Here is a 114,884-nt window from a genome sequence, read left to right as displayed (position 1 = left end):
TGCTGGCGGTACTGCACCGCCGGCTCACCGAGACCGAGATCGGCCTGCTCGTGGACCAATTGACCGCCCAGGACACCGACGGCATCATCGAGCGCGCGGAAATCGAAGCGGCCATCCGGCGGCTTGCGCATGAAACGCCGGGGGACGACGATATCAATCGAGTCGCCGCGCGGCTCGCCGCCGCCGGATGGCCGCTGGCACATCCGTCCGAAGCCTGATCACTTTCGCGAAACCGGAGACCAATGGCGCTGTCTGGTGTGCTCGCCCGAATTCTGGCCTGGCTCAGGGCCGGATATCCCCAGGGCGTGCCGGATACCGATTACATTCCGCTGCTGTCGCTGCTCGCGCAGCGGCTGCCCGAGGACGAAGTTCGTCAGGTGGCGGACGCACTCGTACGGCAGGGTGCGATTCCGGCGGATAAGATCGACGCCGGGGTCGGGATCACCAAAGTCACCGACGATATGCCTTCCGAAGCCGATATCGCGCGGGTGCGCGCACACCTATTGGCTTCGGGATGGCCCGTCGACGACAATTGGAACGAGCCCGGAAACGCCTGAGCTACAACCACTTGATGCGCCGGAACAGCACCAGCAATCCGGCGCAGAGGGTGAACATCAGCGTCAGCACCGCCGGATAACCCCATACCTGATGTAGTTCGGGCATATGCTCGAAATTCATCCCGTAGATTCCGGCGATCATGGTCGGTACCGCGGCAATCGCCACACCCGCCGAGATTTTCCGCATATCGGTGCTCTGCTGTACCGCGGTCTTCGCGACCGCGGCATTGACCAGGGCACTGAGTGTTTCGTCGTAATCGCGAATGCGCTCGGTGACCGCCGTGTGGTGATCGGCGACATCGCGCAGATAACGCCGAACCTCTTTGGGCAGCGGCGCGCCCGGCCGTCCCAGCAATTGCAGCGGAGCGGCCAGCGGGCTGACCGCGCGCCGCATTTCGACGATTTCGCGTTTGAGTTGATAGATCGATTCGACCGAAACGTGGCGCTGCGGTGAGAAAACCACCTCTTCGACCGCGTCGACCTCGATCTCGAGTTTTCGGGTCACCTCGACATACTCGTCGACCACATAGTCGGCGATCGCGTGCAGTACCGCGCCGGGACCGAGCGCCAATCGCTTCGGATCGGCCTCCAGGTCGTGCCGGACGCCAGCCAGCTCCGAGTGATCGCCCTGCCGCACCGCGACCACGAAATCGGCCGCGGCGAATACCACGACCTCCCCGGTCTGCACGATCTCACTGACGGTGTGCATTTCATGCTCGACATAGGCGACGGTGCGCATGACCAACATGAGGGTGTCGTCGTACCGTTCGACCTTGGGGCGATGCGAACCCTCCAGCACATCCTCCACCGCCAGCGCGTGCAATCCGAAAGTCTGCGCTATATCGGTCATCTGAATATCGTCCGGATCGTGCAGACCCACCCACACGAATCCGTTCCCGCGCTTGCGCACCTCTGCCAATGCCGCGGTATGCGTGAAATGCCCCCGCAACCGCTCCCCATCCACGTACACCGCGCAATCCACAATGGCGCGCGCGGTGGGAACGCGAATGCGCGGCAACGGTACGACCGACCGTTGCCTCGGTCCGCGGAACGAAGGCAGCGGTGGAATTGCGGGCACGCCCCGATGCTATGCCGATCGGGGCGAAATCTCTTGGTGAGCAGGTGCGGGAGCTATTTCGGGATCGGGTCGGCGAGATCGCAGCGCTGCAACTCGTAGCGGGGGATGCGGTCTATGCGGGTGTTCGCGAAGGTGAGGGCCTGCATGAGGTTGTGGCGGAAGCGGGTAAAGGTGAGTGGGGCGCGGACCGAGGCGAGCAGGTCCTGGGTGGTGGGGCAGGACAGGGCGGCGCGCGAACGCGTCACGGCGGATTCCTCGATATGCGCGGCCATCCACGGATGCCTGTCCACGACGCCGGTGTCGGCGACCACCCAGCTGCCATTGAGGTTCTTGTCATGCCCGATGCGGCCGTCGGTGACCCGATCGGTATGCGCCGCAAGAGGATACGCCAGACCCATCGGATCGATGACGCGCACGTGCAACGGTAGGTTCATACTCGTCATGCCGAGATTCAGGAACAGCACGGTATGGCCCGCGCCGCCCTCGGGGACGGGTTGCGGCGGCGGGATGACGTACCAATAGGTTTGATCGGGCAGGTTGACGACGAGTCCGCCGTTGGGGGTGTCGCCGATATCGCGCAGCAGCGGGCGCATGCGGGGATAGTCCAGATAGTCCTCGGCCAGGATGGGATGGTCGTGACCGCCGTTGAGCACGTAGTAGATTCGCTCGTCGACGATACCGCTGGACCGGATCTCGGTACCGGAGGTGATGGCGGTGATATTGGCGGCGAACAGCGCCCAGCCCGCCGTGCACGCCAGGGTCACCAGCGCGATCACGGCCGTGCGGTCGCGGCCGAGGCGGATGGGCAGCACCATGACCGGCGCCAGGAGGCAGAACAGCTGGGGCAGCAGCATGCGGCCGTGCATGAAATCGCCGCCGACGCGGAGTTCATAGACGGTGAGCAGGATGCCGCTGCCGATCATGAGTGCGGCGATGGTGGCCGGTGCGCGCAATCGCCGTGCGGCCCAGCGGATTCGGCGCTGCCGCAGAGCCACCCCCGCCCAGATTCCCAGGATCAGCAGCGGCAGCCACAGCAGATACGGTCCGGCCAGATCCTCGAGGTAGATGAACCCCTGATGCCATTTCGCGCCACCGGCATCCTTGGCCACCGCGGTGTTCGGGAACGGCAGCGCGTAGTAGCCCATCCGCCAGATCTGATAGGCGACCGGCGTCAGACCGGCGACCACGCCGATCAGCACCCGGAACATCCACGGCCGCAGCCGAGTTCGGGGGACCGGCGCGCAGCACAGCAGCAGTACCGCGAGCCCGCCGACGACGGTCAGCTCCGGGCGGATCAGCGGTGCCAGTCCCGCCCAGAACACCAACGCGAAAAATGGCGCGGGACGCACTGTTTCGGCCTGCGCCCAGCGCATCAGTCCCCACCACAGCACCGCCAGCCAGAAGATGACCAGGCAGTTCTCCAGTCCGGAGGTGGCGTAATCGCGGGCGGGCGGCAGGGCTATGTAGACCAGCGCTCCGGCGGGGACCAGCAGGGTGGATCGCGTTCCGCCCCAGAGCCTTCCCGCGCCCAGCATGGCGATGACCACCGCGAGTACCGACAGCGTGAGCGCGATCGTCAGGACGACGTATTCGAGCCGTCCCTGGGTCAGCCAGCTGAAGAACCACACGACATAGGTCCATGCGGTACTCGTATTGGTTTCGACGCGTTCGCCCATATTGAAGACCGGACCATTGCCCGCCAGCAGATTGCGGACGGTGCGCAGCACGATCAGCCCGTCATCGGCGATCCAGCGGCGCTGCCACGCTGCGGCGGCGAAAAGTATTGCCACGAGCAGGATTCCACCGCCGAATACGATACGTGGCAGCTGCGGGAACGCGGTCGCGTGGTGCGTACCGGTGCGCACGATCGGCAATTGCGCGGTGGCGGGCATTCCCGGGTCGGCGACCGCATCGGGGGAGAGGGACAGCGTCATCGACTACTCCGATCATGGCGTCGGGCGATCACGTAGGCCGCCGTCACGATGAGCAGCAGCGGATAGCAACTCGCGTAGAACGGCACCGCCAGATACGACCACCAGTGCGGAATGTCGTCGCGCGGCAACATGAACAGCCCGATCCCGATCGGATGTGGGGACTCCGCCAGCGGCGGGCGGTCCGGATAGTTCCACCACCAGCAGAAGCTGATCGACAGCACCACCGCCGGCGTGATCCAGCGCTTTCGATCGGTCGTGGTGCAGACGTGGTGTACCGCGAGAATGAACAGCGGTACGAACCACACCCAGTGATGTCCCCACGAGAACGGTGAGGCGCACGCCGAGGTCATGCCCGCGATGGTGATGGCCAGCAGGTTCCGGCCGGTGCGATAGGCCAGGATCGCGGCCGCCAGCCCGAGCGCGATCACCGGGATGACCGCCGCCAGCCACATCCACATCGGCGGGGTGTACACGGTGCCGTAGGTGTGCGAGATGAACTGCCGCGCGTGCGCGAACCGAAGCAGTTGCGCGACAATGCCATTGACCGATTGATTGCCCGGCGAGTCCACCGCTCCGATCCGCCCCGAAGCGGTGACCTGCGCACTCCAGTATTTCCAGGAATCGGTGGGCCGGATCAGGAATCCGACGGCGATGGTCGCGGCGAATGTCCCGGCCGCGATGCCGAGCGTGCGCCACTGTCGCGTGCACGCCAGATACAGCAGGAAGAACGCCGGTGTCAGCTTGATGCCCGCCGCGATCCCGACCCCCAGCCCGCGCAGCCGCGCGGTCGGCGGCCGGGTGAGATCCCAGACGATCAACAGCACCAGGAACACATTGACCTGTCCGAGCCACAGCGTGGTGCGCACCGGCTCCAGCGCGGTGCACACCACCGCCAGCACGGTCGCGAAAATCCAGGTGCGCGCGATGTTCTCGTACCGCAGCACCAGCAGGCAGCGCCCCACCAGCCCGATCAGCGCCGCCATGATCGCCACCCACCAGATCACCTTGGCCACGCTCACCCCGAAGAACGCCAGCGGGACGAACGTCAGCGCCGCGAACGGGGTATAGGTGAACTCCATCTCGAACACCACGGGCCCGCTGTACAGCGGCGTGCGTTCCAGCAGCGAGAGCCCACCCGCGCGATACACCTGCAAATCCAGCGCATTGCTGAACAGCCCGTAGTAGGGATTGCCCATCGGCATCGCGAACACATGCCACACCAGCACCGCCACCGCGGCGATCGCGACGACGATCATCATCCGATCGCTCACCACCGGCCGACCGGCGGTCCCGTGTTCTTCGGGTAGCTCCCCCCGCCGAGGCGAACGATCGGGTGCGAGTGTCCGCGTCGTAGTCCGCTGTGGGGCAGCCGTCACCGTCATCTCCTCTGCGAAAGATCCGAACTCGTCGATCCAGCCGAGGGCAGCAAAGGGCCCGCCGCGATATCTACTCGGCAGCGAAATGGGTCGTCAATCGAGCGAATGCTAGTGGCAACCCACCCCCGAACCACGCCGCGAAACACCCCAAATCCGACGCTCCGCTCCGGTTTCGACCGCATATCGCGCGGCCGAAGGATATTGCCCGTTTCGGCCGGTTCGGTGATGGATTCGATTCAGCGGGCGGGGAAGCGGAGGATGCGGTCGTCGCCGGTGCGGATGTCGCCGCGGCCGTCGGTGTTGGAGGTGGTGAGCCAAAGTGCGCCGTCGGGGGCGATCGCGACGGTGCGCAACCTGCCGAGGTGGTCGGTCAATTGGGCGGTGGGGCGGGTGGGTACGCCGTCTTGCAGGGGGAGGGTCCAGAGTCGTTCGCCGCGTAGGGCTGCCGCGTACATGGTGTTTCCGGCGATCGCGAGGCCGGAGGGGGAGGCGTCGGAGGGGGACCAGGTGATGAGGGGGTCGGTGAATTGGGGGTTGTTCGCTATGCCTTCGACGTCGGGCCAGCCGTAGTTGTGGGCCGGTTCTATGCGGTTGATTTCGTCGAAGCGGTTCTGGCCGAATTCGGTGGCGTAGAGGCGGCCTGCCGAATCCCAGGCGAGTCCTTGGACATTGCGGTGGCCGAGGCTGTAGACGGGGGAGCCGGGGGTCGGATTACCCGGTGCGGGTTGGCCTTCGGGGGTGAGGCGCAGGATCTTGCCGTTGGGACTGGACGGGTTCTGTGCCGCGGCACCGGTTCCGGCGTCGCCGGTGCCCGCGTAGAGCATGCCGTCGGGGCCGAAGGCTATGCGGCCGCCATTGTGATTGGACGCCTTGGCGATTCCGGTGAACAGCACCTCGGGTTGGCCGTCGAGCCGGAAGCGCACGATGCGGTTATCGGTGTCGGCGGTGAAATAGGCGTAGATATAGCCGTTTTCGGCATAGGCGGGGGATACGGCGAGACCGAGCAGACCGCCCTCACCGGCGGCCGCCACACCGGGGACCCGGTAGACCTGCTCGGCGGGGGCACCCGGGGTGATCCGGAGGATCAACCCGGAGTCGCGCTCGGCGACGAGCGCGCCGCCCCGCGGAAGGAAGGCGAGACCCCAGGGCACGTCGATGCCGTGGACGAGTTCCTCGGGCGCGGTGAGATCTATCGTTCCGCCGGGTCGGCTCGGTGCGGTCGAGGTGGCCACCGCCGTCGGGCCCTGGGCCGTGGTGGGCTGATCATCGGAGCACGCGGCGACGACGCTCGCCGATGTGCATACCGCAAGCAGCAGCGATAGTGACCGGAAATGCCTTGTGCGCCATGAGTGTCGCATACGGGGTCAATTCTGTGGTCGGGCCAGGTGGGTGGGAGCGAGGCGGCCGCGCAGCGTGACCGATTCGCCCACGGTCCAGTATTTCTGTTCGGCGGCGTCGGCCGCATCCACGGTGGCCCCGGAGCCGAGGACCCGGTTGTCCTCGGATTTGGCGAGTTCGCACAGGCGGGCGGCCTCATTGACCGCATCGCCGATGACGGTGAACTCATACCGCCGGTGCGCGCCGACATTGCCCGCCACCACACGGCCCGCGGCGACGCCGATCGCGGCGTCGAATCCGGTTGTCTCGCTGGACAACCGGCGGCGTATCGCGCGCGATGCGGCCAGCGCGGACCCGGCGGCGTCGGACAGTGGTGCGGGGGTGCCGAAGACCGCGAGGGCGGCATCGCCCTCGAACTTGTTGACCAGTCCGCCGTGTCGTTCCACCTCGTCGACCACGATGGCGAAGAACTCATTGAGGATGGTGACGATTTCCCGGGCGGGGCGGGTCGCCGCCATGGTGGTCGATCCGATGATGTCGACGAAAAGTGCTGCGGCATAGAGCTCTTCGCCGCCGAGTTCGGGATTGCGCTCCAGTGCGGCCGCGGCGACATCGTGGCCGACGTGACGGCCGAACAGATCGCGAATCTGTTCCCGCTCCCGCAGGCCCTGCACCATGCGGTTGAAACCGGCCTGCAGTTCGCCCAATTCGGTGCCGTCGTACACGGTGACCGCGGCCTCCAGATCACCGTCCTCGACCCGCCGCAGCGCATTGCGCACACCGCGAATCGGCGCGACCGCGGCCCCCAGCGTCTGCGTCATGAGGACACCGCCGAAGACCAGCGTCGCCCCGCCGAGCGAGAGTACGCACACCGCAAGCCTTTCGGTGCTGATGTCCACACCCGAGAGCGCCAGTATCGCCAGCACCATGAGCAGCGCCACCGGCGTCCCGGACCCGAGCATCCACACCAGCATCGACCGCCCGAACACCCCGACCCCGCGCGCCTGCCGCGACGGTGCGGCGTCCAGCACGCGCGCCGTGATCACCCGCAGCGCGAACTCGGCGGCCAGATAGCTGTTGGCGCACACCACGATCGCGCTGAATCCGATGCCGAGCACGAACTTGGGCACGAACGCCGGATCGGCGATCCCGTACAGCGGTGTCAGCACCGCCATACCGCCGAGCCACAGCAACGCCTGCTGTAGTACCAGTCGCCGCGGCACCCGTGCGGCGGCATGCCGTTCGCGCTGATCGGGTATCCGATCCGGATCGGTGGACCAGCGCAGCGTCCGCAATCCCCAGACGGTGCCCCAGGTGAATCCGAGCACCAGCGCCAGCGCCGCGTACAGCGGCACCGCCACGAAGTTGAGCAGCACCAGTTTCCGGGTGAATACCGAAGGCCCGGGCAGCACCACCCCGATCAACACCATCGCCACCGCGATGCCGATCAAATTCGCCACGGTCAACGGGACGGTCAGCAATACCTGTACCCGAACTCGCCGGGACACAGCGCCTTCCTCGACGGGCCCCAGTAGTCGGGACCCCCAAGGAGCCTTCCCGAATGTTCCGGTAGCACCCGCACCCTCGGCCATTCGTGCAGCTTAGGCCAGAGCGGTGGGTGGAGTTGATCAGGCGGATTCGCCGTCGAGCAGAACCATCCATTTCTGCGGGTCCGGCAGCGCGACGAATCCGAGTTTGGCGTACAGCCCGTGTGCGTCGAGGGTCGCGAGCATGACCCGCCTGAGTTCATAGGGCGCGAGATATTCGACAACGGTGGTGGCGAGCCGCACCCCGAGCCCGGATCCGCGATGATCCCGCGCGACATACACATCACACAGCCACGCGAATGTCGCCAGATCGGTCACCACCCGCGCATAGGCGACCTGATTCCCCTCCCGGTCGTACGCCCCGAAATTCAACGACCCCCGCACGGATCGCTCGACCACCTCACGCTCACGCCCCAGTGCCCAGTACGCGTCCGTGGACAGCCATTTATGCACCAGGTCCACATCGATCCGCTCGGCATCGACATCGAATTCGTATTCGTCCTCCACAGGTGTACTCACCCAACCGATGCTATCGAACGCCATTGCCGTGTAACGGTTTTGCCTCGGCCCGAGACATCACGCGGGGGCTGCCGCCGCTGGCTGGACGAGGCCCCGCACGATTCCTGGCCGATGCTCGCTCAGGGTATGAACGTGCCTGCCTGAAATATTCGGTATCGCTTCCCTCCCCGCCCGGGAATACTCGGTGCTTTCCGAAACCGGGGAGGGAAGTGTGATGAGCGATCGAAGCGATCTGTTGCTGGAAGGCGTGGTGGGGTCGTTCGCATACGGCCTGAATACGCCCGCTAGCGATATCGACTATCTGGGCGTGTATGTGGAGCCGACCCGGACCTTCCTCGGATTGCATCCGCCGACCCGCGATCGGGGCACTCGGCAGGGGCGGGATGGGGCCGATGCCACCTACCATGAGGTGGGCAAGGCGATCGGGTTGATCCTGTCCTGCAATCCGACGGCCTCGGAGATCCTCTGGCTCGACGAGTACACGGTAACCACCGAATTCGGGGCCGAGCTGATCGAATTGCGGTCGTGTTTCCTGTCGGCGCAACGGGTTCGGCATTCCTATTTCGGCTATGCCATGGCCCAGTTCCGGCGCATGCTGCATCGGCAGGAAACCCAGGGGCTGGGCGATACCCGGCTGGCCAAACACGCCAGGCATACCCGCCGCCTGCTCTGGCAGGGCTATGAGCTGTACACGACCGGTGTGCTGCCCATCCGGCTGCCCGATCCGGAACCGTATTTCGAATTCGGCAGGCAGATGATGACCGAATCGGGTGCGGATATCGCCAAGGCGCTCATCGCCGAATACGAGGAGAAGTTCGACAGCGCGAAATCCGTACTGCCGCAACGCCCGAATGAGGCCCCGCTGGAGGATTTCCTGCAGCGACTGCGGCGCGCGCACCTCGACGACTGATCGGAGTCGCCGAAAAGGCCCCCGGGAATAACCCCGGGGGCCTCACCGCGACCGAGTAGTGGGACTCAGTCGCAGATCTTCACCGCATCGGCGATATTGTCGACGCTCTTGGGCATGGTGCCCCGGGTGTTGTCCGGAATGGTTACCAGCACTTGCCATTCCCGTCCGGTCCAGTTGTATACGGTCGCCTTCTGGCCGGTGCGGTTCCAATACGAGCTCAGCCGGTCGCCGACCCCGCCATTGCCGATATCGTGCAGAAAGCAACCTGAATCGACCTGCACGATCATGCCGGTGCCATTGGGATTGTCGTAGCCGCAGAACATGCCGCCGGGACAGTCGTAGTTGGCCGATGCCGGTCCGGCGACGACGGCAGCGCCCGCGCCGAGTGTCAGCACGGCGGCGGCGAGCGGGACGATGCGGCGAATGACGGTGGTCCGGTGGGTGATCGTCATGATGGTTCCCCTCGAGTGAATCGATGTCCAGCCTTCGGACGGCTCGGAACGACCCTGTCGGGGGACACCAACGAGGCACTAACGACCGACTAACGAACCAGGTCGGATCGACCGTTCGCCAGCGTTTTTCAGTGTCGGCCGATGAGATCCACATCCTCGACGAAACCCGCGATGCGGCCGTGTTCGAGCAGGAACGCGCCGCGCGTGATGGGTGCGTTGCCGAAGGAGTCGTCATCCCAGGTCAGTCGCACCAGATGCTGGAAGATCATGCGCTGGCGTTCGTCCAGGTCGTACGGGACGGCGGTGAGACAGGTTCGGCGCGGTGTGGCGACCCACAGGCGCGGGGTGCGAAGCGCGTTGTGCGCCACCAGCATCGCCCGGGGATCAAGCACCTTTTCCGCGGAGAAATCATGTCCTGAGCAGTTCGCGGTGGGCAGTCCGTACAGCTCGTCGAATTCCCATTCGTAGCGCTCCATACCGGAGAGCCGGGCCATGGCCGTGGGCAGCAGGAATTGGTTCTCGGGTGCGTGCTGGTCATAGCTCTGCATGGTGTAGCCGTCGGGGGTGTCCGCGGCGAGCACGATGATCGGGGCGTTGCCAGATGCGCTGGGCCAGTGCGGAATTCGATGCCGATGCGGCCAATCGGCGGGTTTCAGCAACGGGTACGGATCGAAGGGCACCCACGTTTCGATGGGATCGGTCGCCGGTCCGTTCGCATCGTCGGCGGGGGACAGTTCGTGCGTGATCGGTGCCGGGGCAATCGAATCCGTCGCGCCCTCGAAGCCGTGCAGGCGAATCCGCTGCTCGGCGTCGATCTCCAGGATCGAGTACTCGATCGTGAGCCGGTCCTGGCTCAGCGCCCGTGCGAGTTCCGGCCGCCGGGCCAGCACCCGCCGGAAATCCGGGTCCGCGTTGACCATGGCGTGCGCGTAGGCCGGACTGCCCCGATCCACCATGCGCCCGTCGACCTCGATGCTCGCGGGCGGAATCGCCTCCAGCCCTTCGAAATTGACGAAGACGTCGATGACGATCAGCCGCTCGTCCGTCAACCCGATGAAGTCCACCGTATGCTCGCGCACCGGCCAGTTCTCATCCCCGCCGACGAGCAGTTCGACCCCCTGCTGTTTCAGCACGTCGACGCCGCAGACCATGGCGATGGTGTGATCGTGGGTGCGGACCTCCCGATCCGCGTCGGCGAGCTGTCGCACCCAGTCCATTAGATCTAGTGCGTCATCGGCGTCCCGGCCCAGCGGTTCGTCGGCGAACTCCCCGAACCCGATTCCGCGCGTATCGAGTTGCTCACCGGAATCCTCGATCCACGCCTGCGCGGTGAGCTCGAAGGGCAGTTCCGCGCCGAAGACATCGCGGAACGCCAGCGCCGTCATGGCGGTGAAGGATCGGTAGTCCTCGAACAGCGCGGGCCACGGCAGTCGCCTGCTGGGCAGATTGTCCTGTCCGGGCGCGAAGAGTGCCCATTCCAGTCCGCCGCCGTCGCGGGTGAATCGGGCGTTGCGACCGTGCCCGGGCGACAGCAGGATTCGACCCCCGAGCGGCAGGGTGAACAGCCGCCACGTCAGCGATTCGGTATACGAATCCCACAGCTCGCCGGCGATCTCCGGGGTGATCTCGCTCCCCGCCGTCCGCTGCTGCGGTTCGCGCCGCCAAAAGCTACCCAGCCCCACCGAATCTCCATCCGCTACAAGACAACCGCCGAAACCTAGCACTTGTTCGGTGATGCGGTGGGCATCGGAGCGGACGGAGTCTCAGCAGGTGCGATCGAGCACGGCCGCGAGCGGGCACATCGTGGCGCGCGGGTAGTAGGGGCCCATGATTTCCGCGGCCTGCGCCGGGGTGCCATTGACCGGTACGCTCTGCACCGCCTGCCGGAAATCGCTGGCGGGCAGCATATTCCGCAGCAGAATCGCTTCCTGGGTGGTGGGGTGCGCCGACGACAGCGGTACGAAGGTCGCACCCGGCATCGCCTCGATCCGTGCCCGCTGCGCCTCGGTGCCCAGCACATAGGTGTAGTCGCGGTCGGCGTCGAGCAGGGTCTCCCGATCCGATCGGCAGCCATTGTCGGTGGAACCGTCGGCGGCGGGATTGAGCACCACCGGCCCGGGCAGTGTGCTCAGGTTCGCGCACAGTGAGAAATAGCGGACATCGGCGCTCGCACCGGGCGGCCACACCATCGGCCCGGTACCCGCCGGTGCGACCGGAGCTTTACCCCGCACCACGACCACCTTGTCGTCACCCGGCGGGGTGAGCGTGGCGACCAGGTAGGCGTTGTCCGCGTTCGGAAACGCCCCCGCACCGCTGACCCGGCGGAATTCGAGATTGTCGGCGGTGGCCGGCGGCAGATTCGCCGCGGTCGCGCCGAGCGCGGACAGCGCCGATGCCAGCAGCGGTGAACCACCGCCCACGCAGCCCCCGAGCGTCCGGGAGCCCGTGTCATCGGTGATGCGAATCCGCGGCAGCCGCACCGACGACGCCCCGCCGGAGGGCAGGTACTCGCGATAGATCAGGAATCCCACGCCCGCCGACTCGCCCTCGGGAGCGAGCGGAAGCGCGTTCGCCGCGGTGCGATCCGAACCGATCGTCACAGTGTAGGTGCCGCCGCCCGGCCGCTGCCACGGATTGACCGATCCGGCATCGGGGGCGATCAGATAGTCGGGCAGTGCCGAGGACACCCCGCCATTGCTGAAACTGCTGAATCTCGCGTCGTAGGTATTGAACGAGATGTACCGGGAGTCCGGGTACTGCCCGGTCGCGGTGATCGTCATACCCGGCCGCACCTGGTACGGCAGGATCCAGTACCACGCGCCGGTATCGGGATACGCGAAGTTCACCTGGGCGACCGTGCGCGGTGACAGCTCCGCCTGCCAGGCACAGCCCGGATCGGCCGCCGGTTGATCGGCGGCCGCCCGCGGACCCGCGCAGAGGGATGCGGCGACCATGGCGATGATCGCACCGGGTACCGCGCGGCGGAGTCGAGTCACCGGGCCGGGCCTTTCGTCGAAGCTGTGGAGCGGCTCGGATCGTAACCCCGCTTTTCGGATCATTGACGCGCGGGCGATGCGCCGGGGCGGGTGAGGCGGAGGGTGAGTAGTTGAAATGGCCGCAGCCGCAAGCGAATTCCGTCGTCATGAGAGGTCTCTGAGGATTCGCCGGCCAGCGGCCGCTCCAGCAGATCGCAGAACTCGACCCCGGTGTAGTCGAAACCGGGTGATACCAGGGCTTGCGCACGATCGCCGTGCGCTTCGTACACCCGCACGATCACATCTCCGCTCCCATCGTCGGCGAGTTTGATCGCGCTGGTCACCACGGCGGGATTGTCGATGCGGACCAGCGGTGCGACAGCCGAGGCGAAACCGGTGCGCGGCGCGGTGAGGTTGATCCGGTATCCCTCGCGCACCGCATCGCCGATCGACGCGCCGACGATCAGCGCGTGCCGGAACCGGTGCGCACCGTGATCGGTCTCGGGATCGGGGAAGCGCGGCGCGCGCAACAGCGAAACCCGCAGTGTCGTGGTCGTTCCGCCGTCATCGCGGACGGTGCGGGTGACATCGTGCCCGTAGGTCGAATCGTTGACCACCGCCACGCCCCAGCCCGGTTCGGCCACGTGCACGAAGCGATGGTTGCACGCCTCGAATTTGGCGTACTCCCAGCTGGTATTGGTGTGCGTCGGCCGGAACATATGCCCGAACTGGGTTTCCGAGGCATAGCGATCGGCGTGAATATCGAGGGGGAACGCGAGTTTCAGGAATTTCTCGGTCTCATGCCAGTCGACGCCGGTGTCGATATCGAGGGCGCGCTCACCCGCGCGCAGGGTCAGGGTTTGTTCGACCGTGGAGCTTCCGAACGAGCGGGTCACCCGCACCGCGGCGCCCGAGGTCGAATCCGGCTTCGCCGTCACCGAATCCGCGTCGACGAGATCGGTAACCCGGTTCCGGTAGAAGAGATCGACATCCCAGGCGTCCCACGAATTCGGCAGATCCGGATGCACTTGCAGCAGATTCGCGGTCGCACCGGGCGGCAGTGCCTCCCGCCGTTGCGCGAGGTCGAATGCCGACACCACGAGTCCGCGCGCGTCCACCTCCACCCGAAGCAGCCCATTGTCGAGCACGAATCCGCCCTCGGTTCGAGCGGTCACCGAGCACGGGGGAGTGGCCTCGGCCGGACCCGCCGCACCCGCCGGAATCGATCGCCAGGTGTGCGGGGTGGAGTTGAAGACGTTCGGGCCCAGCGCATCACCCCCGAGCGTGCGCTGCGCCCGATCGATGATCGAGACCAGTTCCGTGGCCACCGCCGCATAGGTCTGCGCCGCCTCCCGGTACACCCAGGCGATCGCCGATCCGGGCAGGATGTCGTGAAACTGATGCAGCAGCACCGTCTTCCAGATCCGGTCCAGATCCGCGCGCGGGTACTCGAAGCCGCTGCGCACGGCCGCGGTGGCCGCCCAGAGCTCCGCCTCGCGCAGTAGATGTTCACTACGCCGATTGCCCTGTTTGGTGCGGGCCTGACTGGTCAGGGTCGCGCGATGCAGCTCCAAATACAGCTCGCCCACCCACACCGGCGGATTCGCGTATTCGGCCTCGGCCCGGGTGAAGAAGTCGGCGGGGGTGTCCCACCGGACCTTCGGCGACCCTTCGAGGTCCTTCATGCGGGCCGCCTTGGCCACCATCTCGCGGGTCGTTCCGCCGCCGCCGTCACCCCAGCCGGTCGGCGCGAGCGATATCGACGCGCGCCCCTTCTCCTTGAAATTCCGTGCCGCGTGGGCGATCTCGCGCCCCTGCATGGAGCAGTTGTAGGTGTCCACGGGCGGGAAGTGCGTGAAGATCCGGCTGCCGTCTATCCCCTCCCAAAGGAACGTATGGTGCGGGAACTGATTGATCTGACTCCAGGAGATCTTTTGTGTCAGCAGCCATTTGGATCCCGCCGCCTTGATGATCTGCGGCAGTCCCGCCGCGAAGCCGAAGGTGTCCGGCAACCATGCCTCCTGGTTCTCGACCCCGAATTCGTCGAGGAAGAACCGTTTGCCGTATACGAACTGCCGCGCCATCGCCTCCGAGCCCGGCATATTCGTATCCGATTCGACCCACATCCCGCCCGCCGGAACGAATCTGCCCTCGGCCACCGCCCGCTTGACCTTCGCGTACACCTCGGGCCGATGCTGTTTGATGAAGTTGTACTGCGCGGCCTGCGACATGGTGAAGATGAACTCCGGCGAATCCGCCAGCAGCGCGGTCATATTCGCGGTGGTGCGGGCGACCTTGCGCACCGTCTCGCGCAGCGGCCACAGCCAGGCGGTATCGATATGCGCGTGCCCGACCGCCGAAATCGTATGCGCGGAACCGATGGCCGGTTGCGCCAGCACCTCGGCCAGGCAGGCCCGTGCGGCCGTCGCGGTGCCGTTCACATCGCGCAGATCGATCGCGTCCAGCGCCCGTTCGATGGCCCGCACGATGTCGTAGCGGCGCGCCGGATCCTCCGGCATCTCGTGCATCAGTTCGCCGAGCACCTCGAGGTCCTGCACCAGCTGCCAGACCTCTTCGTCGAAGACCGCCAGATCCATTCGCCCCAGCCGATATTGCGGATCGCCACCGGCGGTCAGCGTATCCCCGAGCGCGGTCGGCCCGAAGAACGGAATGATCGGGTTCGACGCCGCCTCCACATGCAGCAGCACCCGCTCGCCGCCGGTGACCGGGGATCCTATGCGCACCCACTGATTTCGCGGATGCAGCCCCTTCACCGGTGTCCCGTCCGCCCGGTAAACCAGTCCCTCACATTGGAATCCGGTCATGTTCTGATCGAAGCCCAGATCGATGAGCGCCTCGACGGTCCGCCCCGCCCACTCCGGCGGCACCGTGCCCTCGACGGTCAGCCAGCTCGTCCCCCAGGGCGCACCCCAGCGCGCGCCCGATTCGACGGGTGTCCGCGGTGCCGCCAGCCCCTCGGCCACGTCCACGGGTTCCCCCGGCGCGACCCAGATCGAGGCTCGCAACGGCACCGATTCCGGATAGATCGCCGGAACGATTCGCTCACCGAGCACCCGTCCCAGGCGCGCCTCGATCAACCGACGATCATCGTGCATAACGGCAGCTCCGATCCAACCGGGAAAGTGGTCACCGAACCGCCCCATTGTCCGGCAGGGTCGCGATTTTCGCGGGCACGCCGCGTGGTGCATTATGTGCGGACGACGGCAGGGCGAATCGTCATGCAGATGTGTCACCGCTCGGCACAGATGTTCATCCGATGGTGGTCGCGGCGCGGCATGCTGTTGGCTAGGCAGGTGAGCGGCCATGTGCCGAGGTCGAAATCCGGTGCGGCGGCGAACACCAAAGGGGTGCTCGCCGATCAACAGCGACAGCAGGATGTGCAGAGCCCGTGGTGATTGAGATGACGCAGCCCAGGTCTGCGTCGATTGTCCAGACGCGGCTGCCGATGGCGCGCGATACCGCGCCCATTCGCGGCAGCGAGTACGCGGTACTGCTGCGCCGGGTGCGGCAGGCGGGTCTGCTGGATCGACGCGTGCGCGCGTATGGGGTGCGCAGTGCGATCACCGCGGCGGTGTACTTCGGCGGGTGGGCGGCGCTCGTGGCGATCGGCGATTCGTGGTGGGCGCTGGCCCCCGCGCCGGTATTGGCCGCGGTGTTCTCCCAGATCGCGTTTCTCGGGCACGATGCCGGACATCGGCAGATCTTCGGCACCCGCCGTGCCAACTACATCTACGGGGTGATCGCGGGCAATCTCGCGATCGGATTGAGCATCGGCTGGTGGACCAGCAACCACAATCGGCATCACGCGCACCCCAATACCGAGGGTGCCGATCCCGATGTGTCGGGCATCCTGGCGCATTCGGGGGAGCGCGCCGCGACCGGAAAAGGCTGGCGGCGGTTCATCTTCCGGTATCAGGCGTGGCTGTTCTTCCCGCTGTTGCTGCTGGAGGCGGGCAGCCTGCACTTCTCCAGCGTCCGCGCGGTGGTGAAATGGCCGCTGCGGCACCGCTTCTGGGAGGGCGCGCTGCTCGCCGCGCACGCGGCCGGATATCTGGCGACCGTCTTCCTGGTGCTGTCACCGGTCAAGGCGCTGGTGTTCATCGCGGTTCAGCAGGGCCTGTTCGGCTTCTACATGGGCTGCACCTTCGCGCCGAACCATAAGGGCATGGAGGTCTTCGAAGAGGGCGAGGATCCGGACTTCCTGCGCCGCCAGGTGCTGTCCTCCCGCAATGTGCGGCCGAGCGTACTCACCGATACGGCCATGGGCGGGTTGAACTATCAGATCGAGCATCACCTGTTCCCGTCCATGCCCCGGCCCAGCCTGCGCTACGCCCGGCCGATCGTGATGGATTTCTGTGCCGAGCGCGGACTCCCGTACGCGGAGACCTCCCTGCTCGATTCCTACGCCCAGGCGCTCAAACACCTGGACGCGGTCGGCCACCACGCCCAGTGATCACACGCTGACCTTCACAGCAGCCGGATGTTGTGTGTGGCGGTGCGGCGCACGCTCTCGAAATCACCGCTCAGTGCCTGTTTGGCCATACTGAGCGTGAAACCGGTGGCCGCGTCCATGGGCACGTGCTCGGGCAGGGCGAGGGCGTACTTGTCCACGACCACATCGAGCACGGTCGGCCCGCCGGTGTGCCGCAGGGCATTTCGCACCGCGGTGCGCAGATCGCCGGGGTCCTCGACCCGAATTCCATTGGCCCCCATGGCCTCGGCGACCTTACTGAAATCCGGGTTCTGGAAGTCGGTGCCGTAGGGGATCAATCCGGCTTCCTGCTGTTCGATATTGACGAAATCGAGCATGCTGTTGTTCAGGATGACGTGCACCACCGGGGTCTGCCGCTGCACCTCGGTGAGCAGATCGCCGAGTCCCAGCATGGTGAATCCGCCGTCTCCGCACAGCGCGATGGTCTGGCGTCCGGGATAGGCGAGTTGTGCGCCGAAGGCATTGGGCGAGGCATTGGCCATGGACGCCCAGGAGAACGAGCCGAACAGCCGGCGCTGCGGTCCGTAGCTGATGTGCTGGGAGGCCCACATGACGGCGGTGCCGGTATCGGCGAAGAACAGCGCGTCGTCCGCGGCTTCCTCGTCGAGTATCGACGCCAGGTACTCCGGCCGGATCGGGGACAGCTCCGGGCCCTTGGTGATGTAGTGCCGCAGCCGTTCCCGCGACTTCACGGTCAGCTTCACGCATTTCTTCAGGAAGCGATCCTCGGACTTCTCGGTCACCATGGGCAGCAAGGCCGTGACGGTCGCCTTGACATCGCCGATCACCGCCAGCTCCAAGGGAATTCGCCGCCCCAGATGGCGGGCATTGCGATCGACCTGGATCACCTTGACCTTGTCATGCGGCAGGAAGTTGGGATACGGGAAGTCCGTGCCGAGCATGAGCAGCACATCGCATTTATTGACCGCTTCCCAGCATCCGCCGTAGCCGAGCAGCCCGGTCATGCCGACGGCATTGGGATTGTCGTACTCCAGCCACTGCTTGCCCTTGAGTGAGTAACCCACCGGCGCGCGTAGCTTTTCGGCGAGTTCGCGTACCTCCGCGGTCGCGAACTCGCAGCCGTCGCCACCGAAGATGGCCACGGTGCCGCCCTCGTTGATCAGCTCGGCCATAGCCGAAAGGTCCTGGCTCCCGGCCGGTCCCGGCGTCGTGGCCGGAAGTGCCAGGGGCAGTGTGATCTTCGGAGCCTTGCGCACCGCCACATCACCGGGCAGCGAGATGACCGTCGGTCCCCGCTCGGCCAGCGCGATGGTGACCGCACTGCCCACCACATGCGGCAGCTGCGCCGGATCGGCGATCCGCCCGGTGTACCGCGACGCGGTCTCGAAGAACTTGTACGGATTCAGCTCCTCGACCGTACTGCTGTCCCACAGGGCGGTTTCGGTATCGCCCGCGATGGCGATGACCGGCGCGGCCTCCTTGCGCGCGTCGAGCAGCCCGTTGATCAGATGTGTCACGCCCGGTCCCGCCGTACCGCACACCGCCACCGGCCGCCCGGTCAATCGCGCCTCGGCGACGGCGGCGAACACCCCGTACTCCTCATGCCGGACATGGACGAAATCGATCTGCCCATTGCGGCGCATGGCATCGATGACCGGGTTGAGGGCATCGCCCACGATCCCGTAACACCTTCGGACCCCGGCGGATTCGAGCATCTTCCACATGGCATCGGCGACATTGTCGGACATGGGTGCGCGTCCTTCCTGGAACTGTCGGGCTGTGGTCGGAGCAGGGCGGAATCGGCGTTACGGGGCGTAGCGCAGAATCGCCGCCGCCGGTGTCGATTCCGGCAGATCGGCGGCGCGCACGGCCAGCACGCGGCCACCGGACAGCAGTACGCGCCGGGCGATCTCATCGAGCACGCCGGGCGCCTCGATATCGGAAGCCGTTGCCAGGGTGAGGGTTCCGTCATCCTCGGCGATCGAACCGTGCACGGTCGCGTCGATATCGACCATGAGCGTGTCGACGGTGCCGAAGGTGGCGGCGCGGGCGATATCCGCGAGATCGGTCGCACCCCGGCCCTCGGCGCGCCGCTGCTCGAAAAGCGCACGCAGATCGGCCAATTCGTGTTCGTAATGCCGGTCCAGGATCTCCCGCGCCCGGGCGGCGAGCTGTTCGTCGGTGAGGTGTTCGGGATTGCCGGTGATGGTCTCGTCCAACAGTCCGTCATAGCTGTTGACCGAGCGGAACAGCCCCTCGATCGGTTCGGCGGCGGCCAGGACGAGCGGCAGATCGCTGCCCGAAAGTATGGGCCGCAGTTCGGCATCCACCGCGCGGGCGTACTGGCGCACCCGGACCTTACGGCCCTCGGTGCCCTGGATGCGGCCCTTGGGCGCGCGCCCGCTCAGCGAAGCCTTGCGAGCGTAATCCGCTGCGCTGGCAGGCATATCGGTGACGCGCACATCCGCGGCGGGTCGATCGGGGGTGATCTGTACCAGCCGCACCGAACCCTCGGCGAGGGCGAGAACGAACGCGGACTGCGGGAAGGTGACCGCGCGCAGCAGCGGTTTGATGAAGAATCGGTCGCCGACCGTCACGCCCGCGTCGAGGCGATTGGGCACCCGGAAGGTCCGCATACGGTCCGGGGTGGCGTGCACGACCAGGGTGCGGGACTGGAAGCGCCAGAAGTCCTCATCGTCGATGAGATCGTCGAGTTCCTGCTCCAGCGCGGTCCGGGCCTTGCGGTCGTCGATGCGGTCCAGTGCGTCGCGGGTCTGATTGGTGAACGCGATCCGGTTCTCCTCCGGGGTCGGGGTATCGGCCTCGGTGGGGGTGTAGATCGACACGGACCAGGGCGCGGAGGCGTTGATCAGTGCTTCGATTTCGTGGCGGGTGGGGATATCTGTGTGCAGCATCTCTGCCCTTCCAGCTGATTCGTGGTCACCTCGAAGCTAGGACAAATATGTAACAAAGACATCTCGTGATGCATCGAAATTGTTCTACGATCGATGCCGGTGCGCGGTGGGACCGCCGGTCGGATGCCGGAAATCGCGCGGTGCGTGATCACCGACACCCGTCGTGTCGTGGTCCGGTCCTCGGTTCGATCTTGTCAGAGGGTCAGACGCACGGGGAGTTCGGCATGTCCATTGGAGATGAAACTGCCCACCCGGGGCAGGGTGGCCGGGTCCGCCGCGAGTGCGAGATCCGGGAATCGGGCGAACAGTGCGGGCAGGGCGATGGTCGCCTCCAGCCGGGCCAGCGGCGCGCCGAGGCAGTGGTGCACACCGTAGCCGAACGCGAGGTGCTGATCCTTGCTGCCGCGCGTCGGGTCGAACTCGGATGCGGTGGGGCCGTGCACCTTCGGATCCCGGTTCGCGCCCGCGTAGGAGGCGAGAATGGCCTCGCCCTTGGGGATGCGGTGATCGCCGATCTCGATATCCTCGACGGCATAGCGCAGCGGAAGATGGGCCACCGGCGCTTCATACCGCAGCGTCTCCTCCACCAGATCGGCCCAGGTGATCCGGTTCTCGGCCAGGTCGGCGCGCACCTGCGGCCGGGTCAGCAGCGCGACAATCGCCTGGTCCAGCAGGTTCACGGTGGTCTCGTGGCCCGCGTTGATGATCAGCAGCAGGGTGTCGACCAGCTCCTTCTCCGAGAGTTCGGAGCCGTCGTCCTCATCGCGGGCGGCGATGAGCGCGCTGGTGATGTCCTCGCCCGGGGATCGGCGGCGCAGTGCCACGATCTCGGTCATCAGGCCGTACATCTCGAGGTAGTTGGCCAGGCCCTCTTCCGGCCCGAGCGAGCCGTCGAAGAAGCCGTCCACGCATTTGCGCAGGGCCGGATTGCGATCCTCGGGCACGCCCATGAGTTCGCTGATCACCTGGATCGGCACCGGATAGCAGTAGCCCTCGCGCAGATCGACGGTCGCGCCGGACGGGGTCTGCGCCAGTCCGTCCAGCAGTTCCGCGGTGATCGCCTCGATGCGCGGCCGCAGCGCGGTGGTGCGGCGATGGGTGAAGGCGGGTGCGACCAGCTTGCGCAGCCGGCGATGATCGGTGCCGTAGGCGGTGAACATATTGTCGACCGAAACCCACGGCAGCAGTGGCCATTCGGCGGTGATCTCACCGTTCATATAGGCGGTCCAGTGCTGGCGCGCGTCCTTGGAGACGCGCGGATCGGTGAGCAGCTCCTTGAGCACCGTGGCATCGGTGACCGACCAGGCGCGCACGCCGCCGGGCAGTTCGACCAGCGTGATCGGTCCGTGTTCACGAATGCGGGCGGATTCGCCCTGAATATCGGATCCCATGGGGTCCAGGACAATTGGCTGTGCGTCCATCGTGCTCTCCTCGACAGTCCGGTGATGCCTGGGCATCGCCTAGCAGTCTCCCGCGCGCGAGGGTGCCGTGTCGACGTCGGCGGTCGATCGAAAGCCGGTGCGCGCCAATATGTTCACTGCGCTAGGGGGGTGCGCGCAGCGAATCGGGCTATGCCGGAGGTTTGCCCGCGGACGCGTCGAGTGCGTCCAGGGCCGCCGCCTGGGTCGCGAAATCGGGGTGGTCGTCGGGCTGCGGCTCACCCTGCCAGCGGAAGCCGTATTCATCGTCGGTCGGGCGCAGCGAATCGGCCTGGCGGGACAGGAAATCCGCCGTCGCGACCCGGGAGAGGCCGGTATCCAGCAGTTCTCGGTAGCCGCGCACGAATACGCCCTTATAGGTTTCCGCGTCAGCGCATTCGGGTCCGGGGCAGTTGGCGGCATTCGGCTCGATCAGCACACCGTCGCGCAGGAATACCGAGTCCGCACGGGTGGCCGCCGCCGCGATCGCATCGGCCGGTGCGAGTAGCTGAGTATTTCCCGAAACCCGATACAGCGCAACCAATCCGGCGATCAGCTGACCCTGCCCGTAGGTCCAGCGCGTGTGCTCGTCGACCAGTACGCAGGTATCGCCGTAGCGATCCAGATGATCGTTGACCGCCCCCGAGGGATCCAGCAGCGCACGGCCCGCCCGGGAGGTGAACCAGTCCCAGGTATCGGTGGCGCGGTCGCGATACCGCGCGAGATCGGGCTTGCCGACCCGGGTCGCCAGTCTCGCGCTCGCGGTGAGGTACAGCGCGTTGGTGATCGAGTTGACCTGCTCCCACGGCCGCGTCTGCGGATCCACTCCGGTACGAGCCCACGCCAATCCGCCGTCGCAGAAGGACGCGCGCTGATCCTCGAGCCCGTCCACGATGGTCCGCGCGGCGGTGAGGTAGCGGTATTCACCGGTCAGGTCGTAGGCGTCGATCCATGCCAGCGCCCACCACAGTTCGTCATCGTTGTAGCCGGTCGTCCTGGGCAGCCCGGTGCGCGCGATCTCGCCGTGCCGATAGGTCTCATCGAGATAGTGCAGGTACTGATGATCCCCGGTGCGGCGCATGTACCCGATGAGCGTGGTGAGCGCATTGGCGCTCTGCCAGATGCTGCCGTCGCGCTCCCACAGTCCGGTGTCGTGTTGATAGCGATCCAGTAGTCGCTCCACCGCGCGCATGCGCTGATCGGATGGCGCGTCCCCGGCGGCGATCCAGCGCGTACAGCGCACTTCCGGCCGGTCACCGGCTTTTCCGCAGGCGCGCAGCCGCTTTCGGTCGTACCGGTAGAACTGCGTGGTGGCGGCCGTATCGGGCGCGGAAACCGTTGTACCGCCCAGATTCTCGTTGCCCGCCGACTCATCGCCTGTACCGCGATCGAGCCAGACCGCGTCCCCGGGCCGTGCGTCCGCGATACTCGCCCAGCCGCCGCCGTCGGCCGTGGTCAGCGTGATGGTCCGCGCCCACACCCGCACCTGCGGAGTGGCGCTCCGGATATCGGTGGCCCGCTGCGGATCAGCACCGTCGGCCAACCCGTGCGCACATCCCGTGGCAAGTGCGATCGAGCCGAATAGCGCCGCCCACCGAAGTCTGCCTCCTGTCATCACCCTGCCACGTTAACGGGGGTCGTCCGTTTCACAGCGGACCCGCGCGTGTGACCGAACCTGAGAGAACTCGTAGGAGAAGCTCAGGCTATGACCAGAACCGCGCGGCACTGTGGAGGGCAGGACAGTGACCGACGAGCGTGGAGGTGCGGGATGGTCGAGCTGGAGATCACGGGGACGACCGTGACGGTGCACGTGACCGGAGCGCATCGGGTACTGGCCCTGCGTGAGCATCTGACGTTCGATCTATCGCAGGTCACCGATGTGCGCAAGGCTGAGGTGGATCTGCGGCCGCCGTGGGTCCGGGCGCCGGGCACCTTCTTCCCGGGCGTGATCGCGGCGGGCACCTTCCGGGGTAAGGGGCGCAAGGAGTTCTGGGATACGCATTTCACCGGGCAGGGTGTGCGCATCGAGCTGTCGGGCGCCGACTTCACCCGGCTGGTCGTCGACGTCACCGAGCCCGAAGTCGTGGTCGCACAGCTTCGAATCGCGGCCGCGGCCTGACCGATTCGCGGTGACATCGTGATCTAGGCGAGCGGCACGCGGTCGCTCGCCGATCGGCTAACTGTGCGGTCCAGCGCCTGGAACAGCCAGCGCTGGCCCGCACCGGCCGTGGTCGTGGTGCCCATGACCTCGGCGGTGCGCTGCCAATAACGCTGTGCGCGCGGATCGGCGTCATAGCGGCCGTGGCTGAGCTTGATCCGGAAATCCGGTGTGTCCCGGATATTTCGCGCGGCGGCGTGCGCGGCGACATAGCGGTCCAGGGCCGCCCCGGCGGTGGGTTCGACTCCCGAGCCGATCAGGGTCTCGGCCATACCGCAGGCTTCTCCGGCCCCGGCGATCAATCCGGCGCGGTCGCGCAGCGTGTATCGATCCGAGCGCCAGAGCTGCTGCGCCACAACGATCCTGAATTGCTGATCGTTGACCAGCGTGACCAGTTCGGCGTAGCCGAGCACCTGCTCCGGTGTCGGGTTCCGCAGCCGGGCGGGCACATTCATCTCCAGGAAGCCCTCGAACATCTCCGCGGGCACCGGGCCGAGCACCCGTCGCCAGAACGCGACCAGCGCGTCATGCGCGGCGGCTCCGTCCTGTACCGCGGTGAGCAATTCGAGTCGCGCCGCGCGCTGCGCCGGATTCGCGTCCTCGATGGCGCGCAGACTCGCTCGCCGCCAGCTGAGCGCGTCGAGTTCGATATCGACCGCCGCGCGTTCGGCGGCCACCGCCTCGGCCAGTGAGCGCTCACCGGTGAGCACGGCGCGAATCATGGCCAATCCCATGCCCAGCGCGCGCAGTCTGCGCACCAGGAGCAGTCGATCGGCGGCGTGCGCGCCGTCGAACATGCGGTGACCGCCCGAACTGCGCGCGAAGTCGAGCACCTCGTTATCGCAGTAGAAGCGAATGGTGCGCACCGGAACCCCGGTCAGCTCCGCCAGCTCACCGATGCTCACCAGGCCGCGCTGTGTGTCTTGGGTCACGTTGTCTTGAACCTCCACCCGGGTGGAGTTCCTACGGTACCGACGCCGAACCGAAAGGAACTCAACGATGTCCATGACCGACGACGAAATCTGGCGGGCCGTCGCCGCCCAGCGCGTCACCCTGGTGGAACTGCTCGAATCACTCTCCGCACCGGATTGGGATCATCCCTCGCTGTGCGCGGACTGGCGCGTGCGCGATGTGGTCGCGCACGTGGTGCTCTCCAGCAATCCGGAATTCTGGGTACTGCTGATCAATCTGATTCGCGCGCGCGGCAGCATCACCCGGCTGGCCCGCGATACCGGCATCCGGCACGCCGACCGTGTCAGCGCACCGGAATTGGTGGCGCAACTGCGCGCCGCGATCCCGATGCGCACCACCGCACCCGGAACCACCCCGGCAGATCGTCTGATGGATGTGCTCGTGCACATCCAGGACATCGCCATCCCGCTCGGCCGCACGGTGGAAATGCCAACGGCCGCAGCGCGACTCGCGATCGAACGGGTGTGGTCCACCGGCTGGCTCTTCCGCTCCGAACAACGACTGTCCGGTTTCCATCTCCTCGCCACCGATTCCGGCTGGTCCGCGGGCAGCGGCACCCTCGTCGAGGGCTCCACCGCCGACCTGCTGCTGCTCGCCACCGGCAGAACCGCGCGCGTGCACGCACTCACCGGACCGGGTGCGCAGGACCTGATCCAACGGGCCGCCGTCGGCTGATTCGCTGTTGGAGAAGCGGTTTCGGCTCCGGTCCCGCACAATCAGTGAACAGGTTGACATGACCTGAATCAGGTTGCGGGATAACGATTCGGCCGCTTCGCGGTGAGCGGATGGACACGTCACGCGTGAGCGCGTACGTGCCGGGGAACTACTGCACTGTGGCCTTTCGTGACGAGGCAATGGGGCCTCTCGCGCACGAGACCTAGGAGGACGCCATGAACGAGCCGGTGTGTGTGGATTGCTGGCGGCGTGACAACCTCACCTTCGTACAGCGGCTGGACCCGGCCTTCTGCCGCCCGGGACCGGCGCATCGGTGCGCGATGCACCGTGCCATGTACGACGATCCCGGGGCCGGGACGGGCAACGATCAGCAGGCGGCCTGATCGCGCTCTTCGCGAGTCGGCTACTCGCGATTATTCGCGGGATAGGTACTCGCGCAGGGTGATCGGCGGTCTGCCGGTATACCGCTCGATGGTTTCGGTGACTCGGAAGAGTTCATGACCGGAGCCGATGGCGGCGAACATGGTCCAGAGGTGGGTGAGATGCTCCACCGCGACCGGATCGCGGTAGCGCGTCAGCGCGGTTCCGGACCATTCGTCGGCATCGACGTGTTCGTAGGGGACGCCGAGGATTTCGGCGGCCTCGCCGACGGTCATGACCTCACCCGCCAGCCACAGCACGGGGTCGACGGATTCGCCGGTGCGCAATACACCGCTGCCGACACCCGCGACATCCTCGGCCGCGATCAAGGGCAGCACGGTATCCGGGGAGCCGAGGGGTAGCGCGAGCACACCGCTGTCGCCGATGGCGACGCGCAGGTTCTCGAAGAACACCGCCGCCCGCAGGTGCACCGCGCCGATCTCGGCGCGATCGAGGACCTGTTCGGCGACCCAGTGCCTGCGCATATGCGGCGTGCCCGCGTTATGCGCGGAACCGAGCTGGGATACCGCGACCACGCGCTCCATCGCGGATTCGCGGGCGGCCGCCGCGAAAACGGCGGTGGCGTCCAGCATTCCGGCGGTCACCGGATAGGTGAAATACGCGCGCCGCACACCCTCGGTGGCGGGTAGCACCGTGGCGATCTCCCGCAGATCGCCCAGTGCGATCTCGGCCCCGAGATCCTTCAATTCGGCGGCGCGGGCGTCATCGTGATGGACGAAGGCGCGCACCGGCAATCCCGCGTGCAGCAGGGATTCGGCGACCCGGCGGCCGGTGCCGCCCTGGGTGCCGCCGGCCGCGCCGGTGACGAGAATCGGTTCCGTTGTCATGGTGTTCACGCCTTCCCGGGCAGGTCGAGGGTGAATGCCCCGCTCGTCGCGAGGGCGGTGAGAAATTCGGTCGCGTCGAAAGCCTCGGCGGGACTGGACACTCCGGCCTTGGCCGTGCCGGCGGCGAGCCGGACCGCCGCCTCCACCGAGGCGAGCGCCGCGGCGCGCCAGAGATCGCGGCCCCGGAGATTCCCGGCGGCCGATCCGGGTCCGGCCAGTACCTGTGCGGTGATGGTGAATTCGCTGTCGGCGCGGGCTTCGGCTGCCACCTGTTCGCTGGCGAACGCCTGCTCCTCGGCGAAGGTGGCGGCGGTGAGTTGTGCCTCCACCGCCCGGGTGCGGGTGTGCCGGGGAATGGTGACCGCCTCCGGGAAGGGCACCGGGGCGATCATCGGCCGCGGTCCGACCGGAGGCGGGAATGCGAAGATCGCGCTGCGCGGCTCCACGAATCCGTACTGCTGTTGTCCGTCGAAAAATCCGATCCGGTCGGTATCCGCGAAAAGCAGCCGCGCGGTTTCCACCGCACCGTGCGTCATCATCCAATTGCTCACCGCGTACGCCACGGTGATGCGGTCGATATCCGGAATATCCCGCGCCACCGCACCCGCGAGCAGATCACCCAGTCCGCCGTAGAAACTCACGCTCGGCAGCAGGGTGACCCCGGCACGCTGCGCGCGATCGGGAAAATCGTCGAACAAATGCTTGACGTGGTGCACCTCGACCGCGTGATCGACATAGTGACAGCCGCCCTCGACGGCGGCCGTGGCGAGCGGCAAGCCGGTGCTGGTGAAGGGTCCGGCGCAATGAATGAGCACGTCGGCGGCCTCGGCCAGTGCGCGCAATGCGACGGGATCATCCACCGCGGCGGGCATGGCGCGGGTTGCTTCGAGCGCGTTGAGCGCGCCCGAATCCCGCCCGGAGACAATGACATCGACGCCCCGGGCGAGTAGTTCGGCGGAAACCAGGCGACCGGTATGGCCGGTGGCCCCATAAACGGCAAATACAGTCATGAAGATCAACTCTTTACGCTGCTGGGCAAATGCGAATCTGCCCATCGAGCGTATGCCCGCCCACCGACAAGTTCGGTTGTGCCGCATTCACGTTCGGCCGTGCGAGCCCACGGCCCGCCGTTGATCCGGAGCGGGCCGTGATCGAATCAGGTTCGTGCGTTTGGCTTCAGGCGATATCGCGCCGGCGACTGCCGGCGTCCGCGCCGTCGAACATCACTTCTTCCCACCAGGACGCCAGCGGACTCGGTTCGGGCCAACAGGCGTCCGCGCCGCTGAGGGTCTTCTGGGTCGTATCGTCGAGATCGAGTTGCGGGGTGTTCGCTTTCCTGCTCACGCTGGGTTGCTCCTGCGTTCTGCGCGTTATGACTGCCGAGGACAGTTGGGCAAAGCAGCCATTCCCGTTTTGGTCGAGTTGAAACAAACCCCAGGTTAGGCCCTATCGCTGCGGTTCACCGGGTTTCGACGCGGCTGGCCGAAAATTACTTGGCTCGAGACCCATTCGACACGGAATACTGCCGCCATGCCGACCTTCGCCGACTTCGACCGCCGCAACTATCCGACCGTCGGGGTGGCCGACGGCTACGACGGCTGGGCGCCGACCTACGACCGGACCGTCATGGATGAGATGGATCTGGCGTTACTGGATCGGGTGCGGGTGCGCTGGAGCGGCCGAGCGGTGGATCTGGGCTGCGGGACCGGGCGCACCGGCGGCTGGTTGCGCGCGCGGGGCGTCACCCATATCGACGGCATCGACCTCAGCGCGGGAATGCTGGCCCGCGCGCGGGAACGCGGTGCGCACACCACGCTCACGCAGGGCGATGTGCGTGCGACCGGATTACCCGGCGGCGCATACGATCTGGTGATCTCATCGCTGATCGACGAGCACCTGCCGGAGTTGGAGCCTTTCTATCGCGAGGCGCGCAGACTCGCGGCTCCCGGCGCGACCTTCGTCCTGGTCGCCTACCACCCGCAATTCATGATGGTGACCGGTATGCCCACCCATTACACGCCCGAATCCGGTGCGCCCCTTGCCATCAGCACACATCTGCACATGTTCGGCGAGCATGTGGCGGCGGGCGTGGCCGCCGGATGGCGATTGACCGAGGTCGCCGAGGCGGTGGTGGATGACACCTGGCTGGCGCGCAAACCCAAATGGACCGAGCTGCGCGGTCATCCGTTCACTATGGCGCTGGTGTGGACGCTGGACTGATCGCGGACGCGACGGCCTCGACCCCGACCGCCGCGGCGATGAAGCGCCACAGCGCCTCGGTGGCGTCCTCGACCGCGGGCCGGGGGTGGCGGCGCAGCTGTTCGGCGATACCGTGCCGCAGTGCGCCCATGACGCACGCCCCGGCCAGTTCCGGATCGATGCTCGGGTCCAGTTCGCCCGATTCCTGACCCGAACGGATATTGCGGCCCGCCGATTCGATGATGCGCGCCAGCGTGGCGGCCTCCACCTCGGCGACCTCGGGTTCGGTGCTGATTCGGCCGAGCAGCAGTTCGGCCAGCGGATCGGCGAAGTGGTAGGCCACGAAATTGCGGGTGCGGGCGCGTTCGCGCGGACCCCAGCCGTGTTCATCGGCAATGGTGTCATCGGCGATCGCGGCCACCAGTCCGGCGTGGAATTCCTCGTAGATCGCCACCAGCAGACCGGCTTTGGAGCCGAAGTGGTGATAGAGCGCCCCGGTGCTCAATCCGGAGCGCCGTTTGAGCGCGTTCAGATCGACCACGCCATTGGCGGCCACCAGCTCCGCGCGGGCGGCATCGAGAAGTTGTTGACGTCCCAGGGGAGCCCGTGCCATGCTCCGAAGCATAACAGAACTCAGTTATGTTAAACGGAGGTACGCAGTGAGCGCCGAAGTCTCATCCGTCACCGATCTGGCCGGTGACCTGGCCGGCACGTACCGCCGGACGGAAAGCAGCGGGAGCACCGTCGATCCGGCCGTGGTGGAGGCCGATCTGGCCGCGGTACTGCGGGACGGGTACGTGATCCTGCCGGATCTGCTCACCGCCGATGAATTGAAAGCCATTCACGACGATGTCGACTCACTGCTGAACCTCAAGGGCCGCAATAATTTCGAAGGCCACGCCACCCAGCGCGTCTACAGCGTGCTGAACAAGACCCGCAGCTGCGATCGCCTGGCGGCCCATCCCAGGGTGCTAGCCCTGCTCGATCGCCTGCTGATGCCGAACTATCTGCTGTCCATGCTCCAGGTCATCAATATCCTGCCCGGCGAAGCCGCCCAGATGCTGCACACCGATGACGGCTTCTATCCGCTGCCGCGCCCCCGCAAAGCCCTGAGCGCCGCCACCATCTGGGCCATCGACGAATTCACCGACAGCAATGGCGCGACCGAGATCGTGCCCGGCAGTCAGGAGTGGGGTTCGCAACTCCCGCAATCGGATTCGGAACGGCGGCCGGTGGTCATGTCCGCCGGATCCTGCGTCTTCTTCCTCGGCACGCTCTGGCACGGCGGCGGCCCGAATCGCTCCACCGCACCGCGCATGGCCGTCACCGCGCAGTACTGCGAGCCCTGGTTGCGGCCGCAGGAGGCATTCACCCTGTCCACCCCGCACAGCATTGCCCGGATCGTGGACGAGGATATTCGCCGCATGCTCGGCTACAGCATCCATCCACCCTTCATCGGCCAGGTCGACGGGATGCACCCCAAACGACTGCTGGAAGCCTCGGAGTAATCGGCCGATCGGTCGCGGGTCAGCCGCCCGCCGGCGTTTCCGGGAGCAGGGCGTATGCCTGTAGTGCGCTGCCGAGCGCGGTGGCGGACGCGGGATCGGTGAGGGTGCGCCCGGTGAGCTCCTCGATACGGCGCAGCCGATAGCGAACCGTATTGGCGTGCAGGAACAGGCGACGCCCCGTTTCGGCGGCCGATCCCCGTGCGGCATACCAGGATTGGAGGGTTTCGAGCAGCCGATGGCGTTCCTCGTACGGCAGCGCCAGGATCGCGCCCAATTCCACCCGGACCATACGTGCGGCCTCGACGGGAGCGGCGGCGATCAACATGGCGAGTGGGTTGTCGTCGAAACGCGCTACGCCGGAGGCGTGTCCGCGCAGACCGGTCAGGGCGAGGCGGGCGAAATGCAATGCCTGCGGAGTTTCGGGCAGCGATTCGTAGGGCGGGCTGATGCCCACTCGGCTGTGGTGTGTGCGCACCGCCCTGAGCACGGCGTTCTCCTGCTCGGCGGGAACCGCCAGCACCCCGATCTGCTGATCGGGCAGCAGCCGCCAGGCCGAGGTGACCCCGAGGACCCGGAGCGCGGATTCGATACCGGGCAAAGCTTCCCGGCCCGTGGCGGGGACGTCGGCGGCCGCGACCAGATATCGGCCGGTGGCGGGGAGGCCGAGAATGCGGGTCGTCTCGCCGAGTGTGACGGGATCCGCGATCACCCCGGTGAATAGGGCTTCGACCAGCACCGAGCGCTCATGCTCACGCTGAAACAGTAGCTCGGAGGACATTTCGCGATAGGCCGTCGCCACCGCTACCGCGTATTCACCCGACAGCGCCCACACCTCGGCGGCGACGGCCACCAGCATGGCATCGGTGACGCCCGGATGCCGGCGCGCCTCGGAAACCAGTTCGGACCAGAGGAATTCGAAGCCGATGCGGAAGGCGTGCAGGGTTTCCGCCAGTGGTACACCCTGCTGTGCCCGCAGGCGGCCGGTCTCCTTCGGCGGTTCCGGATCCACCGGGATGGTGGAGGTGAAGTGCCGGATCATCAGCGTCAGATTGCGGGTGCAGGAGATGCGGATGGAATCGAATGGCACCTGCGCGGCATTGCGGTAGGACTCCAACTCGAGCTGGAATCGGTGGGCCAGCGCCAACCCGAGATCATCGATGCGCTCCAGCAGTGCGTCGGCGACCTCGACAATCGCCGCGGGCGGCACCTTCAGGAATATCTCGAGCGGGGCATCTCCGGGCATTCGCCCAGCGTACCGCCGGTGCGATTGTCCGCCGGAACAAGAGGTCGGCGGCGATGTTGTCGGCGCACCCATGGGCTCGGCGTCCCCGCACTGCGAGGATCGTCCGCGACCTGACGATTGCGAGGAGCCGACCGTGTTCACCTTCACCAGCAGCGACGGCGTGAAAATCCATGTGCGCGAATGGTTGCCGACCGGATCGCCGGTCGGCATCGTGCAGATCGCGCACGGTATGGGGGAGTACGCCGCGCGCTACGGCCACCTCGCCGAACGGCTCACCGAGCACGGGTACGCGGTCTACGCCAATGATCATCGCGGGCACGGTCACAGCATGGCGGGCGCACCCGGTGAACTCGGTGCGGACGGCTGGAATCTGCTGGTGAACGACCTGGTCACGCTCACCGGACTGCTGCGCGAACGGCATCCCGGGGTGCCGCTCGTGCTATTCGGGCACAGTCTCGGTTCCTTCGCCGTGCAGCAGTACATTCTGGACCACTCCGCCCTGGTCGACGATGTGGTGTTGTGCGGCAGCACAGCGGTGGACGGACTCTTCGAGGTCATCGCCGCGGCGGGCGGTGACCTGCTGGAGCTGTTCAACGCCGAGTTCCAGCCCGTGCGGACCACCGCGGATTGGCTCAGTCGCGATGAGGCGCAGGTCGACGCCTATATCGCGCATCTCTGGTGCGGGTTCGAGATCGATCCGGCCAATATGGGTGCGCTGGCCGAGGTTGCGGCGCAACGGCTTTCGGAGCCGAAGACCGTACCGACCGATCTGCCGGTGTACGTCATGGTCGGTGATCGCGATCCGCTCAACGCCGGTCTGCGGCTGAGCGATCTGCTCGTCGAACGGTATCGCGCGGCGGGTCTGACCGATCTCACCTATCGGGTGTATCCGGGCGCCCGGCATGAAATTCTGAATGAAATCAATCGCGAGGAAGTCGAATCCGATCTTCTCGCCTGGCTGTCGCGCGGCGACACGACGCCGACACGCTGACGACGCGCTGACCGGCGCACATTACTCCGTTTGGCGCGTGCGCGGTCGGGCACTCCCGAGTGGTTGGGGAATCGACCAGCCGAAGGAGAACCCCTCGATGAGTCACCAAGCGAGCTATTCGAACACCACCGGGGCACGCACCGGAGAATCCATCCTCGATACCGTCACCGGTCCGGGCCTGGCCCTGCTGCTTTTCGGAATTCTCGGCCTGGGATCCACCTTGGCCGCCACCGACTCCGGCTTCGACAACTGGTCCCTGATCGGCCTGATCACCAGCGCGTTATGCCTGGCCACGGGCGCGGCGGTGGTGCGCGTCGAGCATCACCGCGCGCGCGTGGGCAATTCGATCAGCGTCCCGCGAAACGGCTCACGAGGAATAGCAGAATAACCGCGCCGCCCAGGCAGGTGAAGAAGCTGAACCACAATCCACCGCCGTGCACGTCCACCCCGAGCAACTTCAGCAGGAATCCGCCCAGCAAACCGCCGATAACGCCGACGACAATATTGAGCATGATGCCCTGCTGAGCATCGGTTTTCATCAACTTACTGGCAATCCACCCGGCAAGACCACCGATAATGATCCAGCCTAGAATTCCGAGACCGAGCATGGGATGTTCTCCTATCCGAGTCCGGACGACCGCTCGGCAGTGCCGTTGAACGGTCGGTTTTGATCGATAGTAACTGTCCAGCAATCGAAATAGCCGATATTGCGGCGGCCATGCCCGGCCCGGGTGCGGCCGCCGATCCATTACTTCCGCGTGGACGCGCTGGCGTCGACTGTCCGCACCGTGGCGTCTCCGGTACCCCGGTGACCGCGCGCATCGCTCCTAGATTCGGTGACGCGCATATCGGTTCCACCGGAAAGGCCCGTCATGATCAAGCCCGTCGAAACAGCCCCGCTACTGGATGAAGTGCGCAAGCGCATGGGCCGGGTGCCCAATATGACCAAGGTGATGGCCAATTCGCCCGCCGTGCTGGAGGGCTACCTGGGTCTGGCCGGGGCGCTGAAGCGCGGCGTGCTTCCCGCCCCGACCTCCGAACGCATCGCCCTCGCGGTCGGCGCGGCCAATGACTGCGGGTATTGCGTTGCCGCGCACACCTTCACGGGCACCCGCGTCGCCAAGCTCAGCGCCGCGGAAATCGAGGCCGCGAAGGCGGGCACCTCCGCCGACGCCAAGGAGGCCGCCGCGGTGGCCTTCGCCCGCGAGCTCACCGAGAGCCGGGGTAAGGCGGATCCGAGCGCCGCGCTGGCGGCGGGCTGGACCGAGGAACAGATCCTGGAAATCATCGCCCTGGTGGCGCTGCAAACCCTGACCAACTACGTCAACAAGGTCGCGGAGACCGAGAACGACTGGCCCGCGCCCTGATTCGAGCGCATTGGCGCTGAGCGGGGCGGATCGTCGCGCACGACCCGCCCGGCGGTGCTCGCGGCGGCGGTCCTGGGCGAACATCGATCGCGGTGACTCTACGATTCAGCTACGAGGAATCGGGAGGCGGACATATGCGCATCGAAACGGACGGGACCAGCGGACTGGTGCCCTGGACCGTCGCCGCCTGGGGGCTGATCGCCGCGATCCTCACGGCCCCGCTCTCGGCGGCCATCATCGGCATCGCCTACCGCTTCCCGATTCCGTTCGGCGACAAGGCCACCGGACTCGCCGACGCGCTGAACGCGGCCGCGGCCTCGGTCTACTACCTGGTGATGGGCGAGGGGTTCGTGCTGGCCGCGCTCGGCGGCCTCGCGGGCTACTTCATCGCCCAGGCACTGCGCCCCCGCCTGATCTTCTCCCTGGCGTGTGCCGTCGCGGCCGCGTTCGGCCTCTCGCTGCTCGCGGCGCTGACCCTCGCCATTCTCGCATAGCTCCTCCCTGATCAGGACATGATCAGCAGCGGCTGGGTTTCGGTTGTGGGGGTGAGGGATTCGACGGCGGCGGTGAGACGCAGGCGGACATTGGCGAGGTGGCCGGAGAACGAGCGGCGGCCTTCGGCGGCTTCCCGGTCGGTGGTCGACTCGACCATATTCAACGCGATGGCCCACTGCTGCAGTTGGGCGCTGGCCTCGATGGCGGGGATATCGGGGTCGATGGTGCCGCAGAATTCCGGATCGGTGTCGGTGAAGTGCGCGCAGCAATCCCACATCCACCGCACCCGGGGCAGGGGTCGCCCGGCGGCTTCGGCGGCGTGCGAATTCACCGTCTGGGAGAAGCTCTCTATCGCGGCCATCATCAGCGAGTCGGTCACAGCGGCAAGGGTCTCACCTGGGCGAACCGGTGGGCCGGAACCGGCGGGAATGCGCGTGTCGGGCATCGGTGCGAACGGGTGTGAGCGGACCGGCACCCGCCGGTGGGCATAACTTCGGGTAGAGATGAATTGAAGGAAAGGTATGCGCGCGGACTTCGCGTCGCGCTGCCGATATTTCCGAATCAGAAAGGCGGCCCCGATGCCCGTCGCACTGTCCCTCCTCGACCTGGCGGTTATCGCGCCCGGTCAGACCGCGCGTGACAGTTTCGGCAACAGCGTGCAGCTGGCCCAGGCCGCGGAGCGCAGTGGACATCGCCGGGTCTGGTACGCCGAGCATCACAATATGAAGTCCATCGCGTCGAGCGCGACCAGCGTGCTGATCGGGCATGTGGCCACCCAGACCGAGAGCATTCGGCTCGGTGCGGGCGGGATCATGCTGCCGAATCATTCGCCGCTGGTGATCGCCGAGCAGTTCGGAACCCTGGAATCGCTGTTCCCGGGGCGCATCGACCTCGGTTTGGGCCGCGCGCCCGGCAGTGATCAGGCCACCATGCGGGCGTTGCGCCGCAATCCGTCCTCCGCCGATACCTTCCCGCAGGATGTGCTGGAGTTGCAGGGGTATCTCTCCGGCAATTCGCGCATTCCGGGCATCAATGCCGTACCGCGCGCGGAAGGCATTGTGCCGCTGTACATTCTGGGTTCCTCGCTGTTCGGTGCGCAATTGGCCGCGCATCTGGGCCTGCCCTACGCCTTCGCCTCGCATTTCGCGCCGGACGCGCTGTACCAGGCCGTCGAGGCGTATCGGGAGGGTTTCAAGCCGTCCGAGCAGCTCGCCGAACCGTATGTGATGGCGGCGGCGAACGTCTTCGCCGCCGACGATCACGAGCAGGCCCAGGAGCAGAAGCAGATCGCCTACCGCGCGCGTGCGCGCGGCATGCTCCAGCGCGGCGCGGCCGCACAGGAGTTCTCCGATGAGGAGATCGATCTGTTCCTGAGCACGCCCAATGGTTCGCACCTGGCCAAGATGACCACCTACACGTTCGCGGGCACGCCCGTCGAAGTCGTTGCCGGACTGGAGGATTTCGCCGCCGGAATCGGCGCGGACGAACTCATCCTCGCCCACCACGCCACGAAGATCGAAGACCGCGTCCACTCGGTGGAGCTCACCGGGCGGACCATGGCCGCTCGCGAACCGGTCGCCAACTAGGCCCGTCCGGGCCGCATCGCCGCGCCCACGGTGAGTCGCTGCCTGAAGAAGGTGAGAATCTCATCGCGGGCGGCGATGGTGGGCTGTCCGGCCTCATCGATCAGGTGGGCGGTGACAACGCTGTGCGGACTGTCGACGTGTACCGAAAAGAACGGGGCCGTATCGGTATTCGCGGCTTCGTCGGGTAGCACCCGGCCGACGAACCGATCGCCCAGCGCGTCCTGATATGCCGCGAAACGCTGTGCGCGACAGAACTTATCGCCCGCGAAGCGATACGCCAGCACAGTGAGGTCATCGCGCTCGAGCCGATCCCGCACCGCCACGAGCTCATCGGGCGCGATCTCCAATCCGGCCGGATCGTTCAGCGGCAGCGTGGGCTGGGACAGTACCGGCGCCAGCACGGACGGCTCCAACATCATGGTGAGCGCGAAGTTCCCGGTGAAGCACATACCGATCGCGCCGACGCCCGGACCGCCGGACTCCGCATGCGCCAACCGCGCCAGCGCGCGCAACCAGACGGTGACCGGACTGGATTCGCCGGCGGCGAAAGCGCGGAATTCCGCACTGACACAGGCCTTGCGGAAGACCCGGATGCCCTCGTCCGCGCTCGCGACAGCACCGTCCCGGCCGAACAGCGATGGCATGTACACCGTGAATCCGGCATCGCGCACCCAGCGCGCGAAGCGCGCGACATGCGGGCTGATGCCCGGCATCTCGGTCATCACGATTACCGCCGGGCCGGTTCCCGCGAGATAGACCCGCTTGCTGACGTTTTCGAGGGTGATCTCACGAATGGTGAAGTCCGCCAGCGCATCATCGGCGGACATATCCTGCTGGGCCATCTCAGAACTCCTGATTTCCTGCCGCGAACGCGGTGAGCATGGGTAGAAGTAGCGCCGAAAGCGCTTGTCGCTGACGGTCGGCGGGCCAGGTCTCGGGCTCCAGCACGGCCCGGCAGCCGACGCCGTCGACGGCCGCGAGCACCGCGTCCGCACAGGCGATCGCCTCCGCGCGAGTCGGCGGCGTCGTCCGCAGTGTCGAGACCCGGTCGGCGATGCGCTCGACGATCGCGGTGTAGTACCGCCGATGCACCGCGCGCAATCGGTCATCGGTCATGGCCCGCGCCCAGAAGGCCAGCCACACCCGCCATTCGCCGAGGCTCTCGGCGGTCAGGGGCAGATAGCTCGCGGAGATGTCGATACAGGCCCGGACATCGGCGGGGGAGTCGGTCTCGGGTCGTTCGAGCACCCGCCGCACGACCTCTTCGAGGGCGGCCTCCAGCACCGCGTCCTTACCGTCGAAATAGTGCGTGACCGCGCCCGTGGTGACATTCGCGGCGGCGGCCACATCGCGTAATCGCGTCCCGTCGATCCCGGCGGTGCCGATCACCGCGACCGCCGCGGCGGCGATGGTCCGGCGCTGTTCCACCACATCGACCTGTTTTGGCATAACGGTGATTATGTATCAATCGGCGGTACTTGCCAACAAGGGCGACAAGGGGTTTGGTGTTGAAATGCGCATCCCCGCCGTAGCGTCCGTCCTGAGCGGTGCGATCCTGACCCTCGTCTCGGCCTTCCTGGTCGCCGCCCCGCCCGCCTCGGCCGACTCCGGCACCACCTGGCTGTGCCGTCCCGGGCAGGCGGGCGATCCGTGCGGCGGCCGCTCGGGCGCGCCGATCGACTGTTTCTACGTCTATCCGACCGCCTCGCTCGAACAGTCGACGAACGCGGACTTCGCCACCTCGGCGGAGTTGCGAACGGTCGCGGGCACGCAGGCCGGATCCTTCGACGCCGACTGTGATGTGTGGGCTCCGGTGTACCGCCAGGTGACGCTCAAAGCGCTGTTCAATCCGCCCGCCGAAGGCGTCGCCGCCGCACGGGATCTCGCGTATCAGGACGTGGTGAACGCGTGGAACGACTACCTGGCCAACCACAATGGGGGTCGCGGTGTCGTACTCATCGGCCATTCGCAGGGCACTCGCATGCTGCGCTCCCTGATCCGCAATGAGATCGACGGGAAACCGGTGCGGGCGCAATTGGTTTCGGCCCTGCTGATCGGTGGTGACGTCCTGGTCGCCAAGGGCTCGACGACGGGCGGAGACTTCCCGACCGTTCCGGCGTGCACCGAGGTGGCGCAAACCGGCTGCGTCATCGCCTACTCGTCCTTCACGCGCACGCCCCCGGCGAATACTCGCTTCGGCCGCTCACCCGCGACCCCGGACGTCTCCGATGTGCGCGGCACCCTGCCCTACGGCCCCGGTTACGAGGTGCTCTGCACGAACCCGGCGTCCCTGCGGGACAACGCCGATGCCCCGATACACGCGGTGGTCGCGGGCCGTGAATTCGATACCCTGCACGCGCGGTGCACCACCGGCGACGGACCGCACGTCCTGCTGGTCGAAGGCCCGGGCGCGGGGCTGCTGCCCGCGGTCCCGGACCAGACCTGGGGCACCCATCTGCTCGATACCAATCTCGCACAGCAGGATCTGGTCGATCTGGTCGCCGCGCAGAGTTTGGCCTATCAGCGCCGCTGAGCGATTCGGCCGGTTGGCGCACCGGGACCGCATCGTGGCGTGTTCTGCGCCTGGGGGCGGCTTTCGAATCGCTCTAGATTCGAAGGCCCACCCCTTGGAGCAGGAGTCGTACCAATGCCGTTCGTGCGCATCACCATTGCCGATCCGGAGCTCGCACCGGACACCCAGGCGGCGCTCGCCGCCGATATCACCGCCCTGCTGGAGAAGGATCTCCTCAAGGAGCCCGAGGTCACCGTCGTGCACCTGAACCTGGTCCCGGCCGACCGCTGGTTCGTGGGCGCGAGCAGGCTCACCGGAGTCACCGGCGCACACCTCGAGGTCAGTATCACCGCGGGCACCAATACATCCCAGGAGAAGGCCGCCTTCATCGACCACGCCTACGACGCGTTGAACACCCGCCTGGGCGCACTGCCCGGCGCGGCCTACGTGGCCCTCTACGAACTCGACGGCGAGAGCTACGGCTACAACGGCATCACCCAGCTCGCCCGCCGCCGCATCGACCCCACCGAAAAGGACTGAGCGGCGGCGCTTTCCGCGGCCCGGAGGGCCCTGAGCGCGTAGACGCGGGGTTACGCGCTCAGGACCCGGGGCGGCGGCAGATGGGGGAGCGGCAGGCTGTAGAGCCAGCCGTCCCACAGCGGTCGCAGCGGGGTCGAGCTGTAATGGCCTGCCAGATCGGTGAATTCGTCGGTGGTGACCGATGAGTGCCGATAGCGGGTGGTCCACTCGCGCAGCAGGTTGAAGAACTTCGGATCGCCCAGATGCAGGCGCAGCGCGTGCAGGGCGAGGGCCCCGCGCTTATAGACCCGATCGTCGAACATGCGGGTGGGGCCCGGATCGCCGATCAGGATGTCCTGCGGATGCCGCGAGAGCGTATGGTGGGCCGAGCGGGCCAGCTGGTCCGCGCTCTGCCCGCCCGAGGCCTCGGACCAGATCCACTCGGCGTAACAGGCGAAACCCTCGTGCAGCCAGATATCGCGCCATTGACGCAGGGTGAGGCTGTTGCCGAACCACTGGTGCGCGAGTTCGTGCGCGACAAGGCGTTCCGAGCCGCGGTGGCCGTCGCAGTGGTTCGCGCCGAAGATCGAGATGCCCTGTGCCTCGATCGGGATCTCCAGTTCGTCATCGGTGATGACGACGGTGTACCCGTCGAACGGGTACGGGCCGAACCGCTCGGTGAAGACCTCCATCATGTGCGGCTGCCGCGCGAAATCATGATCGAAGGCGGCGCGCAGCCGGACCGGCAGCACCGCCTGCATGGGGACCGCGCCGCGCGGGGCCTCCAGCCGATGTTTGCGATACGGCCCGATCTGAATGGTGGCCAGATAGGTGGCCATCGGCTCGGTCTGCTCGTACACCCAGGTGGTCTGGCTGGCCTTGGTCTGCTTGCGCATCAGGGTGCCATTGGCCAGCGCGTAGTACGGGGTGTCGGTGGTGATCGAAATCCGGTAGGACGCTTTGGAACTCGGATGATCGTCACACGGGTACCAGGACGCCGCGCCATTGGGCTGACTGGCCACCAGCGCGCCCTCGGTGAGCTCCTCCCAGCCGACCTCGCCCCACGGCCCGCGCACCGGTTTGGGCACGCCGGTGTACTGGATCACCAGCGCCAGCACGCCCCCGGCGGGAATCCGCTGCGCGGGCGTGATCACCAATTTGCCTTGCTGGTGCGCGTATTTCGCGGCCCGGGTGCCATTGACGAAGACCTTCGACACGGCCAGCGACTGCGACAGGTCCAGTGCGAACCGCTCGCGCACCTCGGTGGTGACCGCGGTGATCTCCGCGCGGCCGCTGAGCCGGTTGCTGGCTACCTTGTAGACCAGCTCCAGCTCATACCTGGACACCCGGTAACCGCGATTACCGTTCTGCGGCAGGTAATCATCGATGGGCTCATCGGCGAACTTGCCGGGCATCACTCGGCCGCTCCGGGGTGCGGCCACGGCGCGATGGGGTTTCCCCACCATCTCGTGGACGGCGGCACGGTGTCACCGCGCATCACCAGCGATGCGGGGCCGACGGTCGCGCCCGCCCCGATCCCGGACGCGGGCAGCGCCACGCAGTGCGGACCCAAAGTCGCTCCCGCGCCCAGGGTTACGGTGTCCATGGCCATGATTCGATCGTGGAACAGATGGGTCTGCACCACACAGCCGCGCTCGACGGTCGCACCATCACCTAGAGTCACCAGGTCAGCCTCCGGAAGCCAATAGGACTCGCACCATACCCCGCGCCCGATCTTCGCGCCGAGTCCGCGCAGCCACAGATTCAGTACCGGCGTACCCGTTGCGGCGCGCGCGAACCACGGTGCGGCAACATGTTCCACGAATGTGTCCGCGACTTCATTGCGCCATACGAACGAGCTCCACAGTGGATGCTCCTCGGTGCCGATCCGCCCGACCAGCAACCATTTGGCGATGACCGAGACAACACCCGCGACCGCACCGGCGGCCAGCAGCACCAGCCCGCTCAGCAGCGCGGTGCCCAGATGCCCGATCTGCTGGGCGAGCCAGGCCAGGGTGAACAGCACGCCCAGCCCGATGGCGAAGGTCACCAGCACCGGAATCAGACGGCAGGTCTCGACGATGCCGCGCGCCACCCGCAGTCGCCAGGACGGATCGAAAGTGCGTGCGGTATCGGAGGTTCCGGCGGTCCGGCGCAGGCGTACCGGCGGACTGCCCAGCCACGAGGAACCGGCCTTGGCCTTGGACGGCGCGGCCGAGAGCACCGCGACGAGTCCGTTCTTGGGCACCCGGCGGCCCGGCGCGGTCATTCCGGAATTGCCGAGGAAGGCGCGCTTGCCGACCTTGGCCTCACCGATATGCAGCCAGCCGCCGCCGAGTTCGTAGCTGGCGATCATGGTGTCATCGGCCAGGAACGCGCCATCGGCGACCGTGGTGAACTTCGGCAGCAACAGCACCGTCGAGGCTTCCACGTGCTTACCGACCTTCGCGCCGAGCAGTCGCAGCCACACCGGGGTCAAAAGGCTTGCGTAGAGCGGGAAAAGGAAGGTGCGCGCCGAATCCAGCAGTCGTTCGGTGGACCACGCCTGCCAGCCCACCCGGCTGCGCACCGGGTGATATCCGGCGGTGAGGCCGATGCTGAACAGTCGCACCGCGACAATCGTCACCGCGGCGTACACGCCCAGGCACAGCAGCGCCGCGACCGGCAGGATGGCGAACGCGCGCCCGAGTCCCGCTGTGAGCGTGGCGGTATCGCGAATCCACCAGGCGATGAACGCGCCACCGGTGCCCAGCGCCAGGATCGGCACCGCCGCCAGCGCCATCGAGGTGATACCGAATATGGCGACCCAGTGCGCGGCCCGCGCGGGCGTGTTATCGGGCCAGCCGTGCTGTGCCTTACCGACTTTCACCGCCGGTGACCCGGCCCACGCCTGTTCGGCCTTGACCCGTCCGGAAACCGCCGAACCCGGTGCGATCTCGGCATTGCGCCCGATCCTGGTGCCGGGCAGCAGAATCGAGCGCGCGCCGACCACCGCGCCCGGCCCGATGGTGATCGGGCCGATATGCACCGTATCGCCGTCGATCCAGTAGCCCGACAGATCGACCTCGGGTTCCACACTGCACCCGTCACCGAGTTCGAGCATGCCGGTCACCGGCGGCAGGGTGTGCAGATCGACGCCCTTGCCGATGCGCGAGCCCAGGGCGCGCGCGAACGGCACCATCCACGGTGCGCCGGACAGATTCTCGGCACCGCTGGCCTCGGACAGTCGCACGGCCGTCCACAGCCGCAGATGTACGAGTCCGCCGCGCGGATAGTCACCGGGCTGCACATTGCTCAGCAGCAGCCGGGAACCGGCCACGCACAGTGCCATTCGGCCGGGCGGCGAGATGAACAGCAGGAAGGCGATCAGCGCCCACCACCACGACAGCTGCGGCAGCCACGGCAGCGACCCGTTCCAGGCCGCGATATTGCCGACGATGGCCAGCCAGGTCAGCCACTGCAATCCGGTCAGTGTGGTGAGCGGGATGGTGGCCAGCACCTGGAACAGTTGCGCGGGCAGCGGCACCGGTGCGACCACCCGGTCCCGCACCGCCGCGACCGGAGCCCGGGCGTCCAGCATCGCGGCCAGCGCGCCGAGCCGGGGCTGATCGTAGAGATCGGCGACGGTGATCTGCGGATGCCGTTCGCGCAGTCCGGTCACCAGCTGTGCGGCCGCGAGCGAACCTCCGCCGAGATCGAAGAAGTCGGCATTGGGATCGGTGACCTCCGCGCCGAGGATCGAATCCCACAGTCCCGCAACCCATTGTTCGGTCGGGGTGAGTCCCGGATCGACCTCGGTCACCTTGGGCAGCGGCCAGGGCAGGGCATCGCGATCGACCTTGCCCGAAGTGCGGGTGGGCATATCCGTCACCACCGCGAGCCGGGGCACCAGTGGCGCGGGCAGCTGTTCGGCGAGAATGGCGCGGGCGGCCTTGACGTCGTAGTCCGCACCAGGTCCGGTCAGATATCCGACCAGAATCTTATTGCCCGCCTTGGTGGTTCGAATCGCGGCCGCACCGCCGGTCACACCGGGCAGATGCTGGAGCGCGTTATCGATCTCACCGAGTTCGATGCGCCGCCCGCCGAGTTTGATCTGATCGTCGGCGCGACCCAGGAACACCAGTCCGGCACTGTCATTGCGCACCAGATCGCCACTGCGATAGGCGCGTTCCCAGCCGACGGACTCCAGCGGCGCGTACTTCTCCGCATCCTTGGCCGGGTCCAGATAGCGGGCCAGGCCGACGCCGCCGATGACCAGCTCGCCGGATTCGCCCTCGGCCACCGGATTTCCGGCGGCGTCGATGACGGTCAGATCCCAGCCGTCCAGCGGCAGGCCGATACGCACCGGCCAGTCGCCGTTCAGCAGGGCCGCGCACGCCACCACGGTCGCCTCGGTGGGGCCGTAGGTGTTCCACACCTCACGATCGGTCGTGCCCGCGAGCCGCTCGGCCAATTCCGGCGGCACCGCCTCACCGCCGAAGATGAGCAGGCGCACCGAATCCAGCGCCTCGGCGGGCCAGGTGGCGGCCAGCGTCGGCACGGTGGAGACGATGCTGATCTCCCGGCGCACCAGCCACGGACCCAGATCCGCTCCGGTCCGCACCAGCGCGCGCGGTGCGGGTACCAGGCAGGCCCCGTGCCGCCACGCCAGCCACATCTCCTCGCAGGAGGCGTCGAAGGCGACCGAGAGCCCGGCCAGCACCCGATCACCCGGGGCGATGGGTTCGCCCTGCAGGAACAGCCGGGCCTCGGCGTCGACGAAGGCGGCGGCGTTGCGATGGGTCACCGCAACGCCTTTGGGGGTTCCGGTCGAACCGGAGGTGAAGATGATCCAGGCGTCATCGTCCGGGGTGGGATGCGCGGTCGACCCCGGCGTCGCCGATCCTTCCGCCGATTCCGTTGTCGCGCCGGTGCTTTCGATACCGTCGCCGGTGACGATGGCGCTCACCTTCGCCTCGCCGAAGACCAGTCGCGCGCGTTCGTCCGGATCGTCGGCGTCCACCGGGACATATGCCGCACCGGCGTGCAGCACCGCGAGAATGGTGATGTAGAGCGCCCGGGTGCCGGACGGCATGCGCACGCCCACGCGGTCCCCGGCGCGCACACCCGCCGCGGCCAGACGGCCGACCTCGCGATCGATCTCGGTCAGCAACTCCGAATAGCTGAGAATCGCCTCGCCGTCGTCGATGGCGGCGGCCTCGGGGAACTCGGCCGCGGTGGCGGCCAGCAACTCGACCAGCGTCCGCACAGGTGGCGCCAATGTGGCCCGCAGCAACGGGCTGGCGCCCATCGCCGTATCGACCGGGGACTGCTGCATGGCGTCGTGCCCACCTCTCATAGAACTGTCCAGCGCTTGTGCGTCTGTTGTTTCACACGAGGGTTACCAGCGGGCGAACTCCACGGTGACCAATGGTCCACGGTACTAGGCGGGTGGATTGTCTGGTGTGTGCGGATCGCCGGAGTACGGTCGGTAAGTTACCCCGGTATGGCTTTCCCACCCGAATTCCTCGCCCTCGCCAAACGCGTGAACAATTGGGGCCGTTGGGGTTCCGACGATCAGATCGGCACGCTCAACCTCATCACCGACAATGTGGTGCGCGCCGCCGCGGCCACGGTACGCAGCGGGCGGCGCGTCGCCCTGGCGGTACCGCTGAGCCAGCAGGGCATTCAGACCGGCATGATCCGGGGCCGAGTCAACCCGCTGCACAGCATGATCGCGATCAACTGGGAGATGTTCGGTCCCGACACCGTTGCCACCAGCGATGACGTGGTCACTATGGCATTGCAGGCCGGGACCCATTGGGACGCTTTACCGCACGTGTCATACAACGGGCGCATCTACAACAACCGCCCCGCCGACAGCATCACCGCGCACGGCGGCGCGACGTACAGCGCCATAGACAAGGTGCGCCATATCGTCTCGCGCGGTGTGCTGCTGGATGTGGCCGCGGCGCTGGGCGTGGAACGCCTGCCCGCGGACCACGCGGTCACCCCCGAGGATCTGGAACTGGCCGAGGAATATGGCCGGGTGCGGGTGCGCGCGGGTGATCTGGTGCTGGTGCGCACCGGTCAGATCCGGCTCTTTCTGGCCGGTGACCGGCACGGTTACGGCGTTCCGTCACCGGGCCTGTCGGTGCGCTGCCCGGAATGGTTTCATGCCCGCGATGTCGCGGCCGTGGCCAATGACACGCTGACCTTCGAGATCTTCCCGCCCGAGATCGAGAATCTATGGCTGCCGGTGCACGCGCTGCATCTGGTGGAGATGGGCATGCTGCAGGGCCAGAACTGGAATCTGGAGGAGCTGTCCCGGGTCTGCGCCGAGGAGCAGCGCTATGAATTCCTGCTCTCGGCCACACCGGAGCCGTTCGTCGGCGGCACCGGCGCTCCGGTCGCGCCGATCGCCATTCTCTGAGGCGTGATCGATGCCCTCCCGCATTCGTGTGCGGGAGGGCATCGAGAATTGGTGCGCCGTTTACCTACTTGTGGTGATGCGAACCGTGATCCTCCGGCTTGTGCGGCTTTGTGGGCTGCTGTGGCTTATGGGGCTGTTCGGGCTCGAGTGACTTCGCCACCGAACCGATCGCGTGGTTCTTGGTTGCGGCGGTCGCCGAGCGCGCATAGGTCAGGCCGACGACCGAGGCATTCATATTGAAGTAGTACGGCTCTGCCAACCAGGTGTTGGGTGAGTAGACGGCCTGGAGGATTTCCAGTGCCAAACCGGGTGCCGATCCCTGCCTGCCGACCACCGTGTAGCAGGCCGAGCCGCCCTTATCCGGATAGCCGACGAATTTCTTCCACCCCTGCATGGTCGCGCCGATGCTCAAGAGCCAATGCTGGAAATCCTGCGAGGGATAGTTCAGCAGATCGATGCCGAAGCCGGTCACCGCGGCGATGTAGCCGGTGCTCTTCACCCCATTCAGATCCTTCATCATGGCCTTGTAGATGGCCGGATCCGGAGTGAGTGAATTGGGCTGGTACGTCTGGTAATACAGATGCACCATGAGCGGTTCGAAGGTTGTCGAGTCATATAGTGCCAGTTGATAACCGCCGACCGGCGCCACCTCGCCGGGAGCAATGACCGTCGGGGCCGGCGGATCGACTTCCGGTACCGGAGTCGCGACCCGGCCATTGGTGATGATGCCCCAGCTGGTGCTGACATTGCCGCCGCCGGGTGCGCGATGCGGGGTGTAATCGGTTGCGGCATAGGTCAGAATCGCGCCATTGGTATAGGCCTCCAGCGCCTGGGCCACCGCGGTCGCCTGATTGCCGGAGAACAGCATGTTCAGCGGGCGCAGATTGAAATCGATGACCGACGGGTTCTTCATCAGCGCCGCGGACCACGCGTCGAACACTCCCACCTTGGAATCGCCATAGCCGGGTGTGAGTGCGTTGAGCGCGGAGGCGTCGCCGCCGGTCGCGTTCACCGTGACCAGCCGGCTGTCCGACCAGGTCTTGGTGAGTTCTTCCCACTGCGTATGGGATTCGGCCTTGCTGGAGGTGAACACGGCCTTGTACTCGAGCTCGATATTGGCGCTGACCTGCGACTGGTTGGAGGTGTACATGGTCTGCACGGCTTCGTAGTAGTCCAGGCTGCCGCCGACCACCACCTGTCCCACGAAATGGGTTCCCCACTTGCGGAATACGGCGAAGAATTGTTCTTGATTGGCGGAGTTGAAGGTGCTCGGCAGGTTCTTGATGTCGGGATCATCGCGGAAGTCGGCACTCAACCATTGACTCGACGTATGGTTGAGATTGAGTTCCCAGGCGGTGAAGTCGGCCTCGTAAATGCCGTAATAGTATGACTGGTCGGTATTTACGGTCTTACTGTACGCGGCATTGAACTGTGCGCTGAACGCGCCGTACGATGCTTGGACTTCGGCCTTCTGCGAGAAGTGCGACTGGAACTGCGAGACCGTGTTGTATACGTAGGACGAACCCATCGTATTGGTGTACTCGATCGGAGTGGCGTTCTCCGGTACCTGATAGGTGATGCCACTCGGCAAATATTCCCAGTTCCGTGCATCGGGGCCGAGATTGACGATTTGCTGCGGCATCAGCGATCGGGTGCTGTATGTGCCGAGGATGTTGAATCCGCGCCCGATGGCACTGGCGCCGGGTATCAGCGACATGGTGTGTTCCTTCCGTAGCCGTCCCCGCGACAAGGATACGGTTGTCCAGTTCGAATCCAATGGGTTACAACTTAATTCGAAGGTATTCCGCAATACACCCCACGAAAGCATGAACAACGCCATGTCATTCGACACGGCGCGGGTTTTCCGCGTTCTCCCACAGCCTTTTTGCGCGACAGTAGCCCGCATATAACGGCCGGAGTGGTCTGCTACCGGCGGTGCTCGCGCCGCGTGGTTGCCGGTGCGGAGATCCTCCCCGAATCGTCCCGGCACCTCGATCGATGTACTATCGTTCCACTCTGAAAGGAGTTGTTCTGCAACTCTTTTGGGCAGCGGCAAGGGGGTATGCGCGCAGTAACCGAAGAACTTCATCGATACCGCTCGAACAGATGCCGCTCGAACAAAGGAATCTCGAGTGTCCCTGAGCTTTCCCGATCACCCCGCCGCGCTCTCCAACACCCCCACCGATCTGTCCGTACTGCTGCGCCCGGCCCCGCCCGGCGCCCCCACCGATGTGGTGCGCCTGCGCAGCTCCAATGGGTTCCTGCTCTGGGCCGATCTGCCGCCCGTACTGGTGCTGGGCAGTTCCGGCGGCGCGGGGACCACCACCACCGCGCTCGGGGTGGCCACCGCCGCCTCCTATAACTATCGCGAGCATTCGCCGATCGTGGTGGACGCCACCGCCACCGGCGGCGATCTGGCCCGAAGGGGTTGCGACGCAATCGATGCCGCGGGCACGGTGCAGTCCTGGCTGAATATGAGCCATCGCGGGCTGGCCTCGGCGGTACTGGACAGCTGCGGTGAGAACACCTCCAGCGTCGGCATTCTGCCGCGCGGTCCCGAAGCGCTGCCCCGCCGGGAGAGCTATGCCTCGGTGCATCGGAGCCTGTGTGATGCGGGTTGTCTGCCCGTGTACGACGGCGGGTCGCCGGTGACCAATCGCATGGTCGCGCCGCTGCTCGCGGATTCGCGCATCGCGCTGGTGATCACCCTGGCCGCGCGTTCGGACGCGGTGAACCGGTTGCGCCCGGCGCTGATCTGGCTGGATGACAATTACAGCGAATATCACCTGGCCGAGGCGGTCATCGTGGTGACGCGACAGAATCCGACCGATGGTCCCGGTTATGCCAAACATATTCGGCAGTACCTCGGAAAGTACGTCCGAGCGGTCACCGAGATCCCGTACGACGCGCATCTGGCTACCGGTGGTGCGGTGAGCTGGTCGAAGCTCGCTCCGCCGACTCGCACCGCGTACCGGCAGATTGTCAACTTGCTGCGGTAGTCCCTACGTTATGGTGCAGGTCACTGGCAATTGTTTAGCTAACTGATACTTTCGGTTACATTAAACTGTCGGGGACCCGCGAACGAGAGGATGACGACCATGAAGCTTGTCTGGACCGCAGTGCCCCTGCTGATCGCCACCGCCGCCGTCGCAGGCTGTTCGAGCAGCGATTCCGGCAAGACCGAGGCGAGCGGATCGACCACGACCACCGCCGCTGTCACCGGCACCCCCACGGCCGATCCGCTCGCCGACGATGACGCCGAACGTGGCGGTGGGGTCCGCGTGCTGATCGGTCAGACCGGCAAGGTGCTCATCCCCGCCGACGCGGTCATGGATATCAAGGTCCCGGAGAGCTGGAATCCCGCCACCGCGACCGCGCTGCGCTGCACCGCCACCGATCGCAATGGGACCGCGCTCGAACTGCGCAGGCCCGACGGCGTGTATCGCGAGCAGGTGCGCGAAACCTCCTGGGTGACACAGCAGACCTTCTCCGCGCCGGCCGGTGACGAGGTCACCGTCGGCTGCCAGGATCCCGAATCCGCTGTCGCGCCGGACAGTTCGATCACGTTCATCCGCGTGGTGCCGCGCGGGGTGATGCCGTAACCGCGACGTGCGTTACTTGCTGTTGTAGACGCTCACGATGGTGCCGTCGACATTGGCCGCGACATAGCCGCCGCCGTTGTACTCGTCCGAGTAGTACACCAGCAGGGTCGGCTTGTTGTCGTTGAACGTCCAGGCCGGATCAATGATGATGTAGTGGTTCTCGGGGTTCGGGACGGCGAGCTTGTCCTGGGCGGTGCTCAGCAGCGCCGGGAGAATATCCCAGTTGATACCGCCCAGCGCCACGGTCGGATGACCGGAGAGCTGACCGCCCGGACCTGATCTGGTGGTCGCGCCATTGCGATAGGTGTACTCGTCGTAGACGGTCGGCCGATCCTTGACCGGAGCCCCGGTGTTGATGAACTCCGGGTAGATGGTTGTCTCGGTGAAAAGCTGTCCGCCCGTTGCCTGTTCGAGGGAGGCGATGGCCTGCCGCACCGCGATCGGGGTCAATAGATCGACGGTGCCGGTGCTGGCCTTGGTCTGCGTGATCGGCGGGACCGCGTTGGTGCCGCGCACGATGCTGGTGCCGCCGGGCACGCTCGGCAGCGCCTGCGGATTCGGGTCACTGCTCGATCCGCCGGGCCGAAGTACTACGGCCGCAACGACAATGAGCGCGACCACTACCGCGCCCGCGGCTCCGGCGATGATCCAGTGCCGCTGTGATCGCGGTGCCGTCTCGGTCGCGATGCCGGGGGAGGAGGCGGTGGGCAATGCGTAGACCGGTGTCGCCGAGTATCCCGGCTGGCTCGGTTGACTCGGATGTCCGCCGTACGCCAGCGGCTGTACCGGTCCCGAATAGGTGGTCTGGCCGGAGGACGTGGCCAGCGGGTGATGCGGGCTCGACACCCCTGGCATATGGTGCGGCACGGATAGTTGCCGCGGTGCGGACATCTGATGCGGCCCGGGCATCGGCATCGGCATCGGTGTGTTCGGAGCCGTAATCGCCTGGGACAGCAGCCAATCCACCTGTTCGGAGGTGGGGCGCTGATCGGGCTGCGGTACCAGCACCGCCTGGAGCGTGGGGGTGAGCGCGCCCGCGCGGCGCGGCGGCGGGACCTCACCGCGCATGACCGCCGCCAGGGTGGCGACCGAGGTCTCCCGGCGCATCGGGTGATAGCCCTCGACGCAGACGTATAGCAATAGCCCGAGCGACCACAGGTCCGAGGCCGGATGCCCCTCCTGCCCGCCCAGCCGTTCCGGTGCCACGTAATCCAGTGATCCGACCACGCTGCCGGTGGAGGTCAGCCCCTCCAGCCCGTTGATCGCGGCGATGCCGAAATCGGTGAGCACCGGCGAACCGTCTTCGCGCATGAGCACATTCGCGGGCTTGATATCGCGATGCAGCACCCCGACGGCGTGCGCGGCCCGCAGCGCCGCGAGAATTCCGCGCCCGATCTGCGCGGCCCGATCCGGCGGCATCGGACCCAGATCGAGTTGATCGGCCAGGCTGCGCCCGCGCACGAGTTCCATGACGATCCACGGATGCTCTTCACCGGGCGTATCGACAATATGGTGGATGGCAACCACATTCGGATGCCCGATCCGCGCCAGCGCCCGCGCCTCGCGCAGCACCCGCTCCCGCTGCACCCCCGGCGAACTGGCCTTGTCCGGATCGGCCGCCCGCACCTCCTTGAGCGCCACCTCCCGATGCAGCGCCAGGTCATAGGCCCGCCACACCGTCCCCATACCGCCACTGCCGAGCGGTTCGAGCAATTCGAAGCGCCCGTCGACCACTGTCCGCCCGGAAATCACCGCGCCAGCCTATTAGTCATGTCCGAACCGCGCGACCCCGCCTTCCCCGTGCACCAGCCCTCGTCATCCCGGCATGCTTTGGCCGGGATCCACACGTGCGGAACAGGGACAGGCCGAAATGGATTCCGGTCCGGCTATCGGGTTGTGACGGTCGGGGTTTGCGCGGCGAAAGCGTCTGCGGTTGCCAGTGTGAATTCGCCGTGATCGCTGCCCAGCCCCTGCGCGACCAGCGCCGCGACCGCGTTGCCGAGGATCGCCGCGGCGGCGGGCTCGCGGCCCAGGGCCAGCCCGCGCAGAAAGCCCGCCGAGAAGGCGTCGCCGCAGCCGGTGGTGTCGACCACGTCCACGGCGAAGGCCGGGATGGTATGCGTGCCCTCGGGGGTGGAGAGCAGGGCTCCGGCCGCGCCTCGGGTGATCGCCAAAGTGCGCGCCCCCGCCTCGTGCAGGATCTCGCAGGCGGCGGAAAGGGTTGTCGCGCCGGTGAAGCCGAGCGCCTGTTCGTCATTGGGCAGGAAATAGTCGATGTGGGGGAGCGCGGTGGCGATGGCGTCGAGGCTGCCCAGTGCTCCGGGGGCGATGAGATCGGCGGAGGTGGTGACGCCATTGTTCTTGGCGTGCCGCAGGATTCGCGCCGCGTTGGGTGCACCGAGCAGTTCGGGACCGCCCAGGTGCAGGAAGTCGGTGGCCGCCAACGCATCCCAGTCGATATCGTCGAGGGTGTAGAAGGGATTCGCGCCGAGCAGGTGCAGGCTCGGGCGTTCGCCATTGGGGCGAATGGGCAGTACCGAGGCCGAGGTGGGCTGCTCCGACTTGCGGACGATGAGCGAGGTGTCGATTCCCGCCGTATTCAGCAGGGAGACAAGGAAATCCCCGGTCGAATCGGTGCCGACGGCCCCGGCGGTGCGGACCTGCGCGTCGAGCTTGGCCAGGGTCAGCGCGGTTCCGGCGGCCGTGCCCGCGGCGGTGATGCGAATGTCCTGTACCAGCGCGGTCTGCTGACCTTCCGGAATCGCATCGACCGGTCGGACCAGAATGTCCAGCACATGCGCGCCCAGTGTGATGACCTTCATCCGTTATCCCTATCGAGCCGGCCGTCGAGCGGTTTGCGGGTGCCGTATCCGGTGCGCCAGGCGACTTCGATGACGGCGGCCTGCTGTTCGGCCGTCAGCGGGCGCGGCGTCCCGATGGTCCGGGCATCGAGGTAGAGCGCGCACGCCCACTCCAGTAGCAGCGCGTACTCGACGGCCTGATCGAGATCCGCGCCGAGCGCAATTGCGCCGTGGTTGGCCAGCAGCGCGCACTGCTTGCCCCGCAAGGCTTCCCGCACCGCGGTCGCGAGTTCCGGGGTCCCGAAGGGATGGAAGGGCACGACCGGTGTCGCGCCGCCGAGCACCAGCTGCTGATAGTGCAGCACCGGCAGCTCATCGAGCACGCAGCCGACGGCCGTCGATTTCGGCGCGTGCGTATGCACGATCGCGCGTGCCGGATAGGCGCGGTAGATATCAAGGTGCAGACCGAGTTCCGAGGTCGGCGCGTATTTTCCCGCCACGATTCCGCCGTCCAGATCGACCACGGTGATATCGGCCGCGTCGATCTCACCGAGCACCGCACCGGTGGGGGTGACCGACACCAGATCGCCATGGCGCATACTCACATTTCCGGCGGTGCCGATCAGCAGCCCCTCCTCGGCCAAGCGCCGGGAAGCGGCTGCGACACGGGCGCTTTCGGCTGGCGCGGGACTGCTCATGGCGGCTACCCTACCCAAACCTGAATTCGATTCACATTAACTCGGAGCCGAAATGTCCGCCTCACTGGAGCTGCCGGACGCCCTGCTGCGCCGCGTGCCGCGCCAGGCGCGCAGTCGGCAACGCCTGGCCCGGGTGCTCGAGGTCTCGGATCGACTACTGGGGACCGAAGGCGTCGAATCGCTGACCATGATCAGAGTGGCGGCCGAGGCGCGCATTTCGGTCGGTTCGCTCTACCAGTACCTCCCCGATCGCGACGCCATTATCGAGGCGCTCGCCGGGTCCTATCTCGCCATGATCGAATCCCGCATGGCCGCACTGCTGGAACTCGCCCGCGCCGCACCTTTGCCGGACCCCACCGATGTGCTGATCGATGCCTTCGCACACCTGTATCGCAGTGAGCCCGGATTCCGCGCGCTCTGGTTCGGCCGGCATCTCACCGAGGCGGCGCGCGCGGCGGACCGCGAGCATAAACGCCGAATGGCGGTTACGCTCCGCGAGATCATGATCGCGCAGGGCGTCGCCGCGGACACCGCCGATCTGGATACCGCCTGCCGCACCGCACACCTGATGGGAGATGCGGTGATGCAGGAAGCCTTCCGTTCCGATCCGGACGGCGATCCGGATCTGCTGCGCCAGGCCAAGATCGCGCTGCGCGCGTACGCGAGTCAGTGGACCGGTCCGTGACCGACATACGTAAGGAGTATTCGATGAGAGTGTCCCGGCGATCCGCGCTGGCAGGCGCGGCCGCTTCCGCCGCCGCGCTGGGCGCGACCGGCTTCCTCGGCGCGGGTTCGGCCGCGGCCGAACCGGGCGGCGGCGCGGACTATCTCGTCGGTTGCGGTATGGCCGATATGACCGGTGCGCCCGCGGGCCAGGGCATGATGGGCTACTCCGAACTGGATCAGGTCACCACCGGTCTGCTCATGCGCTGCTGGGCGCGCGCGTACATCATCGTCGATCAGGTGACCGGTGATCGGGTGGCGTTCGTGAACACCGATAACGCCTGTCTGTTCCAGTCGGTGCACCTGGCCGTGATGGTGGAGCTGGCCAAGCGATTCGGTGATCTGTACACCGAGCGCAATGTGAACCTCAATGCCACGCATAATCACAATTCCTGCGGCGGCACCGCCCGCGAGTACGCGTATTCCCTTGCCGCGCAGGGGTTCCAGCAGAACTCCTATGACGCCGAGGTGAACGGTATCGTCGCCGCCATCGTGAACGCGCACGAGCGCCTTGCTCCCGGCACCATCATGATCGGGCACGGTGAGCTGCACGATGCCAGCGCCAATCGCTCGCGGGTGGCTTTCGATCTCAATCCGGCCGATGACAAGGCCGAATTTCCGGATGCCATCGATCCGGCCGTCACCGTGCTGCGACTGAAGCAGGGCGGTAAGGATGTCGGCGCGATCACCTGGTTCGCCACGCACGGCACCTCGCTCACCGATCACAACACGCTCATCTCGGTCGACAACAAGGGCTATGCCAGCTACCGCTGGGAGCACGATGAGATGGGCGCGCGGTATCTGGACGGGCAGCCGGGTTTCATCGCCGCGTTCCCGCAGACCAATCCGGGCGATATGACCCCGAATCTGTGGACCCGCCCGTGGCATCCGGCCGGGCCGACCGAGGACAATCGTGCCAACTGCGCCATGATCGGCGAGCGCCAATATCAGGCCGGGCGAACGGCTTTCGCCGCCGCGCGCGCCATGTCCACCGGCGGTGTCGATTCGGTCATCCGCTATGTGAATATGGCCGATACCTTCATCGACGGTTCGTACACCCCGGACGGTAAGGCCGCCCGCACCGCACCCGCCATGATGGGCGCGGCCGCGGTCGCCACCAGTTCCGAGGACAACTACAACACCCAAATACCGTTCCTGCACGAGGGCGATACCAATCCGATGGTGGCCGCGCTCGGCGGCGTCGACGCGCCCATCGAAGAGTGGATGCGCGATGTGCAGGCTCCCAAGCTCGCCATCGTCCCGCTCGGCATCCTGCCGCCGCGACCGTGGGTGCCGCAGGTGGTGGCGATCCAGATCATGCGCATCGGTGATCTGGTATTGGCTTCGGGCCCAGCGGAATTCACCATCGTCTCCGGTCTGCGGGTGCGCCGGGTGGTCGCGCGCGCCCTCGGGGTGCCGCTGGAGAATGTGCTGATGCAGGGGTACGCCAATGGCTACTGCGGCTATGTGACCACGCCCGAGGAGTACGTCTCCCAGCAGTACGAGGGCGGTGAAACCCTGTACGGCCGTTGGACATTGTCGGCCTATATGCAGGAATTCGATCGGCTCGCCCGCGCGGTGGCCGCGCGCACCGATATCGGCCGCGGCCCCGCGCCGCTGGATTGGAACTTCGGCCTGCAACCGAATCTGCTGGCCCCGGTCCCGGCCGACGTCCCGGTCGCCGGCCACGCCTTCGGTGATGTGCTGACCCAGCCGCCCGCGAACAACACCGCCGGAGATCTGGTGTCGGTGGAATTCGCGGGCGCGCACCCGAACAACGACTTCCGTTTGGGCGGAACCTATTTCGAGGTGCAGCGCGCGACCGGGGACGGCTGGGAGCGGGTATTCGACGATAACGACTGGTGCACCGAATTGCATTGGCGGCGACCCGATGGCAATCCGGCGGCCTCGCTGATTCAGATCCGCTGGACGATCCCGGCCGGGACCAGGATCGGGAAATATCGGATCCAATATTTCGGCGACAGTAAGGACGCCACCGGGCAGACCGCCGGATTCACCGGCACCTCAATGGAATTCGTGGTTTCGTAGCTCGAATCGGCAGGTCAGTGGTGGAACGGGTGCCCACCGAGCGATGCGGTGTGCACCGCCACCCGATCCCGCGACAGCGACATATTGTGCCGCTCCTGCGGGGTCAGCGTGTGACGCGCCTTGATGCGCTGGGCGGATTCGCCGAGCACCGACAGTACCGACATCGGGCGCTGGAAAGCGATAAAGGTCATGACAGCCTCCTTGGAGGAAAGGTCCGCTGCCGCAACCTGATTCAGCGCATGACTGAATAACCGCGGCAGGCGGGTATGAACGTGAATGGGGTATCCGTACTCGGATACGGACTATCGCTGGAACTCACTTCACTCCTCACCTCCTTGCCGCCGGGACGCACGCGGGCGTCGATCACGTCAGACCGCGCGGTGCGAACCAGGCGAGGAGAAGGGAGAATCCGCCAATCCGAACGATATGGCGGGCACCCCTCTCGTCAGAGCTTCGGCACTGAACGACGTATCCCCGGGTGGGGAAGCCACTTTGGATAGCCCCTTAATCCGGAGCGATCTGTCCTAACCCTGGGCGTCTCTCGACGTCGTCGGATCAGTGGCCTGTGTTCGAACAGGAGCCTCGCCTAGCGAGGTGCTGACTCGACCATGCTGCCCGCGCATCGCCGAACTGTCAAACCGCTGCGCGCCGGGCGGCCGCCGCGTAGCGTCCCGGAATTGCACGGGGAGTTCGCGGAACTCGCCTCTTTCGCGGCGCGGATGCACGTGCAACAGTGATGCGCAACAGCACGATCGATCGGACGAGGAAGTCTAACCATGATGTATCTGTTGTGGGTCTTCCTGCCGGTCGCCGCCGTACTGTGTTGTGTCGGGGGACACATCTGGCGTTTCCGCCGCGATCGGTTCCTGAGCTACCTCTACGGCCCGCATATCGATCGGCCGCAACGCTTCGGCAGCCTCGCCTTCCGGACCGGCGTCCCGATGCTTTTCACGGTGCGAATCGCCGAACTCGTTGTCTCCGGGCCGCATTCGCGCTCGCACGGCACCGTCGACGTGATTCTGACGCTGGCGCAATGCATTGCGATACCGCTGGCGGTGATCGGCGCGGGCCTGATCCTGATCCCGCCGCTCATCACGGCCGAATCCCGTCCGCACGTCACCCCGATCGATCGCATGACGCTGCCGGTGCTGGTGGCCGCGCTGCTGTCCTCGGTGCTGGTCACCTTCGATCCGTACTCCACCGATGACCGCTATCGCACGGCCGAGACGCTGTACACCTGGTGCCGTTCGCTGGTGACGCTGCATCCGAATCCCGAGGTCATGCAGCATGCGCCGGTGATCTATCAGGCGCGCGGGCTGATCGTCATGACGCTCATCGCGATTTGGCCGTATACGCGTTTGGCGGGCATCTTCACGGTGCCGGTGTCTCGGATGCTGCGGCGCGCCGCGGGTGTATTGCGGACGGTACGAGTCCCGTTGTCGCGCAAGCAGCGTCGGCCCGCGTAGCTACAGCGAATCGGCCTTGCTGATCCAGCCGACGACGGTGCGGTTGAGCCAGGCGGGGGAGAGTTGGGTGGCGGCGGCGGTGATTTTGGTTTGCAAACCGACCAGCACGTGTGAACCGCGCACCGCCCGGCGGTGAGTCGCGGTGTGCCACACACTGTTCGCCACATCATCGGCGGTCAGGCGCACGCCCAGCGTGGCCGAGGATTTCGAGCCCCGGGTCACCTCGGTCATCATGTCGGTGGCCACGAACAGCGGCAGCAGATCGCGCACGGCGATGCCGTAGTGCCGCCATTCCAGATCGAGCGCCTCGGTGAGGCTGCGGACCGCCGCCTTGGTCGCCCCGTAGACCGCCAGACCGGGCTGGCCGTACAGCGCCGAGGCCGAGGCCAGATTGATGACCTGACTGCCGGGTGTGCGGCGCAGATACGGCAGCGCGGTATGGCAGCCGTTCAGCACGCCCTTGATATTCACATCGACCAGACGGTGCTGACGCTCCAGGGAGATATCCCCGAACGAACCGGAGTACAGGATGCCCGCATTGTTGACCAGCAGATCCAGGCGGCCGGTGGCAGCGGTGAAGTCCGCGAGCGCCTGCTCCCACCCCGCAGGATCGGTCACATCGAATGCCCCCGTGACCGTGGTCCCGCCGATCTCCTCGGCGGTGCGCGCCACGGCCTCGGCATCGATGTCGTACATGCCGACCGTCCAGCCCTGTCCCGCGAACTTGGCCGCGATGGCGCGGCCGATGCCCGCCGCCGCCCCGGTGATCAGGACGGCGGGCCGAGCTGCCTGGGAAGCGTTGGCGGGCTGGGACATTCGGGCCTCCCTGGCGATAGCGGTCGAGGGTGGCGATGGCTCAGGCCGCGCTGCGTCCCGTACTCGCCTGTTCGATCATCGCACGGTGGAATCCGGCCGCGTCGCGGGCGGCGTCGCGGCCGTCGGCGAGCAGTTCCGCACCCAGGTGAATCAGGGTGTGCGGGGCGCTGGCCCGGATCTGCAAGGTCATCGCGACATTCGCCTCCTCGCAGCGCCGCGCCACTTCGAGGGCGTCGGAGAGCAGCATTTCGCGTGAGCCGACCTGCAACAGGATGGGCGGCAACCCGGTGAAATCGTGATTGACCACCGACCAGCTGGGATCGAGTACGCCGTCGATGGCGATCCCGCGGCGCACCACCATGGCCGGACCCGCCGCGGGCAGCACCGCATCGGTATTGGCGTTGGGGTGGGCCATGCGGGCGGTGGAGTCGAAATCGGCCCATGGTGAGGTGACCGAGATGCCCGCGGGCAGCGGCAGGCCCAGATCGCGGGCGGTGAGCACCATCCGCAGTGCCAGCCCGCCACCGGCGGAGTCGCCCGCCACGATTATCTTCTCGGGCGCGAACCCCTCGTCCAGCAGGTACTGATAGGCGGTCAGCGCGTCATCGAGGCTGTCGTTCGGATGCGCGTCCGGCAGCTGTCGGTAGTCCACGGTGAACACCGGCAGCGCGCTTTCGGTGCCCAGTCGCGCGGTATGCCTGCGGTAGCTGTTCAGTCCGCCCGCGATGAACGCGCCCCCGTGGAAGTACAGGATGGCCGCGTCCCGGTCGACGCGCGGGTCGGAAACCGGTGCGGTCCAGAGCCATTCGGCATCGAACCGTTCGAAGAACACCGGATGCCGATGGGTCCCGCGCGGTGCGCCCAGCATGCGGGCGGGCGCTTCGGACAGCCGGGTGGCCCGGAAGATCAGTTCGGCGGGCCCCGGCCCGAAATCGGCGACCCACGCTCCGGCGCGCAGGAACTGTTGCAGTGTCGTGCGCAATACCGGATGTGCGATGCGGGTGCCGATCCGGGCGGGCCGGGTCGATTCGACGATCACGGACGTGACGGATTCCGAGGTCTGCGGCGTCATTGCCACGGGGCTCTCCTGTCCGCGCCGCGAAGCCGAAGCGCTGGAACTGTCTGACAACATTGTCGTTTTCTGGCCGGGGCCATCGATCATCTTGACGTCCCCGGCGCGGATTGTCATGTCCGAGAGGGAAATTCCCGCCATTTCGAGACCTTCCTACCCTTGGTGCAACGGCCGATGGTGGGACGGATCTGCCCGAAATCCTCTTCGGTTCCCCCACAATGACTTCTCGATTCGGCCCCCGGGTGTTAGCAACGGACTCGGATCGAGTGCCGCGATCAGTGGTCGCCGAAGGCGGCTTCGAGCAGAATCCGGCCGGGACTGAGCAGCCCGACCGCCTCATCCACATCCCGGAGCCGCGCCGAACTGGTCGAGAGCGTGAGCCCGGCGACCAGCACTCCGCGCCGATTGCGAATCGGCAGCGTCAGACATCCTGCCCCGGAACGCAATTCATTCACCTGCAAGGCGTACCCGCGAGCCCGGGCCAGGGCGTCGTTCTCGGCCAGCGCGAGCCGTCCGATGGCCGATGCGGTGAGATCGCCGGTGATCACGTGTTCATGCTCGATCGGATACTCCGGATCGGCGTCGAGAATGCGGACCCGGGGCCGCTCGGTACCGGTGCGGTGATATCCGGCCAGGTGCACACCGCCGCGGGTGTGATCGCGCAATCGCGCGAGCGCCTCCAGCGCCGCACCGGGAAGCGGTGCGGGCGTCGCCATTCCGGCCAGTTCGGTCACCTTGCTGCCGAGCGCGAATCCGCTCAGATCCGGTGTGCGCACCAGATACTCCTGCTGCACCAGCAGATTCAGCAGCCGGTACGCGGTGGCGCGCGGCATACCCAGATTGCGGCTGATCTCGCGCGCGGTCACACCCGGACCGCAGGCGGCGACCTCCTCGAGCACCACCAGGGCGCTCAGGACCGCCTTGGGCTGGCGGCCGCCGATACCGTCCGAAGCGCTCACGCCGCGTCTCGCTCCTCGCGTGCGGAACCGCCAAGCACATCCGCGCCGATCGGAATGTCATGGGTGCCCACCAGGAGTGCGCCGCGTCGCCGCGCACGGCGGAACACCATGAGCCCCACCGCGACTCCGAGCAGGAACAGCACCACCCCGGCCGCGCGCGGACCCCGCCATTCGGTACCCAAGAAGACCACCAGGCAGCCGGCCAGCGCCAGCGCGGCCACGGTCGCCACCAGCACCGGACCCACCATGAACTCACCGATGCGCCGCAGGAAGAACGGCACCGCCGCGCACACCAGCGTGTAGGCCAGCACATATCCGCCCGCAGACACCACCAGCAGAATCCCCACCGCCTGCCGGTTCGTGATTCCGGCGGCGAGCAGCAGCGCGGGCACCACGGTCACCACCGGCATCGACACTCCGATCGCGATATGCGGGGTGCGATGCACCGGATGGGTGCGGCTCACCGAATGCGGCAGCACCCCGTCGATGCCCATACTCAGCAGCACCCGGACCAGTGCCGTCGCCGAGGCCAGCGCACACGCGAAAAACGATGCGGCCACACCGCAATCGAGAATCGGCGAGATCCACCCGACCCCGTAGAACGACGAAAGCTGGTGCACGGGTGCGGAATCCTGATCCAGCGCCACCCCCGCCGCGCGAAATCCGGTGGTCTGCACCGAGGTAGCCGCCACCACCAGCACCCCGGCAGCGATCGGCGACCAGATCAGCACCCGCGGCACCGCGGCGAACGGGCGGCGCGCCTCCACCGACAGCGAAGCCGCGCTCTCGAATCCGACGAACGCGGTAATGGCGATGACCGCACCGGTGACCAGCCCGGCGAACGAGAGATGCGGTGGCGCTATCAGCTCCCGGGCGATCGGCCGATGTCCCTGGCCCAGGAACAGCACGATCACCAATCCGGCCAGCACCGCCACCGCGACCGATTCCACCAGCAGACTCAGGCGGGCCGAGACCCGCACCCCGCGCAGCATCACCGTCGCGCACATCACGCCGCAGCACAGCACGCACAGGATCGGGATCAGCACGCCCTGCGCGCCCAGCAGATTCGATACCTGCAAACCGATATTCGCCAGTGAGTACATGGCGATGAACGCGTAGCCGAGAATCATGCCGACCCCGCACAGGAACGCCGCCGTCGGGCCGAGCCCCTTGGCGGTGAACGTGTACAGCGAGCCTGCCGTGGTCATGCGCTTGGTGAACTGATTGATCGCCGCCGCCACCGGCAGCGCCATACCGATACCGAGCACCGCCGCCCACAGCGCCCCGTCACCGCTGGCGGTCACCAGCATGGCGGGCACGGTGGCCGCCGCCGCGCACGGCGCGACCGCCGAAACCGATTGCGCCAGTAGATCCGGAAACCCCAGGCTGCGCCGGTGCAATCCGGACATGGGCGAGGTATCGCGCACACCGGAGACCGGCGGGGGATCGGCGATGGCCTGATCGAGTGCGCTGCCGCGTGAGCTCATACGCCCGGAACGTACGAAGGCAATATGTCGCGCATATTGCCGTGATGTCAGCGCTCGGTGTTGCCGAACGAGACAGCCTTCGGGCGGAGGGTCTCAAAAGCGGCTGCCGTGACCGTTACCGGTGGGTCATGGTCCGGCAAAGGGATGCGCCAACAGTGTTGGGAGTTCCCGGTTTTCGCTCTGCGAGGTGCACCCATGACATCCATATCCACTTCCGGCCGAGGGGCCCCCGTGTCACCCGGCGGGTTACGCGGCTCACTCGGGCCCGGCGCCATCATCTTCATGGTGGTGGCCGCGGCGGCCCCGCTCACCGTGATCGGCGGCAGTGCGCCGATCGCCATGCTCATCGGCAATGGCGCGGGCTTTCCGGCCATGTTCGTCGTGTCCGCCGTTGTGCTGCTGCTGTTCTCGGTCGGCCTCAGCGCCATGAGCAGGCATGTGCCCAAGGCGGGGGCGTTCTTCACCTATATCGGCTACGGCCTGGGGCGGCCGCTCGGATTGGGCGCGGCCTACCTTGCGCTGCTGACGTATACGACGGTGCAGGTCGCGGTGTACGGGTTCCTGGGCGCGGCACTGCGCAGGTCCGTGCTCCATATCGGGGGACCGGACCTGCCGTGGTACGCCTACGCGCTCACCGTGGTGGCCGTGGTCGGAACGCTCGGCTACCGCCATATCGAATTCAGCTCGAAAGTGCTGGGGCCCCTGCTGATCGCGGAGGTGGGCATCGTACTGCTGCTCGGTCTGGTGGTCGTGGCGCGCGGGGGAGCCGAGGGCTTGTCGGCGCAGCCGTTCACCCCGCATCTGGCGTTGTCCGGCTCGCCTGGACTGGGACTCATGATGGCCCTCGCCGGATTCATCGGATTCGAGGCGACCGCCATCTTCCGGGATGAGGCGCGTGATCCGGCCCGCACCATTCCGCGTGCCACCTATGGCGCGGTCATCTCGATCGGACTGTTCTACACCTTCGGCACCTGGGCGCTGGTCATGGCCTGGGGACCGGATCGGGTACTCGATGAGGCGGCGCAGGATCCGGGCGGGTTGATCGTGCGCACGGCGCAGGAGTACCTGGGGACCGTCGGCGCGGTCGCTATCAATGTCCTCTTGCTCACCAGCCTGTTCGCCTGCGTGCTCTCCTTCCACAATGTGATCGCGCGCTATCAGCATTCGATGGGCGCGACGAATGTGCTGCCGGGCGCGCTGGCCCGGGTACACGGGCGGCACTCCTCGCCGTACCTGTCCTCGGCGGTGCAGACGGTGACGGCGGCGACGCTGATCGCGGTGTTCGCGCTGTGCGGGCTCGATCCCGAACTCGAGGTCTTCACCTGGTTCTCGGGTGTGGCGAGCCTCGGGGTGGCACTGTTGATGGCGCTCACCTGTGCTGCGGTACTGGTGTATTTCGCACGCACTCGCGCGGATACTCGGTGGTGGCACACGCGAATTGCGCCCGCCCTGGGTGTGGTCGGCCTGGCTGTGGCGGCCGGGCTCATCGTGCTCAATTTCCGCACGCTGATCGGCGGATCGGCCACCCTGTCGACGGTACTGCTGCTGATCACCTTCGCCTGCCCGCTGGCGGGCATCGCACAGGCGTACGCGCTGCGGCGCGGCAATCGCGGTGTGTACGACGGCATGACCGATGCCATCGCCGCGTGACCCGGCTCGTTCTCATCCCTTCTCATCAGGAGTTGAACCATGTCCACTGTCGAATCACTCGTGACCACAACCGATTCCGGGCTACGAGTGCTGGAAAGCCTGTCCGCCGACGAGATCGGGGCCGTGCGGGAAATCCTCACCGCCGCGGGCAAGGTCGGTCCCACCGGACGTTTCGTCTACGTTGGACTGAACGAGCCGGACAAGGCCGAGGTAGTGGCCCATCAACTCGGTACCGCGCCCGCACCCGAACGGCTGGCCCGGGCGCTGCTGCTGGATATCGCGACCGGCGCGTCCCGGGATGTGCTGGTATCGCTCACCCGTGGCGAAATCCATTCCGACACAGCGATAGACGGCTCGCGCGGACAGGTGCCGATTCTGGAGGAGGAATTCGCCCAGGTCGGTGTGGTGCTCGCCGGGAACGACCGCTGGTGCGCGGCACTGCGTGCCCGTGGCGTCGATCCGGCCATGACGGTGTGCGTACCGCTGTCGGCCGGGCACTACGACGTCCCGAATGAGCAGGGCCGCCGCATTATTCGCGTCTTCGCCTTCCGGCAGGACCATCCCGAGGATCACCCGTGGGCGCATCCGGTGGACGGGCTGTGCGCCTACGTCGACATCATCACCCGCGAACTCGTCGACCTGATCGACGACCGCATCCTGCCGGTGCCCGAGGAGCACGGCAATTTCCAGGATCCCGAATTGGCGCTGCCGGGCTACGAGGGCCTCGAGCCCATCGAGATCACCCAGCCGCAAGGTCCGAGTTTCACCGTCGACGGTGACAGCATCGAATGGGCGAACTGGCGGCTGCGCATCGGATTCGACGCCCGGGAGGGACTCATCCTGCGGCAGTTGAGCTTCCGCGACGGTGACCGCGACCGCCCGGTGCTCTACCGCGCCTCCATCGCCGAAATGGTGGTGCCCTACGCCGATCCGTCACCGAACCGGTTCTGGCAGAACTACTTCGACACCGGCGAATACCTGTTCGGCCGATTCACCAATTCGCTGCGCCTGGGCTGTGACTGCCTAGGCGAGATCCACTACTTCGACGCCACGCTCGCCGATGAACTCGGTATGCCCCGCACTATCGAGAACGCCATCTGCCTGCACGAGGAGGATTACGGCACGCTCTGGAAGCACACCGACCTGTTCACCGGGGTCAGCGAGGTGCGGCGGCAGCGGCGGCTGGTGATCAGCTTCTTCACCACCGTCGGCAATTACGACTACGGGTTCTACTGGTACCTCTACCTGGACGGCACCATCGAATGCGAAGCCAAGCTCACCGGTATCGCGTTCAGCGCCGCCTACCCGCCCGAAGGTTCGCCGTATCAGAGCGAGGTCGCACCCGGGCTGGGCCTGCCGTACCACCAGCATCTGTTCAGCGTGCGGCTGGATATGACGGTCGACGGCACCGCCAACGCGGTGGACGAGGTGGAGGTGAGCCGGGTGCCCGTCGGGCCGGACAATCCGTACGGAAATGCCTTCACCGCCAAGACGACTCGACTGGCGAGTGAGTCGGAGGGCGTACGTGATGCCGATGCCGCGAGCGGGCGCGTATGGCATGTGGTCAGCACCGAGCGGACCAATCGCATGGGCAAGCCGACCGGCTATGTGCTGCATCCGCAGCAGACACCAACCCTGCTGGCCGACCCGTCGTCCTCCATCGCCGCCCGCGCCGCCTTCACCACCCACCAGCTGTGGGTATCCCGGTACTCACCCGAAGAACGCTATCCCGCAGGCGATCTGGTGAATCAGAACGCTGGTGGAGACGGCCTGCCCGCCTATATGGTGGCGGATCGTGGTATCGACGGCGAGGACATCGTACTGTGGCACACCTTCGGCCTCACCCATTTCCCGAGGCTGGAGGACTGGCCCGTGATGCCGGTCGACTACGTGGGTTTCACGCTGAAGCCGTACGGATTCTTCGACCGCAATCCGGTGCTGGGTGTGCCCGCGTCGACGCAATCGCACTGCTGCCATCCGGAGTCGCGGTGACCGTCGATCAGCATGTGCCGCAGCGGCACTCGCCTTCCACGGGTGATCGCGCTCGGATCGCGGGCCGCTGCGGCGCGGTCCTGGCGGTGGGATCGGCGGTAGTGCACGCCGCCGGTTCCTCCGGTCACGGCTCGGTAGCCGCTCCCGGCGTCGTAGTGCTGAATCTGATGATCCTGGCGTGCCTGGTGTGTGCCTGGCATCTGTGGACCCGGCCGACTACGCGGGCATGGGCGCTCACGGCGGCCATGAGCGCGGGCATGATCGCCCTGCACACGGTGCCGATGGGTACGGCGATGCATCACACGGAAATGCCCATGCTGCGTGCGGCGACCGGGACCGCTGTCCTGGAAATCGCTGTGGCGGCGGCGGTTCTGATCACTCGGACAGTGGTTATGCCCCGGGTGCGGAGTCGATAGCGTCCGGCAGCAGATCGCCGAGTTCGACGCCACCGGTGGGTCGCGCCCCGGTGGCCGTCGGCAGGCCGAACTCCAGCAGATCGAACACCGCGTGCATGGCAGTGACCGCATCGGGTTCGCCGCCGACGAACTGCGGGATCTCCAGCACATAGCGCGCGGTGGCGCGCGCGGTGATATCGCCTGCGGGACGGCCGATTTCGGCGGCGATGGCCTCGGCCAGGGGCTCTTCACAGCGAATCCAGAGCTTGCGGGAGTAGTCGCGCAGCGCGGGGGTGTTCATGATCAGCTCGGTGCGCCGCCGGAACTCCGGGGACTGATCGGCGGCGAAAGGTCCACGGCTGGAGATGAACTCGCGCAGCGCCGCCATCACCGACTGACCGGCGGGACGGTCATGCACCGCCGCCAGCAGGCGCTCGCGGCGTTCGACGCCGTCGTCGAACATGAGCGCCTCCTTGCCATCGGGGACGTGCTTGAACACCGTCGGCACCGAGATGTCCACCGCATCGGCGATCTCCTTCACGCTCACCGCGTCGTACCCGCGTTCGAGGAACAGTCGCAGTGCCGCATCGGCCAGCGCTTGACGGGTCTGGGCGTTCTTGCGCTCGCGGCGTCCCATGGTCGGCGTGGTCATCGGCCCATCATATCAGGTCTGTTAACTCACATAATTAATTAACTCAGTTGCCGTTTTAACTGAGTTGTGTTTTTCTGGAGGCATGACAGAAGAGAAGCTGGAGACAACGCCCGTACTGATCGTGGGTGGCGGCCTGGTCGGGCTGTCCGCCGCCGTTTTCCTACGCCGCCGGGGTGTGCCGACCGTGCTGGTCGAGAAGCATCCGGGCAGCTCAGCGCATCCCCGAGCCATCGGATACACGACCCGCACGATGGAGCTGTTCCATGCGGCGGGCGTGGAACTGCCGCCGGTGCACGGCGGCAAACCACGCCGGGCGCGCGTGGCGAGCCTGGCCGGGGAATGGTTCGAGGAGTACCCGTGGTCGCCCGCGGGGGCCGCCTCGCGCCCGGAGATCGAGTACTCGCCCATGCGGGCCACCGCGCTGGCGCAGGACGCGCTCGAGCCGATCCTGCGGGACAGGGCGATCGAACTCGGCGCGGATATCCGCATGAGCACCGAACTCGTCGAGTTCGCGCAGGACGATTCCGGGGTGACGGCAACGCTGCGCCGACGCGCCGATGGGCACGAATATCGGCTCCGCGCACAGTATGTGGTGGCCGCCGACGGCGTGCGCAGCCCGGTTCGCAAGGCCCTCGGCATCGATCGCACCGGTCGCGGCCTGCTCTCCGAACAGCGCAGCATCCTGTTCCGCGCACCGCTGGACGAGTACCTGGTGCACGGAGTGAACCAATTCGAGATCGAGCAGCCCGATCTCACCGGCTTCCTGACCACCTACAACGACGGCCGCTGGGTCTTCATGATCGCCGACGACCTCGAACGGGACGAGAACGCCCAGCGTGCGCTACTTCGCAAGGCCATCGGGCGTGCGGATATCGATATCGAGCTGATCACCACCGGTCGCTGGGAACTGGCCGCGCTCATCGCCGATCGATTCGCGTACGGCCGGGTCTTCCTGGCCGGAGACGCCGCGCACCAATTGCCGCCCAACCGTGGGGGTTACGGCGCGAACACCGGTATCGAGGACGTGCACAATCTCGCGTGGAAGCTCGCGGCGGTACTGACGGGGGAGTCGGGGTCCGAGCTCCTGGACACCTACGACGCCGAGCGCCGCCCCATCGCCTGGCTGCGGCACGAGCAGATCTTCGCGCGCGCGGATTACAAGGCGCACTTGGAGACCGGAGCCGCGACGGCGGAGATCATCGACGATGACGCGATGGAGCTGGGGCAGCTGTACCGCTCGGCCGCGATACTCGGCGCGGGTCCGGAATTGCCGCGCGCCCAGCGGCCCGAGCAGTGGGCCGGACAGCCGGGGACGCGCGCCCCGCATATCCCGGTGCGCGCCAACGGCTCGGAGTTCTCCATTCTCGAACTGTTCCAGCGGGGCTGGGTGCTGCTGAGCGTGGATGGGCGGTGGGCGTCGGCCGCAGCCGGAATGGTCACCGAACTCGGTATCGAGGTCACCTTCGTACATATCGGCGAGGATGTGGAACCGGTTGTGCCCGAGGCATTCCAGACCGCATACGGCATCTCGGCACAGGGCGCGTCGCTGATTCGTCCCGACGGTTACATCGGCTGGCGCGCGGTTACCGCGCCCGGCGATCCGGACCGCGCCCTTCGTGATGCGCTAGCCGAAATCTCGCGCGCGGTACGTCAATTCGCCGAGCGCTAGTCGACTCTCTCAGAGCCGGAACGACTTCGACTCCAGCCGCCGGGCTGTTCGCGCCGCCATCAGGGTCGAGATCCCGGTGGGATGCAGCGGATCGTAACCGGTGAGATCGGCGATCCGGCTCAGCCGATAGGTGACGGTATTGCGGTGGATGAACAGCGCGCGAGCCACCGCATTGTGATTGAACTGATTGTCGATGAAGGCGTCGAGGGTTTGCCCCAGCATGGGCTGATCATCGAGCGGATCGAGCAGCGCCGCAAGCGCGTGCCTAGTGGAACCCGTTGTGGCGATGGCGTATTCGAACATCATATGCTCGCGACGGCACACCACCTCGGGCAATTGCAGACTGCATGCGACCTCGGCGACCGCGGTGGCCTCGGCATAGGCCGCCGGAATGGCGGTATGCGTTGAGGCCGGGGCGACACCGATCCAGAACTGCGGGTGCGGATCGGAATCACGCAGTGCGAGCGTATGAATGAGCCCGCCCACCGGATCACCGGCGCTCTCGCGCATGGGCACCAGCGCCGTCCAGCCGCCGCTGTCCCGATGCAGCAGGGTGCCCGGCAATGTCGCCAGGCGACTGCGCAGCCGGGTGAGCGTGCCGGGTGCGGGTTCGCCGAGGCGGATCACGGCCACGAGAAATGCCGGGGCGGGCGGTGATTCGGGATCGACGGCCCATCCCGCGGGTTCGCGCCCGGTCAGCAGTGCGTCCGCGATCTCGCGCTGGCGTTCGAGCAGATCCCAGCGCGGCTGGCGTGCGTCCTCGACCAGTGCGCCCGCGATGCGGCCCATGATCAGGCCCAGATATTCGGTCAGGCGCAGCCCGACCTGCGGGACGACGCCGTACTCCCGCACATCGAGCAACGGCATCAGTTGCGCCCAGAAGAAGGCCGCGCCCACCCGGTAATTGGCCAGCACCTCATCGAGGGACATGCCGTCGTGCACCAGCGTGAGCGCCCGATCGATGAGCGGCTGGGTATCGGCGACCGAGGGCTCGATGTCCTCGATCAGATAGCGGAAGAACAGTTCGAGGTTGAGGGTGGCGCCGGGGACGAAATCCGCGTCTCGAAAGGAATGCGGAAGTTCGTCATACGGCTGCGTAGCACCGCTGACCGCGGTCGCCAGCGCGGTAGCGCGCTCCCGCAGCAGCTCCAATGTGTCGCCCATGCCACCTCCTTGTGCCCGAGCGCATACAGTGTCTCGGACACTGTATGCGATACAGGACGTTACAGATAGCCCGGCTACCTCAGCTGCCCGGGAAACCGGCCGGGAGCGGCTGGAACGCGGCCATGAACTTCGGCCCCGGCGACAATCCGCGCAGCACGGCACTGGTCCAGGCCACCGCGGGCAGCCAGCCGGTGACCGCGTTGGTGATGTGCTCGGGCACCGGAACGGTGTAGAACCGCACGTCCGCGCCCTGATCCCAGTAGGACTGCACGGTCGGGATGACCACCGACGGCGGAATCAGCTCATCCCAGACACCGTGCCACCACAGAATCGGGGTGTCCGGAATATGCTTGCCGAGGCTGTTATCGCTGAGCACCTGCAAGACCTCCGGCGAGGTATTGAGCGATTTACCCGGCTGGAAATAGTCGCTGATCGGGCGATACACGCCCTGCAACGCGATTGTCGCATAGCAGCGATGCTGCATATCGGCGAGCAGCCCCTGCCCTTCGGGCGTCAGGAATTCCTCGGGCTTGAACACATCCGGGTACTCCCGCGACAGCGAGGCGAACCCGAGCCACATGGTGAAATTGCTGGTGCCGGTCAGACCGGGCTGATTGCGGGTGGCGTAGTCCGCCTCGGCCACCAGGTTGCCGGGGGTGCCGCCGATCGAAGTGCCGAGCAGCCGCACATCCGGCGCGTAGCTGGCCCGCAATTCGGCCGCGCGAATGGAACCCGAACCGCCGCCGGAGTATCCGTACAGTGCGATCCCGGAATCGGTGAGACCCAGCGAGGTGTCATTCTTCATGGCGCGCAAGCTGTCCAGCACCATCTTGCCCTCGGCGTAGGTGTTGAACGTATTGAACTTGCCGTCGAAGTCCGGCACATTGATCGCGAATCCCTGTGCCAGCCAATACATCACGAGGGTGGATTCCTTCATGGTGCCGGTCTGCAGGGTGTGCGAGGGGTTGCACGCCGAATCGGTGGAGTCGATGGCCTCCTGGAAGGACACCACCGGTCGCGCGCTGCCCTGCCAGGGAATGCCCGGGACGATAACCGTGGACGCGGTGACGATCGGATTGCCGTGCACATCCTCCGAGCGGAACAGCAGCTGTTTGGTATACACCGGGACCGGCAGGCCGAGCAGGCGGGTCTGCACTTCGCGCGAGCGCACGATCTCGCCGGGCTGATAGTCGGCGATGTTTTCCGGGTCGTTGTACCAGGGGTCCTGATCCGGGGACGGAATCGGCAACAGATCATAAATCTGTGGCTCCGTGGGCAATTGCGGCAGTTGATTCTGATTCGGCGGGAACGTCGGCGGGAAATCCGGTTCGGCGCCCGCCGCGCCCGCACCCGCCGTCACCAGACAAGCCGACGTAGCCAACACCAGCAGCCGCCGCATTCGAGCCCTGTTCACCCGAGCCTCCAAAACTCCATTGTTTCCACACCACCGGCTCAGACACTCCGGTGCATGCGATCCAGCTCACACCACCGCCACCCCGCGCGCAATCGGCGTCATGCCGATCATGCATCGCCGAATTTGTGCATGTGCACGAGTGAGCCGCATTACCGGGCCGGAATCAACCCGGGCCGAATGCGTTGCCATGGCTATGAGCTCCGCACAGACCACCCGCTTCTCGATCTTGGACCGTTCGCGCGTCCGGGACGGGCAATCGCATCCCGAGGCGTTGCGCGAGACCGTCGAATTCGGCAGGCTCGCCGAGGAGTGGGGCTATCACCGATTCTGGGTGTCCGAGCATCACAGCGTGCCCGGTGTCGCTGGTTCCGCGCCCACCGTGCTGGCGGCCGCGATCGCCGCGGTCACCGATCGCATTCGAGTGGGAACGGGTGGCGTCATGCTGCCCAATCATCAGCCGCTGATCGTCGCCGAGCAATTCGGAACGCTGGAGGCATTGTTCCCGGGCCGAATCGATATGGGACTCGGACGATCCGTGGGTTTCACCGACGGTGTGCGGCGGGCGCTCGGGCACGGTAAGGATGACGCCGAGGACTTCGACGCGCAATTGACCGAGGTGCTTGAATATTTGGCGCGTGGGCGAAACGGCGTGCACGCCTGGCCCGCCGAAGGCTTGCGGGTGCCGGCGTATCTGCTGGCGACCGGATCGGGTGCACAGCGGGCGGCGGAGTTCGGCCTGCCGCTGGTCATCGCCGCCGTCGCCGGTGAAGACGCGATGGTCGAGGCAATCGACAACTATCGCAAGGCTTTTCGGGTGACCGAATGGGGCAGCGCGCCGTACGTGATCGTCTCCACCTCGGTGGTCATCGCGGACACCGTCGAAGAGGCGCATCGTTTGCTGCTGCCCGAGGCATGGTCGGCGGCGTACTCCCGTACGCGCGGTGAGTTTCCGGCGTTGATCTCACCGGACAGGATCGAGCGTGAACCCATGACCGATCGCCAGCGCGGCATCTTCGAGGACTCGCTGCGCGAGCACATCCACGGTCCGGAATCGGTGGTGATTCCCGAGTTGGATCGTCTGATCGCGCATACCGGAGCGGACGAAATCCTGGTGCACACCAGTACTTTCGACCGCACCGCACGGCTCGAGTCGCATCGGCGACTGGCCGCGGCGGTGTGGGCGGGCGCTTCCGCGCCCGCCCCGGCCTAGCAGTTCGGGGCTGTCGGGCCTATCGCTACCGCACTCAGATGGTGACGCCGAAGTCCTGCGCGATGCCGGCCAGACCGGAGGTGTAGCCCTGACCGGTGGCGCGGAACTTCCATTCGGCGCCATTGCGGTACAGCTCGCCGAAGACCATGGCGGTCTCGGTGGAGGCGTCCTCGGACAGGTCGTAGCGGGCGAGCTCGGTGCCGTTGGAGCGGTCGACGACGCGGATGTAGGCGTTGCGGACCTGGCCGAAACTCTGTGCGCGGGTGTCGGCTTCGTAGATCGACACCGGGAAGACGATGCTGTCGATGGTGGCCGGGGTGTTGGCGAGGTCGACGTTGATGACCTCGTCGTCGCCTTCGCCCTCACCGGTCTTGTTGTCGCCGGTGTGCTCGATGGTGCCTTCCGGCGACTTCAGGTTGTTGAAGAAGACGAAGTGGCCGTTGGAGACAACCTTTTTCTCCGGGCCCAGGGCGATGGCGCTGGCGTCCAGGTCGAAATCGGTTCCCGTGGTGGTTCGCAGGTCCCAGCCCAGACCGACGGCGACGGCCGTCAGGTTCGGAGCCGCCTTGGTAAGCGAAACATTGCCACCCTTGGTCAGACTGACACCCATACCGATTTCTCCTAACGATCTCTACGGTGGCCGGCCACCGGCCCTACCGGATTATTCCTCGGAGATCCGCTCCGCACCCCGTCAACGTCGTTGTTGCCGGGAAGGTTCCGGGACCATCCGAGGGAATCATGCCGGAAGTGCTTGCTGGCGGCGCAGTGCGGCGTCGAGGGCGAGGGTGTCTTCCAGGACCAGATCGTCGGTGAGGCGGCCCCAGCGCAGGGTGAGCCATTGGATTGCGGTGTTGCGGTAGGGGGTTCCGTCGGCGAGCGTGCCGGTGACGTTCAGTTGGGCGGCGACGGTGGTTTTCCAAGGCCAGCCGTTCGCTACGACGTCCACGAGTTCGAGGCGGATGCCCGGCAGATGCTGTTCGAAGGTGTCGAACCAGTTCCGGAAGGCGTCACGGCCGCGTAGGTCCGCGCCGAGCGCGGTATCGCCGAGGAAGCGGAATCGAATATCGGGCGCGGCCATCGCCACTGCCGCGTCGAAGTCGCCCGCGCCTGCACGGCGCCATGTTCTCCGGACCAGGGTTCGCACGATAGCGTGGTACATATACTCAAGCTAACCTGCTGACTTGCTTATAACAAGGGACTGTCATGGCTAGGACGGACTTCAGTCGGATCGCCTGCTCGATCGCGCGCTCGGCCGCGATCGTCGGTGATCCGTGGGCGCTGCTGGTGGTGCGGGATATCGCTGTCGGTCTGCATCGGTTCGATGAGCTTCAGCGAGATCTGGGAGTCGCCACCAACGTGCTGAGCGATCGCCTACAGCGGTTGGTCAATGCCGAAGTGCTGGAACGGCATCTGTATGAGCGGAATCCGGACCGGTTCGAGTACCGGCTCACGGAGAAGGGACAGGATCTCGTTCCGGCGCTACTGGCTTTGATGGCATGGGGTGATCGGTGGGAATCCGGTTCCGGTGGTGCGCCTTTGCGTGTGCGCCATCGGGACTGCGACCACGTCACCAATGCCGTTGTGGCATGCGAACAATGTGGAGAGCGGTTGACAACCGAGACTGTCGATTACGTGCCCGGGGCAGGGGGCCGGGTTGCGCCTGGCACCGCACTGATCGGACACCTGCTGGGAAAGACAAAAGACTAGAAAGACAAAAAACTAAAAGAGCCAAAGATAAAAGACGCCCGGACAAGAAAAGAACAAGAACAAAAGACAAAGACCAACAACAAGAACCAAAACACTTGAGCGGCTTGGTTCTTGGGTTTTGGAAGGTGACCACAGCCAGTCACCCCGTCGGGTGCGTGAGGTGTGGGCGTGGGTTGCGGGAGAGCAAGTCGGGTACGGCAGGCGACGTGCCCAGCACTGCTTCTTTGTCCGGACTGCGGGAGGGCTGGAACCGGACACGAAGGGCTGGAACCGGAGGCGAGGGGCCCGCGGAGTGGGGTGTGAGCACGCCTGAAATGGGTGCGGACATGCCTGTAGCACCGGCAGGAGGGTTCCTGACGGTGGAGACAGGTGGAGGGTGGAACTTATTGCCTGGCTGGGCACGCCGGGCGAGGCAATACCCAGGGTCGCTGGCGCATCCGGTTCGGAGCGCACGCCCGAGCAGGGCGGGAAGGCAGTGCGGGCGCGGCCGGGGCGGTGGCCATCAACTCGTCCGGGTGATGCATGTGATTCACCCTCGGGGTCCGAGTCGGATCGATGTGCGCGGGCGCGATCCACGCGGTCCGCCCGGCGAACCGCTCGCCCTTACCGAGTTTGATGGTTGTCCACCCGGTGGGGGTGTCGTTGACCAGGGCGTGGCAGTGATCGCATGCGAGGGTGAGGTTTTCGATGTCTGTGAGGCCGCCTTTGACGAACTCGGTCACGTGGTGCACGGCGGCCATGCTGGCGGGTGCGGTGCAGCCGGGTCGGGTGCAGCCGCGTTCGGTGGCGATGAGCGCCATCCGCTGGGCCGGGTTCGCCAGGCGGGCCCGACCGATATGCAGGGGCATGTCCTCGCCGTCGGTGATGACCGAGAAGGTCTTGCTCTTGCGGGCTGCCATTTCCAACGCGACAGCGACAGGAACGGTCCCGCCGGTAGCGGTGGTGGCCACTCCCGCAGCGCGTTCGACATCGTGGATGCTCATGGTCACGATCGTGGTGACCGGCAGCCCCCGGTGCGAGCCGAGGTGGGCGGGATTGAAGTCCGGGTGCAGCAGCGCGAACAGGGCGTCATGCTGACGCTGCACTGTGGTGCGTGAATCCCGGTTCGCCGCAGCCTTGACCACTTCGGGGTCGAGGTTCTCGTCGACCACGAAGGGGCTTTCGGGGTCGGCGGGGTTGCACAGACCGGGCTTGGCGAGCTTGGCCAACACCGCATCCACCGCCGCACGGGCTTCAGGGGTGAGCACCACGGTCATGGTGGACATCAAGTCAAAACCCTGCGGGCTCAACCGCATGCTGCGTATGCGTGCACGGTCCGCGTCATCGGTCAATGTGCCATCGGGATCCAAGTGTCCGAGGATCCGGTCGCCGATCTTGGGGAGCTGGTTCGGGTTCAACGCGCGCGCGTGCCGCGCCAAGTGCTCTTCGGCCAGCGCACGATCCTCGGCGGTGACCTTGTTGGGCAACCGGTCCATGACCTGGCGAATGACCCGCACGTGGTCGAGGCCGATCGCGCCTTCTTCTTGCGCGAGGGCGGTATTGGGCAGCACGGGTGCGGGCACCGAGATTTCGGCGTTGTCCCCGACACGCGGCCAGATCGCGGCCTGTTCGGCGCAGTGCCACCGGTTCAACGCGTCCCCGTGCGAAATCCGCAGGGTGTCTTGCAGGAACAGCGCCACCGAGCCTGCTCCGGCGCGCTTGGGCAGTGACCGGGAGCAGGTCTGCACGACAAGGTCGAGTTTGAGCGCGTCGAGTTTGCGGGTAGCGGTCTCGATCTGCTGCATCAATTCAACAATGTCATTGTCCGACACCGGAATAAGCGGCTGAGAAACAAGGGAATCGATCGCAGCGGACAGTGCGTGCGCACCGTCCGCGATTGCGATTTCTTCCCTTGAGTTCATGCCTCTATTCTACTACCGCAAGGTGCTACTCGGAAGCTTAATTCTATTGTGATACAAAGCTATTCAGAATATCGAGATCTTCAAATTCAATTCCTGCCCTACTCGTATACGGCGATCTCTACGAGATTCCCGTCGGGGTCGTAGCAGTAGTGCGATGTCATTTTGCCGAGAGCGCCTTCCTTGATCACCGGCCCGTTGATGATTTCGACCCCCGAGGCGGTGAGGTGCGCGGCCACAGCTTGCGGAGAACCGCTGGCTATGAAGCAAAGGTCTTCGGACCCAGCGGCTTCGGTCGTGGCTGTCGTCCAGGCCGGGTCGATCTCGAGCGCGCCGACGGGGCGCAGGTTGATCTTCTGATTGCCGAAGCTGAGGGCGGTGCGACCGCTGGGGCCGAATTTGGTGATGGTCATACCGAGGACTGCCGCGTACCAGGCGGCGGTGGCCTCGAGATCGCTGCAGTTGATGACGATGTGGTCGAAGCGGTTGACCGCGAAGGAATTCGCCGGTTGCGCTGGCTGGGGGTCGAGGATGGCTGCCAGTTCCAGGAGGCTGGCGGCGTTGATATCGAAGGTGTCCTCATAGGTGACGTCCGGGCGTTCGCCGGGTCCGAATTCGAGCGGCCGGGCGATGAACGCGGTGCGGAATCCCAGTTCGGCGGCGGCTCGAATGTCGTACTTGTGGCTGGCCACCATCATGATGTCGGCCGGGTCGAGGCCGAGGTAGCGTGCCGCCATCAGGTACGTGCGGGGCGCGGGTTTGAACGCGCCCGACATTTCGGCGGTGAAGATGGCGTCCCAGGGGAGGTTGGCGCGCTTGGAGATTCGTACGACCGCGGCGACATCGGCGTTGGACAGGGCGGCGATGGTGTAGCGCTCGCGCAGGGCCGTTAATCCCGGAACCGTGTCCGGCCAGGGGATGAGGCGCTGCCAGGCCGAGGTGAGTTGTTCGCGTTCGGCGTCGTCGAACACCGTCGCGTCATGGGCGATGAGCAGCTCGTCCAGAGTGGTGCGATAAACCTCGTGCACCGGTTGCCATCCGCTCGCCGGATCGGACCGCGCGATTCGATCGGAATAGGCTTTACGCCAATCATTTACGAATCGCGGACCATCGATCTCCACCCCTCGTGCCGCGGAGAGCTGCCGCACCTCATTCAGGATCGTGGTGAAGAAGTCCGTCACGGTTCCCTGAACGTCGAACAGCAGCGCCTTCGGTGTCGCCTCGCTCATATGCATCCCCTTCCGGGGCAAGCGTATTCAGCCCCGCCGATCGGATCGCGGATCGGAGGGACTTCTCACACCAGCGCCGCCCGGGATTGGACGTAGGCGATGACATCGGCCGCGTAGTCCGACGCCTCCTGATCGTGGCAGCACAGCCGAAGACGCTCGAGCGCGTTATCGAGCTCCGGGCCGGAGCCGTTGTCGGCGAGCAGGACCGCGATGGCTTCCCAGGTGCCGAGCTGCGGATCCGGTTGGGCCAGTAGTTCGTCGAGGTACGCGTCGGGTTCGAGCAGGCGCAGTGCGCGGCGGGCGTAGGCGTGCACCCGGCGGGGGAGTTCGGCGCGAATGGTGTCGATATCGGCCGGGTCGATGTGCCCCTGCGCCTCGGCGGGCAGGTTCATCGACCACATCTCGCTGAGGTGGGCGGGTATGCCGTCGGGGATCAGGCCGGGTCCGGTGGCGGCTTCGAAGGGTATGGGTGGGCGGCTTAGTCGGGTATTGCGCCAGTTACAGAACTCCCACCAGGGCGCGGGGGTGGCGCTCATGGTCAGGCCGAATCGGAGGACTTGATCGCCGCCGGTGAAAGTCCGGAAGGTTCGGGTGCGCCCGACCGTCGCCACGCCCGCATCCACGACACGTGTCCACGTGGGCTCCGCACCGTCGAATCCATACGGCTGCAGCAGCTTTCCGGTATCACGCATCAGGCGGCGCAGAGCCGATTCGGGTTTGACCATGTCCGCAGATTAGCGGTGGGCGCTGACAGATCGGTGGAACCGGAGATCGTGCCGCGCCCCGCGACGCAGGACCGTGACGCCGCACCCGCGGTGGCGCGCCGGACCGTCCCGTGCGCCGTCGCATCGCTATGACGGTGCGCGCCAAGCCCACTTACCCGGCGAACCACTGACCGGCATGCAGAACAGCCCGGTTCCGGTGGCCGATTTGGCCACCTTCCCCTCCTGCGAACCCTCGCAGCTCTCCCCGGACTGATGCTGTCCGCCCACCAGGGTTCCGGGGTCGCCCCAGGCGTAGACCCGCCCCGAGGTGACGCTGGAGCACATCAGCAGCTTGCCGTTGGCGGTATAGCCGAATGTCCCGGCTTCGCCCGCGGAGCACGAGGATCCGGAGACCGGCTTGTTCTCGTTGAGCCAGCGCAGACCGCTGTCACCGGCGGCATCGCAGGTCAGCATCGCGCCGCTGGCGGCCTTGGCCTGCTGCCCGGCCGTATCGCAGCTCTCGCCGAGCGCGACCGGACCATTGCTCTTGGTGGTCGTCGTCGTGGTCGGAGCCGCACCGCCGCAGGAGTATTCGATGCCGTAGTTCTGCGCGGTGGCCGCGCCGAGGCAGCCGAACGGCACCGCACCCGAGGAGCTGAGCTGGAGTGCGGATTCGGCGGATTTGTTCACGCAGAACAGTCCGGTCTGATCCATGCGGCAATCGAAGTCGTCGAAGGTGATTCGGCTGCCGTACGCCAGGGCCGGACCATCGCCGAGCAGGAACTGTCCCGGATCACCCTTGACCGCGCCGACGCCCACGCGTTCGCCCGGATAGTCCACCCAGCCGCCGACCCAATTGCCGAAGTTGCGTGATGTCGGCCGCGAAGGCGGATTGTCCAGCGCCACCATGCAGGACAGTCCGCCCTGATCGACCGTGGTGGCCTGCTTCTGGGTCATGCACTGAATCTTCTTGGTCGGGCTCACGAACGCCACGGCCGAGCCCAGATTGTTGATGGTCCCGTCGCTGGTGGTCGCGGTGTGATAGTTGGTGACGTCGACCGTCTTACCCGCCTGCACCCAGGCGACAACCGACGCCAGCGGAGCACCCGCCGCGGGCGGTGTCGCCGGGCCCGCCGCCGAGGTGGTCGGCGCGGGCGTGGTGCGCTGGGTCGTCGCCGCGGTCGCGGTCTCGGTATTCGGCCGGAAATGCTTGGCGGCGAACAGTCCCGCCGTGATGAGCAGCAATGCGGCCAGCACCGCGGAGAGTCCGATGATCGTGTATCGGCTCGCCGGTGATCGCTTACCCGAGCTCGCCGCCGGCGCGGCCTCGGGCGGCTCGTAGCCGTCTACGATCGGCAGTACCTCGGTGGCCTGATTCCACAGGTCATCCGGCCGATGGTAATCCGGTGGCATCGACGTTCCCCTATCACAAAATCCGCGAGCGCATCGGTGCTCTCGACCGCTCCGAGACGCAGCATACGGTCAGCGTTGCCGGAAGGCGCAGTAGGCCAGTGAGATTGGCGGTCATGACGGCTTTCCTGAGGGTTCCGCTTCGGTGGATTCGGCCCGCGTGGCGCGATAGACCGACAGGATGTCGGCGATGTGCCGGGACTGGCGTGGCTCATCGGCATGGGGTGCGAGCGCGGCGCGTAGTCGCGTGAGCCGGGCGCGGTCATCGGCGACGGCCCGCACGGCGTGTGCGAAGGAATCGACGGTGCCGTCGGTTGTGCGGATGCCGCCGCCGGCCGGAATCGTCTCGGAGAGCTCGGGATCGCAGTAGACGATCGGCAGGCCCGTGGCGACCGCCTCGAGCAGCACCATGCCCTGGGTGTCGCAGTCCGAGGTCAGCAGCAGCAGATCGTGGGTGCGCATGGCCGCGAGACAGCTGGCCTGGTCGACTTCGCCGTGCAGGTGTACGCGATCACCCAGGTTCGCGGCATCGACCGCGAGCCGCACCCGCTCGGCGAGTGGCCCGCCGCCGTAGACGTCCAGGGTGCAGCCGGGGACCGCGCGGATCACCTCGATGGCTTCCAGGGGACGCTTCTCCGGCGAGAATCGGCCGCACCACAGGACGCGCAAAGGCGCTCCGGCGACAGCGGCCTCGACGGGTTCCGCACGGACTCGATCCAGTAGTGCGTCATCGATCCCATTGGACACCACGTGAATCGGCCGATCGACGCCGCGCGTGGCCAGCCGGCGGGCGAAATGTTCGGTCGGCACGATCACCCGATCGGCGGCCTGTGCCTGGGCGATCATGGGCCGCCAGGCCAGCCGGGTGGTGCGGGTATCGCCCGGATGTGCGGGCTGGTGGCGCAGCGGTACGAACCAGCCGTGCAGCAGCCGCATCGTCAGTGCGGCGAAATACGGTGACGGCGAATACTTTTCGATCATCGTGTCATCGCGGCTCTGCATGGTCTGCACCACGGGCACGCCATGCCTGCGCGCGGCGCGGATGCCCGCGATGGCGCAGCCGTACGCGGTGAGGGTGTGCACGACATCGACCGGGCCGCGCGCGGCGAACTCGGCGTCGATCAGCCGCCGGTTGGCGCGGGTGGGCAGCACCACGGGCAGGCCGGTGGCCATCTTCGCCGAAATCGCGGACAGCACCACGGTAGCGGTGTCGATCGGCGCGGGTTCCGGTGCGGGAGCGCAGAATACGGTCACCCGGTGGCCCTGCTCCCGCAACCCGTCGCACAGCGACCGCATCGCCGTCTGCACCCCGCCCAGGGTGGCCGGGTGGAAATCGGTGAAGATCGCGATATGCATGGTGTCGGCCATGATTCAGGCCGGGGCGTTGGCGGCGAGCTTCTCCACCGCGTCGGCGGTCGCGGCGATGCCGTTCTCGGCGGAGACCCGTTTCCCGAGTTCGGCGGCTCGGTCGCGTGCCTCGGGTGTGAGCGTGCGGACCAGGGCGTCGTGCAGGCGATCCGCGGTGAGCGACGGGTACGGGAAGTCCGCCCCGATGCCGAGCGCGGAAATCCGCCAGCCGTAGAAGAATTGGTCGCTGTGCACGCCGATCACCACCGCGGGCAGTCCGGCGCGCAGCACATCGTGGGTATTGCCGCTGCCGCCGTGATGGACGACCGCGCGGCAGCGCGGCAGCACCCGGTCGTAGTCGAAGGAGTCCAGTACGAACAGGTTCCGGTCGTAGCCGATACCGCGCGGATAGCCCTCGCCCTTGACGGTGATGAGTGCGCGAGCACCCAGCCTGCGGCAGACATCGGCAATGAGATCGCAGGAGCTTGCCGGGTCCAGGATCGGCATTCCGGTGAGGCAGAAGTAGATCGGCGGCTCACCCTCGCCGAGCCACTCGTCGAGTTCGGGGGACACCACCGCTTCACCCCAGGCGTCGCGCATATGCGCGGGCAGGGTGGGCGCGCCGACGACGATCGAACGATCCGGCCAGTCGGCGGGTTTCGGGAGCAGTACCGGACTCACCATGTGCACCAGCGGAATTCCCTCGGCCCGCATGCGGCGGAACGGATTCTGCGGTTTGCCCGGCAACCCCATCAACTGCCGCACGCGCCGGTCCATTTTGCGGTACGCCACGCCGTAGGCGAGCTCGAAGGCCGAATAGCTGGCCAGCCGCAGCCGCCGTGACGAGATCATCTTCTTGACCGTGAACGAGGACGGGAACTCCGCGGTGCGCTCCAGCGGATATGGCAGGCCGCCGACCACGGTCTGACCGGTCTTCTCCCGCCGTTCCATCGCCCACGGCAGCGTCGAGGCGCAGGAGACGATCACATCGGCGGATTCGACAGCGCCACTGAGCACTTCGTGCATTTGCGCGCCGCGCTCGCCCGCCATGATCTTGACGGTGTCGAGCATGATCTGCAGGAACGGCAGCGGATTGCCCGAGGACAGCCCGCGTTTGGCGGCGGGCGATTCCAGCAGTTCCGCCGAGTTGAACGGGATGACATGCGGTTCGAAACCCGAGCGCCGCACCACATCCGCGTAGTTCTCGGTCGCGGTTATCTCGACATGATGGCCGCGCGAACGCAATTCATCGGCCAGGGCCAGATATGGCTGATGGTCGCCCCGGGTTCCCGCCGTCAACAATGCGATTCGCATACTCTCGACTTTCGTTCGTGATCTGGGCGGAGGTCTCATCGAGGAAATCGACGATATGCCCGAACACGTCCAGGGCCGCGCCGCGGCCGATGAAGGTGTCCAGGTGTCCGTAGGACGGAATCTCGGTGTAGCGCACGTCAACCCCCGGATTGCGGGCCGAGAGCACCTCGTGGCACAGCCGGTTGGAATCCAGCCAGGCTTCATTGCGGCTGCCCGACAGCAGCAGTACCGGACAGTCGATGCGACCGGCCTGGTCCAGGGCGTTCTCCGGGAGCGCGTGATAGCGCTCATCGTCGACGTTCCAGCGGACCACGGCGTGCGCCAATTCCATCTGCCGCAGATGTGGCAGCACCGAAAGCGGTACCGCGCCGAACAATTCGGCCAGGCGATCGTGGGTGCGGGCGTGCAGGTGATCGTGTTCGAAGAGTTTGGCGCCCATACCCCAGCCGTGCTGCACCATGCGGCAGGTGGGGTCCGGGCAGTCGCCCTTGCGGGACAGGGCGGCGTAGAGCAGGGTGCGCTTGGACCACAGGCCGACCTTGCGGAAGTCCGAGTCCAGGTGGGTGACACGTGAACCCAGCAGTTCGCTGCCCAGTAGGACGCGCATGCGGGCGGCGGTGCTGACCTTCGGGGTCAGGAAGACGCCCTGCGCGACCACGCCCGCCAGACCGGGCAGCAGGCCGCCGGTGAGGCTGAGCGATAGCGCCAACGCGCCGATGCAGTGCGCGACCACGAACAGCGGGCGGTCGCCGATATGTGCGCGGACCTCCGCGACGGCCGCGGGCAGGTCGTAGAGCGCGACGTCATCGAAGGTGTACGGGCGGCCGGATTCGTTATAGGGCAGGCGGCAGCTGCCGCGCCAATCCAGCAGCCAGGATTGATAACCCGCGTCGGCGAGCACATCGGTGATATTGCGGATCTCGGGCAGCGCGAACATCTCCGAGGAGACGCCGTGCCCGTGCACCAGCAGCACCGCCGGACCGTCGGCCGGGCCGACGCGGCGCAGGCGCAGGTCGATACCGTCATCGGTGCGGAATGGGATCACGTCGACGGCGGTGAGTTCGGCTCGTGAATCGGTCACCGGCGGTGCTCCTTACGCATGGCGCGGCGCAGATCCAGCAGATCGGTACCCACGCGCAGGACCGGCTCCAGCAGGCTCTTGCCGAGTTGACCGCCGAACCAGCTGAGCCACAACATCTTCGCCAGGCGCTGCTGGCGTTCGGGCAGGCGCGGATCGATCTGGATGCCGTCGATCTGATCGGGCAGGTAGGTGTGCATCGGGACGGCCACCTCACCGGTGAACGACGCCGGTTCGCCGGTGCGGCCGATCTCGATCAGCTGGGTGCCGAGCTGGCGCACCAGTCTGCGGCGGGCGGCGGCGAACTTGTACCCCTGGAGCCACCAGGTGCCGCCGGACGAATCCCGCAGGGTGAGTTGGTAATGCATGATCGGGTGCCGGGTCTCACCGGGCAGCGGGGTGCCGTCGTGCGGGCGGACGATGGCTGTGCCGTCGACCGTGAGCGGCTCGTCATGCAGTGCCGCACACATCAATTCGCCGCTGACATCGAGCGTGCGGGCGGAGAATACCTGAGCACTGCTCGCGACGGACAGGGCCAACCGCAGCTCGCACGGGATGTCCGCAGTAGAGCCGGTGGGTCCGATTGTGCCGGTGAGTGTCTCGTGGAAGCGCAGGTAGGGTTCATCGCCCGGTCGCGGCCCGATTCCCGCCATGGTGGCGAGCATTTTGCCGCGTTGCGCCGGGCCGGAGATGACCGGCGCGGGCAGGCCGTGTGCGGCCACGAAGGCGTCGGTGCGCGCGGCGGTGGCGGGTGGTGCGGTCACCATGGCGGCCAATTGCCTTCTGGCGGCAGGGCTCTGCAAGACCTGTGCGAGCGATTCCAGTTCGGGTACCGGCCCGTCCCGGATCTCGCGGACCACATCTTCGCACCACTGTTCCCAGTGCTGAACGCGAATCCCCAAGCCGCCCAGTGTGGTTTCGGCGACGATCTTTTCCAGTGAGGTGGGTGCGCCGGTCAGGTGATAGGTGTGCCCCCACGCGCTCGGGGTGCCCACGATCTCCGCGGTCACCCTGCTGACCCAATCCACCGGGGCGGAGTTGAGGTACCGGAAGCCCGGCACGGTGCGAAACCGCATGAGCGCGGCGGTGATTCCCGCGTTCAGATCGCGCGGATTGTGCGCACCGGTCTCCGGATGGCTCCCGATCCCACCCGGTCGCATAATCGTCACGACGAGCCCATGTTCACTCGCGCGTCGCAGCAGCGCTTCGGCGGCCCACTTGGACCGGTCATAGCCGATCGGCAGCTTCGCGACATTGGCAGTAGCCGCGTCCTCGCTGAGCGTCTCGGCCTCGGACCCGTTGAACACCGCCATCGACGAGATGTGATGCAGCGGCTTGGGCCGTCCCGTGCAGGCCAACTCCGCCAATGTCAGCGGCCCGAGCACATTGCTGCGCCGCAGTGACGGATACCCGCGCAGGAAGTCCACCGCCGCACCCACATTGACGACCGAATCAACCTCGGCGGCAAGTGCCTCCCACCGCTCATCGGTCAATCCGAGCCGAGGCAGCCGCAGATCCGCCGCCAGCGGCGTCACCCTCCGCAACACCTCCCGCGACCACGGCAGGGCATACCGCCGCACCGCATCCTCGAGCCGCCGCGCCGCCGCCTGATCATCATCGGCCCGCACCACACACACCACGTGCGCCTGACTGTGCCGCAGCAAATCCAACAGCACATGACTCCCGAGAAACCCGGTGGCCCCGGTCAACAGAATCCGCCGCGGCGCGACCCGCTCCACCTCCGCCACGATCGGCAGCCGATCCGCCCCCGCGAGATCCGCGAACAGCAGCGCCAAATCATCCGTGTCGATGAAGCCTTCAACGGGATTGCGTGCCACAGAGGTGGTCGAATCCAGCGCGCTCGTTTCACCGAGGCGCACGCTGCCGAGGCCCGGTTCGGTAGCGTGCGCGCCCGGATCACGGCCGTTGGGACGCGCGGAGATCGGTCCCGGCTGGTTGGCCGTGGCCGAACTCTGCGGGAGGCCGCCGGTTGGACCGCCCGAACTCCGATCGAGGTTGTCGACAGGGCCACCGCCCTCGGTGTAGGGGTGCTCCGGGCTCCGGTTGTCCGGCGGCCGCTGGACCGCTTCGGGGTGGTCGGCGAGCCAGCGGAGTGCGAGCCTGCGTGGGCGGGCGTCGAAGAAGACCGTATCCAGGTCCGGGTGGATGTCGAGTTCACGGGCGAGCGCCGCGAGCAGTTCGACCGCGGCGAGGGAGGTGCCGCCCGCGTCGAAGAAATCGGTATCCGCGTCAATGGGGTCGGCGGTGAACCGATTCGCCAACGCGGTGATCGCCTCGGCGAGGGCGTCGGCGGTCCATGCGCGTGGAATGGGGCTTCCCGCAGCGGGTCCGAGCTCGGCCCCTGGTACGCCTGTGTTCGGCAGGGTGGCGGGGTTACCGTCTGCCGCGTTGTGGGGCAGGTCCGCGGGGTTTCGGGAAGCGGCTCTTGGTTGTTCGGGCTTGCCCGGTTTGCCGTTGGCTCCGGTGCGGGCCAAGAGGGCGGCGATATCCAGTGCGCCGGTGCCGCGTTCGAGGGTTTCGGCGCGGTTGCGGCGGTCGACGGATTCGTTGCGGACCGGGGGCCGTTCGTCAGGTGCGGTCACTGGTCAGCTCCTCGGTGTTCGGGTGTGCGTCCCAGGATCGGAAGTGGCGCAGGCGATCCGGGGTCACCGAGACGTCGTAGCCCTGACCGTCGTCGGGGACGCCCAGCAGGCGGGCGGCGAGGCGGCGGGCGGGTTCATTGCGGGCGGTGCGCTCGAACGATATCCGGATGGTGTTGTGGCCCAGAGCTTCGGCTCGGTCGGCGGCCCAGGTGAGCAGGCGTTCCTCGACGCCGCGGCCGAGGGCGCGGCAGCTGAGTTGCCAGCCGGTGATCACCAGGGCGTCGCCGTCGGTGCGTACGGCCAGCAGGGAGATGAGGCCGTAGTCGCCGAAGCGGTCCCGGGCGGTGGCGGTCCAGACCTCGCCTTCGGCGCGCCAGCGGTCGAGATCGGCCGGGGTGACGGTGGCGAGGGTGAACTGGGTGGTGCGGCGAACCAGCTGCTGTGCGCGTTCGAGGGTGGCGGCGGTCAAGGGTTCGATGTCGACCTCGAGTTCGAGCTGCTCCAGGAAGTCCGCGAATTCGGCTGTGGCGCGGGCACGGTCGCGTTCGCCGTCCTGGCGGTAGAAGTCGGCTCGCATCCGGTCTTCCGCCGTCGCGGCGATCGGGGTCATGGGCCACAGCCGGGTGAGGAAGGATTCCAGCTCGGCGGCGGGCGGGCAGGTCACCGACAGCACCTCGGGGAGTTCGGTGCGCATGCGCGCCACTTCGACCGGGTTGTCGTCGAGGTAGCAGAAGGTGTCCAGGCTCAGGCCGAGCGTATGCGCGACCTGCTCCAGCCGTTCCGGCTTCGCTTCCCAGCCGGCGGAGATGTCCGCGAAATCCTCACGTCGCAATGGGCTTTCGGGCCGATCGAGAATGGCGTCGACGATATCGGCGTCATTGTTGGTGACCAGCACCAGCAGCGTTCCCGCCGCACGCCACTGGGCCAGCCTGCGCGCCAACGCCAGGCGCGGCACGTCGAAACCGACGGCGGCGGACCCGATTTCGCCCGCTGTTCCACTCCACAGCGTGTCGTCACCGTCGACGGCGATCACCTTCGGCGCTGGTTCGATGACCGCTCCCACGGTCGCCACCAAGGTGAGCGCGACCGCGGCCTGGAACTCCGGGGTGAAGGGCAGGTGCGCCAGGATCTCGGTGCGATCGTCGAAGGGGTTGTCCACCTTATGGTTTCGAGTCCAGTCGTCCGGCTCGAGCACCGCGACACCCGGCACCTCCCGCAGGCTTTCGGTGACGAGTCGCTCCCAGGCCAGCAGCCGTTCCTCCGCTACCGCCGACGGCAGCATGCCCACGATCACCGGCTTGCGGTTCCGCTCGGCCAATTCCCTGATGGCCGCCGGATATTCGGCGGCGAGTTCGGTCAGCAGCTCATCGGACAGTCCGCCGAACCGTTCCAGATCCGCCGCCCGCAACAGCACGATGCTCAATGCCATGGACGTCTGCGCGAATACGCCCGACGGATCGCGCAGACTCGACAGCACATGGTGGTACGGGGCTTCGGCGACCGTGATCGCGGAGCTGTCGGCCGAGGCCGCGGTCAGCAGTTCCGGCAGCCTGCCGAGCGCGAAGGTCGCTCCGACCGCCGCGCGAACTCCGGAAACACCGTGGGCGTCAGCGAGTTCGGGCCGGGCGGGTGCACCCGGATCGGCGATAGCCGCGGCCACGGTGGCCAGATACTCCGTTCCGAAGTCGGTGCAGCTGACGGCGTCGATAATGTCGCTGTTGTAGGTGAACCACACCTGCCCGGTATCGGGCAGCACCGCCACCATCAGATCCAGGTCGGAGTATCCGGTGCTTACCGGCACCACCTCGGCCGCCGCCACGGCGGAGTTGGCGCGCAGATAGTTGAAGTACACCTCGATCATCGGCGCGTTATCGCGATGCAGTCCCTCGGCCGCGAGCGCGGCCAGCACATCGGCGAACCCCGCACCGGGTGCGAGCAGACTGCGCAGGCGCTCACCGGTGCGTTCGAGCACATCGCTGACGGAGTCCCCGGCGTCGACGGCGGCCGGGAACGGCACCGGCAGACCGAAATACCCGACGGCATCGGTCGCGTCGGCGTGCATGCGGGTGTCCACCGGCACCGCGAGCGCGAAGCGGTCCGCGCCCTGGCGTCGCGCCAGCAGCACACTGAGCGAGCCCAGGAAGATCGCGGCCGGGGTGACGCCCAGATCGCGGGCGCGATCCGCGACCCGATCGTGCAGTCCTGCGGGCATATCGAGGGCGAGTGATCCCGCGCCATAGCTGCGCTGCGCCGGACGCGGTTGCGCCAGCGTCAATTCCAGGCGGCGGGCACCGGCGAAGAGTTCACGCCAGCGGGCCGCGGCGATCTCGTCGCCTTCGCGTTTGCCCGGCTGCGCGGTGAGCAGCTGATGCATATCGCGATTGGTGACGGTGTCGATGAGCGGTTCACCGGACAATTCGGCGGCGATCTCACCCGCGACCAGCAGCATCGACTGCACATCGCTCATGCTGTGATGCGCACCGAAAATCAGTACGGGGGAGTCTGATTCGCTGTTCAGGAGCTCGAATCGCCAGAGCGGCCCGGTCTCCAGGTCGAACGGGCGCGCCATGAGCTCGCGGAAGCGCTCCCGCACGACGGCATCGTCGAGGTGGTCGAGATCGAGCCAGCTGGTGAGCGCACCGGGCTCGCGATGGATTTCGAGCTGACGCCCGTGCTCCTCGCTGCGCCGAATGGTCGTGCGCAGCGCGGCGTGTCGATGCGCCAGCCGCGTGATCGCCTGCTCCAGCTGTGCGCGCGTGATCGGAATGGGGATGCGCACCGCGACGCCGCCGGTCTGCGCGGCGCTGGGAATGCCGAGCTGTTCGGTGCGCAGCAGCCGCATCATATCGCGGCTCACCGGCATGACCTCGATATCGGGAACGTCGGCGGCCACGGCGTCGGCGGTCGAATCCGATTGCCGCAGTAGTTCATCCACGAGGAATCCGGCGAGATCGGTGAGGTTCTGTTCGGCCAGAATGGTGCCCAGCGGCACCGAGACGCCGGTGTGCTCGCGCACCTTGTTGCGCAATTCGATCGCCATCAGCGAATCCAGGCCCAGGCTCTGGAAATTCGCCTCCGCCGACACCTGTGCGGTTCCCGCGTGGCCGAGTACCTGCCCGGTCCATTCGGAGATTGCGGCAATGGCCAGGGTCACGGCCTCCGCGCGCGGAACGGTCCGAAGTCGTTCGGCGAAAAGTGATTCCGCCACCACGTCCATGGCGGATCGATCGGCGACGGCCCGGCGCGCGGTGCGGCGCACCAGTCCGTGCAGCAGGCGCGGGACGCCCGGTTCGCGGCGCAGCACCTCGGTATCGAGCAGCAGCGGGACCAGCATCGGATCCCCGGCGCGGAGTGCGGCGTCGAAGCACGCCATACCGTCGGCGGTCGAGAACGCGCGCACCCCGGCCCGCTCGAAGCGTTGCAGATCGGCGCGCGCCATGTACTCGGTCTGGTTGACCTCCCACGCGCCCCAGGCCAGCGATTGCGCGGGCAGTCCGATGGACCGGCGGTACAGCGCCAGCGCGTCGAGATAGGCGTTCGCGGCAGCGTAATTGGCCTGTCCGGGTGTGCCGAACAGGCCGCCCGCGGCGGAGAACAGCACGAAGATCGACAGGTCGCGGTCGGCGGTCAATTCGTGCAAATGGTGTGCCGCATCGACTTTCGGGCGCAGCACGGTATCCAACTGCACCGGGGTGAGCGAACCCAGCGTGCTGTCATCGAGCACGGTCGCCGCGTGCACGACCCCGGCCAACGGCAACCCGTCGAGCAGGACCGCCAGCGCATTGCGATCGGTGATATCGCACTGTGCGAATCGCACTCGCACACCGCGGTTTTCGAGATCCGCCCGCAGTTGGTGTCCGCCGGGGCCATTGATGCCCCGTCGGCTGACCAGCACCAGATCCCGCACCCCGTATGCGTCGGCCAAATGCCGGGCCAGTGCCGACCCGAGCCCACCCGGTGCGCCGGTGACCAGCACCGCGCCCGCTCCGAGAGCGACCCGGCCCTCCAGCATTCGAGTCGCGTTCTCCGGCAGGCGAGCCAGGCGCGGTACGAAGGCCATGCCGTCCCGCACGGCCAGCTGCGGCTCCTCGGTCGCGAGTAGCGCGGCGATATCGAGTTCCGAATCCTCGGAATCGATCAGCACGATCCGTCCTGGATTCTCGGATTGTGCCGATCGCACCAGACCCCACGCGACAGCGCCCGCCGGATCTGGACTCGCGTTGTCGCCCCGCGTGATCGGGGCAACCGCGCCGCGCGTGCGGACGACCAGCGTCGCCCGCTCGAATCGGGGGTCGCCGATAATGGTTTGCAGCGTAGCCAGCAGATCCTGGGTGACGGTGTGCACCTGTTCGGGCGAATTGCCCTCGGGCACAAGAAGAATGATCGCATCCGCGTTCTCGGCGGAGGCTGAGCGCCACGTGGGCCGAGCCGTGTCCTGCGCGGGCGCGTGGACACCGTTAGTGGCCGTCGAAGTCGCCACCGTTCCACTTCCGCTCGCCGCCGAGGTGGATTCCGATCCGGCCGTGGTGAGGTCGGGGGAATGCCATTCGGCGATCGTTAGTGCGCGGTTCCCGGTGCCGAGTGTGCGCTCGGTCCAGTTCAGCTGGAACAGGCGGCGGTAGGCGGGAGCCAGGGAGGCGGCATCCCACTGGGTCGCCGCGACCGGGCGCAGCAGCAGTGAACCGACCGAGACGACCGGGTTGCCGGTGCGATCGGTCGCCGACATCGAGACGGTCTCCGCACCCGAGCGGGTGAGGCGCACGCGCAACGCGGTCGCGCCGGAGGCCCAGAGCGTGACATCGGTCCAGGCGAAGGGCAGCAGGGCGTGCGTACCGTCGTCGGCGTAGAGCGCGGTGGCGTGCAGGGCGGCGTCGAGCAGGGCCGGGTGGATGCCGAATCGCGTGGCATCGCCGTGGGCGGATTCCGGGAGTTCGATCTCGGCGAATATCTCGTCGGCGCGGCGCCAGGCGGCGCGCATGCCCTGGAAGTGCGGGCCGTACTGGTGACCGCGAGCGTGCAGTGCGGTGTACAACTCCGCCACATCGATGCGTTCCGCGCCCTGCGGTGGCCAGGTCGCGGTATCGGAGTGCGCCTGTCCCGGTGTCGCGGGATCCGGTGCCATCCATGCGTCGGCGTAACCCGGTGTCCGCAGCGGTGAATCGGAGTGCGCGGGCGCGAGAGCCGATTCCTCCGCCAGCAGACCGTCGGCATGCAGGGTCCACTGTGCGTCGGGGTCTTGTTCGTCGCGAGCGTAGATGCGAACGGTGCGGCAGTCCTGCGCGTCGAGTCCGCCGACCACCGTCTGAACGCGCAGCGCGCCGCGTTCGGGGACGAGCAGCGGTGCGCGCAGCAGCAATTCGCGCACCACCGGGCTGTCCACTTCATCACCGGCCCGGATGGCGAGTTCGATCAGGGCCGCGCCGGGCATGAGCACCGCGTTCGGCCCCGCGTGGTCGGTCACCCAGGGTTGCAGACGCCGCGATACCCGGCCGGTGAGGATGATGCCGCCGGAATCCGGTTGCGGCACAACCGCACCCAGAACGGGGTGGTCGATATCAGCGAGGCCCAGGGCGGTGGAATCGCGGTTGAGCCGTTCGGTCCAGAAGCTGCGTTCGTCGAAGGCGTAGGTGGGCAGATCGACCCGCGCGGCATCGGGCAGCAGGCTGGTCCAGTCGAGTTCATGTCCGGCGACGTGCAATTCGGCCTGGGCCCGGGCCAGCGCGGTCGGCCCGTCCTGATCGCGCAGCAGCGAGCCCACGGCGATGACCTCGCGGGAGAGCTTATCGGAGAGGGATTTCACGGCGGCGGTGAGCATGGGATGTGCGCCGAGTTCGACGAAATAGCGGAAGCCGTCGCCGATCATGCGCTCCACGGTGTCGGCGAATCGCACCGTTTGGCGGGCATTGCGGAACCAGTAGCCGGGTTCGACCGGCTCGGTGATCGGCTCGCCCGTGACGGTCGAATACCACCGTGTGGCAGGGGCTTCCGCTGTCATATCGGCCAATGCGGCGGCCAGCGGTTCGCGCAGTGGCTCGTACATGGGACTGTGCCCGCCCAGGCTCGGCCCGGCGGCGCGCAGCTTGTTGTAGATCCCGGCTTCGGTCAGTTCGGCCAGGAATTCCTCGACCGCGGCCTGTTGTCCGGTGACGAAGGTCGAGCGCCGCACATTGACCGCCGCGATCGACACCCGGTCGCTGAATTTCGCGAGCCGCGGAATGACCTCGGCCTCAGGCAGGCCGACCACGGCCATCGCGCCCGGCTCCTCGATATCCTGGATCAGGCGGCTGCGGGTGACGACAATCTTTGCGGCATCACCCAATTCGAGGACACCGGCGCAGTAGGCCGCCGCGACCTCGCCTTGGCTGTGGCCGATCACCGCGTCCGGGGTCACGCCCGCCGCGCGCCAGGTTGCGGCGAGTCCGGCCATGATCATGAACAGCAGCGGCTGAATGAGCGGATGATCCCAGAGATCCTCGACCGTCATGGTGGCCAGCCGCTCCTGCGGCGACCAGCCGAGCAGTGCGCTGAAAGCCTTGTCGCAGCGCTCGAATTCGGTGCGGAACTCCTCGGAGGCGAGCAGCATATCGCGCGCCATACCGACCCACTGGGTGCCCTGACCGGGGAAGATGAACGCTGTCTTGGCATTGGTGAGCACCGCGCCGTTGCCGGTCACGGCATCGGGCGATTCGCTACCGTCGACCAGGGCGCGCAGTGCGTCGATCATCTGCTCGCGATCGGCGGCCACCACCACCGACCGGCGCTCGAACCTGGTGCGGCGCAATGCGAGTGAGCGGGCGACCGGTGCCGGTTCCAGGGTCGGATCTGCGCTCACCAGATCAAGCAGGCGCTGTGCCTGACCGTGCAGGGACGCCTCACTGCGGGCCGAGATCGGCAGCAGCGCGACCCGCTGGTCGGTGGTCGCGGTCTCCGGAGCCGGGACCGGTACTGCCGGTGCCTCTTCGAGAATGAGATGCGCATTGGTGCCGCTGAGCCCGAAGGCACTGACCCCCGCGCGCCGGACGCGCTCGCCGCGCCGCCACGGCAGCTCCTCGCCCGCCACCGCGACGCCGCTGCGTTCCCAATCCACGTGCGGAGACGACGTTTTCGCGTTCAGGGTGGCGGGGATCCGCTCATGCTGCAGGGCGAGAACGAGTTTGATGACGCTCGCCACGCCCGCTGCGGCCTGGGTGTGTCCCACATTGGATTTGAGCGAACCGATACCCAGCGGGCGTTCCGGATCGCGGCCCGGTCCGAATACCCGGGCCAGGGCGCGCGCCTCGATGGGATCGCCCAGCGCGGTGCCGGTGCCGTGCGCCTCGACGTAGTCGATATCGTGCGGGCTCAAACCCGAAACTCGCAGCGCCGAACGCAGGACCTGTTCCTGCGCCGCGCCATTCGGGGCGCTCAAGCCCTGACTGCGCCCATCCTGATTCACCGCCGAACCTCGGATGACGGCCAGTACCCGATCACCGTCGCGGCGGGCGTCGTCGAGTCGTTTCAACAGGACCAGGCCCGCGCCCTCGGCCCACACCGTGCCGTCGGCCTCGGCGGAGAACGGGGCGCATTTGCCGGTGGGGGACAGCACGCCGAGCTTGCACAGCTCGATATGCGCGATCGGCGACATGAGCAGTGTGGTGCCGCCCGCCAGGGCGAGATCGCATTCGCCCGCACGCAAGGCCGCCATGGCCGAGTGCATGGCCACGATCGAGGATGAGCAGGCGGTGTCGAGGGTGACCGCCGGACCGTGCAGCCCGAGCGTGTAGGAGATGCGCCCGGAGGCGACACTCGGCGAAAGTCCGGTCCCGACTTGACCATTGAGCTGTTCGGGCGCGGGATCGGCGAGGTATCCGGTCGCGTACACACCGAGGTAGACGCCGGTGGCGCTGCCGTGCAGGGTGCGCGGATCGCGTCCGGACCGCTCGATCGCCTCCCAGGCCAGTTGCAGCATGATGCGCTGCTGCGGGTCCATGACCGCGGCCTCGCGCGGGCCGATGCCGAAGAAGGCGGCGTCGAATCGATCCAGGCCGTCCACGTAGCCGCCGCGGAAGGTGTACGCCTTACCACTCGCGGTGGTGTCCGGATCGTAGAGATCATCGATATCCCAGCGGCCCTCGGGCACCTCGCCGAGGGCGTCGCCGTTACCGTCCAGCAAGCGCCACAGGGCTTCGGGGGAATCGGCGGTCCCGGGGAAACGGCAGGACATGGAGATGATAGCGATGGCGTCCTCGTCGATGCCCTCGCCGTCCGCGTCGGTGGTTTCGGCGGTGGCCGTGACCTCGGGCTCGACCGTCTCCGGAACCGTCTCGGCGGCAGGAGCGAGCGCGCGGGCCACACCGTCGATGGTGGGATTGTCGAAAAACAGATTGGTATCGAGGAATTCGCCGTAGAAATCCGAGAGATCGATCACCAGCTCGACCAGATCCGCTGAGCCCAAACCGAATTCGACGATCGGCTGATGGATGTCGATGCGCTCGGGATCGAGTGCGGCCTGCTGTGCGATGGTCTTGACCAGCCAGGCGCGCACGGCCTCGGTGGACGGTCCGGTGGTGGCCTCGGCGACAGCCGCGACCTCCGGTTCCTCGAAATCGAAGAGCTCGTCCTCGGGGGAACGCAGTGGCCCGGCGGTTAATTCGAGCAGTTCACCGGAGCCGTACGCCGCCCGGCACGCCTGCCGCTGGATCTTGCCGCTGCTGGTTTTGAAGATGGTGCCCGGCCGAATCAGCATGAGGGTGGCCAGGGTGAGGCCGTGTTCGGTCGATACCGCACCGCGCACGGCGGCCTCGATGGCGGCCAGCTCATCGGGTTCCTCGGTGCGCACCTCCGCCACCACGACGGGTTGTTCACCGCCGGAACCGAGTTCCACCGAGAACGCGGCGACACAGCCCGCGCGCACACCGCTGTGCGCGGCCTCCACCGTCGATTCGATGTCCTGCGGATAGTGATTGCGGCCGTCGATGATCAAGAGGTCTTTACTGCGGCCGGTCACGAAAAGCTCGCCGCCGGAGACGAATCCCAGGTCGCCGGTGCGCAGGTAGCGGCGTTCATCGCCGGGCAGGCGCGCGCCGAAGACGTCGGCGGTGGCCTGGTCATCGCGGAAATAGCCCGCGGCGACGCTCTTTCCGGCGACCCAGATCTCGCCCTCGGTCCCGTCCGAGCGCTCGGTGCCGGTCTCCGGATCGACGATCGCGAGCGACATACCGCCGACCGCTCGGCCGACTCCGACGAGTTCCGCGCCGCGGGCGCGACCGCCCAGTGCGTCCTTCAGCTCGTGGAAGGTCGGTGGCACGCCGATGGACGGACCGGTCACGATCAGCGTGGCCTCGGCCAGTCCGTAGACCGGATGCTGGGTTCCGGCGCGGAATCCGGCGCGCGCGAAGGTGTCGGCGAAGCGGCGAATGGTGGCCGCGCGCACCGGTTCCGAACCGTTGAACGCCACCCGCCAAGTGCTCAGATCCAGGTCGTCGATCTGGTCGGCGGCGATGCGGCGCACGCACAGCTCATAGGCGAAGTTCGGGCCGCCGCTGGTGTGGGCGCGGTAGTCGGAGATGGCGCGCAGCCAGCGCTCGGGGCGCTGCAGGAAGTGCATGGGGGACATGAGCACCGAGTTCGCGCCCAGGTAGACCGTATGCAGCAGTGGCGCGATCAGGCCCATGTCGTGGTACATGGGCAGCCAGCTCGCGAACAGCGCGCCGTCCCAGGATTGCGCGAAATCGCGGGGGTGGCCGAGGCCGTCGGCGATCGCGCCCTGATTGTGCAGCAGGTTCTCATGGGTGATCAGCACACCACGTGGGGCGCTGGTCGAACCGGAGGTGTACTGGATGAACGCGATCGAATCGGGGCCGAGTTCGGGCTCGCGCCAATCATTCGTGCGCTCGTCGGGGATCTCATCGGTGGCCAGCCAGCGCAGGCCAGCGAGTTCGGGGATCTCCGCGCAGAGTGCGGCCGAATCCGCGACCACCCGTGCCGGGGCCAGCACCACCTCGACTTCGGCGTGCGTGACCATGCGCCGCAGTCGGCGCAGGGAGCGGTTATCCCATTCGGGCAGCGGTGCGGGGACGGCCGCGACGCCCGCGGCGAGGCAGCCGAAGAACGCCTCGGCGAATTCCTGACCGGCGGGGTAGAGCAGCAGTGCGCGCCGCGGTCTCGAATCCTGTAGGGCCGCGCCTATCGCTCTGGCGCGTATGCCCAGGTCCGCGTAGGTCATTTCGCGGACGACACCTTCGACCTCAGCACTGTCCAGGAACCGGTACACCAGTTCGTCCGGTCGGCTCGCAATCTGAGCGAACAGTGTTTCAGTAAAAGTGTTGAGCACGAAATACCTTCTCTACCTGGTAAATCTCATTTTTCGGTCGTGCTGTGTACTGATGCGCGCGAAAGGGGCGCGGCGGCGCGTTGCGACCCGTGTGCGCCAACCCTAGCCATCTTTACACCTCCACACCGGACCTCGGCGAGATCAATCCGCGCCCCGAAAAGTAGGGGCAGGGCAGGCGCGACACTCGTTGGTACGGCAAGGATTTCATGATTGCCAGACGCCGGATCAGCGGTGAAGATGGCTGCGTGTCACAGACCCCGATAACGCTGCGCCAACTTCCCCGCCTACGCAACCGCCGTCTCGGGCAGTTGGGGGGCTTGATTCGCCCCGGCGCTCATAGCTCCCCGCTATTGGAATTCGGGAAGCGTTTCGTCGCTTCGCCGCCGGGGTTCCCGACCATGTTCATCACCCATGACATGGCCGATGTCCGTGAGGTGTTCACCAATCACGAGGATTTCTCGGTCGGTCAGTTGATGGCGCGGCTGTCGAGTCACGATCTGGTGTTCGGCAAGGAGACGCTGATCTTCCTGGAGGGTGATGATCATCGTCGTGAGCGCAAACTGTTCTCGCCGCCGTTCCAGAACAAGGCGCTCAAATCCTATGAGGAATTGATGATCGAGGTCGTCGAGCGCGAGCTGCCCAAGTGGCCGGTCGACGAACCGATCGAATTCCTCAAGGCTGGTTATGATCTGGCTATCGGGGTGCTGCTGAGTGTGGTGTTCGGTGATGTGGCGCCCGAGCGCAGCGGACGGCTCAAGGATGCGGTGAGCGCGTGGTTCGGGGAGATCGAGAGTCGCGGGTTCCTGGCGGTCACGCTGATCACCCCGCTGCTCGGTGGCTACACCCCGCCGTATCGGCCGCTCATGCGGGCGCAGGCCAAGGTCGACGAGGTGATCATCGAGGAGATCGCCGCGCGCCGTGCGAATAACGAGGACGGCACCGATCGCCGGGATGTGCTGGCGCGCTACGTCGGCACCGAACTCGATCAGCACGATGATGTGGCGCTGTCCCGCAATCTGCGCGGAATCCTGTTGGGCGCGTACGAGACCACCGCCATCACCCTCGGCTGGATCGCCACCATGCTGGCCGCGCATCCGGACGCCATGGCCGAACTCGACGCCGCCGTCGACTCCGGTGACGAGGCGCGCCTGGACGCCTATCTGGACGCGGTCGTAGCGGAAACCATGCGGCTGCGCCCGGTATCGCCGTTCACCGGCCGAATCGCCCTGCGCGACACCGTGGTCAACGGCGTCGCCATTCCCGAGGGCACCATCGTCATCATCCCCATCCTGCTCATCCACGAATCCGAACACATCTACCCCGACCCCCTCGCCTTCCGCCCCGAACGCTTCCTCGACAAGCGTCCCGACGGCCACACCTGGCTGACCTTCGGCGCCGGCCCGCACCGCTGCCTCGGCGCACAATTCGCCACCGTGGAAGCGCGAATCCTCTTCCGCGCCATCATCGAAAAGCGCCGCATCGACCCCATCCCCGGCCCCATCGAACCCGCCCGCCGCTACCACACCGGCCTGAGCCCCTCCCGCAACGCCCTGATCACCCTCCGCCACCGCGAACCCGCCCCAGCGCCGCAGTAGCTACCGAAGCCCCGGTTCGACCCGCGAGGATTCGGTTGGTGTGTTAGCAGCAGGAGCAATCGTGGTCGGCGGGTGTGCTGGCCGAGTCGCGGCGCGGCGTTGGTGGGCAGCAGGTTTCGCCTTGCCAGGCGTTGATGCCTTCCTTGATGGCTATGGCGGCGATTGTCAGGGCGGCTAGGGGGTCGGCCCAGGACCAGTTGAGGAGGGTGTTGAGGAGTAGGCCGATGAGGAGGATTGCGGAGAGGTAGGTGCAGAGGAGGGTTTGTTTGGAGTCGGCTACGGCTGAGGCGGAGCCTAGTTCTCGGCCTGCCCGGCGTTGGGACCGGGAGAGGATTGGCATGATGGCCAAACTCAGTGCGGCCAGGGTGATTCCGATGGGGGAGGGGGAGGCTTCGTGGACGCCCAGCAGGGCGCGGAGGGAGTCGGTGGTGACGTAGGCGGCGAGGGCGAAGAAGGAGAAGGCGATGATGCGGAGGGCGGTTTTCTCGCGGCGCTCGTGGTCGGGGGTGGCGAACTGCCAGGCGATGGCGGCGGCGGAGGAAACCTCTATGACCGAGTCGAGGCCGAAGCCGATGAGGGCGGTGGAGGAGGCTCGGGTGCCTTCGGTGAGGGCGATGATCGCTTCGATGATGTTGTAGGTGATGGTGGCGGCTACCAACCAGCGGATTCGGGTTGCCAGTTGTGCGCGTCGCCGGGGGGATGGGCCGAGGGGGCGCGCGGGCATGCCGAGGGACTGGGACATCAGCAGCATCCCTCGGTGCCGGAGTCGGGGCAGCAGGCCGGATCGACGGCCAGGACCAGGCCGGTCAGATCGTCCAGGGCACGGCCGATTCTCGGGTCGGCGAGTTCATAGCGGGAGCGTCGGCCCTCCGGCACCGCCACCACCAGACCGCAACCACGCAGGCAGGCAAGGTGATTCGAGAGGATCTGGCGTGAGACGCCGATCTCCTCGGCCAGCTCGGACGGGTATCCCGGGGTGTGCCGCAGGCTCATCAGGATCTGCGTGCGGGTCGGGTCCGACAGGGCATGGCCGAAGCGGGCCAGGGCGTCGCGGTGTAGCGAGGTGTCCACACCGCGACTGTACATCAGAATCTGTATTCAGAAAATCATGAACTATTGGCGGTGCTGATCTCGTACATCCCGGCGATGGTCGGCTCGAGTGCGGTGCGCAGCCACTCGTCGGCCCGGAAGGCGTCGGGGGCCAGGTATTCCGCGAGAGCGGCTTCAGGTGCGGGCGAGTGATCCGCCCAGCTCGGAATGGCCAGCACGCGCATGCCCGCCGTTGCGGCGGAGCGCATACCAGCTGCCGAATCCTCGACCGCCACACAGTGTTTCGGAAGCACGCCGAGCCTGGCCGCGGCATGCAGATACGGGGCCGGGTCGGGTTTGGTCTCGGTCAGATCCTCGCGGGTCAGGGTGAGATCCCACCGGCGGTGCAGCCCGAAGTGTTCGAGGGTGGCGTGCACGAACCGATGCGGTGACGCCGACACCACGCCGGTCGCCGCGGCATTCGTCGCGGTCCGCACCAATTCCCCTACCCCGGGCAGCAGTTCGATACGACCGGCCCGCACCTGTTCGACCATCAGGTCGGTGCATTCCTCGATAACCCGTGCCGCGGAATCGATTCCGCAGACCTCGGCGAGGTGATCCGCCCAGTCGCCATGGCCGTGGGTGCGCCGCCGGTCGGCATCGGTCCAGGCGTGCCCGTGCCGGGCCGCGAAATCGAACCAGCACCGATCCCACGGTTCCATGGTGGCCACCAGTGTGCCGTCCAGATCGAACAGCACCGCGTCGATGGGCGCGCTCATCCCGGAAGGTCTCCGGCTCCCGCACACCCGGCACCGAGCTGATCGATCGAAATGAGTTTCAGCCCATGGGTATCGGCGAACGCGCGCAATGCGTCCAATCGCATCACCGAACCGTCGTCATGGCAGACCTCGCTGATCACCGCCACCGGAGCCACCCCCGCCAGCCGCATCAGCTCGACTCCGGCCTCGGTGTGGCCCTGCCGCCCGGCCAGGCCCCGCGGGTGCGCGCGCAACGGGAACACATGCCCCGGCCGCTGTAGATCCCCGGTCCGGGTCGTCGGATTCGCCAGCGTGCGCAGCGTCGTAGCGCGATCCTGTGCGCTGATACCCGAAACCACGCCCGCCACCGCGTCCACGGTGACCGTGAACGCGGTTTGGTTCAGATCCTCGTTCGCCGCGACCATGGGCGGCAGCCCCAGCAGATCCGCCCGCTCGGCGGGCATGGGCGCGCAGATCACCCCGCCGGTGTAGCGAATGAAGAAGCCGAGCGCCGCACCCGTCGCGAGCTCGGCGGACATGATCAGATCGCCTTCGTTCTCGCGATTCTCATTGTCGACCACGATCACCGCCCGCCCGGCGGCGATGTCGCGGACCGCGGTCTCGACCTGGTCGAACATGCTCTCTCTGGATCGCGTACCGATGGAAACGGTCATTGTCGGTGGCCTCCGCCCTGGTTGGTGGAATGGAGCGCACAACGCAGCAGACGCTAGTCGAATCAAGATCGAATTCTACCGAGGCACGCGTATCGCACCGGCGGGCGGGAGGCCCGCCGATTCACACGCCGAAGTCCATGACCACCACATGGTCGGTCTCATATTTGTCGAGGTCGGCATCGTGCCAGGATTCCCCGGACCGGATACGGTGGAAACGGAATGTGCCATTGGTGTCATTGGCCGAGATCACACACCGGATCGATTGCGGCACAGCCAGTTCGCCCGCCAGGCGGCCGATCTCGCGCGCCAGCACGATGCCCTGCCGGAGCAGTTCGCGCTGATCGTCCGGCCCGATCTGCGGCTCCCCGCCCTCCTGCGAAACCGTCACCGGGACAAAATCATCGAGATGCAGCACGGTATGCGCGCATTCCCAGCCGGTGAGATCGCCGAAATCCGCGGGCGCGTCCGCGGCGTTGAACGGCACCGGCTTCCAGGAGAGCACCCCATCCCGGAACTCCAGGCCGCGGTCCGCCCAGTCGCGTAATCCGGCGGCCAAACCGTCGGCGGGGTCCAGCACCGCGAATCCGGTCCGGAGATCGAACAGTTCGCGGGCCCGATCGTTCATTGCCATCGTGAGCATGACCGGGACTATGCCATCAACCGGTATCACCGCCCGTGGTGTGCCCGGCTGGCTCGCCGAGAGAGCCAACCTGGATGATGGGCGCATGCTTCCCACCGAGCACCTGGACCAGGCGGACCGGCACCCAGCCGTGATCGACACACCTCTCGGCGCCGTCAGGTTCGGCGTGCGGCTCGGTCCGGATGCGCTACCCGCAGCACCGGATGCGCTGTGGCGGTTGGCCAATGGCTCACATCTGCATCGCTGGCAGCATCGCGGGGCGACCGTGGATCTGCTGATCGGGAGTATCGATGTGCAGCCGTGGGACGGTGGTGCGGCGGTGCCGATCTGGGCCGCGATCTGGCAGGTGCAGGCGCCGTCCGGAGTGCCGGGTCTGGTGGTGTCGGCGGAGTTGAGCGATTTGCCCGCCGGGGCGTACGGCGGCCGGGATTCGGGCGAATGCCTTGCGGCGGTGAGTGTCGAGAACGAGCACTTCATGGTGTCGATCGGCGGTCCGGATTCCGAACTGCTCGGTATGCAAGCGGCGGATGGGCGACTGATGCCCTCGGATTGGGTGGATCTGCTGCCCGCCGACGGCGATGACAGTATGTCCGAATACGGTGTGCGATACGAGGATCCGGCGCGCATCGCCTGGCATCTGCCCGGGTTGGGCGGCCTGGAGGTGGCGCGGCTGTGCATCGCCACCGCATGGTGCCCGCGCGATGACGAGAGACCCGCGGCCTGGTACGCGGTCGATATACCGCTGGATACCGCGTATCTGCATTTGATCGCGGATCCGCACTGACAGGCGCTATGCCTGATCGAGCATGGTGAGGTAGGCGTCGAGTTGGGCAGCGCCGCACAGGAGAGCGCGGCTGCGGGCCTGAAGCCGATCCTGCCAGGAGTCGAGGAAGGTGCGTAGCGCGTCCGCGCCGCCCGCCTCGCGCAGCGCGTCCAGGAATGTCGCGACCCGATCGAGCGGGTAGTCGCCGCGCCGTAGCTGCCGCGCGATATCGGCATCCCGCACGCATTCCGGACCGTACCGGCGATAGCCCGTGGTCCGATCGCGCTGCGGTCGCAGAATTCCCCGTTCCTCCCAGGTGCGCAGTGTGGCCGGATGCACCTCGATGCGGTGTGCCAGTTCGCCTACCGTCAAGGGCGGGCCGGGAATCGGGGTCGGTGGCGTACTCGACAGGCCGCCAAGGGTTTTCGCGACCTCCGAGCGAGTATCGCGCTCCGTCCGCAGCGCGATGTGCGAGGCGTCGATGAGGCGGAAGGCGGCTTCGCTGTCACCGCGATTGAACGCGCGCATGATCGCCATGGCCCGCTGATGACCGTGGCCCGCGCGCAATGCGAGGAAGGTGCGCAGGGCTTGCGCGTGCAGCGGGGTGTAGCGGCGGTAGCCGGTGTCGGTGCGTGCGGCAGGCGGGAGCACTCCGGCATCGTCGTAGTTGCGGATCGCCTGGGTGGACAATCCGTGTTCGCGAGCGAGATCGATCGGGCGCAGGTTTACCTCCGATTGAGGCTTTTCGGCAGTGTGTCGTCGGTTGAAGCGGAAAAGTTTCAACCGATTCTTCAACGATATCGTCGAGGAGAGTTCCTTCGGAAAGGGGTGCTCCATGTCCACCGCACTGTGTGCGATCGGCCGCCAACTCGATGACCGGGCAAGCCTGGGTCGCGCGCTCGATGAATTACTCGCCGGACGAACCGAACCACCGGCATTGCTCGCCCTGGGCGAACCGACGCACGGGATCGAGGCATTCCCGGTGCTGCGCAACGACATCCTCGCCCATCTCGTCGAACGGGGTTACCGCTCAATCATTCTCGAGACCGACCACTTCGCGGCCGCTGTGGTCGGCGACTACGTGAATGGGTCGGACACCGATCTCGACACCGTGCTGAGCATCGGATTCAGTCACGGATTCGGCGCGATACCGGGTAGTCGGGAACTTCTCGAATGGCTTCGTGCCGCGAACGAGGATCGCGACCCCCGGGATCGGATTCACTTCTACGGCTTCGACGCCCCGACGGAGTACTCCGGCGCACCGAGCCCTCGGCAGTTCCTCGCCGATGCCATCGACTATCTGCCGTCCGCATTCCGGCCCGAATCGCTCCCCGATATCGGCGCGCTCTGCGGTGCGGATGCCGACTGGACCAATCAAGCCGCCATGTACGACGCGGCCGCCTCCATCGGCGGCTCGGCTCAGGCCCACACCCTGCGCCTCGTTGCCGACGAGCTGGTCAGCGTCCTGCACCGGGCCGGGCCGACCTTGCGTCCCGCCGACCCCGGCGGTTACGACCACGCCTTCGCCCGGGCGCGAACGGGATTGGCGCTGTTGCGCTACCACTCCGCGATGGCAACCCCCGCGACCGATCGCATCGGCACCCTCGCCGGCCACCGCACCGAAATGATGGCCGACAATCTCCTCTCCATTCTGGCTCGGGAACGCCACCGCGGGCCCAGCCTGGTCTTCGCGCACAACGCGCACCTGCAACGCGCCCGGCCCCATCCGCAATCCGGTGCCGATGCTCCGACATGGGGGAGCGCGGGCGCTTTGGCGGCACTGACCCTCGGCGACCGCTACCTCTTCGTGGCAGCCGACGCCAACCCCACCGCCGACCCCGGCACTATGCACCACCTGCTGGCTCAGGCGACCACCCGCCGTGCCCTGTTCCCCGTCCCGGCTCTCCTCGCCGCCCTGCCCCCGGCGGCGCAATCCGCCAAACCGTTTCTCCTGGGCCATATCCCATTCGGCCCGGCGGACCTGACCAGCGCCGACGCGATCATCTTCATCACCGACACCGACGGGACGCGCCACCAATACTGGTAGGCCCGGCCCCGATCCGGTACTGATCGCGCAGGCGCGGGGCGCTACTCACCGGCCGCGTGAAAGCGCAGGCCCAGAACGAGAGTGACGCCCCGGACCCCACGGTGGAGATCTCGCCCGCCGACCCGGATCTGCCGATGACGCTGCATATCACCAGGATTCCCGCGTCGACCAGCGCCGATGGCACCACCGGGGGACGAGTGACCGCACCGTGGCGCGATCCCTCCGGATCGACACAGCGCGGCGTACTACTCGAATCCATTCCAGCTCAGGAGCAATGAGCACCACCCCCATCCCGGCGAGTAGCCGATGGGGATCGCCGTTCGAGGATGGTTGAGGCGTCGGCGGCGGGGTCCGATCCGGCGGGAGGGTCAGAAGGAACGGCTCGTCCAGATATTCCAGGTACCTCGGATATCGCCGGTGCCGTGCGAGCTTCGGACCGTGCGGAGTTCTCGACTGAGGCGGAGCGCGACCTTGTCGAAATAGGCTTTGGCGGAGCAGGTTTCGGGGTCGCAGTGCTGGTGGGCGAGTTGGCCGCGCTGTGCGACAGTCAGATTCATGATCGGGTAGTCGGGCGGCTCGTGACTGATGTACATGACCTTTACCTCCTGTAGCGGGGAATCGGGTCGGGGACTTGGGATCTCCTGTCCGCCGGGGTGATTACAGGTCTACGCCGGCGCGCGAGCGCTTGGAATGATCCAGGGTGGAAAATCGGCGAAAAGATATCCGCCTTCCAAAGTTGTTGGGAGAATCATTCCAAAATTGCATAAGACCGATAGAGAGGCTAAGAGATGGCAGCCGGTTCCACCGTTCCGCGCCGCCTGATCGGCCGTACCTTGAAGCAACTGCGCGAGCAGTCCGGGGTTCCGGCGGTTCAGGCGTACAAGCTCATCGATGTTTCGGCACAGACACTTTGGCGCATCGAGACCGGACAGCCCGGTCCGAAGATTCGCGAGCTGGATGTCGGTGCGCTCTGCAAGCTCTACAGCGCTGACGAGGATACGAGCGCCGCGCTACTCGGTCTGGTGGCCGAGACGAAGAGTCCGGGGTGGTGGCATAACTACGGTTCGGCGGTGCCCAGCCACTTCGATCTCTATCTCGGCATGGAAGAGGCGGCGTGCACGCTCACCACGCTGCACCTGAATCTGCTTCCGGGTTTGGTGCAGACCCCCGGCTACCGCAGGGCGGTGATCTGGGCCGCGTATCCGGGTATGCCGACCTCGGAAGTTGAACAGCGCATTGAGATTTCGGCGAAACGGCAACAGCGGCTGACCGAAGATCCGGACGCGTTCAGCGTCACCATGTACATCTGCGAGTCGGCCCTGCGATGGCCCGTCGGAGGTCCGGCGGTGATGGCCGAACAATTGCGCCACATCGTCGACGTCTCGACGCTGCCGACGGCGTCAATTCGAGTGGTGCCCAAGGACATCCCCACTCCATTGCCGTTGATCGTTGGTACGTTCACACTGATGGAGTTCCCCGTCTACACAGGTACTCGATTGACCGAGCCCGCCTTGATTTACGTGGAGGGCTACACGGGTGCGCTGTACCTGGACAAGCCGGGGGAGATGGACCGGTACCGGGCCGCCTGCAAGGCCCTTCGCGCCACGGCGCTGAGCGAGCAGGAGACCAGGCAGCTGGTGCTGAGCATTGCGGAGGAGTACAAGTGAGCGTCGATCTATCCAGCGCCGAATGGTTCAAGAGCAGCCGAAGCGGTCCCGATCAGGACTGTGTCGAGGCCGCGCACCTGAGTGGGGGCTCGGTCGGGGTGCGGGATTCGAAGTTGGGGGAGGGCGGGCCGGTGCTGGTATTCGGCCCGGCCGAATGGGACACGTTCAATGATGCCGTGCGGGGCGGCAGGTTCGATCGGCCTTAGGCATCGTCGGGGTAATGGGAGTTCGCTTCTGCCGCAGTGCTATTCGGCGGGGCGGGCTCCCATGATGCCGTAGAGGAGTAGATCCTCGAGGGAATCGGCGAAGGTGTCGAGGTCCGCTATATCGCGGATGCACATGGCGAACAGTGCCGCGCCGGCGATGGTGTCCAGGACGGTGTTGGGGTCCAGGCCGGGTCGGGGGGAGTCCGGGTCGGCGGGGAGGTAGTCGGCCAATTCGGCGCGGGTGGGGGTGTCCAGGCGGGTGGCGAGGTTTTCGTAGAGGCCAGGGTCCTGGCGCATTTCCGACATGAGGCCGGGCATGGCGGCCCGGGTTTCGGCGGAGCCGAAGAGCTGGATGGTGCCTCGGATGATCTTGCGGATTTCCGAGATGAGGTCGGGGGCGACCTGATCTGAGCCGACATCGGGGAAGACGGCCTTGGCGATGAGGTGCGCTTTCGTCGGCCAGCGCCGGTAGATCGACGGGCGGCTCACGCCCGCGCGCGCCGCGATGGCATCGATTGACGTTGCGGCATAACCGCGTTCGATGAGCAGTTCGCGAGCCGCATCCAGGACGGCGGCATCCACCGCGGGGTCGCGGTGCGGGCCCAGGCGGTGGCGTTCGGTCACGAAATCCGTCCTTGTCAGTGCGGTCGGGAGTCGTTACAGTCTGTCACAACAAAGTCGTTACACTCTGTAACTGCTGCGGCTCGAGGAGTTATCGTGTCTGCTGCCCCGGAAATCGCCGATACCTATCGGGCGGTACCGCTCCTGCAGGACAAAGTCATCGTCATTTCGGGCATCGGTCCCGGACTCGGTCATTCGCTGACCATCGAGGCGGCCCGGATGGGCGCGAACCTGGTGCTGGTCAGCCGCACCGAGAAGCGCTTGGAGAAACTGGCCGAGGAGGTGCGCGCCCTGGGCGGCACCGCCCTGGTCGCACCGACCGATATCACCGATGAGGACCAGCGCCGCTCGCTGGTGGAACGCGCACTCGCCGAATTCGGCCGGGTCGACTGCCTGATCAACAACGCGTTCGCCATCCCGCCGATGAATCCGATCACCGAGATCGAACTGGAGGCGCTGCGGGTCGCCAACGAGACCAATGTCTTCGCCCCGCTGCGACTTTCGACATTGTTCGCCGACGCGCTCTCGGCCTCCCGTGGCTCGGTCATCATGCTGAACTCATGCGTGGCCTATAGCTCGCAGCCCGAGTTCTCCGGCTACAAACTCTCCAAAGGCGCACTGGCACACCTGGCTTCGTCGCTGGCCACCGAACTCGGCCCGCGCGGCATCCGCGTGAACAGCGTCGCCCCGTCGTATGTCTACGAGGACATCAACAAAGCCTACTTCGACTGGCTGGCGAGCCAGGCGAACACCACGCACGAGGAGATCTATCGGCAGAAGGCCGAGCCCACCGATCTCAAACGGCTCGCCGGACCCGAAGAGGTCGCACGCGCCGCACTCTTCCTGGCCAGCGACCTCGCCAGCGCGGTCACCGGCCAGATGCTGACCGTCGACTGCGGTGAATTCCACCGATGAGCACAGGAGAAACCGTGACCAAGCGAATCGTGCTGTGGGGCACCGGAGTCGTCGGCTCCATGGTGCTCACCGAGATCCTGCGCCATCCCCTGTTCGAGTTGGTCGGTGTCGGCGTGAGCAACCCCGATAAGGTCGGCAAGGATGCCGGAGACCTCTGTGGCCAGCCGAAAACCGGTGTCCTGGCCACGAATTCGGTCGACGAGCTGATCGCGCTGCGCCCCGACGCACTGGTGCATTACGGTCCCACCGCCCAGTTCGCCGATGAGAACATCCGGGTCATCACCGCGTTCCTGCGCGCGGGCATCGACGTCTGCTCGACCGCCATGACCCCGTGGGTGTACCCGAATATCAAACAGCTGCCCGATATCTGGCGCGATCCCATCACCGAAGCCTGCGCGGCGGGCGGGGCGTCCTGCTTCACCACCGGCATCGATCCCGGCTTCGCCAACGACCTGTTCCCGCTCACCCTCATGGGCCTGTGCGGTGCGGTCGAATCCGTGCGCGCTTCGGAACTGCTGGACTACACCGACTACGAGGGCGACTACGAATTCGAGATGGGTATCGGCCATCCGCCGGAATTCACCGCGCTGCTGGAACATCCGGATCTGCTGATCATGGCGTGGGGTCCGACCGTGCCCATGATCGCCACCGCCGCCGGAATCGAACTCGACGACATCACCACCACGTGGGAGAAGTGGGTGACCCCGGAGGATCGCCCGTGCGCCAAGGGCACCATCAAGGCGGGTACCGTCGCGGCGATCCGATTCACCATCAACGGCATCTACAAAGGCCGCGAGGTGATCACCCTGGAGCACGTCAACCGCATCGGATTGGACGCTGCCCCCGATTGGCCCGCGGGCACCCGCGATGACGTCTACCGCGTGGACATCCTCGGCTCCCCGTCGATTTCGCAGGAGACCTCGTTCCGGTTCACCGACGGCTCCGGCCGCGCCCCGGCGGTCGCCGGATGCCTATCCACGGGTATGCGCGCGCTGAACGCGGTACCGGCGGTCAACGCGCTACCGCCCGGCTGGGTGACCGCCCTGGACCTGCCGCTCATCCCCGGCGCGGGCACCATTCGCTGATATCCAGCCGTCCCGGAGCAGGCGCTTGTAGACCTTGCCGCTGTCGTCCCGGGGCAGCGCATCGACGATCTCGATGTGGGCGGGCAGCTTGTAGGCGGCGAGCTGCCCGGAAAGGGATTCGCGCACAAGGTCTTCGGTGAGCGTCGCACCGGGGCGCGGCAGGATATGCGCGGCCACCTGCTCACCCAGATCACCGGAATCGGGCACCCCGAAGACCGCCACATCCTCGACGCCGTCGAGCGCGGCGAGGGCGCTCTCGATCTCGGCGGGGTAGATGTTCACCCCGCCGCGGATCACCACCTCGGCATCGCGCCCGGTCAGGTACAGATAGCCGTCCTCGTCGAGGTAGCCGAGATCGCCGACCCACAGCATGTCCGGCACCGGGGATTGCGGTGCGCCCTGATTGAGGTATTCGAAGCGGGGCCAATAGTCCGCGCCGCGCACCCACACCCGGCCGATCTCCCCGGCGGGCAGCGGATTTCCGCGCTCATCACCGATCAGGACGGCGGACCCGTCCACGGCCCGGCCGACACTGCCGGGATGCGCCAGCCATTGCGCCGCATCGATCCAGGTGATCGTGCCCGCCTCACTGCACCCGTAGAACTCCCACAGCGCATCCCCGAACAGCTCGATCGCCGCACGCTTGAGCGCGGGCGGACACGGTGCGGCGGAATGGATCACATGGGTCAGGCTCGACAGATCGTAGTGCGCGCGCTCCTCGGCGGGCACGCTCAGAATGCGCGACACCATGGTCGGCACGATCTTGACCTGCCGAATGAGATGGCGATCGACCAGCCGCAGGAAGTCGCGTGCGTCCCATCTGGGCATGAGCACGATCTTCGCGCCCATTCGAAGACCCAGCACGGCAATGGCATTGGGTGAGGTGTGATAGAGCGGACCGGCGACCAGCATCGGGACACCCGGGGCCAGCCCCATGCGCTGTGCGGTCGCGCCCGCGATACTCAGCAGCTGATGCGGCGTCATCGACTCCCGTGCAACACCTTTGGGCTTACCGGTGGTGCCGGAGGTGTAGATGACGCCCATCGAATCCGAGATCGCACCCTCGATATGACCGACCGGCTCGGACTGCCCGGCGATCCAATCCTCCAGCAGCTCACGGCGTCCGGTCGGCCACGCGAGCCCCGCATCCCAGCCACCGGCGGCCAGCAGTTCGGCGGGCATCGCGATTTCCACGATGCGCGCCGCGGTGCCCGTCAGTTCGCGCGCCGCCTCCACCACCGGAATGAATTCGGTATGGGCGAAGATCAACCGGACCTTGGCGTCGGTGAGCACATGGGCGACCTCACCCGCGGTCCACCGGGTATTGATCGGCAGCGGATTCGCGCCGGTCGCCGCGATACCGACCGAGACCTCCAGGAACTCGATGTCATTGCGTGCCATGACCATACATTTGTCACCGCGCCCGATCCCGGCGGCCACCAGCGCGGCCCCGAGCCGTCCGGCCCGGGCCAGGGCATCGGGCTGGGTGCGCAGCCGATCTCCGCAGACGATGGTGGCGATTTCCGGCGAAGCAGCGGTCATGCCGCGTAAGTCTGCCACCGCCAAGATCTTTCGCGTATTGCGGTGTCGAGCACCTGCGCGGATGCCGGAGACTGATCCCGCACAGTGGACAACGGCCCGGAAGCCGAGGGGGCTTCCGGGCCGTCTCTTGCTCCGGACACCAGCACCTTGGAGCCGACGCCCCGATGGGCACCGCCGGATAGGCGTTCACATCGCCGGAGCCGTCTGCGTGGGCCACGGCGACACGAAGTGCCTTCCCTGCACAGTGCGCGCTTCGGTGCGCCGCGCCATGCCCGGAGCAAACCGGAAGTACGAATCACCGCCGGTCACAATGAGTCTCACCGACATAACCGCGCCCGTCGAACCGGGGAAAGCCGCTGGCACTGCGGGTCTGCGAGTTGGCACACCCGGTCGGTCTTCGGCGCGCCGCCGCGACTCGCCGAAACACCTGGTCTACGGTGCTGTCGCCCCACCCGCGTCACCCGGACCTGCGCGAATACCGGAACACCGTTTATCCGCCGGTCCAGCGGATATTGCCCCGGTAGCAATGCCGCTGAATTCCTCAGCATGAACGCCACCGAACATCCGACGATGGAGGACCCATGCGATTCCGACCGATGCGCGCCGCGACCGCGACCGCGCCCCTTGCGGCGCTGCTGCTGACCGGCCTGCTGATCACCGGTTGTGACCAGGCGAAAGAAGCGGTGAACAAGGGCGGCGACACCCCGTGCAGTGAATTCGTCGCCCAGGATTCGGATAAGCAGCACGTCACGGTGCGCAAGTACCTGGAGAAGGACACCGAGATCAGCGCCACGCCCAGCCCGGAATCGATCGACGGCGCGATCACCGCCATCGGGCTCATGTGCAAGGCACAGTCCAATCCGGATACCCCGATCAAGAACGCCGATCTGACCGGGATTCTGCTGCCCAAGAAGTAGTCGGCTAGAGCCGCGGGCCGGGCAACCGGTTCGCGGCGTCCAGCGGCGGAGCCAGCGGGTGCAACGGGTGCGAGGCGGGGCCGTCGAGCAGGGTCCCATCGGGTGCGAAACGCGAGCCGTGCAGCGGGCAATCCCAGGACAGCGCGGCATCGTTCCAGCACAGGATGCCACCCAGGTGCGGGCACACCGCCGAGATCTCGGTGGTGACGCCGTCCACCGTGGAGACGGCGGTGGGGATGACGCCGTGGCGTTCCACCCGGCCCTGTCCCTCGGCGGGAATGCCGTCCCGGCCCGAGCCGAGCGCATGCCGCCAGCCCGTCAGAAGTTGCTGTGCCACACCGGCATTGGCGGCGACGGCGGTCGGAAGTGAACGCAATTCCGAGGGCCGCCAGCTCGCCAGCGTGCCCGCCCAGGCCGGTGGCTTACCGGTAATGCGGCCCGTCAGCGCGAGTGCGGCCGCGACGCCATTCGTCAAGCCCCACTTGGCATATCCGGTGGCGACCAGGATGCGATTCCGGCCCGGTAGCAGCGGGCCGACATAGGGGAGTTCGTCGATCGGAAGGTAGTCCTGCGCGGACCAGCTGTGCAGCGGCTCGGCGTCCGGGAACCAGCGCCGAGTCCATTCGACCAATTCCTCCGCGTGATGCCGCGGCGAGCGGACGCGGCCCACCGTATGACCGTGACCGCCGACGAGCAGTACATCGCCTTCCGGCGTGGGCGCATAGCGCAACGACCGGGTGGGACTGCCCGCGCTGAGGAACATATGCCGTGGAATCGGCTCGGCCACGCGGAACGCGGTGAGATATGAGCGCTGCGCGATCAGCCGGGCGAAATAGCCGCCGCGATCGAGAATCGGTGTGCCGGTGGCGATCACCACCGTTCGGGCGGTGAGCTCGCCGTGCTCGGTCTCCACGATCAGATCCTCGCCGCGGCCCTCGCGCACATCGTGCACCAGGGTCGATTCGAAGATCGACGTGGTGTGCGCCTCGATCTCGAGGGCCAGCGCCTCCAGCAGGGCGGCCGGATCCAATTGGGCCTGATCCGCCAGCGCTATCGCGTCCTGGGCCGGAAACGGCATATCCAGCGCGAGATCGGTCACGGGCAGGCCCGCCATCCGCAGGGCGTCGAATTCCTTTCGCACCGCCTTCTTTTCGGCGAAGGTCTGCGCGTAGGTCACCGCCGATTCCCGCTGCACCGGCAGGGAATGCTCCTCGCAGAATCGGATCAGCCATTGCTGCGCTTCACGATTGGCCTCGAGATAGTCGAGCAGCGCGCGATCGCCGTGGCGGCGGCGAATGCGCTGGGCGCGGGTGCCCTGCAACAGGCTGACCTTTCCGGTCGACGAACCACTGGTGGAATCGCCGATCCGGCGGGCCTCGACCACCGCCACGTCCGCACCGCTTTCCGCGAGCAGCAGCGCGGTCGCCAAACCCGTGATGCCCGCGCCGATCACGACGGTATCGAAACGCGATCCGGGCGTCAGCCGCAACCGCGCCGGCGCATCAGCGTCTTTCAACCACAGTGAAGTCATGGTCGGGCTATAACCGCCCGGTCCGCGCTCAAACAGCGGGAAAAACTGCCGCGATACGGGCGATTGAGGTCGCGGCGAGCGGGTATTGCGGCAACTAGCGCAGCACGTAGGAATTGACCGATTCGAAAGATGAACCGGCACTACATGATTCACCCTGGAGTTGGACAATGAGAAGCTATCCGAACGATCGCCCGATGGTCCGCGGCCGCAGCGGCCTGGCCGGTATCGGCACCCTTCTGGTGCTGGTGTGGCTGGTCATCGGCGCCGTCGCCGCCGGACAGCGGCACTATTTCGACGACGCGCCTACCAACTGCGCGGGCACCTCGACGATCGCGGTGACGATCCTGGCCGGACCGCTCAACTACATGGGCGTGAACCCCAAGATCGACGACTGCAACGTCGACGTGCCGCAGCCCAGCCAGTAGTCACTACTGACGCCGGTCGCCGTGCGCCTCGCACAACCAACCGGCGGGGCCGCGCGGATTCGCACACCAGGCATCGAAATCGATTGGCACTATGCACTTTCCATTCGATGCCTGGTGTAGCGCGTCTCGCAGGGCATGCATGGCCGCGAGATATAACTCGGTCATTCCGACGTCGGCCCCGGAACCCCGGGCCTTGACCAGGAGTTCGAGTCGTAACTCGGCTGGCGGATGAGTTCTGAAGCAGTGCCGATGTTCCCGGACCGCCGCGGGCGCGATCGGCAGCGGCACGTTCGACGGTATCGCGGTCGATCGCTCCAGAATGCCCAGGTAGGCCGTCGCGACCGCGCAGGCGGTGAATGCCACCGGGCGTGCGACTTGCGAGACCCCGGCGGTGACGATATTCCGGGCGAACCGATCCGCGCTCAATTCCTCGGCCCAGTCCTCGCGCACCTGCGCGGGGAGGTCCGGGAAATCGCGATCGATCAGGGTGACGATGCCCGGTGTCGCCGCCAGTCGTTCCAGGCGGAACAGCGCGTGCGCCAACTCGTGTCCGATCAGAAAGCGCTCGCCGAACCAGAGCAGTTTTCCGAAAGCCGCTGCGCCGCTGTACCAGCCATCGCCCGCCGGTGGCAGATCCGAATGCTCGAATCCCCGTGCCGGTTGCCGGAACGCCCAGATCACTCGGGCCGCCGCGCGCACCGTGCCCGATTCGGGGGGATCCACGAAAACCCGTCCCGGTGCTTGACCGATCAGGGTCATGGCGTGCCGGACCATATCGGCGAACATGAGCAGCATCGCGCCGTCGAGAAAGACGACCACCCCCTCATTCCGATACTGGGTACTCGTGCCATGCGCCCGGCCACTGCGACCGGTCTCGACCACCACGCAATCCCGCAGCGTTCGCGCCAACTCCGGTCGCCGCCGCGCGATTTCGGTCAGAAATGTGGAAACGAGCAGTTCCAGGGCCTCTGGCACACCGAATTGCGCGCGATTCGCCAGCTGACCCACCCCCGGCGGAACACCGAGCAGTGCGCATTCTCGCGCCAATTCCCGCTCGGAGAGCGGTGCGGCAGGCGGCCAGGCCCAGCCGCGATCGGAGATCAGCCGGGCCGCCCGCGCACGCAGGAGTTCGGGCTGACAGCCGGGCGAATCGGCTTCCGATCCGGCCTCGATCACGGAATAATTCTCTATCATCGCCGACCGGCCGGAGCCCGTTATGACAGCGGAACAAGTATTCAATGTCGAAGTGCGCGCGGGTGACCGCGACATAGCCGAAGAACTCGGCCAATGGCTGGAGAAGTCCGGGATCGAGGAGGTCAGCGTCACCCGCGAGCGCGGCATGATCGATCTGCAGGCGCTGGAATACCTCATCTCCGCCACCCTGGTCGAACTGTCCGTGCTGGCCCGGCTCGGGTTCTGGATTCGCGAAAAGACGCACTGCCGAACCGTTTACGATGTGCGCGCCAAAACCGTGCTGACAGAGATGGATTGCCGGATTCGGGACGGCAAGATCGTGGTGATCACCAAAAAGGGCGCGACCGTCTACGAACCGGGAACACCGGTCGATCTGAACAAAATCCTCGGTGACGCACTCGGATCCGCCTGAGCGCTACCGGGAAATTCACAGATATCGATAGCCGGACAATAGCCATTTCGCAGTGTGGGTCCGCGTTTGACCCGCGCGCATGCGGTTTCGTATCGTTGCGCAACGATGCCAACTCGAGGAGTCATCGTGGCAACCCCAGACGTCCCGCGCCTGCTCGGTGAACGGGCCACCGAACCCAGCGCCCCCGCGGCGGCATGAGCGCGGTCACCCGGCTCACGCTGATCACACACGCGATCACCGATGCCACGCAGAACGCCGCTTTCCCCCTCGACGAACCGCTCAACGCGCTCGGTGAACGCATGATCGGAAAGGTCGGCGCCGTCCCCGGCGCCGACCGCACCGTGACCTACCACGCCCCCGAAACCCGAACCCGCGACACCGCATCGGGCCTCGGCCTCTTCGGCACCCCCGACCCGGTCCTGCGCGATCTCGACCACGGCGACTGGTCCGGCCGCACCATGGACACCCTCCCGCCCGAGCAGCTGATGCCCTGGCTCACCGACCCCGAATTCCGTGCGCACGGCGGCGAATCGATCACCGATCTCATCGACCGCACCCGGGCCTGGCTGGACGCTCTCGCCGGTCGCGGCGAGCACATCACGGCCATCACCCATCCCGCACTGGTGCGTGCCGCGGTCCTGTGCGCTCTGCGAGCACCCGCACAATCCTTCTGGCGCATAGACATTCCACCCCTCACCGCCACCAGCCTGCATCACCGCGCCCCGGCCTGGACCCTACGCGCCACCGCCTTCCCGCTGGCATGAGTCAGCGCAGGCAGAGGGAATCCAGGATCTCCGCGGCGTAGTCGATGAAGAGCAGGTGGCCCGCGCCCGGGATCAGGTGCAGGTCGGTGTGGGGGAGCAGGGTGGCGAGGCGACGGCTCTCCGAACAGGGGAGGTTCAGGTCGGCGTCACCGTGCCAGATCTGTACGGGGGCGGTGATATCGGTGAGATCGAAACCCCAGGGTTTACCGAACAGCGAGCGCAGGTCCGTGGCGAAACCGCGTGGACCCTGGCGGAACGCCTCGGCGAGGTTGGCGGCCATCTTGGCCGCGAGTTCGGGATCGGCGGCCACGCGGGCCTGATCCACCTGGGCCATCTGCGAGATCAGGGTGTCTATGCCGCCGCGCTTGCGGACGGCCTTCTCCAATTGGGCGGCGGCGGGGCCGGTGAGGAAGGGAAAGCGTTGCAGCATGGCAAGACTCCGGCGGCGTTTACGGGCCGCGGCGTCCAGATCGCCGTCCGGGTGTTTGTCGAAGGGGGCGGGAGCGGAGACCACCGCGATACCGGCAACGCGTCCGGGCAGGCGGTAGGCGCAGGCCAGAGCGTAGGGGCCGCCGCCCGATACGCCGATGACCGCGAACTGATCCCAGTCGAGGTGATCGGCGAGTCGGACGGCGGTATCGGGCCAGTCCACCACCGGCTGGGCGGCGGCCGGGCTGGAACCGCCCATACCGGGTCTGTCCACCGCCACCACGCGGATACCGGCGGCGGCCGCCGCCTGATCGAAAGCCTCCGCCTCCACATGTGATCCGGGGACGCCGGGGCAGTACAGCAGCGGAACGCCCGATGGATCGCCGTATTCGGCGAAGCCCACCGTGCCATCGCCAAGAGTGATCGACCGGGACACGCTCGATGACATCACCAGGGCAGGGTAAGGGCAAAGCCCCGTAGGGACCGCGCGACGCACGCACCGACATTCCGTCCGCACCGAACACGCCGGAATTGTCTGGTACTTCGCTGATTCGAGTACCGGTCAGCGCGAACGCAGCCGGGAGTTCCGGCGGTCCGGGCGAAGCGCCATCTCGTGGAAACCGGCCGGGGTCTCGATATGGCTGGGACCGCGTAACCGGTTGTGCCGCATACGCTGCGTACGCTCCTGGAGCGAAATCGGATGCGCGAAATGGATTTCCGCCTGCCGATCGGCGGTCACCACCGTCGCCTCCTGTTCGGGACCGCGCCATTCGGTGATCCACAGATTGCCGAACACCATGACCTCCGGCAGGGTCTGATCATCCAGGGTCACCTGGACATCTGCCCCGGTG

Annotated in this window: 102 protein-coding genes, 1 pseudogene and 1 riboswitch (2 of these 104 running past the window's edge); of the genes and pseudogenes, 40 read left to right on the top strand and 63 right to left on the bottom strand. The window is 66.7% G+C overall.

What is annotated here, in order from left to right; translation table 11 throughout:
- Together AB0L82_RS14735 and AB0L82_RS14730 are read left to right on the top strand one after the other, a co-directional pair.
- On the top strand, positions 1 to 218 hold the 3' portion of the coding sequence (locus AB0L82_RS14735; protein ID WP_364635519.1) for a DUF3349 domain-containing protein. 91 nt of this gene lie to the left of the window's left edge; only the last 218 of its 309 coding nucleotides appear in the window; its start codon lies beyond the left edge, outside the window; its stop codon occupies positions 216 to 218.
- A gap of 24 nt (positions 219 to 242) precedes the next feature.
- Entirely contained in the window at positions 243 to 557 is a 315-nt protein-coding gene (locus AB0L82_RS14730) for a DUF3349 domain-containing protein (RefSeq protein ID WP_364635516.1), read from the top strand.
- 1 nt (position 558) lies between these two features.
- On the opposite strand, the gene AB0L82_RS14725 is transcribed toward AB0L82_RS14730, so the two are convergent.
- The 6 genes from AB0L82_RS14725 to AB0L82_RS14700 all read right to left on the bottom strand — a co-directional run bounded on the left by AB0L82_RS14725 (position 559) and on the right by AB0L82_RS14700 (position 8,349).
- Positions 559 to 1,635, bottom strand: coding sequence for a magnesium and cobalt transport protein CorA (locus AB0L82_RS14725; RefSeq protein ID WP_364635513.1), 1,077 nt, complete (start codon positions 1,633 to 1,635; stop codon positions 559 to 561).
- Between the two features lie 53 nt (positions 1,636 to 1,688).
- Complete coding sequence (gene zomB / locus AB0L82_RS14720; protein ID WP_364635510.1) at positions 1,689 to 3,569, bottom strand: flagellar motor control protein ZomB; 1,881 nt, start codon at positions 3,567 to 3,569, stop codon at positions 1,689 to 1,691.
- A complete protein-coding gene (locus AB0L82_RS14715; RefSeq protein WP_364635507.1) occupies positions 3,566 to 4,828 on the bottom strand; it encodes a glycosyltransferase 87 family protein in 1,263 nt (420 codons plus the stop codon). The genes zomB and AB0L82_RS14715 overlap by 4 nt, the downstream gene beginning before the upstream one ends.
- 353 nt (positions 4,829 to 5,181) lie before the next feature.
- Entirely contained in the window at positions 5,182 to 6,303 is a 1,122-nt protein-coding gene (locus AB0L82_RS14710) for a PQQ-dependent sugar dehydrogenase (RefSeq protein ID WP_364635504.1), read from the bottom strand.
- Positions 6,304 to 6,309: 6 nt separating this feature from the next.
- Positions 6,310 to 7,875, bottom strand: coding sequence for an adenylate/guanylate cyclase domain-containing protein (locus AB0L82_RS14705; protein ID WP_364635501.1), 1,566 nt, complete (start codon positions 7,873 to 7,875; stop codon positions 6,310 to 6,312).
- 36 nt (positions 7,876 to 7,911) lie between these two features.
- Positions 7,912 to 8,349, bottom strand: coding sequence for a GNAT family N-acetyltransferase (locus AB0L82_RS14700; RefSeq protein ID WP_364635498.1), 438 nt, complete (start codon positions 8,347 to 8,349; stop codon positions 7,912 to 7,914).
- 214 nt (positions 8,350 to 8,563) lie between these two features.
- Between AB0L82_RS14700 and AB0L82_RS14695 the strand changes: the two genes are divergently transcribed.
- Positions 8,564 to 9,259, top strand: a complete 696-nt coding sequence (locus AB0L82_RS14695) for a nucleotidyltransferase domain-containing protein (protein ID WP_364635494.1) — start codon at positions 8,564 to 8,566, stop codon at positions 9,257 to 9,259.
- A gap of 65 nt (positions 9,260 to 9,324) precedes the next feature.
- Here the strand turns inward: AB0L82_RS14695 and AB0L82_RS14690 are convergent, their stop codons facing one another.
- The 4 genes from AB0L82_RS14690 to AB0L82_RS14675 all read right to left on the bottom strand — a co-directional run bounded on the left by AB0L82_RS14690 (position 9,325) and on the right by AB0L82_RS14675 (position 15,802).
- The gene (locus AB0L82_RS14690; RefSeq protein WP_364635491.1) at positions 9,325 to 9,711 is read right to left on the bottom strand and encodes a peptidase inhibitor family I36 protein; all 387 of its coding nucleotides are present in this window, start codon (positions 9,709 to 9,711) and stop codon (positions 9,325 to 9,327) included.
- A 128-nt stretch (positions 9,712 to 9,839) separates the two neighbouring features.
- Positions 9,840 to 11,393, bottom strand: a complete 1,554-nt coding sequence (locus AB0L82_RS14685) for a hypothetical protein (protein ID WP_364635488.1) — start codon at positions 11,391 to 11,393, stop codon at positions 9,840 to 9,842.
- Positions 11,394 to 11,474: 81 nt separating this feature from the next.
- Positions 11,475 to 12,707, bottom strand: a complete 1,233-nt coding sequence (locus AB0L82_RS14680; RefSeq protein ID WP_364635485.1) for a hypothetical protein — start codon at positions 12,705 to 12,707, stop codon at positions 11,475 to 11,477.
- A 59-nt stretch (positions 12,708 to 12,766) separates the two neighbouring features.
- Positions 12,767 to 15,802: a glycoside hydrolase family 38 C-terminal domain-containing protein gene (locus tag AB0L82_RS14675; RefSeq protein WP_364635483.1), complete on the bottom strand. Its 3,036-nt coding sequence runs from the start codon at positions 15,800 to 15,802 to the stop codon at positions 12,767 to 12,769.
- A gap of 305 nt (positions 15,803 to 16,107) precedes the next feature.
- Here AB0L82_RS14675 and AB0L82_RS14670 point away from each other — a divergent pair, with 305 nt between their 5' ends.
- Positions 16,108 to 17,160 carry an acyl-CoA desaturase gene (locus AB0L82_RS14670; RefSeq protein WP_364635480.1) on the top strand — a complete coding sequence of 351 codons (1,053 nt, stop codon included), beginning with the start codon at positions 16,108 to 16,110 and terminating at the stop codon, positions 17,158 to 17,160.
- A gap of 14 nt (positions 17,161 to 17,174) precedes the next feature.
- Here the strand turns inward: AB0L82_RS14670 and AB0L82_RS14665 are convergent, their stop codons facing one another.
- The 4 genes from AB0L82_RS14665 to AB0L82_RS14650 form a co-directional block, all read right to left on the bottom strand.
- Positions 17,175 to 18,908 (bottom strand): thiamine pyrophosphate-dependent enzyme, encoded by a 1,734-nt coding sequence (locus tag AB0L82_RS14665; protein ID WP_364635477.1) that lies wholly within the window; start codon positions 18,906 to 18,908, stop codon positions 17,175 to 17,177.
- A 57-nt stretch (positions 18,909 to 18,965) separates the two neighbouring features.
- The gene (locus tag AB0L82_RS14660) at positions 18,966 to 20,075 is read right to left on the bottom strand and encodes a hypothetical protein (RefSeq protein WP_364635474.1); all 1,110 of its coding nucleotides are present in this window, start codon (positions 20,073 to 20,075) and stop codon (positions 18,966 to 18,968) included.
- A 194-nt stretch (positions 20,076 to 20,269) separates the two neighbouring features.
- Entirely contained in the window at positions 20,270 to 21,496 is a 1,227-nt protein-coding gene (locus AB0L82_RS14655) for a cytochrome P450 (protein WP_364635471.1), read from the bottom strand.
- A 148-nt stretch (positions 21,497 to 21,644) separates the two neighbouring features.
- On the bottom strand, positions 21,645 to 23,036 hold the full coding sequence (locus AB0L82_RS14650; RefSeq protein ID WP_364635468.1) for a glycoside hydrolase family 76 protein: 1,392 nt from the start codon (positions 23,034 to 23,036) through the stop codon (positions 21,645 to 21,647).
- Between the two features lie 225 nt (positions 23,037 to 23,261).
- Between AB0L82_RS14650 and AB0L82_RS14645 the strand changes: the two genes are divergently transcribed.
- Positions 23,262 to 23,612, top strand: coding sequence for a hypothetical protein (locus AB0L82_RS14645; protein ID WP_364635465.1), 351 nt, complete (start codon positions 23,262 to 23,264; stop codon positions 23,610 to 23,612).
- 23 nt (positions 23,613 to 23,635) lie between these two features.
- Here AB0L82_RS14645 and AB0L82_RS14640 read toward each other — a convergent pair whose 3' ends face one another.
- The gene (locus tag AB0L82_RS14640) at positions 23,636 to 24,583 is read right to left on the bottom strand and encodes a MerR family transcriptional regulator (protein WP_364635463.1); all 948 of its coding nucleotides are present in this window, start codon (positions 24,581 to 24,583) and stop codon (positions 23,636 to 23,638) included.
- Positions 24,584 to 24,650: 67 nt separating this feature from the next.
- Between AB0L82_RS14640 and AB0L82_RS14635 the strand changes: the two genes are divergently transcribed.
- Both AB0L82_RS14635 and AB0L82_RS14630 read left to right on the top strand, forming a co-directional pair.
- Positions 24,651 to 25,298, top strand: coding sequence for a maleylpyruvate isomerase family mycothiol-dependent enzyme (locus AB0L82_RS14635; RefSeq protein WP_364635461.1), 648 nt, complete (start codon positions 24,651 to 24,653; stop codon positions 25,296 to 25,298).
- A gap of 215 nt (positions 25,299 to 25,513) precedes the next feature.
- On the top strand, positions 25,514 to 25,681 hold the full coding sequence (locus tag AB0L82_RS14630) for a hypothetical protein (protein WP_364635458.1): 168 nt from the start codon (positions 25,514 to 25,516) through the stop codon (positions 25,679 to 25,681).
- Between the two features lie 30 nt (positions 25,682 to 25,711).
- On the opposite strand, the gene AB0L82_RS14625 is transcribed toward AB0L82_RS14630, so the two are convergent.
- From AB0L82_RS14625 to AB0L82_RS14615, 3 genes are all read right to left on the bottom strand, one after another.
- The gene (locus AB0L82_RS14625; protein ID WP_364635455.1) at positions 25,712 to 26,566 is read right to left on the bottom strand and encodes an NAD(P)H-binding protein; all 855 of its coding nucleotides are present in this window, start codon (positions 26,564 to 26,566) and stop codon (positions 25,712 to 25,714) included.
- 5 nt (positions 26,567 to 26,571) lie between these two features.
- A complete protein-coding gene (locus tag AB0L82_RS14620) occupies positions 26,572 to 27,576 on the bottom strand; it encodes a saccharopine dehydrogenase NADP-binding domain-containing protein (protein WP_364635452.1) in 1,005 nt (334 codons plus the stop codon).
- 166 nt (positions 27,577 to 27,742) lie between these two features.
- Positions 27,743 to 27,910, bottom strand: a complete 168-nt coding sequence (locus AB0L82_RS14615; protein WP_364635449.1) for a hypothetical protein — start codon at positions 27,908 to 27,910, stop codon at positions 27,743 to 27,745.
- Between the two features lie 186 nt (positions 27,911 to 28,096).
- Between AB0L82_RS14615 and AB0L82_RS14610 the strand changes: the two genes are divergently transcribed.
- Entirely contained in the window at positions 28,097 to 28,786 is a 690-nt protein-coding gene (locus tag AB0L82_RS14610; RefSeq protein ID WP_364635446.1) for a class I SAM-dependent methyltransferase, read from the top strand.
- On the opposite strand, the gene AB0L82_RS14605 is transcribed toward AB0L82_RS14610, so the two are convergent.
- A complete protein-coding gene (locus AB0L82_RS14605) occupies positions 28,758 to 29,378 on the bottom strand; it encodes a TetR/AcrR family transcriptional regulator (RefSeq protein WP_364635442.1) in 621 nt (206 codons plus the stop codon). The genes AB0L82_RS14610 and AB0L82_RS14605 overlap by 29 nt on opposite strands.
- Positions 29,379 to 29,424: 46 nt before the next feature.
- Between AB0L82_RS14605 and AB0L82_RS14600 the strand changes: the two genes are divergently transcribed.
- Entirely contained in the window at positions 29,425 to 30,273 is an 849-nt protein-coding gene (locus AB0L82_RS14600) for a phytanoyl-CoA dioxygenase family protein (RefSeq protein WP_364635439.1), read from the top strand.
- A gap of 19 nt (positions 30,274 to 30,292) precedes the next feature.
- On the opposite strand, the gene AB0L82_RS14595 is transcribed toward AB0L82_RS14600, so the two are convergent.
- Positions 30,293 to 31,516, bottom strand: coding sequence for a helix-turn-helix domain-containing protein (locus AB0L82_RS14595; protein ID WP_364635437.1), 1,224 nt, complete (start codon positions 31,514 to 31,516; stop codon positions 30,293 to 30,295).
- A 133-nt stretch (positions 31,517 to 31,649) separates the two neighbouring features.
- Between AB0L82_RS14595 and AB0L82_RS14590 the strand changes: the two genes are divergently transcribed.
- Complete coding sequence (locus tag AB0L82_RS14590; protein WP_364635434.1) at positions 31,650 to 32,507, top strand: alpha/beta hydrolase; 858 nt, start codon at positions 31,650 to 31,652, stop codon at positions 32,505 to 32,507.
- Positions 32,508 to 32,604: 97 nt separating this feature from the next.
- A complete protein-coding gene (locus AB0L82_RS14585) occupies positions 32,605 to 32,895 on the top strand; it encodes a hypothetical protein (protein ID WP_364635431.1) in 291 nt (96 codons plus the stop codon).
- Here the strand turns inward: AB0L82_RS14585 and AB0L82_RS14580 are convergent.
- Positions 32,855 to 33,115 (bottom strand): GlsB/YeaQ/YmgE family stress response membrane protein, encoded by a 261-nt coding sequence (locus AB0L82_RS14580; RefSeq protein WP_364635428.1) that lies wholly within the window; start codon positions 33,113 to 33,115, stop codon positions 32,855 to 32,857. The two genes, AB0L82_RS14585 and AB0L82_RS14580, sit on opposite strands and share 41 nt — an antisense overlap.
- Before the next feature lie 264 nt (positions 33,116 to 33,379).
- Between AB0L82_RS14580 and AB0L82_RS14575 the strand changes: the two genes are divergently transcribed.
- Both AB0L82_RS14575 and AB0L82_RS14570 read left to right on the top strand, forming a co-directional pair.
- Positions 33,380 to 33,874, top strand: coding sequence for a carboxymuconolactone decarboxylase family protein (locus AB0L82_RS14575; protein ID WP_364635425.1), 495 nt, complete (start codon positions 33,380 to 33,382; stop codon positions 33,872 to 33,874).
- A gap of 134 nt (positions 33,875 to 34,008) precedes the next feature.
- Positions 34,009 to 34,368, top strand: coding sequence for a hypothetical protein (locus AB0L82_RS14570; RefSeq protein WP_364635423.1), 360 nt, complete (start codon positions 34,009 to 34,011; stop codon positions 34,366 to 34,368).
- A gap of 11 nt (positions 34,369 to 34,379) precedes the next feature.
- Here AB0L82_RS14570 and AB0L82_RS14565 read toward each other — a convergent pair whose 3' ends face one another.
- Positions 34,380 to 34,748, bottom strand: coding sequence for a hypothetical protein (locus AB0L82_RS14565; protein ID WP_364635420.1), 369 nt, complete (start codon positions 34,746 to 34,748; stop codon positions 34,380 to 34,382).
- 199 nt (positions 34,749 to 34,947) lie between these two features.
- On the opposite strand from AB0L82_RS14565, the gene AB0L82_RS14560 reads away from it, so the two are divergent.
- A complete protein-coding gene (locus tag AB0L82_RS14560) occupies positions 34,948 to 35,955 on the top strand; it encodes an LLM class flavin-dependent oxidoreductase (protein ID WP_364635417.1) in 1,008 nt (335 codons plus the stop codon).
- On the opposite strand, the gene AB0L82_RS14555 is transcribed toward AB0L82_RS14560, so the two are convergent.
- Together AB0L82_RS14555 and AB0L82_RS14550 are read right to left on the bottom strand one after the other, a co-directional pair.
- Positions 35,952 to 36,797, bottom strand: coding sequence for a dienelactone hydrolase family protein (locus AB0L82_RS14555; RefSeq protein WP_364635414.1), 846 nt, complete (start codon positions 36,795 to 36,797; stop codon positions 35,952 to 35,954). The two genes, AB0L82_RS14560 and AB0L82_RS14555, sit on opposite strands and share 4 nt — an antisense overlap.
- A gap of 1 nt (position 36,798) precedes the next feature.
- A complete protein-coding gene (locus tag AB0L82_RS14550) occupies positions 36,799 to 37,404 on the bottom strand; it encodes a TetR/AcrR family transcriptional regulator (protein WP_364635411.1) in 606 nt (201 codons plus the stop codon).
- Positions 37,405 to 37,468: 64 nt separating this feature from the next.
- On the opposite strand from AB0L82_RS14550, the gene AB0L82_RS14545 reads away from it, so the two are divergent.
- Both AB0L82_RS14545 and AB0L82_RS14540 read left to right on the top strand, forming a co-directional pair.
- Positions 37,469 to 38,488, top strand: a complete 1,020-nt coding sequence (locus AB0L82_RS14545; protein ID WP_364635408.1) for a DUF3089 domain-containing protein — start codon at positions 37,469 to 37,471, stop codon at positions 38,486 to 38,488.
- 114 nt (positions 38,489 to 38,602) lie between these two features.
- Positions 38,603 to 39,007 (top strand): hypothetical protein, encoded by a 405-nt coding sequence (locus AB0L82_RS14540; protein ID WP_364635405.1) that lies wholly within the window; start codon positions 38,603 to 38,605, stop codon positions 39,005 to 39,007.
- A 50-nt stretch (positions 39,008 to 39,057) separates the two neighbouring features.
- On the opposite strand, the gene AB0L82_RS14535 is transcribed toward AB0L82_RS14540, so the two are convergent.
- Both AB0L82_RS14535 and AB0L82_RS14530 read right to left on the bottom strand, forming a co-directional pair.
- Complete coding sequence (locus AB0L82_RS14535; protein WP_364635402.1) at positions 39,058 to 40,401, bottom strand: M1 family metallopeptidase; 1,344 nt, start codon at positions 40,399 to 40,401, stop codon at positions 39,058 to 39,060.
- Positions 40,401 to 44,303, bottom strand: a complete 3,903-nt coding sequence (locus AB0L82_RS14530) for a Pls/PosA family non-ribosomal peptide synthetase (protein WP_364635399.1) — start codon at positions 44,301 to 44,303, stop codon at positions 40,401 to 40,403. The genes AB0L82_RS14535 and AB0L82_RS14530 overlap by 1 nt, the downstream gene beginning before the upstream one ends.
- Positions 44,304 to 44,471: 168 nt before the next feature.
- On the opposite strand from AB0L82_RS14530, the gene AB0L82_RS14525 reads away from it, so the two are divergent.
- On the top strand, positions 44,472 to 45,398 hold the full coding sequence (locus AB0L82_RS14525; protein ID WP_364635396.1) for a cyclase family protein: 927 nt from the start codon (positions 44,472 to 44,474) through the stop codon (positions 45,396 to 45,398).
- Between the two features lie 64 nt (positions 45,399 to 45,462).
- On the opposite strand, the gene AB0L82_RS14520 is transcribed toward AB0L82_RS14525, so the two are convergent.
- The gene (locus AB0L82_RS14520; RefSeq protein ID WP_364635393.1) at positions 45,463 to 47,487 is read right to left on the bottom strand and encodes an MAC/perforin domain-containing protein; all 2,025 of its coding nucleotides are present in this window, start codon (positions 47,485 to 47,487) and stop codon (positions 45,463 to 45,465) included.
- 43 nt (positions 47,488 to 47,530) lie between these two features.
- Here AB0L82_RS14520 and AB0L82_RS14515 point away from each other — a divergent pair, with 43 nt between their 5' ends.
- On the top strand, positions 47,531 to 48,397 hold the full coding sequence (locus AB0L82_RS14515) for a hypothetical protein (RefSeq protein WP_364635390.1): 867 nt from the start codon (positions 47,531 to 47,533) through the stop codon (positions 48,395 to 48,397).
- A gap of 99 nt (positions 48,398 to 48,496) precedes the next feature.
- Entirely contained in the window at positions 48,497 to 49,000 is a 504-nt protein-coding gene (locus tag AB0L82_RS14510; protein ID WP_364635387.1) for a hypothetical protein, read from the top strand.
- Positions 49,001 to 49,012: 12 nt separating this feature from the next.
- Here the strand turns inward: AB0L82_RS14510 and AB0L82_RS14505 are convergent, their stop codons facing one another.
- The 3 genes from AB0L82_RS14505 to AB0L82_RS14495 all read right to left on the bottom strand — a co-directional run bounded on the left by AB0L82_RS14505 (position 49,013) and on the right by AB0L82_RS14495 (position 52,499).
- Positions 49,013 to 50,752 carry a serine/threonine-protein kinase gene (locus tag AB0L82_RS14505; protein WP_364635384.1) on the bottom strand — a complete coding sequence of 580 codons (1,740 nt, stop codon included), beginning with the start codon at positions 50,750 to 50,752 and terminating at the stop codon, positions 49,013 to 49,015.
- A 134-nt stretch (positions 50,753 to 50,886) separates the two neighbouring features.
- Positions 50,887 to 51,822 (bottom strand): carbohydrate kinase family protein, encoded by a 936-nt coding sequence (locus AB0L82_RS14500; protein ID WP_364635381.1) that lies wholly within the window; start codon positions 51,820 to 51,822, stop codon positions 50,887 to 50,889.
- The gene (locus AB0L82_RS14495) at positions 51,819 to 52,499 is read right to left on the bottom strand and encodes a class II aldolase/adducin family protein (RefSeq protein ID WP_364635378.1); all 681 of its coding nucleotides are present in this window, start codon (positions 52,497 to 52,499) and stop codon (positions 51,819 to 51,821) included. Before AB0L82_RS14495 ends, AB0L82_RS14500 begins: the two co-directional genes overlap by 4 nt.
- Positions 52,500 to 52,551: 52 nt before the next feature.
- On the opposite strand from AB0L82_RS14495, the gene AB0L82_RS14490 reads away from it, so the two are divergent.
- Positions 52,552 to 53,184, top strand: coding sequence for a TetR family transcriptional regulator (locus AB0L82_RS14490; protein WP_364635375.1), 633 nt, complete (start codon positions 52,552 to 52,554; stop codon positions 53,182 to 53,184).
- A gap of 23 nt (positions 53,185 to 53,207) precedes the next feature.
- Positions 53,208 to 55,271, top strand: coding sequence for a neutral/alkaline ceramidase (locus AB0L82_RS14485; protein WP_364635373.1), 2,064 nt, complete (start codon positions 53,208 to 53,210; stop codon positions 55,269 to 55,271).
- A gap of 14 nt (positions 55,272 to 55,285) precedes the next feature.
- Here the strand turns inward: AB0L82_RS14485 and AB0L82_RS14480 are convergent, their stop codons facing one another.
- Positions 55,286 to 55,462 carry a hypothetical protein gene (locus AB0L82_RS14480; RefSeq protein ID WP_364636126.1) on the bottom strand — a complete coding sequence of 59 codons (177 nt, stop codon included), beginning with the start codon at positions 55,460 to 55,462 and terminating at the stop codon, positions 55,286 to 55,288.
- A gap of 239 nt (positions 55,463 to 55,701) precedes the next feature.
- A riboswitch (M-box (ykoK) riboswitch) is annotated at positions 55,702 to 55,872 on the bottom strand.
- 175 nt (positions 55,873 to 56,047) lie between these two features.
- Here AB0L82_RS14480 and AB0L82_RS14475 point away from each other — a divergent pair.
- Entirely contained in the window at positions 56,048 to 56,737 is a 690-nt protein-coding gene (locus tag AB0L82_RS14475; protein WP_364635370.1) for a respiratory nitrate reductase subunit gamma, read from the top strand.
- Here AB0L82_RS14475 and AB0L82_RS14470 read toward each other — a convergent pair whose 3' ends face one another.
- The 4 genes from AB0L82_RS14470 to AB0L82_RS14455 form a co-directional block, all read right to left on the bottom strand.
- Entirely contained in the window at positions 56,738 to 57,553 is an 816-nt protein-coding gene (locus AB0L82_RS14470) for an SDR family oxidoreductase (RefSeq protein ID WP_364635367.1), read from the bottom strand. It lies immediately after the preceding gene.
- Positions 57,554 to 57,593: 40 nt separating this feature from the next.
- Positions 57,594 to 58,625, bottom strand: coding sequence for an alpha/beta hydrolase (locus AB0L82_RS14465; RefSeq protein WP_364636102.1), 1,032 nt, complete (start codon positions 58,623 to 58,625; stop codon positions 57,594 to 57,596).
- A 275-nt stretch (positions 58,626 to 58,900) separates the two neighbouring features.
- Positions 58,901 to 59,584 (bottom strand): helix-turn-helix domain-containing protein, encoded by a 684-nt coding sequence (locus tag AB0L82_RS14460; RefSeq protein ID WP_364635364.1) that lies wholly within the window; start codon positions 59,582 to 59,584, stop codon positions 58,901 to 58,903.
- Positions 59,581 to 61,071 (bottom strand): APC family permease, encoded by a 1,491-nt coding sequence (locus AB0L82_RS14455; RefSeq protein ID WP_364635361.1) that lies wholly within the window; start codon positions 61,069 to 61,071, stop codon positions 59,581 to 59,583. Before AB0L82_RS14455 ends, AB0L82_RS14460 begins: the two co-directional genes overlap by 4 nt.
- Positions 61,072 to 61,266: 195 nt before the next feature.
- Between AB0L82_RS14455 and AB0L82_RS14450 the strand changes: the two genes are divergently transcribed.
- From AB0L82_RS14450 to AB0L82_RS14440, 3 genes are read left to right on the top strand one after another with little or no spacing between them, the layout of a single operon-like run.
- Complete coding sequence (locus tag AB0L82_RS14450; RefSeq protein WP_364635359.1) at positions 61,267 to 62,721, top strand: APC family permease; 1,455 nt, start codon at positions 61,267 to 61,269, stop codon at positions 62,719 to 62,721.
- A gap of 39 nt (positions 62,722 to 62,760) precedes the next feature.
- A complete protein-coding gene (locus AB0L82_RS14445) occupies positions 62,761 to 64,713 on the top strand; it encodes a primary-amine oxidase (protein ID WP_364635356.1) in 1,953 nt (650 codons plus the stop codon).
- A complete protein-coding gene (locus AB0L82_RS14440; protein ID WP_364635353.1) occupies positions 64,710 to 65,129 on the top strand; it encodes a hypothetical protein in 420 nt (139 codons plus the stop codon). The genes AB0L82_RS14445 and AB0L82_RS14440 overlap by 4 nt, the downstream gene beginning before the upstream one ends.
- On the opposite strand, the gene AB0L82_RS14435 is transcribed toward AB0L82_RS14440, so the two are convergent.
- Entirely contained in the window at positions 65,104 to 65,760 is a 657-nt protein-coding gene (locus AB0L82_RS14435; protein ID WP_364635350.1) for a TetR/AcrR family transcriptional regulator, read from the bottom strand. The two genes, AB0L82_RS14440 and AB0L82_RS14435, sit on opposite strands and share 26 nt — an antisense overlap.
- An 82-nt stretch (positions 65,761 to 65,842) precedes the next feature.
- Between AB0L82_RS14435 and AB0L82_RS14430 the strand changes: the two genes are divergently transcribed.
- Positions 65,843 to 67,429 carry an FAD-dependent oxidoreductase gene (locus AB0L82_RS14430; protein WP_364635348.1) on the top strand — a complete coding sequence of 529 codons (1,587 nt, stop codon included), beginning with the start codon at positions 65,843 to 65,845 and terminating at the stop codon, positions 67,427 to 67,429.
- A gap of 9 nt (positions 67,430 to 67,438) precedes the next feature.
- Here AB0L82_RS14430 and AB0L82_RS14425 read toward each other — a convergent pair whose 3' ends face one another.
- Positions 67,439 to 68,593 carry a helix-turn-helix domain-containing protein gene (locus tag AB0L82_RS14425; RefSeq protein ID WP_364635345.1) on the bottom strand — a complete coding sequence of 385 codons (1,155 nt, stop codon included), beginning with the start codon at positions 68,591 to 68,593 and terminating at the stop codon, positions 67,439 to 67,441.
- Positions 68,594 to 68,672: 79 nt separating this feature from the next.
- Entirely contained in the window at positions 68,673 to 69,992 is a 1,320-nt protein-coding gene (locus AB0L82_RS14420; protein WP_364636099.1) for a lipase family protein, read from the bottom strand.
- A 202-nt stretch (positions 69,993 to 70,194) separates the two neighbouring features.
- On the opposite strand from AB0L82_RS14420, the gene AB0L82_RS14415 reads away from it, so the two are divergent.
- Positions 70,195 to 71,217, top strand: coding sequence for an LLM class flavin-dependent oxidoreductase (locus tag AB0L82_RS14415; protein ID WP_364635342.1), 1,023 nt, complete (start codon positions 70,195 to 70,197; stop codon positions 71,215 to 71,217).
- 34 nt (positions 71,218 to 71,251) lie between these two features.
- Here AB0L82_RS14415 and AB0L82_RS14410 read toward each other — a convergent pair whose 3' ends face one another.
- On the bottom strand, positions 71,252 to 71,827 hold the full coding sequence (locus AB0L82_RS14410; protein WP_364635339.1) for a TerD family protein: 576 nt from the start codon (positions 71,825 to 71,827) through the stop codon (positions 71,252 to 71,254).
- Between the two features lie 126 nt (positions 71,828 to 71,953).
- Positions 71,954 to 72,376, bottom strand: a complete 423-nt coding sequence (locus AB0L82_RS14405) for a nuclear transport factor 2 family protein (RefSeq protein WP_364635336.1) — start codon at positions 72,374 to 72,376, stop codon at positions 71,954 to 71,956.
- 44 nt (positions 72,377 to 72,420) lie between these two features.
- On the opposite strand from AB0L82_RS14405, the gene AB0L82_RS14400 reads away from it, so the two are divergent.
- Positions 72,421 to 72,924, top strand: a complete 504-nt coding sequence (locus tag AB0L82_RS14400) for a helix-turn-helix domain-containing protein (RefSeq protein ID WP_364635333.1) — start codon at positions 72,421 to 72,423, stop codon at positions 72,922 to 72,924.
- Between the two features lie 383 nt (positions 72,925 to 73,307).
- On the opposite strand, the gene AB0L82_RS14395 is transcribed toward AB0L82_RS14400, so the two are convergent.
- The 10 genes and pseudogenes from AB0L82_RS14395 to AB0L82_RS14350 form a co-directional block, all read right to left on the bottom strand.
- Positions 73,308 to 74,825 (bottom strand): DUF222 domain-containing protein, encoded by a 1,518-nt coding sequence (locus AB0L82_RS14395; RefSeq protein WP_364635330.1) that lies wholly within the window; start codon positions 74,823 to 74,825, stop codon positions 73,308 to 73,310.
- 98 nt (positions 74,826 to 74,923) lie between these two features.
- Positions 74,924 to 75,355, bottom strand: coding sequence for a VOC family protein (locus tag AB0L82_RS14390; RefSeq protein ID WP_364636096.1), 432 nt, complete (start codon positions 75,353 to 75,355; stop codon positions 74,924 to 74,926).
- A gap of 3 nt (positions 75,356 to 75,358) precedes the next feature.
- A pseudogene (locus AB0L82_RS14385) lies at positions 75,359 to 76,051 on the bottom strand (haloacid dehalogenase type II); the annotation flags it as partial.
- A gap of 65 nt (positions 76,052 to 76,116) precedes the next feature.
- Positions 76,117 to 76,776, bottom strand: a complete 660-nt coding sequence (locus tag AB0L82_RS14380) for a hypothetical protein (protein ID WP_364635327.1) — start codon at positions 76,774 to 76,776, stop codon at positions 76,117 to 76,119.
- Positions 76,777 to 76,902: 126 nt separating this feature from the next.
- Positions 76,903 to 78,168, bottom strand: a complete 1,266-nt coding sequence (locus tag AB0L82_RS14375; RefSeq protein ID WP_364635324.1) for a hypothetical protein — start codon at positions 78,166 to 78,168, stop codon at positions 76,903 to 76,905.
- Positions 78,169 to 78,279: 111 nt separating this feature from the next.
- Positions 78,280 to 79,533, bottom strand: coding sequence for a glycosyltransferase (locus AB0L82_RS14370; protein ID WP_364635317.1), 1,254 nt, complete (start codon positions 79,531 to 79,533; stop codon positions 78,280 to 78,282).
- 3 nt (positions 79,534 to 79,536) lie between these two features.
- Complete coding sequence (locus AB0L82_RS14365) at positions 79,537 to 80,826, bottom strand: glycosyltransferase (protein ID WP_364635315.1); 1,290 nt, start codon at positions 80,824 to 80,826, stop codon at positions 79,537 to 79,539.
- Positions 80,759 to 81,907 (bottom strand): alpha/beta fold hydrolase, encoded by a 1,149-nt coding sequence (locus tag AB0L82_RS14360; protein WP_364635312.1) that lies wholly within the window; start codon positions 81,905 to 81,907, stop codon positions 80,759 to 80,761. The genes AB0L82_RS14365 and AB0L82_RS14360 overlap by 68 nt, the downstream gene beginning before the upstream one ends.
- Entirely contained in the window at positions 81,904 to 84,507 is a 2,604-nt protein-coding gene (locus tag AB0L82_RS14355) for a thioester reductase domain-containing protein (RefSeq protein ID WP_364635309.1), read from the bottom strand. Before AB0L82_RS14355 ends, AB0L82_RS14360 begins: the two co-directional genes overlap by 4 nt.
- Positions 84,494 to 94,819, bottom strand: a complete 10,326-nt coding sequence (locus AB0L82_RS14350) for an HAD-IIIC family phosphatase (RefSeq protein ID WP_364635307.1) — start codon at positions 94,817 to 94,819, stop codon at positions 84,494 to 84,496. Before AB0L82_RS14350 ends, AB0L82_RS14355 begins: the two co-directional genes overlap by 14 nt.
- A 398-nt stretch (positions 94,820 to 95,217) precedes the next feature.
- On the opposite strand from AB0L82_RS14350, the gene AB0L82_RS14345 reads away from it, so the two are divergent.
- Positions 95,218 to 96,414: a cytochrome P450 gene (locus tag AB0L82_RS14345; protein WP_364635304.1), complete on the top strand. Its 1,197-nt coding sequence runs from the start codon at positions 95,218 to 95,220 to the stop codon at positions 96,412 to 96,414.
- Between the two features lie 43 nt (positions 96,415 to 96,457).
- Here the strand turns inward: AB0L82_RS14345 and AB0L82_RS14340 are convergent, their stop codons facing one another.
- From AB0L82_RS14340 to AB0L82_RS14320, 5 genes are all read right to left on the bottom strand, one after another.
- The gene (locus AB0L82_RS14340) at positions 96,458 to 97,156 is read right to left on the bottom strand and encodes a cation transporter (RefSeq protein WP_364635301.1); all 699 of its coding nucleotides are present in this window, start codon (positions 97,154 to 97,156) and stop codon (positions 96,458 to 96,460) included.
- Positions 97,156 to 97,485: a metalloregulator ArsR/SmtB family transcription factor gene (locus tag AB0L82_RS14335; RefSeq protein ID WP_364635298.1), complete on the bottom strand. Its 330-nt coding sequence runs from the start codon at positions 97,483 to 97,485 to the stop codon at positions 97,156 to 97,158. Before AB0L82_RS14335 ends, AB0L82_RS14340 begins: the two co-directional genes overlap by 1 nt.
- A 35-nt stretch (positions 97,486 to 97,520) precedes the next feature.
- Positions 97,521 to 98,222 carry an HAD family phosphatase gene (locus AB0L82_RS14330; RefSeq protein ID WP_364635295.1) on the bottom strand — a complete coding sequence of 234 codons (702 nt, stop codon included), beginning with the start codon at positions 98,220 to 98,222 and terminating at the stop codon, positions 97,521 to 97,523.
- Positions 98,219 to 98,839 carry a 3,4-dihydroxy-2-butanone-4-phosphate synthase gene (gene ribB, locus AB0L82_RS14325; protein ID WP_364635292.1) on the bottom strand — a complete coding sequence of 207 codons (621 nt, stop codon included), beginning with the start codon at positions 98,837 to 98,839 and terminating at the stop codon, positions 98,219 to 98,221. Before ribB ends, AB0L82_RS14330 begins: the two co-directional genes overlap by 4 nt.
- A gap of 157 nt (positions 98,840 to 98,996) precedes the next feature.
- Positions 98,997 to 99,515 (bottom strand): hypothetical protein, encoded by a 519-nt coding sequence (locus tag AB0L82_RS14320; RefSeq protein ID WP_364635289.1) that lies wholly within the window; start codon positions 99,513 to 99,515, stop codon positions 98,997 to 98,999.
- Between AB0L82_RS14320 and AB0L82_RS14315 the strand changes: the two genes are divergently transcribed.
- Positions 99,514 to 100,299, top strand: a complete 786-nt coding sequence (locus AB0L82_RS14315; protein WP_364635286.1) for a hypothetical protein — start codon at positions 99,514 to 99,516, stop codon at positions 100,297 to 100,299. The genes AB0L82_RS14320 and AB0L82_RS14315 overlap by 2 nt on opposite strands.
- 6 nt (positions 100,300 to 100,305) lie before the next feature.
- On the opposite strand, the gene AB0L82_RS14310 is transcribed toward AB0L82_RS14315, so the two are convergent.
- Positions 100,306 to 101,001 carry a MerR family transcriptional regulator gene (locus AB0L82_RS14310; protein ID WP_364636093.1) on the bottom strand — a complete coding sequence of 232 codons (696 nt, stop codon included), beginning with the start codon at positions 100,999 to 101,001 and terminating at the stop codon, positions 100,306 to 100,308.
- A 112-nt stretch (positions 101,002 to 101,113) separates the two neighbouring features.
- Here AB0L82_RS14310 and AB0L82_RS14305 point away from each other — a divergent pair, with 112 nt between their 5' ends.
- Entirely contained in the window at positions 101,114 to 102,325 is a 1,212-nt protein-coding gene (locus AB0L82_RS14305; RefSeq protein WP_364635284.1) for an erythromycin esterase family protein, read from the top strand.
- A 56-nt stretch (positions 102,326 to 102,381) separates the two neighbouring features.
- Positions 102,382 to 102,603 (top strand): hypothetical protein, encoded by a 222-nt coding sequence (locus AB0L82_RS14300; protein ID WP_364635281.1) that lies wholly within the window; start codon positions 102,382 to 102,384, stop codon positions 102,601 to 102,603.
- A 90-nt stretch (positions 102,604 to 102,693) separates the two neighbouring features.
- On the opposite strand, the gene AB0L82_RS14295 is transcribed toward AB0L82_RS14300, so the two are convergent.
- Entirely contained in the window at positions 102,694 to 102,918 is a 225-nt protein-coding gene (locus tag AB0L82_RS14295; protein WP_364635278.1) for a hypothetical protein, read from the bottom strand.
- A gap of 195 nt (positions 102,919 to 103,113) precedes the next feature.
- Here AB0L82_RS14295 and AB0L82_RS14290 point away from each other — a divergent pair, with 195 nt between their 5' ends.
- Positions 103,114 to 103,992 carry a helix-turn-helix transcriptional regulator gene (locus AB0L82_RS14290; protein ID WP_364635275.1) on the top strand — a complete coding sequence of 293 codons (879 nt, stop codon included), beginning with the start codon at positions 103,114 to 103,116 and terminating at the stop codon, positions 103,990 to 103,992.
- A complete protein-coding gene (locus tag AB0L82_RS14285) occupies positions 103,989 to 104,198 on the top strand; it encodes a DUF397 domain-containing protein (RefSeq protein WP_364635272.1) in 210 nt (69 codons plus the stop codon). Before AB0L82_RS14290 ends, AB0L82_RS14285 begins: the two co-directional genes overlap by 4 nt.
- A gap of 39 nt (positions 104,199 to 104,237) precedes the next feature.
- On the opposite strand, the gene AB0L82_RS14280 is transcribed toward AB0L82_RS14285, so the two are convergent.
- Positions 104,238 to 104,822 (bottom strand): TetR/AcrR family transcriptional regulator, encoded by a 585-nt coding sequence (locus tag AB0L82_RS14280; protein WP_364635269.1) that lies wholly within the window; start codon positions 104,820 to 104,822, stop codon positions 104,238 to 104,240.
- A gap of 93 nt (positions 104,823 to 104,915) precedes the next feature.
- Between AB0L82_RS14280 and AB0L82_RS14275 the strand changes: the two genes are divergently transcribed.
- Positions 104,916 to 105,734: an SDR family oxidoreductase gene (locus AB0L82_RS14275; protein WP_364635266.1), complete on the top strand. Its 819-nt coding sequence runs from the start codon at positions 104,916 to 104,918 to the stop codon at positions 105,732 to 105,734.
- A complete protein-coding gene (locus AB0L82_RS14270; RefSeq protein ID WP_364635263.1) occupies positions 105,731 to 106,819 on the top strand; it encodes a dihydrodipicolinate reductase in 1,089 nt (362 codons plus the stop codon). The genes AB0L82_RS14275 and AB0L82_RS14270 overlap by 4 nt, the downstream gene beginning before the upstream one ends.
- Here AB0L82_RS14270 and AB0L82_RS14265 read toward each other — a convergent pair.
- Complete coding sequence (locus tag AB0L82_RS14265) at positions 106,754 to 108,361, bottom strand: AMP-binding protein (protein ID WP_364635260.1); 1,608 nt, start codon at positions 108,359 to 108,361, stop codon at positions 106,754 to 106,756. The two genes, AB0L82_RS14270 and AB0L82_RS14265, sit on opposite strands and share 66 nt — an antisense overlap.
- 581 nt (positions 108,362 to 108,942) lie before the next feature.
- Between AB0L82_RS14265 and AB0L82_RS14260 the strand changes: the two genes are divergently transcribed.
- On the top strand, positions 108,943 to 109,278 hold the full coding sequence (locus AB0L82_RS14260; RefSeq protein ID WP_364635257.1) for a hypothetical protein: 336 nt from the start codon (positions 108,943 to 108,945) through the stop codon (positions 109,276 to 109,278).
- A gap of 4 nt (positions 109,279 to 109,282) precedes the next feature.
- On the opposite strand, the gene AB0L82_RS14255 is transcribed toward AB0L82_RS14260, so the two are convergent.
- Positions 109,283 to 110,809: an FAD-dependent oxidoreductase gene (locus AB0L82_RS14255; protein ID WP_364635254.1), complete on the bottom strand. Its 1,527-nt coding sequence runs from the start codon at positions 110,807 to 110,809 to the stop codon at positions 109,283 to 109,285.
- A gap of 194 nt (positions 110,810 to 111,003) precedes the next feature.
- On the opposite strand from AB0L82_RS14255, the gene AB0L82_RS14250 reads away from it, so the two are divergent.
- Positions 111,004 to 111,234 carry a hypothetical protein gene (locus AB0L82_RS14250; RefSeq protein WP_364636091.1) on the top strand — a complete coding sequence of 77 codons (231 nt, stop codon included), beginning with the start codon at positions 111,004 to 111,006 and terminating at the stop codon, positions 111,232 to 111,234.
- 3 nt (positions 111,235 to 111,237) lie between these two features.
- On the opposite strand, the gene AB0L82_RS14245 is transcribed toward AB0L82_RS14250, so the two are convergent.
- Complete coding sequence (locus tag AB0L82_RS14245) at positions 111,238 to 112,410, bottom strand: hypothetical protein (RefSeq protein WP_364635251.1); 1,173 nt, start codon at positions 112,408 to 112,410, stop codon at positions 111,238 to 111,240.
- A 40-nt stretch (positions 112,411 to 112,450) separates the two neighbouring features.
- On the opposite strand from AB0L82_RS14245, the gene AB0L82_RS14240 reads away from it, so the two are divergent.
- Both AB0L82_RS14240 and AB0L82_RS14235 read left to right on the top strand, forming a co-directional pair.
- A complete protein-coding gene (locus AB0L82_RS14240) occupies positions 112,451 to 112,840 on the top strand; it encodes a hypothetical protein (protein WP_364635248.1) in 390 nt (129 codons plus the stop codon).
- Positions 112,841 to 113,034: 194 nt separating this feature from the next.
- Positions 113,035 to 113,604: a histidine phosphatase family protein gene (locus tag AB0L82_RS14235; protein ID WP_364635245.1), complete on the top strand. Its 570-nt coding sequence runs from the start codon at positions 113,035 to 113,037 to the stop codon at positions 113,602 to 113,604.
- Position 113,605: 1 nt separating this feature from the next.
- Here the strand turns inward: AB0L82_RS14235 and AB0L82_RS14230 are convergent, their stop codons facing one another.
- Positions 113,606 to 114,481 carry an alpha/beta hydrolase gene (locus tag AB0L82_RS14230; RefSeq protein ID WP_364636088.1) on the bottom strand — a complete coding sequence of 292 codons (876 nt, stop codon included), beginning with the start codon at positions 114,479 to 114,481 and terminating at the stop codon, positions 113,606 to 113,608.
- Positions 114,482 to 114,595: 114 nt separating this feature from the next.
- A protein-coding gene (locus AB0L82_RS14225) for a hypothetical protein (protein WP_364635242.1) crosses the window boundary here: on the bottom strand, positions 114,596 to 114,884 show its 3' portion. 218 nt of this gene lie beyond the right edge of the window; 289 of the gene's 507 nt are visible here — the last part of the coding sequence; its start codon lies off the right edge, out of view; it ends in the stop codon at positions 114,596 to 114,598.

The organism is Nocardia sp. NPDC052001 (assembly GCF_040680615.1).
Lineage (GTDB): Bacteria > Actinomycetota > Actinomycetes > Mycobacteriales > Mycobacteriaceae > Nocardia.
This window is presented reverse-complemented; position numbering and strand designations above follow the sequence as displayed.

Bases quoted from the DNA above. Each gene is read 5' to 3' on its own strand.
- AB0L82_RS14730 (WP_364635516.1), top strand. From the start codon at position 243: ATGGCGCTGTCTGGTGTGCTCGCCCGAATTCTGGCCTGGCTCAGGGCC.
- zomB (WP_364635510.1), bottom strand. From the start codon at position 3,569: ATGACGCTGTCCCTCTCCCCCGATGCGGTCGCCGACCCGGGAATGCCC.
- AB0L82_RS14715 (WP_364635507.1), bottom strand. From the start codon at position 4,828: ATGATGATCGTCGTCGCGATCGCCGCGGTGGCGGTGCTGGTGTGGCAT.
- AB0L82_RS14710 (WP_364635504.1), bottom strand. From the start codon at position 6,303: ATGCGACACTCATGGCGCACAAGGCATTTCCGGTCACTATCGCTGCTG.
- AB0L82_RS14705 (WP_364635501.1), bottom strand. From the start codon at position 7,875: ATGGCCGAGGGTGCGGGTGCTACCGGAACATTCGGGAAGGCTCCTTGG.
- AB0L82_RS14695 (WP_364635494.1), top strand. From the start codon at position 8,564: ATGAGCGATCGAAGCGATCTGTTGCTGGAAGGCGTGGTGGGGTCGTTC.
- AB0L82_RS14690 (WP_364635491.1), bottom strand. From the start codon at position 9,711: ATGACGATCACCCACCGGACCACCGTCATTCGCCGCATCGTCCCGCTC.
- AB0L82_RS14675 (WP_364635483.1), bottom strand. From the start codon at position 15,802: ATGCACGATGATCGTCGGTTGATCGAGGCGCGCCTGGGACGGGTGCTC.
- AB0L82_RS14670 (WP_364635480.1), top strand. From the start codon at position 16,108: ATGACGCAGCCCAGGTCTGCGTCGATTGTCCAGACGCGGCTGCCGATG.
- AB0L82_RS14665 (WP_364635477.1), bottom strand. From the start codon at position 18,908: ATGTCCGACAATGTCGCCGATGCCATGTGGAAGATGCTCGAATCCGCC.
- AB0L82_RS14660 (WP_364635474.1), bottom strand. From the start codon at position 20,075: ATGCTGCACACAGATATCCCCACCCGCCACGAAATCGAAGCACTGATC.
- AB0L82_RS14655 (WP_364635471.1), bottom strand. From the start codon at position 21,496: ATGGACGCACAGCCAATTGTCCTGGACCCCATGGGATCCGATATTCAG.
- AB0L82_RS14645 (WP_364635465.1), top strand. From the start codon at position 23,262: ATGGTCGAGCTGGAGATCACGGGGACGACCGTGACGGTGCACGTGACC.
- AB0L82_RS14635 (WP_364635461.1), top strand. From the start codon at position 24,651: ATGTCCATGACCGACGACGAAATCTGGCGGGCCGTCGCCGCCCAGCGC.
- AB0L82_RS14630 (WP_364635458.1), top strand. From the start codon at position 25,514: ATGAACGAGCCGGTGTGTGTGGATTGCTGGCGGCGTGACAACCTCACC.
- AB0L82_RS14625 (WP_364635455.1), bottom strand. From the start codon at position 26,566: ATGACAACGGAACCGATTCTCGTCACCGGCGCGGCCGGCGGCACCCAG.
- AB0L82_RS14620 (WP_364635452.1), bottom strand. From the start codon at position 27,576: ATGACTGTATTTGCCGTTTATGGGGCCACCGGCCATACCGGTCGCCTG.
- AB0L82_RS14610 (WP_364635446.1), top strand. From the start codon at position 28,097: ATGCCGACCTTCGCCGACTTCGACCGCCGCAACTATCCGACCGTCGGG.
- AB0L82_RS14605 (WP_364635442.1), bottom strand. From the start codon at position 29,378: ATGGCACGGGCTCCCCTGGGACGTCAACAACTTCTCGATGCCGCCCGC.
- AB0L82_RS14595 (WP_364635437.1), bottom strand. From the start codon at position 31,516: ATGCCCGGAGATGCCCCGCTCGAGATATTCCTGAAGGTGCCGCCCGCG.
- AB0L82_RS14585 (WP_364635431.1), top strand. From the start codon at position 32,605: ATGAGTCACCAAGCGAGCTATTCGAACACCACCGGGGCACGCACCGGA.
- AB0L82_RS14580 (WP_364635428.1), bottom strand. From the start codon at position 33,115: ATGCTCGGTCTCGGAATTCTAGGCTGGATCATTATCGGTGGTCTTGCC.
- AB0L82_RS14575 (WP_364635425.1), top strand. From the start codon at position 33,380: ATGATCAAGCCCGTCGAAACAGCCCCGCTACTGGATGAAGTGCGCAAG.
- AB0L82_RS14570 (WP_364635423.1), top strand. From the start codon at position 34,009: ATGCGCATCGAAACGGACGGGACCAGCGGACTGGTGCCCTGGACCGTC.
- AB0L82_RS14560 (WP_364635417.1), top strand. From the start codon at position 34,948: ATGCCCGTCGCACTGTCCCTCCTCGACCTGGCGGTTATCGCGCCCGGT.
- AB0L82_RS14555 (WP_364635414.1), bottom strand. From the start codon at position 36,797: ATGGCCCAGCAGGATATGTCCGCCGATGATGCGCTGGCGGACTTCACC.
- AB0L82_RS14550 (WP_364635411.1), bottom strand. From the start codon at position 37,404: ATGCCAAAACAGGTCGATGTGGTGGAACAGCGCCGGACCATCGCCGCC.
- AB0L82_RS14545 (WP_364635408.1), top strand. From the start codon at position 37,469: ATGCGCATCCCCGCCGTAGCGTCCGTCCTGAGCGGTGCGATCCTGACC.
- AB0L82_RS14540 (WP_364635405.1), top strand. From the start codon at position 38,603: ATGCCGTTCGTGCGCATCACCATTGCCGATCCGGAGCTCGCACCGGAC.
- AB0L82_RS14535 (WP_364635402.1), bottom strand. From the start codon at position 40,401: ATGCCCGGCAAGTTCGCCGATGAGCCCATCGATGATTACCTGCCGCAG.
- AB0L82_RS14530 (WP_364635399.1), bottom strand. From the start codon at position 44,303: ATGCAGCAGTCCCCGGTCGATACGGCGATGGGCGCCAGCCCGTTGCTG.
- AB0L82_RS14525 (WP_364635396.1), top strand. From the start codon at position 44,472: ATGGCTTTCCCACCCGAATTCCTCGCCCTCGCCAAACGCGTGAACAAT.
- AB0L82_RS14520 (WP_364635393.1), bottom strand. From the start codon at position 47,487: ATGAAGTTCTTCGGTTACTGCGCGCATACCCCCTTGCCGCTGCCCAAA.
- AB0L82_RS14510 (WP_364635387.1), top strand. From the start codon at position 48,497: ATGAAGCTTGTCTGGACCGCAGTGCCCCTGCTGATCGCCACCGCCGCC.
- AB0L82_RS14500 (WP_364635381.1), bottom strand. From the start codon at position 51,822: ATGAAGGTCATCACACTGGGCGCGCATGTGCTGGACATTCTGGTCCGA.
- AB0L82_RS14495 (WP_364635378.1), bottom strand. From the start codon at position 52,499: ATGAGCAGTCCCGCGCCAGCCGAAAGCGCCCGTGTCGCAGCCGCTTCC.
- AB0L82_RS14490 (WP_364635375.1), top strand. From the start codon at position 52,552: ATGTCCGCCTCACTGGAGCTGCCGGACGCCCTGCTGCGCCGCGTGCCG.
- AB0L82_RS14485 (WP_364635373.1), top strand. From the start codon at position 53,208: ATGAGAGTGTCCCGGCGATCCGCGCTGGCAGGCGCGGCCGCTTCCGCC.
- AB0L82_RS14480 (WP_364636126.1), bottom strand. From the start codon at position 55,462: ATGACCTTTATCGCTTTCCAGCGCCCGATGTCGGTACTGTCGGTGCTC.
- AB0L82_RS14475 (WP_364635370.1), top strand. From the start codon at position 56,048: ATGATGTATCTGTTGTGGGTCTTCCTGCCGGTCGCCGCCGTACTGTGT.
- AB0L82_RS14470 (WP_364635367.1), bottom strand. From the start codon at position 57,553: ATGTCCCAGCCCGCCAACGCTTCCCAGGCAGCTCGGCCCGCCGTCCTG.
- AB0L82_RS14465 (WP_364636102.1), bottom strand. From the start codon at position 58,625: ATGACGCCGCAGACCTCGGAATCCGTCACGTCCGTGATCGTCGAATCG.
- AB0L82_RS14455 (WP_364635361.1), bottom strand. From the start codon at position 61,071: ATGAGCTCACGCGGCAGCGCACTCGATCAGGCCATCGCCGATCCCCCG.
- AB0L82_RS14450 (WP_364635359.1), top strand. From the start codon at position 61,267: ATGACATCCATATCCACTTCCGGCCGAGGGGCCCCCGTGTCACCCGGC.
- AB0L82_RS14445 (WP_364635356.1), top strand. From the start codon at position 62,761: ATGTCCACTGTCGAATCACTCGTGACCACAACCGATTCCGGGCTACGA.
- AB0L82_RS14435 (WP_364635350.1), bottom strand. From the start codon at position 65,760: ATGACCACGCCGACCATGGGACGCCGCGAGCGCAAGAACGCCCAGACC.
- AB0L82_RS14430 (WP_364635348.1), top strand. From the start codon at position 65,843: ATGACAGAAGAGAAGCTGGAGACAACGCCCGTACTGATCGTGGGTGGC.
- AB0L82_RS14425 (WP_364635345.1), bottom strand. From the start codon at position 68,593: ATGGGCGACACATTGGAGCTGCTGCGGGAGCGCGCTACCGCGCTGGCG.
- AB0L82_RS14420 (WP_364636099.1), bottom strand. From the start codon at position 69,992: ATGCGGCGGCTGCTGGTGTTGGCTACGTCGGCTTGTCTGGTGACGGCG.
- AB0L82_RS14415 (WP_364635342.1), top strand. From the start codon at position 70,195: ATGGCTATGAGCTCCGCACAGACCACCCGCTTCTCGATCTTGGACCGT.
- AB0L82_RS14410 (WP_364635339.1), bottom strand. From the start codon at position 71,827: ATGGGTGTCAGTCTGACCAAGGGTGGCAATGTTTCGCTTACCAAGGCG.
- AB0L82_RS14405 (WP_364635336.1), bottom strand. From the start codon at position 72,376: ATGTACCACGCTATCGTGCGAACCCTGGTCCGGAGAACATGGCGCCGT.
- AB0L82_RS14400 (WP_364635333.1), top strand. From the start codon at position 72,421: ATGGCTAGGACGGACTTCAGTCGGATCGCCTGCTCGATCGCGCGCTCG.
- AB0L82_RS14395 (WP_364635330.1), bottom strand. From the start codon at position 74,825: ATGAACTCAAGGGAAGAAATCGCAATCGCGGACGGTGCGCACGCACTG.
- AB0L82_RS14380 (WP_364635327.1), bottom strand. From the start codon at position 76,776: ATGGTCAAACCCGAATCGGCTCTGCGCCGCCTGATGCGTGATACCGGA.
- AB0L82_RS14375 (WP_364635324.1), bottom strand. From the start codon at position 78,168: ATGCCACCGGATTACCATCGGCCGGATGACCTGTGGAATCAGGCCACC.
- AB0L82_RS14370 (WP_364635317.1), bottom strand. From the start codon at position 79,533: ATGGCCGACACCATGCATATCGCGATCTTCACCGATTTCCACCCGGCC.
- AB0L82_RS14365 (WP_364635315.1), bottom strand. From the start codon at position 80,826: ATGCGAATCGCATTGTTGACGGCGGGAACCCGGGGCGACCATCAGCCA.
- AB0L82_RS14345 (WP_364635304.1), top strand. From the start codon at position 95,218: ATGTTCATCACCCATGACATGGCCGATGTCCGTGAGGTGTTCACCAAT.
- AB0L82_RS14340 (WP_364635301.1), bottom strand. From the start codon at position 97,156: ATGTCCCAGTCCCTCGGCATGCCCGCGCGCCCCCTCGGCCCATCCCCC.
- AB0L82_RS14330 (WP_364635295.1), bottom strand. From the start codon at position 98,222: ATGAGCGCGCCCATCGACGCGGTGCTGTTCGATCTGGACGGCACACTG.
- ribB (WP_364635292.1), bottom strand. From the start codon at position 98,839: ATGTTCGACCAGGTCGAGACCGCGGTCCGCGACATCGCCGCCGGGCGG.
- AB0L82_RS14315 (WP_364635286.1), top strand. From the start codon at position 99,514: ATGACCGGGACTATGCCATCAACCGGTATCACCGCCCGTGGTGTGCCC.
- AB0L82_RS14320 (WP_364635289.1), bottom strand. From the start codon at position 99,515: ATGCTCACGATGGCAATGAACGATCGGGCCCGCGAACTGTTCGATCTC.
- AB0L82_RS14305 (WP_364635284.1), top strand. From the start codon at position 101,114: ATGTCCACCGCACTGTGTGCGATCGGCCGCCAACTCGATGACCGGGCA.
- AB0L82_RS14295 (WP_364635278.1), bottom strand. From the start codon at position 102,918: ATGTACATCAGTCACGAGCCGCCCGACTACCCGATCATGAATCTGACT.
- AB0L82_RS14290 (WP_364635275.1), top strand. From the start codon at position 103,114: ATGGCAGCCGGTTCCACCGTTCCGCGCCGCCTGATCGGCCGTACCTTG.
- AB0L82_RS14270 (WP_364635263.1), top strand. From the start codon at position 105,731: ATGAGCACAGGAGAAACCGTGACCAAGCGAATCGTGCTGTGGGGCACC.
- AB0L82_RS14265 (WP_364635260.1), bottom strand. From the start codon at position 108,361: ATGACCGCTGCTTCGCCGGAAATCGCCACCATCGTCTGCGGAGATCGG.
- AB0L82_RS14260 (WP_364635257.1), top strand. From the start codon at position 108,943: ATGCGATTCCGACCGATGCGCGCCGCGACCGCGACCGCGCCCCTTGCG.
- AB0L82_RS14255 (WP_364635254.1), bottom strand. From the start codon at position 110,809: ATGACTTCACTGTGGTTGAAAGACGCTGATGCGCCGGCGCGGTTGCGG.
- AB0L82_RS14250 (WP_364636091.1), top strand. From the start codon at position 111,004: ATGGTCCGCGGCCGCAGCGGCCTGGCCGGTATCGGCACCCTTCTGGTG.
- AB0L82_RS14240 (WP_364635248.1), top strand. From the start codon at position 112,451: ATGACAGCGGAACAAGTATTCAATGTCGAAGTGCGCGCGGGTGACCGC.
- AB0L82_RS14235 (WP_364635245.1), top strand. From the start codon at position 113,035: ATGAGCGCGGTCACCCGGCTCACGCTGATCACACACGCGATCACCGAT.
- AB0L82_RS14230 (WP_364636088.1), bottom strand. From the start codon at position 114,481: ATGTCATCGAGCGTGTCCCGGTCGATCACTCTTGGCGATGGCACGGTG.